Genomic DNA, 115343 nt, shown 5'->3' with positions numbered 1-115343 from the left:
GCAAATCCGCGAACCCAGCCGTCGTCGAGCGTCCAAGATACGTCAGCGATACCGGTTTGAGCAGATTTTGACGCAAGATGAGCGGATGATGCGGGAAATCTCGCGTGCGAAAAAAGCGGCGGCGACTGATTCTCCCGTTTTGGTCGTGGGTGAGACCGGTACCGGAAAAGAGTTGATGGTCCAGTCCATCCATCATGCGTCCCCAAGGGGAAAACATCCCTTGATCGCACAAAACTGTGCAGCGATTCCATCCGCTTTGTTGGAAGGGATTTTGTTCGGCACGGCGAAGGGAGCGTTTACCGGTGCGGAAGATCGTCCGGGATTGTTTGAGTTGGCTGACGGCGGAACGATATTTTTGGATGAGATTCATGTGATGCCGTTGGATTTGCAGGCCAAGTTGCTTCGGGTGCTGGAAGAAGGTGTTGTGCGGCGAGTGGGAGATACCCGCGTGCGTCCGGTGGATGTGCGTATATTGGCGGCAACCAATGAAGATCCGCTGGAAAGCATCAAGGAAGGGCGTCTGCGCAAAGACCTGTATTATCGGGTACATGTGGTGCGTATTACCCTGCCGCCGCTGCGCGAACGGCGGGAGGATCTCCCGTTGTTGACCGATCATTTTATTCGCAAGTACAACGATCGGTTGGGTACCGACGTGATCGGAGTTGCACCGGAGGTGGAACGCCTTTTTGCCCGATATGATTGGCCGGGTAACGTACGGGAGCTGGAGCACACGATTGAAGGTGCAATGAACGTGCTGGAGGGGAAGGTGATCGGTTTGGAACACCTTCCGCCGCATATGCTGGAGGGGGCGGATGACACCCCGCTCGTTGACGATGTGCAGTGGGAGTCGGGACAGTCTTTGCGTGAGGTACTGGCACAGGTGGAAGAGCGGTTGATTCGCCGAGCCGTGGCGGATTGTCGGGGAAATATGGTGCAAGCGGCCAAAAGGCTGGGGATTCCGCGTCAGACGTTGCAGTACAAGGTAAAAAAGCTGGGGATTGAACGGCCATAACAGACGGGAAAACGGAGACCGCCAACTTGTCGAGAACCTGAGATGCCGAAAAATCGGCATCTCTTTTTTTCTGTTACCCGAAAGTATGGGGCTGTTGGTGTTGGAACGAATATTGCAACTATTACGGGTGAGGGACCGGCAAGGAAGGAGGAACCCATTTGACGCAATCTGTTGTTCGAAAAGGACATCCGTTGGGTTTGCACCGGGTACTGGAGCCTTCAGGAGTGTTGCCCCAGCCGGCATGGCGGTTGGATTCCCGTCCGGTATGTTATGACAATGAGCTGTTGATCGACGTGCTCCGGTTGAATATCGACTCCGCTTCTTTTTCTCAGTTGAAGGAGGAAGCTGGCGGCGATCCGGAAGCGGTAAAGCGCCGCATTGCGGAGATTGTTCGCGAGCGGGGGAAGATGCACAACCCGGTCACGGGTTCCGGAGGGATGCTGATCGGACGAGTGGTTGAAGTCGGACCCCGTTTTCCCGATCAACATCTGCAGGTGGGGGACAAAATCGCAACTTTGGTGTCGTTGACGCTGACGCCTTTGCATTTGAAATCGATTGAAGACGTGGAGATGAAAACAGGGCAGGTAGAAGTGACGGGGAAAGCAGTACTGTTTGCCAGCGGGCCGTTTGCTCGTCTGCCGGAGGATCTCTCGGAGCGCGTGGTACTGGCCGCGCTGGATGTTTGCGGGGCGCCGGCACAAACCGCCCGTCTCGTGAAACCGGGGCAAACCGTGATCGTAATGGGGGCCGGAGGGAAATCCGGATTGCTGTGTCTGTATCAGGCGAAAAAACAGGTAGGCCCCAAGGGGCGGGTGATCGCGCTGGAATACGGCCAACAGGCTTGTGACGACATCGCTGCACTGGGATTGCCCGATGAGCTCATCCGGGTGGACGCTACCGATCCTGTCGCTGTTCTGACAGAAGTGGAACAGGTGACAGATGGGGGGCTGGCTGATGTTACCATCAACTGCGTCAACGTACCCGGCACTGAGCTGCCCGCCATTTTGGCGACGAAGGATGGGGGAACGGTCTGCTTTTTCAGCATGGCGGTCCGGTTTACCTCAGCAGCACTGGGAGCTGAAGGGGTCGGTAAGGATGTGCAGATGATGATCGGCAACGGATACGCCCGAGGACATGCAGCGCTGACGCTGGAGATCTTGCGGGAATGTGAGGGATTGCGGAAGTTGTATGTTTCCCGTTACGCAGGCTCAGCACATCGGGTATGATCCGTTCGACTGAAATCATATTTTCAAATCAAGAAAGGGGTTATCCTACATGCGCGACTGGCGTGAAGTGGAACTGTGGAAAGACGTGACGGATGAGCAGTGGAATGATTGGTTGTGGCAATTGACCCACACGATCCGCACATTGGAGGATTTGCAAAAGGTGGTCAATCTGACTGAGGAAGAGCTGGAAGGGGTGAAGATTTCCAATCAGACGATCCCGCTCAACATCACTCCCTATTATGCTTTGTTGATGGACCCCGATGATCCGAAAGACCCGATCCGTTTACAGTCAGTACCGGTGTCCAGCGAACTGATGCGGACGCCGTACGATATGGAGGACCCGCTCCTGGAGGATACGGATTCCCCTGTGCCGGGACTGACGCACCGGTATCCGGACCGCGTTCTGTTTCTGATCACCAACCAATGCTCAATGTACTGTCGGTATTGCACACGTCGACGTTTCTCGGGACAGATCGGCATGGGAGTGCCCAAGAAGCAGATGGACGCCTGCCTCGATTATATCCGCAACACGCCGACTGTGCGGGACGTGTTGCTCTCCGGTGGGGACGGTCTCTTGGTGAACGACCGTATATTGGAATATCTGCTCTCCAACCTGCGTGAAATCCCGCATGTGGAAATCATCCGGATCGGTACGCGGGCACCGGTCGTATTCCCCCAACGGATTACGGAAAATTTGTGCAAAATCCTGAAAAAGTATCATCCCGTCTGGCTCAATACGCATTTCAACCACCCGAAGGAAATCACGCCGGAAGCCAAACGGGCCTGCGAAATGTTGGCTGATGCAGGTGTACCGCTCGGCAACCAGTCGGTCATCTTGGCTGGGATCAACGACTGTCCGCACGTGATGAAAAAACTGATGCATGAGTTGGTCAAGATCCGTGTACGTCCCTACTATATCTACCAATGCGATCTTTCCGAAGGGATCGGCCATTTCCGTGCCCCGGTCTCCAAGGGATTGGAGATCATCGAGTTTCTGCGTGGCCATACGTCGGGCTACGCCGTGCCGACGTTTGTGGTGGATGCGCCGGGCGGCGGCGGCAAAATCCCACTCAGCCCCAACTACATTATTTCGCAAAGCCCGACCAAAACCGTGTTGCGCAACTTTGAGGGCGTGATCACGTCCTATCCGGAACCACCCCACTATAAGCCGCACAACCCGGATGAGTGCCCGGAATGTCAAGCTGCCAAAGGGAACAATGTCGGCGTGGCCGCGTTGATGAGCGACGAACGAATCAACCTCGAGCCGAAACAATTGCCGCGTGAAGAACGCCGAGTCGGGGAAGTGAATCCGGGAGAGGCGCGCAAGCCTGTGCAGAAGAAAACCGCAAACACCGCCAAGGATAAGGAGTTGACACAAACGTAACGACCATGCTGTTGTCTCGTGTGCAGAGAGAGGGAATCGCTTCCCTCGCTATTGTCGGGTTGGCCAAAAACGTCGGAAAGACCACGGTGTTGAACGCATTGATCGCCGAATCCCGGTCATGTGGTGTCCCCGTCGGTCTCCTCAGCATCGGAGTGGACGGAGAAGAGCGGGACGCTTGGAGCGGCAGGCCCAAGCCGCCCATCCGCGTTCCTGGCGGTACGTGGGTGGCGACGGCGGGATCCTGTTTGGATCCGCGCGGCGGTGATTGGGAGATGGTCGCAGCCACTCCCGTTCATTCTCTGCTCGGTGACATTTATCTTGCTCGGTCCACGTGCCCGACACAAGTCAAACTGGCCGGGGTACCGTCAGCGGAAGGAGTGCGGACAATTTTGCACCGTTTCCAGGATCACGGGGTGCCACTCACATTGGTCGATGGTGCCTATGACCGCAAGGTGTCCGCCAGTCCGCTCCTTACGCAAGGGGCTGTGTTGGTGGTCGGGGCCAGCATGGGACGTACCTTACAAACTGTGGTGAAAAAGACAGAGGAAACCGTCAGGATCTTCACGCTCCCCATGGTGGAAGACGGGCTGGAGCGAAATGCGATCGAGATGGCATTGCGGGAAAGGGCTTTGATGGGGGTGAGCGATGGAGAGTTGCGGTCGCTCCCTTTTTCCAGTTTGTTGGTGGATCGACAGGTGTGGCAGGAGCATTTGAAAAGTGAGGAATGGACGGCCTTGGCATTGCCCGGTGCTCTGACCGATCGTATGTTGCAGCAGATGTTGGAGACCGGACGACCGCTCACGTTGCTGCTGTCCGATCCGACCCGTTGTTTTGCCACGATGCCGACGGTCAGAAGGTGGTACCGGATGGGCGGGCAGATCCGGTACCTGCATGCGGTCCGACTGGTGGCTGTCGCGGTGAATCCAGTTTCGCCGGAGGGGTATTCGTTTGATCCCGTCGAGATGAAAAATCGGGTGCAGGAAGTGATCAGTGAGATTCCCGTGGTGGATGTGGTTCGGGATGCGATGCCGAGCGAAGCGTGAGGGCGTACTCCGGGGGATGGGGTCATTCATTGATCGCAGAGAAGAGTGATCGATTTCCGGCGAGCGCCCTTTGAGCTGAGGAGAAATAGGAGCAAAAACCATGCACCACGGGAAAGAAGGGGGACGGTCATGTGGATGGATGAGAAGACCGGGCAGGCGCTGTCGTGGCCGGAAATCTGGTCCCTGTTTCAACCGATTACGCCGTTTGGTCAACGGGCCAAGCGATCGTTGGCACCGTTTGTTCCCGGACAGGAAGCGGCATGGCAGGAGTCCCTTCAGGAATTGGAGGGGTTGATGAATACGGCTCGTCAGCCCGAATGGCGGGAAGCAGTGGAAGCATGTTTGCGGCATCTACCTGATGTAGAACCGATCTTCTACCGATTGGAACGTGGGGAGGTGCCGGGTCTCTCCGAATGGTTTCAACTCAAGCAGTGGTTGTGGCATATGCATCGGTGGGCGAAATGCTTGATCCGACAGTCATTGCATGAGTGGATTTCCCCCGGTGACGTCAACCGGATCGAAGCGTGTTTGCACAAACTCGATCCCCGTCCTCAACTTGGGCCCGCATTCCGGTTGGATGACTCGTTTGATCCGGAGTTGGCCGATTTGCGCCGTCGCCGGGAGGCATGTGAGCGAAACATTCGCGAGTACCGGGAGGCATTGGCGAGGGAGATCGAACAGTTGACGGGAGTTTGCCGCAATCGTGAAGGCGAATGGGTGGTGGATCGTCGGTCGCCCGAAGCGACCAAGTTGTCGGCGATGAATGCATTGACTCCCGTGCGGGAAACGCCGTTTGACGTCGTATACCATGCCAAGCCCACGCTTCAAGAGCAGCAATGGATGGCGGAACAGGAGCGAATCGATGAGCGCATCAAAGAAGTGGAGGCAGCCGTCTTGGCGCGGCTGGCTGCTGCACTTCGTCCGGACATACCACTCATGCTGGATTGGCTGGCATCCGTTACACGGTTTGACCTGCAGTGGGCCCGGTTGCGTCTGGCCGAGCGGTGGAATGGTAGTAGACCACGCCGATCCGACGGCCCGATCCGGTTAAAAGGGGCGGTTCACCCTGTGTTGGCGGAGCGTCTGGCTGAACATGGATACACATTCACTCCGCTGGATCTGGAGGTAAAGCGTGGTGTCACTGTCATCATCGGGCCCAACATGGGCGGGAAAACGGTGGCGATGAAAACGCTGGGTGTCGTGGTGGCCCTGGCCCATTACGGTTTCTTCGTACCGGCAAAAATCTGCGAGCTTCCGCTCATTCCTTTCCTCGCCGGCATGATCGGTGATGACCAGGATGCGGAAGCCGGATTGAGCACATTCGGCGCAGAGATGACACGTTTGGGGGTATTGTTGAGACGCCGCCCCGGCGGGTTGCTCCTTTTGGACGAGGTGGGCAGGGGCACCAACCCGGCGGAGGGAGCAGCATTGTCTACGGCAGTAACCGCCCATTTGGCATGCGGGGAGCACTGGGCGGTCCATGTGACACATCACCATGAGGTATTGGAAGTGACGGGCATCCGCGGTTATCGGACGGCGGGGTGGAAACGTCCACCTGACACATCTGCGTTCCATCGAACCGAAAATTGGCGGGAATGGATTGACTACCGATTGATGCCGCTGGAGGCGGGGGATGAGATTCCATGTCAAGCGACGGTGGTGGCCCGGTTGATGGGTATGCCGGAGGCGGTTGTGCGGGACGCAGAGCGGAGATTGGTTTCTCAAAGAAAGAAATCAACCCGGTGACGGGAAGTGAGGAGGGGGATCATGGAAGTCAAATTGCGACTGGACCCTGATCAGATCGATCGTGCACGTCAGGCGTCGGCGGACATCGCAGCTGAAGTGGACCGGTTTGTGGCGTCGCGCACCACAGTGGCGGTGGAGCGGACAGTGTTGCGGTTGATGGGCATCGACGGGGTGGATGCTGAGGGAGTTCCTTTGCCCAACGTGGTGGTGGACCACCTGAGGGTACGCGAGCAGCTGGAACTCGGGGCGGCCACATGGGTAATCAACGCGATGCTTGCGCTGGGGCTGAATCCGCAGGAGATCGCCGAACAAGTAGCAGTGGGTGCACTGGATCTCACCCGAATTCCCCTGCGGGATCGGGCGGAAATCCGGCGGAAAGGGGCGGAGCTGGCTCGCATCGGGTTGGACAAAATCGAAGCCAACCGAAATCAACGGGATGAATTGATCGCACGTTTGGGGGAAGGCCCCAAGCCGTATCTGTATCTGATCGTTGCAACGGGCGATATCTACGAAGACGTGGTACAAGGAAGAGCGGCAGCACGTCAGGGCGCAGACATTATCGCGGTGATCCGCAGTACCGGCCAGAGCCTGATCGACTATGTCCCTTATGGTGCGACCCGCGAGGGCTACGGCGGTACCTATGCCACCCAGGAAAACTTCCGTATCATGCGGCGGGCGCTGGACGAGGTCGGAGAGGAAGTGGGCCGCTACATCCGTCTGTGTAACTACTGCTCCGGGCTGTGTATGCCGGAGATCGCGGTGATGGGAGCGCTTGAGCGGCTGGACGTCATGCTGAACGACGCCTTGTACGGCATTCTCTTCCGCGATATCAATATGCAACGCACCCTGATCGACCAGTCATTCTCCCGGATGATCAACGCCTACGCCGGCATCATGATCAATACCGGGGAGGACAACTATCTGACCACGGCAGATGCGGTGGAGTCCGCCCACACCGTGTTGGCATCCCAGTTTATCAACGAACAACTGGCGCTCCTCTCCGGTCTTCGGCCACAGCAGATGGGGCTGGGTCACGCTTTTGAGATGAACCCCGACCTCGAGGACGGACTGTTGATGGAGATTGCCCAGGCCCAGATGGCCCGGCAGATTTTCCCCGACGCCCCGCTCAAATACATGCCGCCGACCAAACACATGACTGGCAACATTTTCAAAGGACACATCCAGGATGCGTTGTTCAACCTGGTCAGCATCCTGACAGGGCAGGGCGTGCAACTGTTGGGCATGATGACGGAAGCGATGCATACGCCGCATATTCACGACCGCAAACTGGCGATTGAAAACGCTCAATACATTTTCAACAACGCGCGGCATCTGGGAGAGGAAATCCTGTTTCGACCGGGCGGACGGATTGAGCGGCGTGCGCAGGAGGTGTTGGCCAAAGCCGTCGCCATGCTGGAGGAAGTGCGACGGATCGGTTTGTTCACCGCCATCGAACGCGGGATGTTCGCCGATGTGAAACGACCGCTCCATGGCGGACGGGGACTGTCAGGTGTGTTGGAAAAGGGAGAGGACTATTTCAATCCGTTTGAAACCGAACTGAGACAACGACTGGGTCTTCCGAACAGGGGGGGAGAGGGCGATGGCGATCGACTTCACACGGGTGAAGCCCTACGGGGACGCGTTGAATGACGGGGTCGTCCAACTCAGTTTTTCCCTTCCCGTTCCCTACGGGGAAGAGGCACGCGAGGCAGCACGGCAACTGGTGCTCAAGATGGGGATAGAGGAACCGCAAGTCTACCACATGGCCGATCTGGGCGAAGGATACACCTTTTTCATCGTCTACGGCAAATGCATCCACACTGTCGATTACCAACACATCCGGGTTCCCAAGGTAGAGTCCGAGCGAATGGATTTCTACGAGATCAACCGCTTCATCCGGGAGCGCATCGGGCGCAAAGTGGTCGTGATCGGGGCCTGCACCGGCACAGATGCTCACACGGTGGGCATTGACGCGATCATGAATATGAAGGGATATAATGGGGAGTACGGCTTGGAGCGGTATCCTGAAATCGATGCGTATAATCTGGGCTCCCAGGTGCCCAACGAGGAGATGGTGGCCAAAGCGATCGAGCTGAATGCCGACGCACTCCTTGTTTCCCAGGTGGTGACGCAAAAAGGGGTCCACATCACCAACTTGACCGAATTGGTGGAACTGGTGGAAGCCGAAGGATTGCGTGACCGGCTGATCCTCATCTGCGGCGGGCCGCGCATCCATCACGAGTTGGCGCTGGAACTGGGTTACGACGCGGGATTCGGGCCGGGTACGCTCGCCCCTGACGTGGCGTCGTTCATCGTGCATGAGATTGTACGCCGGGAGGAAAAAAGGAAAGAGGGACGTTGACCGGCAATGGAACAGAAGTGGAGTTGAATTAATTGAATTACCATCAACTGGTCTCTGACGGTAAGGGACCGGTTTCATTTCTTATCCTGTCTGTTTGGGGATATCGAAAAGGTTCAGCCTGGATTATTTTTGTAGGCGCGCTGGTACATGATCAATTGTTTTTAATAGGATCTCTGGGGATTTTTATCGGAAAAATCTTGTCGGGTGTGCTGACCATGATGGTGAATGCTCTGCTGTTGAACCGTTATATGGAAGCGAAATAGACGGGAAAAAACTCCCCTCACCGGGGAGAAAGATTGCTCAATCCTTCCAATTCCCTCGATGATACCAAACCATTATTTTCATTTTGGGGCGACTTTTAGTTTGATGGGCATGAGTCTTCTCTCAAATAGCAAGAAAAATGACCGCTAATTGTCATTAGCGGTCATCATTTTTTCACCGGCCCCCTGTACGTTAACCTTGATCCGGAGATTGTCTTTCTCGATGAACCCAGCACCGGATTGGATCCAAACACCCGCCGCGAGCTGTGGGAGCTCATCCTCCAACTTCGAAAAGAAGGTAAAACGATTGGCCTGGCACCCACTACATGGAAGAAGCGGAGCGTTTGTGTGACCGGGTGGCGATGTTTCACAAAGGGCGGATACTCGCTGTCGACACGCCGCAACGACTTCAAGGATGAACCGATGTTTTGAAAACCTTTGTCGAAAGGGTAGCCGCATATTCCAACATCTTCTATCCTAATAAATAAATACAACTAATACCAGTGAAAAGGAATGAACGTTCATGCGTATAGAATTTGTCATGCCGTCCTTATATAAAGATAGTCTGATCATGGGCAATGTGATTGTTTCTTATTTACCGTCTTGGAAACGAATTCACACGTCTTTAGGGGACGGGCCGGGCCGATGGTGGATCAGGCGGGAGAACCGCCTGATGACACTCGGCAGAATGATCAATCACCGATCCGGTGTACTCCGTCCGTCCTGCATGATTGGAGACCCAAAAAAAAGAGGGCCGACTAGTAGTCGGAACCCCCGCTTTGATCGTTTGAATTGGTACCGCCACCCAACGAACCATCTTGCTGCCCGTTGTCGGTCGACGAATCGTCAATCATGCCTTCGGCCGGATCAGGTCCGGGAATTTTTTCGGGTTTCAGTTGTTTGCGTAGGATTGTCACAGATCCGTTGCCGTTCTTTTTTGCTGACGAAGAAGTACCAGTATTTCAAGCGTTTGTTTTCACCCTTGATGGTGATGGTCTGGATGTTTTTCTTGGGTATGTCCAGGTAGATTTTTTGTAAGGTGATCACAACGGAGGATGAGAAAATGGCAAAAGGCATCTTTTTTCAATGTGATAACTGCGGTGACGTGGAAAGACGTGTGACAGATAATTTGCCGTCTGGATGGATCAGCATGAAACTGGAAATGCCTGATGAGGACAAGGTTGGCACTTATTGGGAAGTATTTCACGCATGTAGCCATGAATGCGTCTTACGCATATTAGATAAGCAGGAAGCGGAAATTGAAGAATTACATAAGTATTGGCGGGTGAAATGAGATGACAGCGGCTCATATCATTAAATTTGGACACATGACTCAAGTCATTTACTTCCCAAGTGGGAAAAAGAAAAAGACCAGCTTGGCGCTGGTCTGATTAGGGAACTTCATCAACCACATAGTAGGAACACAAACGCCGATTCGGTTTGGGAAGGCTATATAAAATCAGTACTTTGTGCAATTTTGAAGAAGTAGGTTAGAAGCGAATAAGACGTGAGATAGCTACCCACACAACCGGTTTCGTATTGTTCGTAAGGGTCAGGGAATTGACGTATTGAAGAAATTTCCGTTCCGGAACCCGTGTTGGTTCTGTGTCATTGTCGAACTCAAGCCAAAAAGAAGAAGCGTGTTTCAAAACAAACCGGGCATCAGGTCGGATCAGATTACGGCAAAACAAACAGATGATTGTCTGAGTCGAAATATGTTGGAGGCCGGAAAAAAACGTTCCGGCCAATCGGTGCAGGATCCATTCCAATCTATCAAGCAGCATTAAACCACCTGCAGCGCTTGTAGCAGATCCGCTTTCAGGTCGTCGATATGCTCGAGGCCGACCGAGTAACGTACGAAATTGGGCTGAATCCCAGCTGTCCGCATTTGTTCCTCGGTCATCACGCCTCCCCACATCGCCGCAGTATGAACCACCAGTGAATCGACCCCGCCCAAGCTGACTGCGTTAAGCGACAATTTCAGTGCAGAAACAAAGCGCTCAGTCGCGTCATAACCACCTTTGATTTCAAAGGCGATCATTCCGCCGAAACCACGCATTTGGCGTTTTGCCAACTCGTGTTGCGGATGGCTGGCCAGTCCGGGATAATACACCCGCTCGATCTGCGGTTGCTCCTCCAGAAACTCGGCCAATGCAAGGGCGTTGGCATTGATGCGTTCGACCCGCATCGGAAGCGTACGCAAACCACGCAATAGCAACCACGCATCCATCGGTGAGAGAACTGAGCCGATGGAGATATGCGTGTGCCAAATACGCTCGGCCAACTCTTCGCTGGTGCAGATCACGCCAGCCGTCAAATCATGGTGTCCACCCAAATATTTGGTTGCGCTGTGAACGACCACATCGATGCCCAGATCATGAGGGCGCTGATTAATCGGCGTCGCGAACGTGTTGTCGGCCACAACGATGATCCCACGTGAACGGGCCAACTCCGCCACGGCAGCCAAATCGGTCACCACCAAAGTCGGATTGGCCGGCGATTCCACCATGATGAGCTTGGTATTGGGCCGAATCGCTGCTTCAAAGGCGGTGATGTCGGCTTGTTCAACCAGGGTTACTTCGACACCAAATCGTGGCAGCATCTCGTCCATGATCTTGGCAGTACTCATATAATGCCGCGTCTGGGCAATCACATGGTCGCCAGCGCTGACCAGCGCAAGAATGGTGGTGGCAATCGCCCCCATCCCAGAGCCGGTTACCAGTGCGGTTTCTGTTCCTTCAAGCTCAGCCATCACTTTCTTGACACGCTCATGTACTGGGTTGCCGTAACGTGTGTAATATCGGGGGTGGCGAGGAGTTCCCGCCATGTCTGCAAATTCGGCTGAATCTTGCGCGCGGAACGTGGCTGAGTAATAAATCGCCGGGGCTACCGTCCCGTCGTTGGTGACCTCATCATCAGCGTGTATCACCAAGGTTTCATTTTTGAGTCTGTCGGGAGGCAGCTCTTGATGATGAGACTGTTTGTTCATGATCCCTGCTCCTTTCTAGAATCAATCATGATTTAACGTTTCCAATCGGTCATGTCTTATGGAGTTCCATTTCGATAGATTCACCGGGTTGGAGAATAAGCGGTTTTGCCTGTATGGTATAGGGATATTTGACTCCTGTTCCCGTATTCAACACGACAACGGTTTCCCCTTCTTGAATCCAACCGTTTTCTCTCAGACGGCGAGCGGCAACAAACGTTGCAGCACCTTCGGGACAGACAAACGAACCCTCCAACTGGGCGATCCGCTTTTGTTCTTCCAAAATGGAAGTATCGTCCACTGCGATCGCGCATCCCTCAGTCTGGTAAATCGCTTCCAGTACGAGAAAATCTCCCAACGCTTTCGGTACGTTGATTCCAAAAGCAACGGTGGAGGCATTGTGCCAGTATTCGGATTCCCTTTTCTTTTCTTCCCACGCTTTGACAATGGGGGCACATCCTTCTGCTTGTACGGCAACCAACCGGGGAAGCCGATCCTGAATCCAACCGAGGTTCCGCAATTCTTGCAGCGCTTTGTAAATGCCGATCAATCCCACCCCGCCTCCTGTGGGATATATAATCACATCAGGTATTTTCCACTCCATCTGTTCAGCGATTTCCAGACCCATGGTTTTTTTCCCTTCGATCCGGTATGGTTCTTTTAGTGTAGAGGCATCGTACCAGTCGAAATCCTGTATCCCTTGTGCCACGATTTTCCCGGCGTCACTGATAAGGCCATTGACAAGATATAGGCGGGCGCCGGAGACGGCACACTCTTTTCGCGTAACCTCCGGGGCATCGACCGGCATCACGATATTGGCTCGAATACCGGCTCTTGCCGCATAGAGCGACCACGCAGCACCCGCATTCCCGTTGGTAGGCATGGCCAGTTCCTGTACACCCAGTTCTTTCGCTTTTGATACACCGACGGCCGCTCCCCGCGCTTTAAATGTTCCGGTTGGAAGAGATCCTTCGTCCTTCATGTACAATTGGGCAATCTCCATCTGTTGCCCGATCTTGAACATGGGAATCAACGGAGTCATTCCTTCGCCCAAGGAGACAACATGTTCGGGATGTTGAACAGGAAGTAGCTCATGATATCTCCATAAGGTGTTCTCCCTCCCCTTCAAATGAACAGGCTGGTATACCTTTTTTAACTCTTCCAGATGATAATGCACCCTGAGGGGAGACCCGCACTGGCAAAGATGATGTTCTTCTTCTGTTCTGTAGGTTCGGTGACATTTTGGGCATGAAAGATGGGAGACATAACTGTACAACTCGATCCAACTCCTACTTATCGGATGGGTTTAATAATATATTAACAAATCCCAAGATTGGTTATATCGATCAAGTCGAAAATTGTGTAAACTTGTTTGGCTTTCACCATCTGGTGAACCCTGTACCCCATTGGACACTGTTTCCATGGGATCGCATTTTTTATTCCAATAATAGTTTAATTTTGAACATTGGCTTTATTTATGATAAACTGACCATATCATCATCTATGGTACTCGGGAGAAAGAGGTGGTTCGGGTGACGGTGTGGGGGTTGTTGTTGATCGCAGCCACTTGCGTGGTGGCGGTGACGATTGGTGCTATCGCCAACCGGAATGTGCGCTCTTTTGACGAGGAAGCGCATGAGAGTTTCCTTGGGAGCGTGAAGGAGGGAGACGTGGTTGACGACCAGCAAATCTCATAAGGAGATGCAGTTGTCCGAGGACAAAAAGCTGTTGCACCGATTCGGCTATGCCCAAGAGCTGTTGCGGGATATGGGCGGATTTTCGAATTTTGCCATTTCATTTTCCATCATTTCGATTTTAACCGGTGCCGTCTCATTGTACGGTCACGGATTGACATATGGCGGGACGGGCATGATGGGCTTCGGTTGGCCGTTGGTGGCCTTGTTTTGCATGTTGGTGGCTGCATCCATGGCTGAGCTGGCTTCCGCGATTCCGACGGCGGGAGCGTTGTACCATTGGGCCTCGCTTTTGGGGAGCAAACGCTGGGGGTGGTATACGGCTTGGATCAATCTGATCGGCCAGATCGGGATCGTGGCGGGCATTGACTACTCAGTTGCCCTTTTTGCCGACGGTTTGCTCTCGCCGGTGTTGGGCTATCAGATGACGGAGACGTCCACATTGATCTTGTTTGCCCTGGTGTTGTTGTCCCACGGCATTCTCAACCATGTGGGGATTCGCATCGTGGCCAGGCTGAACGATTTTTCCGCTTGGTATCACATTGCGGTGGTGCTGATTTTGGTCGTGAGTCTGGCTTTTCTGGGAAACCGTCCCTTACAACCGATTGATACCCTGTTCCGGCTGGGAGAAACGTTTTCGGACAAGCCGTATTGGCTGGCTTTCCTGATCGGTTTGCTGCAGGCGCAATGGACGTTTACCGGCTACGACGCTTCAGCCCACACCATTGAGGAGACGATTAACCCTCGGGTGCGGGCGCCATGGGGAATCTTCTCGTCCGTGGCGTTTTCCTTTGTGGCCGGGATGGTCATGTTGGCTTTCGTTACCTTGTCCGTCCATGATGTAAAGGCGGCGGTATCTGCGGAGAATCCGTTCATTTATGTGATCAGCCAGGCATTGGGTACTACCTTCGGTCAAACGATATTGTGGCTGATCGTGTTGGCCATGTGGTTTTGCGGCCTTTCTTCCATCACGTCCTTCTCCCGAATGGTGTACGCTTTTGCGCGTGACAACGGGATGCCGCGCAGCGATTGGTTCGCCCGGATCAGCAAACGGTACCGGACTCCCGTTCCGGCGATCTGGTTGTCGGTCATCTTGTCATTCATCCTGGCATTGGTTGACTATTTCATCAAAATGGCCAACCCCAATACCACTTACACCACCCTGGCGTTTTTAACAGGGGTCAGCGTGGTGGGACTGTACGTATCCTACGGGATTCCCATTTGGCTCCGGCTGGCTGCCGAGTCGAAAGGCAGGTTCACACCGCGTCATCTGGGCCCGTGGAATCTGGGAAAGTGGGGTAAGCCGATTGCTGTAGCCGCGTTGATGTGGATTGTGTTGATCAGTGTGGTGATGGTGATTCCGCCCAATCAAAATGCAGGGATCGCGCTTGTGGCGATGATGTTGATTCTGTTGGTCATGGATCTGGCATATTATCGGGATCATTTCCCGGGCCCCCAGGCCGCCTTGCGGGTGTCAGCTGAGGAGTTGGCCCGGCGTGAAGCCGAGCTGGGCGGTTAGGGCGTGCCGGCAATTCGATCAGCGGATGATGGTTTCCCGAGTGACCTGAAAATGATGCATGTGATATTGCCTGAAAAGGAGGAAAACAATGAACCATCCCTCATCAAGGAAACCATTTACACCGGATCAAATCCGTTCCGTCGCCGCTGACGTAACGGCTGGTTGGGAAGAACGATTGCGCACACTGGTGGGAATCGATTGCGGTACGCAAAACCCTGCAGGTGTGAAACGGGCGGGAGACATTTTCGCCGGTTGGATGGCGGACGCCGGTTTTCAAGTAACCCATCTGCCAATCGAAGGCTGTGCCGGATTGTGGGTGGGACGGATGCGGGGAAGCGGTCAGAGGCGGATCGGTCTGCTGGGGCATGCCGATACTGTCTACCCTGACGGAACGGCGGAAGAGAGGCCGATGCAACGCCGGGGTCATCGGTTGGTGGGGCCGGGAGTTTGTGACATGAAGGGCGGATTGTTGGTGGGGCTATATGCCATTCAGGTGTTGCGGAGGCTGGGATGGGAGGATTTTGGTGAAATCTGCTTGGTGGTGAACAGCGAGGAGGAGACTGGCTCTTTTCACACCCGGAATCGGATGATCGAGCTGTTGTCCGGGATGGATGCCGTCTATGTGTTGGAAGCGGCACGGGCCAATGGGAATATCGTCAGTGCCCGAGCGGGAGTGATCCAGCTGATATTGACCGCCCACGGCCGATCCGCCCATGCGGGTGTCGAGCCGGAAAAGGGAGCCAACGCCGTAGTGGAGCTGATCGATCGACTCCAGTGGCTCCGAAAGCGGGCGTCGGAAGAGGAGACTTTTCGGATCAACATCGGTACGATCCAGGGCGGAACCCGATCCAACGTGGTGCCGGATCGGGCCGAAGCACAAGTGGATATCCGTCTGTTTCACCCCGATGCCGTTTCCCGCGTGGAGGCGTTGGTGCGGGAGGTGGTTTCCCGGCCTGGCATCTCCGGGGTGAGGATGGAAGCGGACATGAAGCTGTGGTTTCCGCCCATGGTCCGCAATCCGGCGATCGAACGGCTGGCCGTATTGGCCCGGGCGTGTGCGTCGTCCCTGGGGATTCACTTGCGGGACACGGACACAGGCGGAGGTTCCGACGCCAACTGGATCGCCGCGCATGGCGTTCCGTGTTTGGACGGGCTGGGGCCGGTAGGTGGACTGGATCACGGGCCGGACGAATATATCGAACCGGAAAGTGTGGTGCCGCGAACGTCTTTGTTGGCGCTGTTGATGTCTTGTACACCCTTGGCGAACATGCGGGAAGGCAGAGCCTGATCGCCCGTCCGGGACGTAACGGGTGTTCGTCGATTCAAGGTAAAGGTAACTTTTTCCCATTGAGGGACCACAGTGTGTCTGTAATGGATCAAACAGAGGGATCAGGAGGGAGAACATGCAGACGTGGACAGCGACCCATCAGCGGATGTGGATCGGTGGACAATGGGTGGACAGCGTAACGGGCGAAACAGTTACCGTGATCAACCCCGCCAACGGGGAAGTGGTGGGGGACGTACCCAAAGCAGGTCGAAAGGAAACAGCACAAGCAGTGGATGCCGCACATCAGGCGTTTCCCGCCTGGTCCGGTTTGACGGCTGCCGAACGGGGGGCTTATCTCAAAAAGTGGGCGGAGGAAATCCGTCGCAACCGGGAGTCGTTGGCACGCCTCCTTACGATGGAGCAGGGGAAACCTTTGTCGGAAGCGTTGGAAGAAGTGGATGCGGCGGCGGATTTTTCGGAGTGGTACGGTGAAGAAGCCAAACGGGTGGCGGGGGAAGCCCTCCCCGGCTCCAAACGCGACCAACGCATCCTGGTGATTCGCCAACCATTGGGCGTGGCGGCATTGATCACGCCGTGGAACTATCCGGCCACGATGGTAACGCGGAAAATGGCAGCCGCACTGGCCGCTGGATGTACGGTGGTGTTGAAACCGGCCAGCCAGACTCCCTTGACCGCCGCTTTTCTCATGCAATTGCTTGAGAAGACGGGACTACCGACCGGTGTGGCCAACCTGGTGACGGGAAACGCAAGTGAAATCGGACAAGCGTTGTTGGATGATCCCAAGGTGCGGAAAATCTCCTTCACCGGTTCCACCGAGGTGGGCAAACAGCTGATCGAAGCCTCGGCCCGGCAGGTGAAACGGCTGTCGTTGGAACTGGGCGGCAACGCACCGTTGATTGTGTTTTCCGATGCGGACGTGGATCGTGCGGTGGCGGCTGCGGTGGGCAATAAATTTGAGAACTGCGGGCAGATGTGTAACGGGATCAACGTCATCTACGTCCACGAGCATTTGCTGGATGACTTCCTGCAAAAATTGGTCGAACGGGTTGGGCAGCTCCGTGTTGGTTTCGGTTGGGAGCCGGGAACCGAGATTGGCCCAGTGATCGATGAATCCGGCATCAGGAAAATCGACGAACTGGTCCGGGATGCGGTGGAGAAGGGAGCCGAGATCTTGACCGGTGGTCGGCGGCTTTTGGAAGGACCGTTGGCGCGGGGGACCTTCTACGCCCCTACCGTGTTGGCCGGTGTGTCCTTTGATATGCGCATTACGCAGGAGGAAATTTTCGGTCCGGTAGCACCCGTGGTTTCCTTTTCCGATGAGGAGGAGATCGTGAAACGGGTGAACGATACTCCTTACGGACTGGCTGCCTACTTTTTCACCAAGGATATCCGTCGCGCGTTCACGGTGGCGGAGGGGTTGGAATTCGGCATGGTTGCGGTGAATGGCACCTCCTTGAGCGTCCCGCAAGCGCCGTTCGGAGGGATCAAGGAGAGCGGACAGGGACGAGAAGGTGGACGTTACGGGATGGAAGAGTTTCTCAACATCAAGTATCTGTCGATCAATCTGTAAAAAGTGGAGAAAGGGGAGATTCCATGACGACAGTCCAGACGGCATCTCCGGATATTTTGAAGCAATGGATTGCCGAAGATATGGTGGATACGATCATCCTGGGATTTTGCGATATGCAGGGGCGGTTGGTCGGCAAACGGCTGACAGCAGATTATTTCCTCGAAGTCATGGATAAAGGTACGCATTTCTGCGACTATTTGCTGGGGACAGATATGGAAATGACCACCCCGGAGGGTTTTTCAGCGGTAGGGTGGGAAAAGGGATACGGCGATTGGACGGCAAAGCCGGATTGGGAGACGCTTCGCCTGATCCCTTGGTTGGAAAAAACGGCCTTGATCCTGGCAGATGTGGTGGATGAGGAAGGCAGACTGGTGGAGATCGCCCCGCGCTCCGTCCTGAAGCGGCAGCTGGAACGGGCCGCACAAATGGGCTTTGATCTGTACATGGCGAGCGAGCTGGAGTTTTACCTGATCCGGAATACCTACGAAGAAGCGTGGAGCAAGGGGTATGAAGGGTTGAATCTCGGCGGTCATTATAATGAAGATTATCAACTTTTGCAGGGAACGCGAAATGAACCTTTGTACCGTTTGTTCCGGGAGCAACTCACACAGGCGGGGATCCCGGTGGAGTGCACGAAAGGGGAAGCGGGCATCGCCCAGCATGAGATCAATGTACGGTACAGTCCGGCGTTGGAAGCAGCTGACCGACACGTGCTGCTCAAACACGGCATGAAGGAGATGGCGATCCAGCAAGGGGTGGCAGTGACATTTATGGCCAAGCCGGATCACGAATGGACCGGTTCCAGCTGTCACATTCACGTGAGCCTGAGGGACCGGGAAAGTGGGAAAAATGCCTTTTTCGATCCGGAGGAGGAGCGGGGCATGTCACGGACGATGCGTCATTTCCTTGCGGGTGTCATTCGTCATATGCGGGAGACGGCGATCCTGTTTGCCCCCAATGTCAATTCCTACAAACGGTACATCACCGCCAGCTGGGCACCGACCAACATCGTCTGGGGTTGGGACAACCGGACCTGTGGGCTGCGAATCGTGGGCAAAGGGGAGAGCCTCCGGATCGAAAACCGTTTCCCCGGAGCCGATGCCAATCCATATCTCGCATATGCGGCCATGATTGCTTCCGGATTGGAAGGCATCGAACAAGGTTATGAGCTGGACGCGGCCTGTGAAGGCAACGGATATAATCAGACCGGTACACACCGTCTCCCTGTTTCCCTGTACGAAGCGATCTTGGCGTTTTCCGAAAGCGGGTTCGTTCGGAAAGCGTTGGGAGAAGAGGTCGCCGCTCACTACCTGAATGCTGCTCGGGTGGAACAGCAAGCGTATGACCGAATCGTCACCGATTGGGAAAAACGGCGATACTTTGAACGCATTTAACAAGCGTATGTGACTTGATACTCCATACAGATGAAGCACAAGGATATCACACCGTTTGCAGGAGGGATTTTCATGCGCCTGAAAGAGAAAGTAGCTGTCATCACCGGTGCCGGTAGCGGGATGGGAAAAAAGGCGGCGGAGATGTTCGCCGCCGAGGGAGCAAAAGTCGCCGTGCTGGAACGGAACGAGGAGGCGGGGCGAGAAGCAGCTGAATCCATCGTCCGGCAAGGGGGAGAAGCGGCTTTCTTCCCCTGCGATGTGGCCGATGAGGCCAGTGTGAAGCAGGCGATCGAAGGAGCCCATCAACGGTTTGGCCGGCTGGATGTGCTGTACAATAACGCGGGGATTATGCCGGAAGCGGATCACTCCGTCATTGACACATCCGTTGAGGTATGGGATCAGGTGATGGCGGTAAATGTCCGGGGTATCTTTCTGACCTGCAAATACACGATTCCCCATATGATCCGACAGGGGAAAGGGTCGATCATCAATATAGCTTCCTTTGTCGCCCTGGTCGGGTGCAGTGTACCTCAAGACGCTTATACCGCTTCCAAGGGGGCAGTGATTTCCCTCACGAAATCGCTGGCCATTCAATTCCGGCCCAAAGGGATTCGAAGCAACGTGATCTGTCCGGGGCCGATTGAAACCCCGCTGATGACGGAATGGCTGTTGAAGGATGAGGAAGCCCGGCGCATCCGCCTCAGCCGCCAGCCCAGCGGACGGTTCGGCCGACCGGAGGACATCGTCCATTGCGCGATTTACCTTGCCTCCGACGAATCCGATTGGACCAACGGCGCGGTCATCACCATCGACGGTGGGATTACCAGCAACTATTTTTAAAAGCTCGTTCCCCCTTAAGGGGGACTTTTTATGGAAAATGGGAGGAAACCGGAGTGTTTGAAACCCAGCGGTTGACGGTAGCCCCGATCGAAGACGAGCACTTGAATGAACTCTATCTCGTTTATTTGTCCAATCCAGATTATCTCTGTCTTACGGAAGGTACTCCCGATGGAGTGGGTGTCTATACCCGCGATCAGATGTTGCGGGACCTGCAGGTGGCCGAATGGACGGGCCGTATACCGCTGGGAGTCTTTCGGCGGGAGGACCGGAAGCTCATAGGGATCCTGGATACTGGGAACGGTCGGACAAAGATGGTATGCCGTGGTTGGGGCTGTTGATGATCCACCGCGACTTTCAGAGACGCGGTTTTGGCCGCGAATCGGCGGGAGGATTCCTCCAGTGGGCAGCCACCCAAGGGTGGCCCGAGGTGCGTCTGGGGGTGGTGAAGGAAAACCGGGACGCGCTTTCGTTTTGGCGCGCGTTGGGATTCCGTGAGTACGAAAGGAAGGAGAAACGCTTGCCTTCCGGGGTCAAGCAGATCATCTGTATGAGGTATGAAATGCACTTTGAGTAAGATTCCAAATTATCCGATGATATGATATAATTGTATAGCCCGATGACGCCGCCGGGTGTGCGGTGAGCCTCCAAGCAAGGAGGTGATCCGCTTGGAGAAGTTGGTACATGACGCCGTAATTGCGGTGATATCCAGTACCATCACCGTGGCTCTGCCATGGATACTTAGTCGATTGTTCAAGCAGGACAACGACAAAAAGAAAAACAAAAACTCCACACCCGGCAGGTAAGTGGAGTTCTGAGTAATTGAAGTTTGAATGACTTGGACCCACTGCCACCGCACATCTGGTGGTCAGGGCAGGTCGGTAGTTGGCGCTACCGGCCTTTTCACATTTAGTATATACAAACGATTCCACTTTTACAACAGGTGACTTCCCAGTTGGATAAAGCACCAGCGTCCCTCTCGTTGGTTACCGTGGGCTCTCGCTTCACTGATGTGGCACTCACATCCATCCACGAGGGTTACGTTGTACCGAATTCCTATTCGGTAATAAAAAACGCCACTTCTTAAAAGCGGAAAATCCTTGCCAGAACTCCGTTCAGTTCCAAGAGCGGTAGTTGAATGCGGATTTTCATAGTTGGCCCAACCTTTCTATGCCTTTGTGTCATATATATAAGTAAACCCCGTGTTAATCACCGATACCGTTTTATTACCTTGATTTGTGACATAGGCAAACAGAAGCTCCTCCACTATTCGGGAAAGTTCCCCTTTCAGCACATGCTCTTTAACCTTTTTTGGGCGCGGTTCATTCCGCGCCTTTTTGTTTTCACCTTTTGCTGCGGATGTTTGGACTTGAGTCATTTATGACGAAATACTCTGGGGCGGAAGAGGAAGCCAAAAGGTCTTGGGGAATCGCGCTTTGACGGGATTACAAGACCCGCTCAAACAGTTTGATTTACATATATTGGTATAGTATAATGGGTGCGAGGGGAAAGTTACGCCTCAAGCAGGGCGTGATCCTAAATGAGACTAACACTGATAGTGACCCGCATCGTTTCCGGCCTGGCGGGTCACCGCTTTTTCTGGGATGACTCGAACGACCAGCGCAATCAGCATGATCATTTCCTTCATCGTATCCATCCACCTCTCCGTCGCTGTAGCGACCGAGAGGATCAAACCTCGCCATCATTCTTCCTGGCTTCTGACAGGAGATATACCACACTCAAATCCCAGAAACCTGCTAAGTCTACCACTCAGGAGACGTTCGCTCATCGTTAAGCTCTGCCTCATCTACAACCTAAACTCACACCACAACCCGACTCCCACCTCAGCCCTTTGATTTTTTACCCCTTAGGTGCTTGTTTTTCTGTCTAAAGTGTGATACCCACCCCACAAAGGCATTTGATCAAGAGATGCCATGCCATATCATTTATCAAGGAGGTTTCCAAATGAATGGTAAGAAATGGTCGATCGTAGTTGCTTTTATTTGTATAGTGAGCCTTATGGGAACACCTTTAGCTGTAGAGGCAAGCCCGACACCAAAGCCATCACCAGGCCCAAGTCCAACGCCGCCAGTGGACAGGCCGGAACAGTCAAAGCTGTTTAAGGTGGGGCCTACCATTCCAGGAGTCAAAAATCATGGATGGATCCCACAAGGACTTAGCTACCTGAAATCCAAGAATTGGCTTCTCATTTCCGATTACTGGGACGAAGGGAAAGGCTCACAGGGGCACCCTAGCACAATATCTGTCGTGGACAGAAAATCCGGTAAATTTGTAAAAAACGTTTATTTGTATGAGAAAAAAGGCAAAAAACATAAAGGACATGTGGGGGGAATTACAGTAACTCCTCGTTATCTATGGGTTGCTTCTACCACTGGTGGCAAGAACTATCTGCTACAGTATCCCCTATCTCAACTGGTCAATAAAAAAGATGATCAACCGATTTATCCCAAAAAGATATATAACCTGAAACATGGTGTTTCTTATGTTACTTATCATTTCAAGTACAAGGTAAAGCAGAAAAACCCTACGAAACAACTATGTATCGGTAAATTCGTAGATAAAAGAGCAGGTAGATTGTACTGCCATAACTTGGATTCCAAAGAGAATATGTCTTTGAAATATGTCTCCTATCAAACGCCGTCCAATGTGCAAGGTGTAGAGTTCTACGGAAAAGATGTAAACAACCGTGGTTATATTCTCTACAGTCGATCCTTTGGTCGAAAGAAAAACAGTACCTTGGATATCTATAAGGGACTCGGTACAACGAACAAAGTAAAATCGTTGAAGATGTATTCGATGGCCGAGGAAATAGTCCAAGTTGGAAATCAATTGTATGTCAACTATGAGTCGGGAGCGAAAAAGTACCGCCGAGGTGGCATAAAGAAAACTTACCACCTTTACTATGGGGATATCAGAAAGATTGTTAAGAGGTAAAAATTGATGGCCAAAAAAGATTCCTTCAGTTGAAGGAATCTTTTTTAGAGAGCGCCGTTAGAAGCTCCTGAGGGAGTATCTGCTGCTTGCTCGGATGCACTGCTAAGAGCCGTTTTTGGACTCATCTCGATAACTCCTTGACTTGTAAGTGTTAAGAAAAGTATATGTTCATTCATTTGTGAATAGATAAGGAGGGAGAATATGAAAGAATCAACTAAGATCTTTCTAAAAAGATTCCTTCAAGTTGCTTTGATGAGCTTCTTGTTCGGTATCATTGCTTACTACATCCAACTCTTTATTAGGAAAACCATCTGGCTCGTCACGATTATTGAAGATTTCTCCTTACGAAAATTGTGGAGATCTGTGTCTGGACACAGTATCGAGCTATTTGTGTGGGTCCTAGTATTTATTCTCGTCTTTCTTCCTTTGTATCTCTTTGTCTTTCTGCTCTTGGATCAATTTTATGGTCGAAAACGAGGGGCTCTGCTATATTCTTTAGTCGGAGTTGTCTTGTGCTTTATTCCAACTGGTATTTTCCTCATGGGATTTCAGCATCCACCTAACTTCTTTAATCAGTTTAAGGCATTTAAAAAAATTGAGTTATTTCATAGAGTTATATGCATTTTCAATGAGTGCAGGAATTTCCTTTGGTCTCCTCTGGTGGAAATGGATCAAGAAACGGATGCTTCAATGGTAAATCCCACAGATTAGTTGGAGCATATGCTCTTTGAGACATGGTGCAAGCATCGAGACCAGCATATAATAATGCTCAGCTGTTTGGGTAATTTCAGGGTCCCCACCTGTCAACATGTTGGTAAATTTATTCCCGTCTGCTTTCTTTTTTCTGGATCGAGATGTTCGGTCTGCCCCGGTTTTTTTAGCTATAGATGAAAATGTTTGCTGTGGTACATAATCAGAAAGCGCTTTCATTTATGAGGCAACTGTAAAATGCCCTTTTCGCTTTCAACGTGTTGAATCAAATGGTGATACAACTCACGGTACAAACGCCATGCTTCGGGACCAGGCCAATCCTTCGGCTGAAATTCAGTAGGAAGGATTGGGTCTTGAAGGAGAATATTCCCGAGACGCTCACCCAGCTCCAAAATTTCGAAAAAGGCGTCCCACGGCGGGATGGAAGGCCGTCGGGATATTTGTTTACGTTTTTCCGAACCCCAGGCAAGAAATTCCCTGTATAACCCCCTGATGTGCTTCAAGTCCCAGATCTCATGCACTCTCGAATGAATCTCCCCAAAAGTGAAATGTCCGGTGAACATGCTGACAAACTCGCTCAATCCCTGCTCCTCTAATATTTGTCTGACAGATTGCGTTTGGTCGTGGGGAGAGAGAAATACGCTGTGATACAACTGACCGTACCCTAGATGAATCAGTTCTTGGCGCAAGGTATTTCGACAGCTTCGGTGGGATTCGGGGATTTGATACATGACCAAATGCCAGGTTCCGTTCCAGGTACGAACCTTTTGAGCCAATTTGAATTGAAACGACGTCAAAACGTTTGTCCCCGCAGGAGTAAGCGAATACCGCCGCCGATCGTGTCGAATGTATCCCAGTCGCTTGAGACGGCTTAACGCGTTACGAATCGATTGCGGAGAATATCGCCGTCCGTTGTAGATGTCGATCAGTTCCGACACTTCTATTTCAGGTTTTCTCATCAGAATATAAAGGATTTGTCTTTCAAGAGAAATCACGGGCTCACCCCCATCCTCAAAAAAATTGTAACATACGCGAGGAGATGGTGGCCAAAGCGTCTAGCAGAATGCTGATGCGCTCCTCGTTTTCCAGGTGGGTACGCAAAAAGGGGTCCACATCACCATATCAACTGCGTATTGGAAGCGGATGGAGAAAAAAATGGACAACGGCATGGACCAACAAATGAACAAGGGAAACATGAGCGAAAAAGGGATGAATGACCATAACATGGGCGACATGCCCAATCAGGACAAAAAAATGGACGACGAAATGGGCGACCAGAAAATGACGGATCAGTACTCCATGGATGATCATTCGATGGACGGGCAAAAGAAATGAAGAAAGCCGATGCTCGGGACGCGGTCAGGGGTTAGCATGCGGCCCCTCTGTCGGTCACATATGTCCACCAGCGTAACGAGTGACGTCCCAAGAAAAAAGACCGGATAATCCCGGTCCTTTTTCTATCATTCCTGAACGATCTGTCGCAAAATGCGGTTCAGTTGTTCCACCTCGGCCAGCGCCCTAAAATCGTTTTCGATTTCCCCCGGTCGGTTTGCTTGACCGATGATGTAGCCGGCGAACGTCACACCCACGAAATCGAAGATGTACTGGAATTGTTGGATGAGTGGCAAGCCTTTGACACGGGGATTGTCACCGCCGACGGCGATGATGTAGGCTGTTTTGCGCCGCATGATTTCCTTGAAATCAAAACGGGAATCCCGTAGGCTGACCGACCATCGGTCGATAAAATTTTTCATCCGCCCCGGAATGCCGTACCAATAGATCGGCAAGCTGAAAATCAGCGTATCGTGACGCAACACCTCTTGGATGACAGTATCGTAATCATCGTCTACAGGCAGAAATCCGCCCGGGACATGACGGCGATCATCTATGGGGAGGATGGTGTGATCCTTGAGATCGATCGCTTGATGGGGGATTCCTTTCAATGCCGCCTGTGTCAGCTTTTTGGCGTTGCTCTCCTCACGTTGGCTTCCATATAAAACCAGAATGCTCAAATCCTTCACCACCCTTCTTCGTGCGTGAGGGTTGCTGCACCTTATTGTATTGTAGCGGTTTGTCTTCCCCCAGACCACAAAAAGACTCCGGATGAGTCGCAGCATCCGGAGTCAAGAGAAAAGAGGTCCAACAAATACTTGCCAAGGCGCGTCTGGAAATTTTGGATGTTTCCGGGAGGGCGGCGACCTAAGCCAATGGTCCGGCATTCAAAAAGTTTTTTTGGCAAACAGCTCCGACTGAACCCCATCACATGTTGTCCTATCCAAAACACGAGCTGCCGGCTGATGTTTGGCGTGGTTCAGGCGGGGATGTTTTTGCAAAGGGACGTTGGTAAGGTTGGAAAGCAGCATGGTCCGCAGCATAATTCGCGCTCTGACGTCATTTTTTTTGGCCAGTTGCGCAATATCGTACAAAACACCCATTCCTTTCCTCCTTTGACCGTGGCATACCATCAAACTTATGAGGTGGGGGTGTCGATGATGTGTCGCTAAACAGATTCCTGAACCTTGTCAATGTCGTCCCGTCCATATTTCCTTCAAAGCGTTCGAAAGCTCTTTACACCATTGCCGGCACAGTTTCACCGTTTTTCGGATATGATGCCAGATCAATCGACCCGGTTGAATCATGGCATGAATCACAATCCACCGAAGAGGTCGGTATATTCCGTGAACCAGCAACCATTTCAACCCGCGATAGATCCAAAGGGTGACCCACCAAACCCACGAGAGAGGTGGGCGTAGCACATATAACCACAGCCAACGGAAAAAAGGAATGAGAAGGTGACCGAATATCCATCTTCCGACCCTGGCGATCAGGTTCCAGATTTGTTTGGATATATATGAAAGTTCAATAAACAAGCGCCGGCACGCTCTCCAGATATAGCCGATGGGAAGTAGGATAGCATAATGCCAGATCCAAGGAATCAAGATACGGATTCCTTGCCAAATCCACAGAAGCGGCAGTATAACAGCGTGTCGCCAAACCCACCGTAACGGTGGAAGCAAGACAGACTGCCATATCCACTGAATGGGGAGAAGGATGCAAATACGCCACAACCGATACAGCGCGGGAAAAGCAACGTTAAACAGCCAACGAATCGGGGGGACGATGCATCTGTGCCAAATCCATGACAGCGGGACAGCCAGTCCGAATCGCCACACCCACTTTGCAATCGACACCAACACCGGCCACAGCCAGCAGACGAGAGCCGCGATGATGCGGAAGAATCGCGTAAGCGGAGAAACGATCAGATGATGCCACAACCAGATCAACACTTGGGAGGACCAACGTGAAATAGGGATCACAATCCGCTTCCATACCCATCTCACCGGGGTGGTGATGAGATGATTCCATGCCCAGTGAATAGGTATGACAATGCACCATCGCCAACACCATCGCCCGATCGCACTCAAAGAGCGACCGATCCACCGGAAAAATGGGTACAGCATATGATGCCAGCACCAACGGGGAAAAGTCACAATCAAGTAAAATGGCAGAGCCAAACAGAATACGATGGCACGGAGAACGAATTCCACATAGCGCCGCCAGACGGGACGTTCCTCTTCCATCCGTATCCCCTTTCATTCCACGTTATTGCGGCGGATTTACGATATCACAGAAAAACTGATTTGTACAGAATAAACCACTCATTTTTTTCTTTTTATACGAATATTTACTCTATTGGCGGAATCATCAGATTCCACTACAATGGGGGAAGAATACAAGGTTTTTAATCGGGAAGGTGAAGGAGGAGTCCGATGGAACGTTTAACGCCCAAAGACATTTTCAACAAGGATTTCCCGCGCGAGCGAAAAGGATATTCCCGGCAAGCGGTGGATGAGTTTTTGGACTTGGTGATCCAAAACTATGAGGAAGTGTTGGAGGAGAACGAGCGTTTGAAGGAGGAACTGGAGAGAGCCAAAGCGCAAGCGGTCAATCGTGAAGTGATCGATGACATTTTGCACCGGTTGGAACGCCTGGAGCGGATGGCATAAGGTTCTTAGAACCAAGAGAGGGTGCTTTTCAATAGACAATGTCCTATCGCTCGGCGAACGGGAGCGGGAAAAAAGGGATACCCGGATGAAAGGGAGGGACGGTATTCCCGTTAGCTTCCGGAAACGGAGAGGGAATCCGTCCCTTGATTCACGGTTGATCGATGTGCCGCCACTTGAGTCCCGGATGTTCATGATGAAGGCGTTCAAATGTTTCATCGCTGTTGTACCCACCCCGAAGCGGGTGGTAGTTTTGTTTGAAGCCCGTTACGATCCAGTGTCCGTCGCGACGGGCGAGTTCCACTTGAAAGTCGCGACGGTCACGAGGGCGACGGATCAGATAAATTTTCCGTGCAGGGTTCATCGATGCATGCATGGGGGATTCCACGATGAGAATGGGACTGTTGACCGGTCGAATCCGGCGTGTCTCCTTTATGCGCCAAGTCAACTCTCTGCCCTTGACTGAAGGAGCCGTGAAAGAGCGTGCCTCTTGAATGTCGCCGTCCACCCATACAGCCTTATAGAATTGGATGGCGGTGTCCTCTGATGTGGATGTTTGTCGAACGCACCCTGTCATCAATACCGGAACGAAGGTGCATAAAAATAACGCCCATGTCCAAAAAGCCTTTTTTTTCCATATGGTTGGTTTGTTCAATGTACCTTCCCCTTTCACCGTGCCATGAGAATGCTTTAGGATTAATGTTTGCCGGAGAATGGATATCCATGCACCTCCTGTACCAGAGTGTGTCTGGTGTACTGTTCAATTGCTTTCCGGGCGCTCTGCAAAGAAGTAATTACTGGATCACAGGGAAACAGATCTCGACAAGGACCGTCGGGAGCAGTACGATGAAGATGTGAACGGTTTCAAAATGGACAACCTCTGAAAAATTGAATGAATACCCACTCAGTTTATGCTAAAATATTTGAATAAATAGGATGAACGCAACTTTCCGAAAGGAGTGAGTTTCGTGTCCGCTTTGCAAATCGTGAATTGGATCGCCTTTCTCACCGTAGCCAGTTATGCCGTTTACCTATTTGCTCGAGTGGTGTACAGTCGTTACACTTATGTCAAATTGGGAAAACCGGTCGATTGGCAAGCGGATCTGCGTACCAGGCTGAACGAGGTGTGGGTCAACGTTTTCGGACAGAAAAAACTGCTCAAAGACAAGAAGAGCGGCATCATGCACGTCGTGATGTTTTACGGCTTCATTGTCATACAATTCGGTGCCGTTGATTTGTTTATCAAGGGATTGGCGCCGGGGTATCATTTGCCCGTACCAGCTTATCCGGTGTTTACGCTGATTCAGGAAATCACGGTTTTTGCCGTATTGTTGGCGACAGGCTACGCATTTTACCGCCGTTTTATCGAGAAATTGCCGCGTCTGAAGCGGAATTGGAAGGCGGGACTCGTCATCTGGTTTCTGACTGGTTTGATGCTTTCCATCCTGTTGTCGGCTGCGTTTGAACACGTGTGGCGTCCAGACCATCAGGCTGCTTGGTCGACACCGATTTCCAGTCTGATCGCCGCACCGTTCAGCTCGTTATCGCCGCAAGCGGGAGAAGTGGGGTTTTATGTGTTCTGGTGGATCCATGCGTTGATCCTGTTCTCGTTTTTGGTGTACGTACCACAGTCCAAACACTTTCATTTGCTGGTGGCACCGGTCAACGTCTTTCTGAAGCGGCAGGATCCGCCATCCAAACTGAAACCGATCGATTTCGAAGACGAGTCGGCTGAATCGTACGGAGTCGGGAAAATCGAGGATTTCACCCAAAAACAGCTGATCGATTTATACGCTTGTGTCGAATGCGGCCGTTGCACCAACATGTGTCCAGCCGCCGGAACGGGCAAACTGCTCTCTCCGATGGACCTGATCGTGAAGATGCGTGATCATCTGACTGTCAAAGGGGCGGCGATTACTTCACAGGCCCCGTGGATGCCGGCCTTTGCATTCAGCGGCGCCAACCAAGCGGTGATGGAGGTGGCGGCCGGTCAGGAAACGGTTCCGGTCAACCTCATCGGCGACGTGATCACTGAAGAGGAACTGTGGGCTTGTACCACCTGTCGTAACTGTGAGGATGCTTGTCCGGTGGCCAACGAACACGTGGACAAAATCATCGACATGCGCCGGTATCTCGTGTTAACCGAGGGCAAAATGAACGCCGAAATCACCCGGACGTTCCAAAATATCGAACGGCAGGGCAACCCGTGGGGACTCAGCAAGAAAGAGCGGGACCGTTGGAAAGAGGGACTGGATGTGCCCGTACCTACGGTCAAAGAGGAGAAGGATTTTGAATACCTACTGTTCGTCGGTTCGATGGGTTCTTACGACAACCGGAGTCAAAAAATTACACAGGCGGTGGCCAAACTCCTGCATCAAGCCGGCGTGAAATTCGCCATCTTGGGCAACAAAGAGAAAAACTCCGGCGACACCGCCCGGCGCTTGGGAAATGAATTTTTGTTCCAGCAACTGGCGACGGAGAACATCGCGTTGTTTGAAAAGCATAACGTGAAGAAAATCATCACAATTGACCCTCATGCATACAACACTTTTAAAAATGAATATCCCGATTTCGGTCTGCAGGCGGAGGTGTACCACCATACGCAAGTACTGGCTGAACTGATCCGTCAAGGCCGACTGAAGCCGACCAAAGAAGTGAAGGAACGGGTCACCTATCACGACTCGTGCTACCTGGGGCGTTACAATGGAGAATACTCCGCTCCCCGCTTCATTTTGCAGTCGATTCCCGGGATCGAGCTGGTGGAGATGGAGCGCAACCGGGAAAACGGGATGTGTTGCGGCGCCGGTGGTGGCATGATGTGGATGGAAGAAACGTCCGGCGTCCGTGTCAACGTCGCACGGACTGAGCAGGCATTGGCCGTCAATCCGAGCGTGATCGGCAGTGCGTGTCCGTATTGCCTGACGATGATGAGCGACGGCACCAAAGCGAAAGAAGTGGAAGATCGGGTGAAAACAATGGATGTGGCCGAACTGCTCGCCTTGTCCGTCGAGTTTGATACTGAGCCACCGGTGGCGGAGGGTGTTCACTGACGTGGTTTGGTAAAGAATTCGGCCATGTACTGGTTTGATGTGAAAACGCTTCCTTATCGCAGGGAAATGTACACACCGACAGAGATCAAACACACCTCGGAATCCTGTACCCCTGAGCAGTTCCCCCCTCCATCCATGGAGGGGTTTTTTTAGGAGAAAAAAAGCAAAACCTTCCTTTGTTTATGTGTATAGGACATAGGATGTATTTTCGAATACGACGTGTTTCTTTATTGTGGACCTTTTCTTCCTATGCTAATGTGTTGTTTAGATGCTTGCATATTCATAAAAAATATGATCAGAAAGAAGAATCACCCATTCGGTTGGCAGAATTCCGAACTATCCCTGTTTTTGTCATGTCATGGGAGGGGATCTCGCGCTATTATCTGTAACAATTTGGGGATTTAATCTTTATCGTGGAGGTCCGCGCATTTGATGGAGAAATATTACCGCATTCTCGGGGTTCGCCAGGACGCCACGATCGAAGAGATCAAAAAAGCGTATCGCCAGCAAGTGCGAAAGTATCATCCCGATGTGAACTCTTCGCGTGATGCGGCCAGAAAGCTCTTGGAGATCCAGAAGGCTTATGAGGAATTGGTACGTCAAGCACCGACCGCTCTGGCGGTGGTGGAGGATAACGAAACGGAACTTGCCGTTAGGCGGGCACTCCAAGCCTACAAACGAAAACAAAAAAAGAGAATGGGCATCATGTTGGTGGCATTGCTCCTCCTCGCACTGGTCGGTGTTTACGGGTTTAGTGATTTGTTTCAACCTTCGGAACTGATTCTGACGCACGGTGGAAAAACTTGGGAATTGGATCTAAAAAGTGTCGGTTATGACGGAAAAAATCCGGATACCATCAACCGACGCCAATTGGGATTATGGTTGAAATTGGTGAAGAAGGAAGTGGACAAGCCGGCCGTAGATGCCAGGATGAAACGGCTCGGTGATCCGATTCAACCCTCCCGTTCCGGTATGGTGATGGATACCGATGTGATTGAGAATGAGTGGATTTCCCGCATACCCAAAATCGTCAACCGCCCGCAAGAGATCCCCATGATTCCCCAAGCTCCCAAGGTGACAGAGGAACAATTACAACTGGTGGACCGACAACGGATCGGCAAGTACACGACCTATTTCAATCCGGACAACCGAAGTCGAGCGGCGAACATCCGACTGTCCAGTCGCGCAATCGACGGCGTGGTGTTGAATCCGGGAGATGTATTTTCGTTCAACCAAACGGTGGGTCAACGGACGCAAGAACGGGGATACGAACCAGTGACGAAAATCGTGCAGGGCGAATACAGCGAGGGAGTGGGGGGCGGCGTTTCTCAAACTTCATCCACTTTGTTTAACTGCGTGGACAACGCGGGATTGGAGGTCTTATCTCGTTTTTCATACAGCAAAACCCCCACTTATGTTCCGGCAGGCAGGGATGCTACCGTGGCCTGGAACGAACCCGATTTTCGTTTCAAGAACAACCTGAATGCCCCGGTCGTCATTCGTACGAAGCTCAAGACGGATGCTCTGACTGTGGAAATCTATTCAACGCCGGACGTGAAAGTGGACCGCAATCCGGTAAAACCGGCTTCCAAACGCTTGCCGCCCGAACAATCGGTCACACCGGGCCAACCGTCGGACCACATCGAGTTGCCGCCGGATTACAATCGTCCGGATTCGCATCACTCCTCGAAAAACGATTCAGGAACCGGTGACGGTACGGTTGACAGCGGTGATTCCGGCTCATCCCACAGATCGGACGGGCAAACCGGTGATTTGTCTGGAGCCGACGCCACGGCCGGAGATACCGGTGGTCAGGCTGGAGGCGATACCAGTGGTATGACGGGGAGCACCGGCGGAACGGATATGGGAAGTACGGGCAGCAGCAGTGGAGACGCTGGACAATCCACTGGCGGAACGACCGGCAGTACCGGGACTGATCCCGGTAGCACGGGAGATGTTGGTACCGATACCGGTACTACTGGAACAGACGGGACGACTAGCGGAACCGGCGATTCGGGCAGTTCGGACTCAACGGGGACGGATGCCAGTTCGCAAGGAACCACAGGGTCGGGGGGGACTCCCCAACCGAATGGGGGAACGGGCAGTATGTGAAACATCGTAGAATGATTTCACAGGCCCGTGATATGAAAATCACGCCTGTTTGTGGCGTGATTTTTTTTGGGTATTGACGCTCATGATCTCTAAACCTTAAAGGGTTGGCTTTCCCCTTTCACTTTTTTAGCGTAATCTTTATAAATATTGTTCGATGTCCTTTTCGATTTTTCGGGGAGAGGTTGTCGGTGCATACCGATTGACGACGTTCCCGTCCCGATCGATGAGGAACTTGGTGAAGTTCCACTTGATCTCCTTGTTCCAAAACCCCGGCGCCTGCTCGGTCAGATAGCGAAACAGCGGATGGGCATTCGGCCCCTTGACGTCCACTTTGGCGAACATGGGAAAACTGACGCCGTAGTTCAATTGACAAAACGAAGCGATCTCATCATTGGAACCCGGTTCTTGGTTGCCAAATTGATTGCAGGGGAAACCAAGGATTTCCAATCCTTTGTCGCGATACCGCTCGTACAACATCTGCAATTCCTTGTACTGCGGGGTAAAACCGCATTTGCTCGCAGTGTTGACGATCAGCAACACCTTACCGCGGTAATCGGACAAGGATTTCTCTTCACCGTTGATGGTGACGGCGGAAAAATCATAGACACTCATGTTGAGGTTTGTACCCCTTTCTTTTGATATTAATTGTGCACGATTTAATTGCTCAAAATAAATATACGCCATGTCTTTCCATTTGTCAATTGAAAGTTGAAAAAAAGAGTCCACTCAGCGATTGCGGGGTTGGGGCAATGGCCAAGTCGACTCCTCCCTTGGTCGGGCAAAATGGATACCATGATGAAGTAAGTAACAACTCACTTTTTGTTGACTTCCAATGAGGACCTATCATACACTGTAAGTGAGTAATCACTCATTTTAGATTTGGGAAGGCAGGATGGATTACCTGGGATCGGGATTCCTGACATCGCGAATCGCAGCAATAGAAGCAATTTCAAAAAGATGGAAATCTCATTGCGATGATGCAATGAATTGATTAGGCGATGTTTTTCCGGGGGAGCGGACCTTCAGGAGCCTGGCAAAGCGAAGGAACAGACCACAAGGACAACGCAGCTGGATGTTTGAGCGACAGCACATTTGCCCGCGCCCGTATCCGTTTCGAGGCGGACATTGAAAGGAAAGGTGACCAACCCATGAAATCGTATGTGTTATTTTTTGAACAAGTTGACCGTTCCAGTCTCCCTTATGTCGGGGGAAAGGGAGCCAACCTGGGTGAGCTGAGTAAGGCAGGCTTTCCGGTACCAGGTGGATTCTGTGTGACGACGTACGCGTATCGAGACTTTATCGCCACCAGTCCCGAAATGGTCTCTTTTTTAGATGAACTCAATGCGATGGACCCAAATGATTTCAATCAATTGCGGAAGTTGGGAGAGCGTATTCGTATCCATTTACAACAATTGGAGATCCCTTTTCATTTGAGAAATGAAATCATTCATGCCTGGGAATCGGTGGGGAAGGAGTATGCTTATGCCGTCCGTTCCAGTGCAACAGCTGAGGATCTGCCTACCGCTTCGTTTGCTGGACAGCAGGATACCTATTTGAACATTAAGGGGCAGGATGAACTGCTTCAACATATTCGAAAATGTTGGGCGTCTTTGTTTACAGATCGTGCTATTTCCTATCGAGCGAAAAATGGATTCGATCATCGTCAAGTCTACCTGTCTGTCGTGGTTCAACGGATGGTGAATCCGGAAATCTCAGGGATTTTGTTTACCGCTGATCCTGTAAATGGGAATCGCAAGGTAGTTTCCATCGATGCCAGTTTCGGATTGGGTGAAGCCATTGTATCCGGGATGGTATCGGCGGATCTATACAAAGTGAAGGACGGCCAAATCATTTACAAGAATATATCGGAAAAGAAAATCGCGATTGACTCACTGCCTGAAGGAGGTACAGTAAAAAAAGACTTACCACCGGATCAACAAACCAAACAAGCCCTGACGGACAGCCAAATTTTACGTTTGGCTGAGCTGGGAAAAAGAATTGAGAAACATTTTGGCTCCCCACAAGATATTGAGTTTTGTATTGAAAATGGAAAGATTTTTGTTGTCCAAAGCCGGCCGATCACGTCACTGTATCCTCTGCCTGACATTCCGCAAGAACCACTTCGTGTCATGTTCTCATTCGGCCATGTACAAATGATGACAGATGCTATGAAACCGATGGGGCTATCGGTCTTACGAACCGTTTTTCCGAAAAAAGTATTTGTAGAAGCAGGGGGACGTCTTTTTGTTGATCCCACGGAAGTGCTTCGTACCAAGCTAGGAAGAAAAATACTGCCAAAAGTATTTAAAAATTTATTTGATGAAGCATTCAGCCATGCTCTCAGTGAAGTCATTCAACGGCCGGAGTTTCTCCAAATTCCTCCAAAACTGGGTTTTGTTAAGTCAGCGCGTCGGTTCATGTCCCCCATCATAAAAGAGGTGTGGAAAAATCTTGTCAAGCGTGACCCGAAATTAGCAAAAAGCAAAGTGGAAAGCTTTATGCAGAAAAAGTGGACAGAAGTCCGTGAAGAATTGCAAGGTACAACCGGGACTAAACGCCTGGAAGCCGTTCAACATCAATTAAGCATTTTGGCAAAGGATGTGTTTCAGAACCTCTTTCCATACGTCATCTGTTTCCCGATCTCATTCCTCTTGTTAAAGAAAGCGCTCATTCGTTGGATTGGGGATGACAAAGAACTGTTTCTGTTAAATAAATCTCTTCCCGGCAACATCACCAGCGAAATGGGCCTGCAGATTGGCGATTTGGCTGATCTGGTTCGGGAATTGCCTGAAGTGGAAGAGTATCTGAAACATACGAATGACCAGACCTTCTATCAAGGGCTCTCAAACGTTCATGGGGGAGAGAAGTTTAAACGCGTTTTCGACGAATTTATTGCGAAATACGGACATAGATGCCCGGGTGAAATTGACCTGACAAGGCCACGCTGGCGTGAAGCACCTGTCCAACTGGTTCCTGCTATCCTGGGACATATGCGTAGCGTGAAGCCGGGAGAACATCGACAAAAATTCATCCAAGGAGAGCAGGAAGCCCAAGAAGCTGAGCAGCGAATTCTGGATCATGTGGGACGGAGCGGTCTTAAGTCCAAATGGATCAAACGCCTGATGGAGGTATACCGCCACATGGGCGGGCTTCGGGAGCACCCCAAATATCTGTTGACATTGATTTTGGACGAATGCAAAAAAGCCATTATGGCCGAAGCGGAAGAATTGGTAAAGAAAGGGGTTCTACAGCAAGCAGAGGATGTGTTTTACCTTACCCTGGACGAGTTGATTCAACTCTCAAAAGGGGAGTTTAAACAAGATGTCGTCTCATTTATTGCTGACCGGAAAGAAAAATATGAATGGCACCAAACATTGAAACCACCCAGATTGATGACGAGTGAAGGGGAGATGGTAACCGGTTCCCCCAGAAAAGGGGAATTTCCCGAAGGGGCGCTTATCGGAAACCCGGTTTCCGCAGGCGTTGTTGAAGGAAAAGCCCGGATCGTCCTGAAACCGGAAGAAGCCCATCTCAATGAAGGGGAAATTCTCGTTGCTCCGCATACCGATCCCGGTTGGACTCCTTTGTTTCAATCAGCCAAAGCATTGGTTACAGAGGTGGGCGGACTGATGACACACGGTGCCGTTGTGGCCCGGGAATACGGAATCCCGGCCGTGGTGGGAGTGGATGATGCCACCAAGAAAATCAAAGACGGGCAAATGATTCGTGTAGACGGAAACCAGGGTTTTGTGGAGATTTTGAGTGATGAAAATGGGTAAGCGTTATCATGTTTTTCAGCCAGTAATCGTGGCATGGCTCCTAGCGTACGTTTCTGTCGGGCCTCCAACATGGCTGGATCATGACGGTGCTGGGGATGAAAAAAGAAAAGACCCGCCAGATCAGGCGGGTTTATACCTTAAGTGCCTTTTTCTTGTACTCAGCAAATTCTTCTTCCGTCAAAACTCCCTCTTGAACAAGTTGGTATAATTCCATAATCTCATCTGCTTTTCTCTTCTTCACTTTTTCAATTGCCTTCTTCAAAGCGTGAGCAGTAGGGTTTTCAAAACTGCCTATTATGTCAAATCGTGCCTCATCTCGAGCATATTTGGAACGGGCGCCTTTTACCTTCAATTCGAAGTACCCATCTTTAAAAAACCTTGCTTCGAGCAATTGGACGAAATGAATCCTGTTTATAGGGAACACTTTGATTCCATAGTGTTTCCTTTCACTACCCCATCTTTTCTTGTGGTGAATCTCAACTGTCTGTTCTTTCACCACGACGGTTGCATAATGAAAGTCAAATGTTTTTTCCATGTTTTCGTTCACCTCCCCCCCCTTGTTTTGGTCGTTAATTTTACTTATTCGTAACATGCCCTTCCAAACACTCACTGTGCTATATTTAGTGCCAATAGTTATGCTGTTTCTGCCAGCAGTGGGGTGTGTTCGTTAGGGAGACTTACCCGGAAATAACGCTGAGAAGCAACATAGGGAGAACAGCTGGTCACAATCACCCGGGTTCCGTCACGCAGAAAACGTAAGGCCGTATGATAGCCGATCTTCGTCCTGCCCCCGGTTCCTTCTCGCAGGGTAAAGCTCCAACAGTCCGGCGTCTGATGTGGTTCAGCCATAGTTTTACCCATACACAAAAGAAACCCGCCCAGAAAAACTGGACGGGTTTCTTTTGATTTCTTCTCATTTTCGGTTACGTCAATTAGGCGAGAAAGAATTAGATACTTCAACGTGCGCCTTCCATTCCCAAGGGGCATTAACCCGGTTATGTTTGCAGGACTTAAGTGGTATTACCATGATGATATATCACCCCGATCCGATCAGACCCGGGGGTCCAGAACCCTTGCCGTCACGCCCCGAAGGTAACGCCGGCTGCCAGGGGTTCTAGCTTATTTGAGGAAAAATCCACGTATGGAATGCATGTGCTACTCCGTTCTGGTCGTTGGTGAGGGTGGTATGACGACACACCTGCCGGATGGCCGGATCGGCGTTGCCCATGGCGATTCCCAGTCCGACGGCAGTCAGCATGGACCAGTCGTTTTCGCTGTCACCGATGGCGGCGGTTTCCTCCATCCGTATCCCCAAACGTTCTGCTAGCCAACGGAGTGCAATCCCCTTTTGTGACTCGCGGGAGGTAATCTCCAATGAACCTGCGCCGGATGAGAATGCGATCAACTCCTCAAACTGATAGGTCCATTCCCGAATGCTTTTCAGTTGTTCCTCCGAGGTGGAAAAACACAAGAACTTGTGAACCCGCCAGTCTGGGAGCAACGAATCGTCCGCAAGCTCCGTCAGCCCCTGTTGATGGAGTTGGAGTTGGGACATGTGCCAAAGTGCGGCTTGTGACTCTGAACGGGCGGCCGCCTCGATGAGGGCCGATTCCTCCGCTAGACGGTGTTGCCCTTCACGTGAAGAGAAAATTCCTTGTTGGGTGTAAATTTGGTAGTAAATACCCGTGTTTTTTAGCATATCCCATACGGATTCCACTAGTGGCTTTGGAAGGAAGACGTTACGGATACACTCGCCTTCCCACTCGACCACAGCACCGTTGACGGCGATGACCGGACAGGACAATCCCGCCGCCTTGAGCAATCGTTTGGCATCGGAGAGGGAACGTCCGGTAGCGATCACAACCGTGATGCCGCGCGCTTGGGCTTCCCGGATCGCTTCGGCATTCGCCCGGTGAATGGTGCCGTCCGTGCCGAGCAAGGTGCCGTCCAAATCGATGGCTGTTAATTTCAAGGATATTTCCCCCTTTTGCCTTGAGTGTACATTCTGAAATGCTTTTCAGGTCAAGAGGCAAATCGGGAAAATGATCGGTTCTGCGGGGAATCCCGTGAGCGGTTTGCATATGATAAAAAGTGTGAAGTTTCAATTTAGCATGATCTTCCGAATAATTGCTATTGCATTGAAAAGCGCCTCGGGTTATCTTAGAAATGAAGGCGTTTTCATTTTTCGGCGAGTTTCGAACGAGCGCTCGATCAATATTTGCTTTTGGAGGTGGCCGTTGTGACGACGGAAACCGTGGTGTTGGGCGGTGCCCGCACACCGTTCGGGAAATTCGGTGGTGCTTTGAAGGAGATTTCCGCCGTAGAGCTGGGAGGCATCGCGATTCGCGGAGCATTGGAACGTGCCGGGATTCCGGGTGAAGCGGTGGAGGAAGTGATCATGGGTATGGTCCTGCAGGGCGGGGCGGGCCAGATTCCCTCCCGGCAAGCGGCGCGCCATGCGGGGTTGCCTTGGGATGTGCAGACGGAGACGATCAACAAGGTGTGTGCATCAGGATTGCGGAGTGCAACATTGGCGGATCAGGTGATCCGGTCCGGCGGGGCGCAAGTGATTGTGGCGGGTGGCATGGAGAGCATGAGCAATGCTCCCTATATTGTGCCGTCAGGGCGTTGGGGACAACGCATGGGTGACGGGAAGCTGGTCGATCTGATGATTCATGACGGTTTGTGGTGTGCGTTTGACGATGTTCACATGATTGTTCACGGCAGCAATGTGGCGGCGGAGTACGGGGTATCACGCGAAGAACAGGATCGTTGGGCTCTGCGCAGTCACGAGCGGGCGATCGCAGCGATTGAGTCGGGCAAATTGGGGGAAGAGATCGTCCCCGTCACGGTGAAGACAAAGAAGCATGAGGCGGTGGTAGAGACGGATGAATCCCCCCGGCGGGACACTTCGCTGGAAAAACTAGCAACGCTTTCGCCGGTTTATTTGAAAGACGGCACCATCACTGCGGGAAATGCTCCCGGTGTGAATGATGGCGCGGCAGCGTTAGTACTGTCCTCTGCGGACAAGGCGCGGGAGCTGGGGGCTGAGCCGTTGGCCAAGATCGTCGGGCATGCGGCAGTGGCGATGGAAGCACGGTATTTCCCCATCACCCCGGCGCATGCGATTCAAAAGTTGTTGAAGCAACATGATCTGAAGCTGGATGACATCCACCTGTTTGAAGTGAACGAAGCGTTTGCAGCCGTCGTTTTGTCTAACGGAAAAATCCTGGGTTGGGATGAAGAAAAGGTGAATGTCAACGGCGGGGCAATCGCGTTGGGTCACCCGATCGGCGCCAGTGGTGCGCGAATCCTGCTCACGCTGATTCATGAATTGCGTCGGCGCGGTGGCGGCTGGGGAGTAGCGGCCATTTGCAGCGGTTCGGCGCAAGGAGATGCCGTATTGGTCAAGGTGGATTGATGTTCAGATAGTGCATTTCTCAGGGCGTGTCCGGTGAGCGACTTACCAAGACCGACCGAGCGAAGGATCGGAAAGCGCAGGAATGGAATCGCGGGCAAGTTCCTCTAAACGAAGCGTACTTTGTCCGTGTCCTACCGCTTCGAGTCGGAGCGCCATGCTCTGCTTCCTTTGAGATCACAGGTGAGGCGAACAGAGAAAGCAATGTGAGGAATACATTGATCAGACACGTCCCAGTAAGATGAAAAAAACACCGCAGAAAGGGGATATGCATGGATATCCAACGCGTCAGCGTGATCGGCGCCGGTCAGATGGGGAGCGGTATCGCCCAAGTGGCGGCGCAGTCCGGCCTCCATGTAACGTTGGTGGACGTCGATGAAGCGCGGGTAAACAAGGGGCTGCAGACGATTGAGAAAAACCTGGGGCGCCAACAGGAAAAGGGACGGCTCACCGAAGAGCAAAAGGGGGAGATCCTGGGGCGCTTGCATCCGATGACCGATTTGGCCGCGGCCGTGGCCGAGGTGGACCTGGTCATCGAGGCGGTAGTGGAAAACAAGCAGGTGAAGGCGGATCTCTTTCGTCAGCTGGATGAACATGCCCCAGCGCACACGATTTTGGCGACGAACACCTCGTCGCTGCCGATCACGGAGATTGCAGCGGCCACCAAGCGGCCGGAAAAAGTGATTGGGATGCATTTTATGAACCCGGTGCCGGTGATGAAGTTGGTTGAGGTGATTCGCGGTCTGGCCACCTCGGATGAAACCTTTCGTGTAGTGGATCGTTTGGCTCGCCATATGGGGAAAACGCCGGTCGAAGTGCAAGACTTCCCCGGTTTCGTTTCCAATCGGGTACTCATGCCGATGATCAATGAGGCCATCTATGCGGTGTATGAAGGGGTAGCCACCCCTGAAGCAATTGACGAAGTGATGAAACTGGGCATGAACCATCCGATGGGCCCACTCACCTTGGCTGACTTCATCGGATTGGACACGTGCCTGTACATCATGGAAACGCTGTATGAGGGATTCGGTGACAGCAAGTATCGTCCGTGCCCCTTGCTCAGAAAATATGTGGCGGCCGGTTGGCTGGGGCGCAAGACGGGACGTGGGTTTTACGTTTACGAATGAGGAAAACGGAAGGCCGGGTGTTGGCGGCTGTATGTAGCAATCCGGGAGCGAAAGAGTATCGCGCATCCGGAATCGGGATCAGTTAGCGGATCGGTTTGAGCAGCTTAGCAGTTCTTCCTCGTCGGGCGCAGGGTCACCAGCTGTGAAAACAAGGCTGGTGATGGGTTCCGGAAACGCCCTGGCAGCCCAGAGGAAACCATGTTGCCCGGCATTCCGTCGAAGGAGGAAGAGGGATATGCATTTCCAGTTCACATCCGAACAAAATATGTTGCGCCAGATGGTACGGGAATTTGCCCAAACCGAAATCCTGCCCATGGTTCAGGAAATGGATGAACAAGACACGTTTCCTCGCAAGATCGTGGACAAAATGGCGGAATTGGGGCTGATGGGGATTCCGATTCCGGAAGAGTGGGGCGGTGCCGGCGCCGATTTCATCTCCTACATTTTGGCCTTGGAGGAAATCTCCAAGGTGAGTGCTTCCGTCGGTGTCATTCTGGCCGTACACACCTCAGTGGGAACGATGCCGATCCTGCGCTATGGTAACGAAGAGCAAAAGAAAACCTATGTTACACGGTTGGCACGTGGCGAATACCTGGGGGCGTTTGCGCTGACGGAGCCCTCGGCCGGTTCCGATGCCGCCCGGATTCGCACGACGGCGCGCCGGGTTGGTGACAAATATGTCCTGAACGGCAGCAAGGTGTTCATCACTAACGCAGGTGAGGCGGATGTGTACGTCACGTTTGCCGTGACCGATTCGGACAAGGGAACCAAAGGTATATCCGCGTTTATCGTGGAGAAAGACACACCCGGATTCTCGGTTGGCAAAAAAGAAAGAAAGATGGGGTTGAACGGCTCCAACACGTCCGAGCTGATCTTTGACAATGCGGAAGTCCCCGCATCCAACCTGCTGGGAAAGGAAGGGCAGGGTTACGAAATCGCGCTGTCCAATCTGGCGGGGGGACGGATCGGGATCGGGGCACAGGCGTTGGGTATCGCCACAGGGGCCTACGAGCACGCATTGGCGTATGCAAAGGAACGAGTGCAGTTCGGCCAACCGATCGCCAAACTTCAGGCGATTCAGTTCAAGCTGGCGGATATGGCCACCGCCATTGAGGCGGCCCGATTGTTGATCTACCGGGCTGCGTATCTGCGTCAACAGGGACACCCTTGCAAACGGGAAGCGTCAATGGCCAAACTGTTTGCAACCGATACGGCCATGAAAGTTACTACGGAAGCGATCCAGGTGTTCGGCGGGTACGGGTACACACGGGAGTATCCGGTGGAGCGGTTGTTCCGGGATGCCAAAGTGACGCAGATCTATGAAGGCACCAACGAGATTCAACGCCTCGTCATCGCATCGACGTTGTTGGAGGACTAGAATGTGTCTGGTTATATCCGTAATGGGGCAATGTTTTCCCAGGCGAGCGACAAGACCTAAGCCCGGCCAAGCGGAACGGTTATGATCTGCTTCCTTGTAAAGGAAAGACGGAGCAAGCCAGGAAAGCAATGCGAACAGTATTCACCAGACACTCCCTTGCGGGATGCGGGATCAGAAAGAGACGGAGTGGAGAGAAACCGATGAACGGACCTGTCATCCCGCAACGGGATATCAATGAGGGAAGCGGGGGAGAGCGCATGGATTTTCAGCTGAGCGAAGAGCATGTGATGATGCAGAAGATGGTGCGGGAGTTTGCATTGAAGGAAGTGGCGCCGACGGCAGCTGAGCGGGACGAACAAGAGAGATTTGACCGTACTATTTTCGACAAGATGGCCGAGCTGGGTTTGACGGGAATCCCGTGGCCGGAGGAAGTGGGAGGGGGTGGAGCTGATTTCCTCAGTTACGTGATTGCCGTGGAGGAACTTTCACGCGTGTGCGCTTCCACCGGTGTCACGCTGTCCGCCCACATTTCGCTGGCCAGCTGGCCCATCTTCACATTCGGCACCGATGAGCAGAAAGAACGGTTTTTGCGTCCGCTGGCGGAGGGAACGAAAATCGGCGCGTACGGCCTGACCGAACCCGGTTCCGGGTCGGATGCCGCAGGGATGAAGACGACCGCTGTGCGCGACGGGGACGAATATGTGTTGAATGGGAGCAAGATTTTCATCACCAACGGAGGAGAAGCCGAAATCTATGTCGTGTTTGCGGTGACCGACCCCACCAAGAAGCACCAAGGCATCACAGCCTTCATCGTGGAAAAGGGGACTCCGGGGTTTTCCTTCGGCAAAAAAGAAAAAAAATTGGGCATTCGCTCCTCCCCCACACTGGAGATTCTCTTTGACAACTGCCGGATTCCGGTGGAAAACCGTCTGGGGGAAGAAGGGGAAGGTTTCAAAATCGCCATGAAAACGTTGGACGGCGGGCGCAACGGCATCGCCGCCCAAGCAGTCGGGATCGCTCAGGGAGCGTTGGATGCCGCGCTGGCGTATGCCAAGGAACGGGTGCAATTTGGTCAGCCGATCGCCAAATTGCAAGCGATTCAATTCAAGTTGGCGGATATGGCCACCAAAATCGAGGCGGCGCGTCTGCTCACCTATCAGGCGGCATGGTTGGAGTCCCAGGGGCTTCCTTACGGAAAGGCATCGGCGATGGCCAAAATGTTTGCTGCTGATGTGGCGATGGAAGTGACCACTGAGGCGGTGCAGGTGTTCGGCGGATACGGGTATACGCGGGAGTATCCGGTGGAGCGCATGATGCGCGATGCGAAGATCACGCAAATCTATGAGGGCACCAACGAAATACAACGAGTGGTCATCGCCAATCACCTGCTGAAATCCTAAAGGGTGGTGGCCATGAACGCGTGGGTGCGGGACATCCGGCAGAGAAACCGGCGAGCGATCGCCAGAGCCATCACCTGTCTGGAGAGTGGTGAGGAACAGCAACGGACGGCATTGTTGGAAGCCCTCTATCCGCACACCGGCCGGGCTTGGGTGATCGGGTGGACCGGTCCGCCTGGGGCGGGCAAAAGTACGCTGACCGATCGGATGATTCGCCATTTACGCGAACAGGGATGGACCGTGGGTGTGATCGCAGTGGACCCCACCAGCCCGTTTACCGGCGGAGCGCTTTTGGGCGACCGTGTGCGGATGACCGCCCACGCACTGGACGAGGGTGTTTTTATCCGGAGCATGGGATCGCGCGGCAGTCTGGGCGGGTTGTCCCGAGCAACGGGGGAAGCGGTTCGGGTGTTGGATGCGGCCGGTTACGATGTGATTTTCGTGGAAACCGTCGGAGTGGGGCAGTCCGAGGTGGACATCATGCATATGGCGGATACCGTGGCGTTGGTCGTCACGCCCGGGGCGGGTGACACGATCCAAGTGTTCAAAGCAGGCATCATGGAAATCGCCGACCTGTTCGTAGTGAACAAAGCGGATCTGGACGGCGCCCGCAAACTGATCGCCCAACTGGAAGAGATGCTGGACATCGCCAAGCATGATCACGCTTGGCGCCCGCCCATCGTACCCACGGTATCGACACGGGGACAGGGGATGGATCTGTTGTGGGAAGCGCTGACAGCACACCGGGATTTCCTCGAACAATCCGGTGAATGGAATCGACGCCGTCTTCGCCGTTTGCGTCGGGAGGTGCTGGCCATCATGGAGCAACGTTTGCATCGGGAGCTTCAGTCTTGGTTATCCCGTCCCGAGGCTGCAACCGATCTGGACCGCGTCGAACGAAGGGAAATCGGACCGCATCAGGTGGCGGATCAGTGGTGGAGTCGTATACGAGGCAAGCGCGATGGAGGAGATCATTCCGAATAAAGGAGGGGTGCGGATGCCGCAGCATCGCAAACCGATCCCTTCCGAGATCAAGAACCCCAAGCTGGTAGAAGAGCGGCGGCGGCAAATCATTCGCGGTGCGGTGGATTTGTTTGTCCGAAAGGGATTCCACAAGACGACCACACGCGAAATCGCACGGGAATGCGGCTTCAGCATCGGTACGATGTACGAATACATTCAAACCAAAGAAGACGTATTATACCTGGTGTGCGACGACATCCACACTGAGCTGGAAAAACGGCTGAAAGAAGCGGTGGATGAGGAAGCCACCGGGAGGGACAATCTGGTGCGTGCCGTGGCTCATCACTTTCGCGTGATGGACGAAATGAGTGACTATGTGCTGTTGATCTATCAGGAAACCAAATCATTGCCCAAGGAAGCACTTCGCTACGTCTTGCAAAAAGAAGAAGAGATTACGTCCCTGTTTGAACGGATATTGGAGAAGGGAATCGCCGACGGGACTCTTCATCTGGAGCCTTCCTCGGTCAAACTGATGGCCCAGCAGATCATGGTGATGGGGCAAATGTGGACGTTTCGCCGGTGGGCACTCCGAAAGTATTACAACTTGGAAGAATACATCCGCTTGCAGACAGCGTTGTTGCTGAGGGGGTTGACAACACCGACAGGAGGTGATTGCCATGACGGCAACCGAGGTTTACCGTCCCAGACATGCGGTGCGGTTCGTGACGGCGGCCAGTCTGTTTGACGGGCATGACGCTTCCATCAACCTGTTCCGCCGTCTGTTGCAGGCATCCGGTGTGGAAGTGATCCACCTGGGGCACAACCGTTCGGTGGATGAAATCGTGAGGGCGGCAATTCAGGAGGATGTGCAGGGCATTGCCGTTTCCTCTTATCAAGGCGGGCATATGGAGTTTTTCAAGTATATGATCGATCTGCTCAAAGAACGGGGAGCGGAACACATCCGCGTGTTCGGCGGCGGCGGAGGTGTGATCGTTCCCAGCGAAATCCGGGAGTTGGAAGCGTACGGCGTGGCCAAGATCTTCTCCCCTGACGACGGGATGAAAATGGGGTTGCAAGGCATCATCAACCACATGGTGAAGGAATGCGACTTCCCCACCGTGGAGCAGGTGACATGGGAATTGGAAAAACTGCCGGAAGCCGATCCGCGTGCCATTGCCCGCCTGATAACCTTGGCCGAACATGTGGCGGAGGATCGGGAAGGACGTGAGGCGGTGGCGTCCACACTGGCGGAATTGACAGAGTCCGCTGCCGAGGTCGGGTTTGTTCCGGTGGTGGGCATCACCGGAACCGGAGGTGCCGGGAAAAGTTCACTCACTGACGAGTTGGTGCGACGGTTCCTGGAAGATTTCCCGGGAAAAAAAGTGGCCGTACTCTCCATCGACCCGTCCAAACAACGCACAGGAGGTGCATTACTCGGTGACCGCATTCGCATGAACGCGGTACACCACCCGCGTGTGTACATGCGGAGCTTGGCAACGCGGCGCAACCGGTCTGAGCTCAGTGCGGCCACCCGCGACGCAATCGCCATCGTCAAACGGGCGGGATACGACCTGGTGATCGTGGAAACAAGCGGGATCGGTCAAGGGGATGCGGACATTACGCAAGTAAGCGATCTGTCTCTGTATGTGATGACGTCAGAGTTTGGCGCACCGTCCCAATTGGAAAAAATCGAGATGCTGGATTACGCCGACTTGATCGCCATCAACAAATTCGACCGCAAAGGATCGGAAGACGCGTTGCGCGACGTAAAGAAACAATGGCGTCGCAATCACAGGCAATTTGATTTGCCGGATGAGAAAATCCCGGTTTACGGCACCATGGCCAGTCGGTTCAACGATCCGGGCACCAATGTGTTGTACCGGGCTCTCATCGACAAGCTGAACGAGAAGTTCGATCTCGGCTGGGAATCCTCCATGGACGTGACGGGACAACAAGTGGAAGTCCGCCACATCATCCCGCCGGAGAGGACGCATTATCTGCGGGATATCGCCAACACGGTGCGAAATTATCGCAAATGGGTGGAGGAACAGACGGAACTCGCCCGTCGGTTGTTCCAACTGCATGGCGCCCGCGAGTGGCTGGCGAAGGAAACGACGTCGGAAGCTCCGCTGAAACCGTTGGATGAGGCAATCCGGAAAATCGAGGAACAACTGGACCCCTATTGCAAAAAACTGATCGAAGAGTGGCCGAAGGTCAAGGAAATGTACCGGCAGGATGAATTCGTGTTCAAAGTGCGGGACCGGGAGGTCCGCATGCCGTTGTACCACGAGACGCTGGCCGGGAGCAAAATTCCGAAGATCGCCCTTCCCCGTTACGAGGATTGGGGGGAAATCCTGCGCTGGTGTCTGCTTGAGAACGTGCCGGGACGTTTCCCCTACACCGCGGGCGTTTTCCCGCTGAAACGGACGGACGAGGACCCCAAACGGCAATTCGCGGGGGAAGGGACACCGCAACGGACCAACCGCCGATTCCACTACTTGTCGAAAAATGATCCGGCCAAACGGTTGTCCACCGCGTTTGACAGCGTCACCCTGTACGGCGAAGACCCGGACGAGCGGCCGGATATTTACGGTAAAATCGGGGAGTCCGGGGTGAGCATCTGCACGTTGGACGACATGAAGGAACTGTACAAGGGATTCGACCTGTGTTCACCCAATACCAGCGTCTCGATGACGATCAACGGGCCGGCTCCGATCATTCTGGCGATGTATTTCAATACGGCTATTGATCAGCAGGTGGAAAAATTCCGCGAAGCGCACGGTCGCGAACCTTCCGCAGAGGAATATGAATCGATCAAGGCAAAGACGCTGCAATCGGTGCGCGGAACGGTGCAGGCGGACATTCTGAAAGAGGACCAGGGGCAAAACACCTGCATTTTCTCCACGGAGTTCGCGCTGAAGATGATGGGGGACATCCAGGAGTATTTCATCCAAAACCGCGTGCGCAACTACTACTCCGTCAGCATCAGCGGATACCACATCGCCGAGGCCGGCGCCAATCCGATCACCCAGTTGGCGTTTACGCTGGCAAACGCGTTCACCTACGTGGAATATTACCGCAGCCGCGGCATGAATGTGGATGACTTCGCCCCCAACCTGTCATTCTTCTTCAGCAACGGGCTGGATGCGGAGTATTCGGTGATCGGCCGGGTGGCCCGTCGTATCTGGGCGGTGGTGATGAAACGGTTGTACGGAGCAAACGAACGCAGCCAAAAGTTGAAATACCACATTCAAACTTCGGGCCGTTCCCTGCACGCACAGGAAATCGATTTCAATGACATCCGCACCACATTGCAGGCGCTCATGGCCATCTACGATCAATGCAACTCCCTGCACACCAACGCTTACGACGAGGCGATCACCACGCCGACCGAAGAATCGGTCCGCCGGGCGATGGCGATCCAGCTCATCATCACCAAGGAGTTGGGATTGGCCAAAAACGAAAATCCGTTGCAAGGATCGTTCATCATCGAAGAGCTGACCGATTTGGTGGAAGAGGCCGTGTTGGCCGAATTTGAGCGGATCTCTGACCGGGGCGGCGTCCTGGGAGCGATGGAGACGCAGTATCAGCGGAGCAAAATCCAGGAGGAGTCCCTCTACTACGAAACCAAAAAGCATTCCGGCGAACTGCCGATCATCGGTGTCAACACGTTCCTCAACCCGAATCCGCCGGAAGAGCCGGAATTGGAACTGACCCGCGCCACACCGGAAGAAAAGGAATCACAAATCCGCCGCTTGCGCGAATTCCATGAACGGCACAAAGATGTGGCCCCTGCCGCTCTCGCCCGTCTAAAGCAGGTAGCAAGAGAAAACGGCAACATCTTCGCCGAGTTGATGGAAACGGTGAAGGTGGCCAGCCTGGGGCAGATTACCGCAGCATTGTATGAGGTGGGAGGTCAATACCGGCGAAACATGTGAACCCTGGGAAAGAAAAAAAGGGAGCCGTTTTCACCATCCGGCAGTGTCAACCGGAGGTGAACAACGGCTCTATCACTGTTTGTCAGCGGATTCGCCTCCCGGAGGGGGAGGCATTCGTTCGCCATCCGACAGGAGGAGATGAGGAAAAACACGTCTGCTCAGCTAAAAGTGAATCAGCGGACCGGGTGATGGCGACTGATGACGGATCAGTCACTCGGAAGTGGATTTCCACTCATCGACAAGCGGCATGGCGGCTAATCCGGTCAAGAGAATGATGAGCGGAAATACCAACTGCTGCAACACGCTCCCCCTCCTCTGATATGGGGTGTGTGCAGAAATCATGATAGCGTGACAATGTTAACCCCCAGTCAAGACGGAATCAAGATTTCACAAAGTTGCAACCACCTTCCTGATTTTTTCCATTTTCAAGGGATCTCAGGTTGACTTCCCTTTTTGTTTGGTTAAAATAGACGTACGGACCAAGAACGTTGGCGGCTCAAGGACAATGCGTACGGAAGGAAGTGTCCAATGATGAGCGGGAAACTAGCTTCCTTGACACCCGAAGAAATCCGAGAGACGGCGATGGTCGATCTCGTTTACGAGTTGTTGTACGAAAAGGGCGAACCGATGCTGTACCGTGATCTTTATCAGGAAGTGGCCCGGTTGAAAGGGTTCACGGAAGAGGAGATGACGCGCTATATCGCGCAATTATACACCGAGATCAATATCGATGGCCGGTTTATCTGTGTTGGCAAAAGCTTGTGGGGTCTGAAAAAATGGTATCCCACCGAACAGGCCACCGATTCCGCCGTTCAGGCCAATGTGAAAGACGACTTTGACGAAGATCTGGAAGAGGATCTGTTTGAAGAGGAAGAGGATGAACTGTTCGACGACGAAAATCTGGATGAAGACGATGTTTTCGACGACGAGGAATATGAAGAACTTGATGAGGAAGAGGTAGAAGAAGCGGAGGAAGAAGACGAAGACCTGATATGAGGACCGGAAACGCCGGTCCCTTTTGCCGCCCATGCTGATCTTGGCTGTTGACAAAGCTTCCTCCAAAAAGGTAAACTACTTTCTGGGCTAATTGTTCGGATATAACCCGATACCGTGTAGTCGCGAATGTGAGAAGCGCCCCCTGATCAGGGTGGCGCTTTTTCTATTTTCCGTGAAAATGGGAATCCTGAGTGCATGGAGGGAAAGATCGATGACGACCAAATTCATCTTTGTCACCGGCGGTGTGGTTTCGTCACTGGGAAAAGGGATCACAGCGGCTTCTTTGGGCCGATTGCTCAAAAACCGCGGTCTGAAAGTGACGATTCAAAAATTTGACCCGTACATCAACGTGGACCCTGGGACGATGAGCCCGTATCAGCATGGCGAGGTATTTGTCACCGACGATGGGGCGGAAACAGATCTGGACCTGGGCCATTATGAACGGTTCATTGATATCAATTTATCCAAAAACAGCAACGTGACGACCGGAAAAATCTACTCTGCAGTAATCAACAAGGAACGGCGGGGGGATTATCTCGGGGGAACGGTGCAGGTGATTCCTCACATCACCAACGAGATCAAGGATCGGGTGTTTCGTGCGGCTCGGGAGACCCACCCGGACGTTGTGATCACGGAGATCGGCGGAACGGTGGGAGACATTGAGAGCCTGCCGTTTTTGGAGGCGATCCGCCAGATCAAAAGCGATGTGGGTCGGGAACACGTCATGTACATCCATTGCACATTGATTCCGATGTTGTCGGCCAGCGGGGAACTGAAGACCAAGCCGACCCAACACAGCGTCAAGGAATTGCGCAGTATCGGCATTCAGCCCAATGTCATCGTCTGTCGCACCGAGCATCCGCTGTCCGACGATTTGAAGAGGAAAATCGCTCTCTTTTGCGACATCGATCCTGAAGCGGTCATCGAAGCGAGAGACGCTGAAACGCTGTATGAGGTACCGCTGATGCTGCAGGCGGAAGGACTGGATGATATTGTCATCAAACATCTGGGGCTGAAGTGTGGCGAAGCGGACATGACCGAATGGATCGCACTGGTCAACAAGGTGAAAAACCTCTCCCATGTCACCAAAATTGCGATTGTCGGCAAGTACGTGGCGCTGCACGATGCCTACATGAGCGTGGTGGAAGCCCTGCGTCACGCCGGCTTCTATAATGATACCGACATTGACGTGATGTGGGTCAACTCCGAGGAAGTCAACGACCAAAACGTGGCCGAACTTCTCGGGGAAGCAGACGGAATCCTGGTGCCTGGTGGATTCGGCGATCGCGGTACGGAGGGGAAAATTATCGCCACCCGTTATGCACGGGAAAACAACATTCCGTTTTTGGGAATCTGTCTGGGCATGCAAATGGCTTGCGTGGAAGGGGCGCGCAACTTGTTGCAGCTGGAGGGGGCCAACAGCTCCGAGATCGATCCCGAAACACCCCATCCGATTATCGATCTGTTGCCGGAACAAAAAGAGATCGAAGATCTGGGCGGTACCATGCGGCTCGGGTTGTATCCCTGCAAACTGGCGCCCGATTCGCTGGCGCAAAAAGCGTACGGCAACGGTCTCGTTTACGAACGGCATCGCCACCGTTACGAGTTCAACAATGAATACCGCGAAGATCTGGAAAAAGTGGGCTTCCGATTCTCCGGCACCTCCCCGGATGGACGGTTAGTGGAAATCATCGAGCTGACCAACCATCCGTGGTTCGTGGCCACCCAGTTCCATCCGGAATTCCGTTCCCGCCCGAACCGGCCGCATCCGTTGTTCCGCGACTTTGTCCATGCCGCATTGAAGCTGAAACTGTCCCAGGTGGAAGTGTAACGGAATCAAGTGGATGGAAGGCGGGTTGTGTTGCGGGTGATTTCCTATAAAGCGAAGCGGACCGATTGATCAGATATAACCTCAACCACTTTGCAGTCTCAGGGCGCTAGATGCGCCCTTTTCATTTTTGTCCAAAATGTGAAAGGAAGTATTGCCAATCGCGGAGTATAACCCATATAATGACGATAGAATAATCTGATGATTTTAACTAATAGAGTAAATGTGAGCGTAAACATAACATGTATGCTTGGAGAAGGGAGAGGGGTAAAGTGAAACCGCAAGCGCAGTTCAAGGGTCAGGCGCGCACCAACAGAGAAGAGAGTGCACGCAAACACGTTTGGTCATTCTTTTGGATGATGGTGCTGACTGCGGCATCATTTATCGCCGTGGGAATGAAACTGCTTCCGATGGCGATCGTTGTTCCCTTGATCGTCTTTTTCGCTTGCACCCAAGTGGTTCTCCAACTATTCACCTTTATGCATATGGATCAGAAAGGACACGCCATCCCGATCATCTTTATCTCACTCGGAATTGTGATCGCCGTCGTCTCAGTCATTGGCTTGCAATTACTTTGAGTGTGGAGCCCAGGAAGGATTCCCCGCAAGACACCCTCATGCATTCTGACGTTCTGCTTCGGCAGAACTTTTTTCTCGCGCTTTTTTTGGATGTGGTCGGCAGGATTCGAATGATGCGGACACGAAATATTACGTATAACAATGAAATCGTTAGTGTGCAACTTGGGGCATCCCCGCGGATTCCGAGATGTCGGACTGGCCGGATCAATCCCGGGGTGTCCAACCATGTAAGGACTTGGACTTGAATGATTCCCAATTTTCCATCCATTATCGATGCCTTACCCGGGATAAGGGGGTGAACGGAAGGGAGTCATGGCAAACCAAGTCGACGTCAACACAAGGGTGCCGACACTGACGGATCGACTCCGGTGGACACGGAATGCTGGAGGCCCATGAGCATGGAGAAGGAAAAGGAGGGACGGTAGTTGTCCAATCCGAATAAAAAGGTATTGGTGGTAGATGATCAATACGGCATACGGGTGCTGTTGAAAGAAGTGTTTGCGCGCGACGGCTTTTCCATCTTCCAAGCCGCTGATGGCAAAGCGGCTTTGGAAATCATTCAGAGTGAGCGTCCGGACCTTATATTGTTGGACATGAAAATGCCAGGTATGGATGGCATCGAACTCTTGCGTCAACTGCGCCCGATCCATCCCACAGCCAAAGTGATCATGATGACTGCCTACGGCGAGTTGGATGTGGTTGCAGAAGCTTCCAAATTGGGAGCGCTTGCTCACTTTACCAAGCCGTTCGATATCGAAGAGCTTCGTTCAGAGGTGATTAAACAGTTGGCGTCTTGACAATCCAGACGGCTGGATCACCAAGACACTCTCCTTTGGTGGCTGCGGGCTTTCAGTGGTGGGAAAACGGGTGAATCAGCCGGGGATCCCCTTCTTTAAAATGGCAGAAGGGATGAAAGGCGCCTTTTTTTTGGCCGGATCTGAGAGGGGGGCACAACATGAATAAAATCACGGCAACGATACGTGTGCGGATGTCACAAGCGGATGCGCATTATAGCGGAAATCTGGTAGACGGTGCCCGGATCTTGGCTTTGTTTGGTGATGTGGCGACCGAACTGTTGATCCGTCATGACGGGGATGAAGGTCTGTTTGTGGCGTATGAGTCCGTCGAGTTTTTGGCTCCCGTTTATGCCGGAGATTTCATCGAAGCAGTGGGAACGATCGAGAAAGTGGGTAACACATCCCGCAAAATGACCTTCACCGCTTACAAAGTGATTGAGGCCAACATCGATCCAGCAGTACCTTCCGCTGCGCGGATACTGACGGAGCCGTTGGTAGTAACCAGAGCCGCAGGTACTTGCGTCGTACCAAAAGATCGTCAGCGCGGGGGGCTGTGACATGGACAAACTGATGATCACTGCCGCACTGGTGGGAGCGGAAGTAACCCGCGAAAATACGCCGCATCTGCCTGTCACACCAGAAGAAATCGGCATCGCGGCAGCTGAAGCACATGCCGCGGGAGCCGCGATCGCGCATATCCATGTACGTAATGCGGAGGGTAGGCCCAGTCAGAATAGGGAGTTGTATCGTCAGGCCATTGAGGAAATCCGCAAGCGTTGCGACATCATAGTGCAGGTGTCGACTGGTGGGGCTGTGGGGATGAGTGCGGAGGAGCGGCTGCAACCGGTCACGCTGGCGCCGGAAATGGCCACTTTGACGACGGGTACTGTCAATTTCGGACGGGATGTGTTTTTCAACCCGCCGGAAATGGTGGAGCAATTCGCGGAAACGATGCAGCAATATGGAGTACGCCCAGAGTTCGAGATTTTCGATGTGGGAATGATTGCCAATGCACAGCGGTTGGTAAAAAAAGGACTGGTCACGGGTCATCTTCATTTTGATTTCGTCATGGGTGTACCGGGGGGCATTCCGGCTACGGCTGAACATCTTCTGCACATGGTCCGCCAACTGCCGGAAGGGGCGACATGGACTGTTGCCGGTATTGGCAGAGCGCAATTGCCCATGTCGGTGTTGGGGATTGTATTGGGTGGGCATGTTCGTGTCGGTTTGGAAGATAATATTTATTACCGAAAGGGTGAGTTGGCGACGAACGCCCAGTTGGTGGCGCGTGTGGTACGCATCGCTCAAGAGTTGGGGCGGGAGATCGCCACGCCCGATGAGGCGCGGGCAAAACTGGGGATTCGTCGTTGACGGGAATCCCCTTTTTCTGTCGGGAATGTTATAATGGCAGAGGAATATCAAGGAAACAGACAGAGGAGGATCACTATGCCGCTCGTACCTATGACAGAATTTTTGCCTCGCGCGAAACGGGAAGGTTTTGCTGTTGGGCAATTCAACATGAACAACTTGGAGTTTACGCAAGCCATCATCCAAGCAGCCAAAGAAGAGCGTTCTCCGCTTATTTTCGGCGCCAGTGAAGGAGCCATCAAATACATGGGTCTGAAAAACGTGGTGGCGCTTGCTCGGGTGGCCGCGGAGGAAGCGGGTGTTCCGGTTGCGCTGCACTTGGATCACGGCAGCAGTTTTGAAATGGTGATGAAATGTATCCAAGCCGGCTTCTCGTCCGTGATGTTCGATGGTTCCCACTATCCGCTGGAAGAGAACATCCGCCTGACCAAAGAAGTGGTGAAAGCGGCCCATGCCGTCGGGGTTTCCGTAGAAGGCGAGCTGGGTACGATCGGTGGGGTGGAAGACGATCTGAGCGTTGATGAAGAAGATGCGCAACTGGCCAACCCTGACGACGCCATCCGCTTCTGGGAAGAGACAAAAGTGGATGCGATGGCGATCGCTGTGGGTACGGCACATGGAATGTACAAAGGGGAACCGAAAATCCGCTTCGACATCATTGAGAAAGTGAGCAAAAACATCGAGGCACCGATTGTGCTCCACGGCGGTTCCGGTGTGCCGGACGAGTCGATCCGCAAGGCGATTTCGCTCGGTGTCGGCAAAATCAACGTCAATACCGAGAACCAGGTGGCGTGTACCAACACCATCCGGGAAATCCTGAACGCCAAACCGGACTTGATCGATCCGCGGAAATACCTCGGACCGGCTCGCGACGCGATGGTCGAGGTCGTCCGCAGCAAAATCCGCCTGTTCGGCAGCGCGGGCAAAGCCTGATGGGTGAGGTCGTTGTCATTTCGATGACACAAGGAGATGAGTGTGGTGAAATTTTTCATTGACTCGGCCAATGTGGACGAAATCCGTGAAGCTGCTTCATGGGGGATCGTGTCCGGTGTGACGACCAACCCCAGTCTGGTGGCCAAGGAAGGACGCGATTTCGTCGAAGTGCTCAAAGAAATCCTGCAGATCGTCGACGGTCCTGTCAGTGCAGAAGTGCTGAGTTTGGATGCTGAGGGGATGATCCGGGAAGGAGAGCCGTTGGCCGCGTTGTCCGATCGGATTAATATTAAAGTACCGATGACGACGGAAGGACTGAAGGCAGTCCATCACTTTGCCAAAAAGGGGATTCCGACCAATGTCACGTTGGTGTTCTCGGCCAACCAAGCTCTGATGGCTGCCAGGGCGGGAGCGACATATGTCAGTCCGTTTATCGGTCGATTGGACGACATCAATCATGACGGTAGTCAACTGATCGGGCAAATCGCTGAGATTTTCGATCTTCACGGGATCGAAACCCAAATCATTGCTGCCAGTATCCGTAATCCTGTGCATGTCACGCAAGCTGCCCAAAGCGGTGCGCACATTGCCACCATGCCGTTCAAAGTGATGCAGCAGTTGGCCAAACATCCGCTCACCGATCAGGGAATCGAGCGGTTCCTGGCGGATTGGGAAAAAGCGAAGCAACATCAAAAGGCTTGATCGTCTGGTCGATTGGATGCAACGATGTCCGGCGGTACAGCGATGCTGACCGCCGGAGCCTTTTTCAAGACGGAGGAGTTTTTCCCATGGTGTTACGAGCGAGAGGCTGGTCTCCCCGTAGATCGGATTAAAAAGGACGGATGCTGATGAAAACCTTGAAAATCAAAGGCGGACGTCCGCTGATCGGCCGCGTGCAAATCGGCGGGGCGAAGAACAGCGCGGTGGCCGTCATACCGGCGACGGTACTTGCGGAGTCCGGTTGCGAGATCGAGAATTTGCCCGAGATTCGCGATGTAGATGTATATGCCGAAATATTGCGTGATCTCGGTGCCATTGTGACGAAGGATGGAAGGTGCTTGTCCGTCGATCCGAGTCGGTTGTCACCCGTACCGTTACCGGACAACAAGGTAAAAAAGTTGCGGGCTTCCTACTATCTGATCGGGGCTTTGCTCGGCCGATTCGGAGAAGTTTCAATCGGTCTGCCTGGCGGATGCGATCTCGGCCCGCGCCCCATTGATCAACATATCAAGGGATTTAAGGCGTTGGGAGCGACCGTGCGACAGTCGGGGGGAATTCTGCATGTCCATGCCTCGGAGTTGACGGGTGCCCGTATCTTTTTGGACGTCGTCAGTGTCGGGGCAACGATCAATATTATGTTGGCCGCTGTCCGGGCAAGGGGTCTTACGGTGATCGAAAATGCGGCCAAAGAGCCGGAAATCGTGGACATAGCTACCTTTTTGAACACCATGGGAGCACAGATTAAAGGAGCAGGAACGGACGTGATCCGCATTCGCGGTGTGTCACGTTTGAGAGGATGCCGTCACGCGATCATCCCTGATCGAATCGAAGCGGGTACATATTTGATCGCCGCTGCTGCCACGCGAGGCGAAGTGAGCGTCGAGCAGGTGATCCCCAAACATCTGGAGCCACTTACGGCCAAATTGCGGGAGACGGGCGTGCTAGTGCGGGAGGACGATGAAACCGTTTGGGTACAAGGCGGCAGCCGCTACCGGGCTGTTGACGTCAAAACAGCACCATATCCCGGTTTCCCCACCGACCTGCAACAACCTCTTACCACATTATTGACTCAAGCCGAAGGGGTCAGTGTGGTGACGGAAAACATTTATTCTGCCCGTTTCAAACAAGTGCCCGAATTGGCACGGATGGGTGCCCTGATCCGTGTCGCGGGAACGACGGCCATCGTGGAAGGTCCGACACCGTTGTACGGCACGTCCGTTACTGCCACCGACCTGCGGGCAGGCGCTTCGTTGGTGATTGCTGGACTGTTGGCAGAAGGAGAAACAGAAATTGCCGGAGTGGGATACATCGATAGAGGATATGAGCGGCTGGAGGAGAAATTAAGATCGTTGGGAGCGGAGATTTGGCGGTCGTAAGAAGCAAGATAGTAAAAAGCTGTCATCTCCATACTTTGTCAAACCCCTTGACGCCTCCAATTTCTGTCCATTTTTCATCCTGTTCTTCGCACTTCCGCAAAAATAGTGTAACATATAAAATGAATTGTGCTACCTTATACCGATGAAGGCACCCATAGGAACGGATCAATCAGTATCGGAGTGATCCGCCGTTGCGGAAAGCGTATTCACCGCAGCACGGGATGAAGAATGGATCAGGGGGTTGACAGGATGGAGCGCAGTTTGACGATGGAATTGGTGCGCGTGACGGAAGCGGCGGCCATCGCCAGTGGACGTTGGATGGGATTTGGGAAAAAGGATGAAGCGGATGAAGCGGCGACGTCTGCGATGCGAAAGGTGTTCGACACGATCCCGATGCGTGGCACGGTCGTGATCGGTGAAGGCGAAATGGACGAGGCGCCGATGTTGTATATCGGGGAACGATTGGGTCTCGGTTACTTGCCGGAAGTGGATGTGGCCGTCGACCCTCTGGAAGGGACCAACATCGTCGCCAAGGGTTTGTGGAACGCGTTGTCCGTCGTAGCGGTGGCCAATCGCGGTGATTTGCTGCATGCCCCGGACATGTACATGCAAAAAATCGCCGTCGGTCCGGCGGCAGTGGGGAAAGTGGACATCGACGCGCCGGTGGAGGACAACCTGAAAGCGGTGGCTCAGGCATTGGGCAAAGACATGGAAGATTTGGTGGCCGTGATCCTGGACCGGCCGCGCCATGCCAAGCTGATCGAGGAGGTACGGCGTGCGGGGGCACGGATCAAGCTGATCTCCGACGGAGATGTGGCTGCGGCTATCAATACGGCATTCCCCGACACCGGTGTGGATATCCTGTTCGGTTCAGGGGGGGCGCCTGAAGGCGTATTGGCGGCAGTCGCGCTGAAATGCCTGGGCGGCGAGATTCAGGGACGGTTGTTGCCGGAAAATGAGGAGCAATTGGAACGGTGCAAGAAGATGGGCATCGAAGATCCGAACAAAGTATTGCGGCTCGATGATATGGTAAAGGGGGACGACGCAATTTTTGCCGCCACGGGTGTCACCGACGGAGAACTGTTGCGCGGCGTCCGCTACAAAGGCACCACCGCGACGACCCACTCGTTGGTCATGCGGGCCAAAACGGGTACGGTCCGGTTCATCGAGGCCAAACACCGATTGGAGAAAAAGCCGAACTTTGTTGTAGAATAAACGATTGAAGATCCCCTCTGGATTTAGTCAGAGGAGTACGTCACAATAGAAAGATAGAATAGTCCTCCATCTATCCGGTTATGATGGATGGAGGACGCATATCAAAATATCAAGAGCGTGGTGAATGATGGCGATGGATATGTCGCTCAGCGATCTGGAAAATCGCCGATTGACGGACTTGTACAAACTGGCGAAAGAGTATCAGATCCCGTATTACAGCCAAATGAAAAAGAAAGAGCTGATTTTTGCGATTCTCAAAGCACAGGCGGAGCGGGACGGACTGATGTTTATGGAAGGCGTGTTGGACATTCTTCCTGAGGGATACGGTTTTTTACGGCCGATCAATTATCTGCCGTCTTCCGAAGATATCTATATCTCCGCCTCGCAAATCCGTCGGTTTGATTTACGACCCGGGGATCTTGTATCCGGGAAAGTGAGGCCGCCAAAGGAAAATGAGCGGTATTTCGGTCTGTTGCACGTGGAAGCCGTCAATGGAATGGATCCGGAACAGGCGGCAGAACGGTTGCACTTCCCCGCACTCACTCCTCTGTATCCCCAACGCAGGCTCCTCTTGGAGACAAGCCCGGACAAGCTCTCTACCCGCATCATGGATTTGATTGCCCCGGTCGGATTGGGTCAGCGCGGATTGATCGTGGCACAGCCCAAGGCGGGTAAAACCATGTTGTTAAAAGAGATTGCCAACAGCATTTCAACCAACTATCCGGATATTGAGTTGTTCGTGCTGTTGATCGACGAGCGTCCGGAGGAAGTGACGGACATGCAGCGTTCCGTCAAAGGGGAAGTGGTGAGCTCCACTTTTGATGAATTGCCGGAAAACCACATCAAAGTGGCTGAACTGGTCTTGGAACGGGCTCAACGTTTGGTGGAGCACAAAAAAGACGTGGTTATTCTGTTGGACAGCATCACACGTCTGGCTCGGGCATACAATTTGGTGATTCCGCCGAGCGGACGGACATTGTCCGGCGGGATCGACCCTGCTGCTTTCCATCGGCCCAAGCGGTTCTTCGGTGCCGCCCGCAACATCGAAGAAGGCGGGAGCCTGACCATTTTGGCGACGGCATTGATCGATACCGGATCGCGGATGGACGATGTGATCTATGAAGAGTTCAAGGGAACCGGAAACCTGGAGTTGCATCTGGATCGGAAATTGGCCGAGCGGCGTATTTTCCCGGCGATCGATATCCGTCGTTCCGGTACGCGTCGCGAAGAGTTGTTACTCAGCAAATCGGAACTGGAGAAATTGTGGATGCTGCGGAAAACGATACAGGACACGCCGGAATATATAGAGGCGTTCCTCCGCAAATTGGCCAGCACGAAGACGAATGCAGAGTTTTTGGCCACGCTGGAACCGCGTCCGCGTCGTTCCACAACAGCTTCCTGAGACTGGACGAACCATATCTGTTATAGAATCGCATCTCCTCGCATAAACATGGTTTGGGATGGAATTTCCCGATCCACAAAGTGCGAGGTGATGTGATGCAGGGTAAAACCGCATGGTTGGCTTCCTCCTTGTCAATCGCAACAGCCGGATGGATGATGGGTGATACGCAAACCGCCCACGCGGCGATGGATCTTCAGCCTAAAACGCCGCAATGGGCCAAGGAACATGTGGCACAGCAGGCGCTGTTTCAGTATTTGAGTCCCATTGTAACGATTGCGCAGGGGAATCTTGCCGCCCAAGAGGAACTGCAGCCGCTTTTATATGAAGTGAAAGACAGGGATACGCTTTACAACATCAGCAAACAATACGGCTTACCGTTTGAGCGCGTTGCACTTTTCAATCGACTTCCGGACGCCAATCGATTAAATGTGGGGCAGAAGCTGAAACTGCCGCTGTCCAAAAAGTGGATACGCGTACAGGAAGGACAAACGTTAAAGAAGTTGGCCGAACAATTCAAAACCACCCCGGACGTGATCGCGAAATTGAATCCCCATGTCGACCTGTCGGTAGAAGTGTATGTGGGTCAGGTGCTCGCCATGCCCATCCAATTGAAGGTGCCGTCACCTCCTGTCGAGCGAACATCGGTGAGAGTGCCGGTCAAGTCGAAATCAGGCGTGCAGTTGGCCAAACGTTCGATAGCGGCACAGGGAGTCATCTCGTTTCGTTGGCCTGTCGTCGGCCAAATCACCAGCCGTTTCGGTTGGCGGAACGGACGGATGCACACCGGCATCGATATTTGGAATGAACAGCGTGAACGTTGTGTCATCCACTCGGCGTGGGGTGGGATCGTGACACGAGCGGGCTATGCGAACGGGTACGGCAATCTGGTGACGATCGATCATGGGAACGGTTGGGTGACGTATTATGCGCACCTGAGTCGGATTACGGTTGCAAAAGGTCAATTTTTGGAAACCGGTTCTCCCTTGGGATATATGGGACAAACCGGTCACGCTACAGGCGTTCATCTTCATTTTGAAGTGCGTCGAGGCGACAAGCCGATCGATCCATTAAGTGTTCTTCCATAAAGCAAAGGAATTATCGATATATTTCTTTCTCTATTGTGTTCAATCAGGATATCTCCTCGGTGGGCTATTAGGGATTCCGCAACCGTTGGATGGCACCTCTTGCCGGTTGCAAGCATAGGGTGATCGTGCTATAATAGCTCGTGTTTATGTGCGGAAGCCGATTCGCCATGTGAACAGCCGGCTGGAAAAGAGGTGAGAGTAAATGAAAATGGCGATTCATCCCGAATATAAATTGACGACTGTTACCTGTTCGTGTGGAAATACCTTTGAAACGGGTTCGACCAAGGAAAACCTCCGTGTGGACATTTGCTCGGAATGTCATCCTTTCTTCACGGGGAAACAAAAAATGGTCAACACGGGCGGACGTGTGGACCGCTTCAAAAAGAAATACAACCTCAACTGATCCGTACGGTTCGAAACAGGCAAGCGTCTCAGCTTGCCTGTTTTCTTTTTCGCGTGAAGGAAACAGATACCCTGATCGGGAATACATTGGGTGGTTAATCAGGTGGCAGGAGTTGTCAGGGATTTTTGCGTTGCGGACGCCCAAAGTGACGAGCGGACTGTGATACAATAGTCTTCGCGACTTCAAACCAGACCTGGAGGAGAAGACTGGATGGAACACCATGTTCGGCACCGGGAAGGGTGGATCGAAGTCATCTGTGGGGGCATGTTCTCGGGCAAGAGTGAGGAATTGATCCGACGCGTGCGAAGAGCACGCATTGCCAAACAAAAAGTGGCCGTGTTTAAACCGGCGATCGATGATCGTTATCACCCGGAGGCGGTCACTTCGCACAACGGCGTACATACTGCGGCGGTTCCGGTCCGGAGCGCCAAGGCAATTATGGAACAAGTGACGGATGAGGTTAATGTGGTGGCCATCGATGAAGTACAATTTTTCGATGATGAAATTGTGGATGTCTGCCAGCAGTTGGCCGATCGCGGGGTGCGTGTGATTTGCGCCGGATTGGACCAAGATTTCCGCGGACGGCCGTTTGGCCCCACTCCTACCTTGTTGGCCTTGGCTGAGTATGTGACCAAATTGCATGCGATCTGTGTCAAGTGCGGCGGGCCGGCGGGGCGGACCCAGCGTTTGGTCAACGGAAAGCCCGCTTCTTCGGAAGAGCCGGTCATTCAAGTCGGCGCCGAGGAGCAGTATGAGGCGCGCTGTCGCCATTGTCACGAAGTGGTGGAAGCAGAACGCACGGTGACACATTCCTGAGAGCAGGCCACTAATTTTCCGTCGCATTGCACAAACTACCTCCAGGAGGTGGGTTTGAATGCGACGGATGGGATGGTGGATCGGGGCTTTGGTCGCACTCAGTTTGGTATGTACTTCGTGTGGGCCCGCCAATCGCGAAGGCACGGCGAAGAACGGGGCGGGGCATGTTCGTTACGAGCGGGCCACGGACCGAAACGAGTCTCATCGCTTCAACCGGGACGACGGTTATATGAACATCACCAACGCCAATCCCAATCTGCGAGTAGGTGACTGGTATACGCATACAGTAACGGGCGATATGCATCGCATAGCACGGATGGCCAAGCAGGTGAGGGGAGTCCGTGATGCCAGGGTGGAAGTATTGGGTGGTAACGCACACGTCTCCATCGTGCCCGAGCCCGGCTTAACCGCAGCCGAGAAGACGGCTGTCAAACAAGAGGTCTACCGCCGCTTGACAGTGGCCATGCCTCGTTATCACATCCACGTGCGTTGGCGAAGCGGCTGGTTGGAGTGGCTCAATCCGTTTCGGCAGTAAATGTTCGCATGCCCGCTAAACAGATCAGACAAGCTCTGGATGTATGGATTGGATCTGAGGCGGGGGACGCCTGTTCGTGGAACTTGGTCGACACTCTCAAAGGACCGGATCACCGGTCCTTTGTTGTTCAACGCATAAATTGTGTCAATACACCCAGCGTGATATTGTACGTCGCATGTACAGCCATCGACGTGACGGTGTTGTGCCGACGGCGAATCCAACCCAACACCAGACCGAGAAGGAACACGATCAGCGTAGAGATGGACAGACCATAATTACTGTGGATAAACGAGAACAGAACGGAAGTGAAAAAAATCCCGAATCGTGGTTGCAAGGCGCCGCGGAAGAGGCTTTCTTCCCCCAATGCGGCAGCCATACCCAGAGTAAGGATGCCTGGAACAGAAGAGAATAACGGGCCGATCACTTGCTCGGTTACTTTTTCCACGTGCGGATCGAGAGGGATGCCGGCTGCATACAGTAATTGTTCCACGACTTGGGCGACGACCACCATCGCCAATCCAATACCCACTCCCAATCCCAATTGGCGAAAACTGGGCTTGACAATGCCGAGACGTTGCAAAGCATCACCAAATCGGCGACGTGCCAGCCAGCCAACACCGACCAAAGCGAGCAAGGTCAACAGGATATCCTGTGCCCAGATGGAAGAGACGGTACCGGCGGTTGAGCGGGGCGCTGCTTCATTCCACTTGGCAATGTTGTCCAGACCGATTGCCACCGTTGCCATTAAATAGGCGAAAATCAGTGCCGACAACGACAAGGCCGCCGCATGAACCCGACTGGACGAATCGATGGGAATGAGGAGGGCAATCAGACGGCGGACGAACGGCAGCAATACGATAAGACCGGCCAGTGTCGTCACCATCACAACCACTTTTGCTTGGTTCAACCCTTCCAACATGGCTGCATCGATTTGGGGGCCCGGCATGCCGGCAGGAATCGGAGTGGAAGCGGCGAGGGAGGTCAATAAGCTCAGCAGGCTCACCATCCCCAAAACCAGCAAATGCAGCATCACAAGCGACAGATAACAGAAAACGGCCCACACCGTTCCTGTGTCGTTCGTATCGGACAAACGGAACCGGTCTGCCCGGTTGGCAAACCACATGATGATGAAAAGGGGAAGGAATAGCAGCAAGAGAACGACGATTTCCACTGTTTCACCCTTTCTTTGCATGAGGTGCTATTCATCAGTTTCCATTTTATTTTACCAACAAACGTTTATGCGATACAGAAAAGAGCGATTCGGTATCCGGCATCATTTAATCCATTCCGTTGGATAAAGCAGTATGGTATTATAAAGTGATGCGGGATGTGATCTCGGCATTTCCTTTCGGATTGGGAGTGAAGCACCGTGTTGGACCGATTGGAATCCATCCGGGAGCGTTACGAAGAGCTGAGCCAATTGCTCTGCGATCCCCGGGTGATCAATAATCCTGAGTTGTTGCGCAAATACTCCAAGGAGCAAGCCGACTTGGAAGAAAAATATCAAGCTTATAACGAATACAAGCGGGTGACCGAACAACTGAGCGATGCCCGGGCCATGTTGCAGGAAAAATTGGACGACGAGATGTACGAATTGGTCAAGGCGGAAATTGACGAACTCAGCGACCGCAAGGAACAGCTGGAAGAGCGCTTGCGCATCCTGCTGTTGCCCAAGGACCCCAACGATGAGAAAAACGTGATCGTCGAAATCCGCGGAGCGGCCGGTGGCGAGGAGGCGGCCTTGTTTGCAGCCGATCTGTTTCGGATGTACACCCGGTACGCCGAACGCCAAGGGTGGAAGACCGAAGTGCTGGATGCGAACCCTACCGGATTGGGCGGGTTTAAGGAGGTCATCTTTTCCGTCCAGGGACATGGTGCATACAGCCGGCTTAAGTATGAAAGCGGTGCGCATCGGGTTCAGCGGGTACCGGAGACGGAGTCGGGCGGTCGCATCCACACGTCGACAGCGACAGTGGCGGTATTGCCCGAGGCGGAAGAAGTGGAAGTGGAAATTCACGAAAAAGATATCCGCATCGACACCTTCTGCTCCAGTGGGCCGGGCGGACAAAGTGTGAACACGACCAAATCGGCGGTGCGTATCACCCATTTGCCGACCGGTATTGTCGTCTCGTGTCAAGACGAGAAGTCTCAGATCAAAAACCGGGAAAAGGCGATGCGCGTGTTGCGGGCCCGTTTGCTGGACAAAATGCAGCAAGAGGAGCATGCCAAACTGGCGGATGCCCGGAAGAGCCAAGTGGGTACGGGCGATCGGAGCGAACGGATCCGGACGTACAATTTCCCGCAGAGTCGTGTGACTGACCATCGGATCGGTCTGACACTGCACAAATTGGATCAGGTGCTGGACGGCGAGTTGGACGAGATCATCGATGCGTTGACACTGCATGAACAGGCGGAGCTGTTGAAAAAGGCGGAATAAGATCTCTGTAGATGCTACGACCGAGCCGATCGCCGGGAAAAGGCCGACGTTTTGGAAAAGCAGGTGGAACCTCGATGTTGACTTTTTCAAGCGTGAAAGAGGCTTACCGATGGGCAGCGGAACGATTGGGAGAACGGGGCGAATCAGCGTGGTTCGAATCCGAATTGCTGCTGCGGAGCGCATTGGGTTGGGATCGTACCCGTTTTTTCACCCGAATGGATGAACCCATGCCGAAGGAAGCGGCTGATCGTTTCCAAACGTGGGTGATGCGCGCTGCGTCAGGGGAACCGCTGCAGTATCTGATCGGTGAGCAGTCGTTTTTTGGTCGCTCGTTTCGCGTCGACCCTTCGGTGTTAATTCCCCGCCCGGAGACGGAAGTACTGGTGGAACGGGTATTGGCGGAAGCGGATCAAATTTTTGGGCGCCAGCCCATTCGTGTGGTCGATATCGGAACGGGTAGTGGCGCCATCGCAGTCACATTGGCGTGCGAGCGTCCGCATTGGGAAGTGTGGGCCATTGATCTCTCCCCCGAAGCCCTCGCAACCGCACAAACCAATGCGGAAATCCACGGGGTCAGAAATCGGATTGTGTGGCGGCAGGGGGATTTGCTGGAACCGTTGTCCACATCGGGTAAGCGTGCCCAGGTGGTCATTTCCAATCCCCCGTATATCCCGCGCGATGTGATCCCTACACTGGAAAAACGGGTGCGTGATTTTGAACCGGTTTTAGCTTTGGACGGCGGTGTCGACGGGTTGGAGATTTATCGACGCATCGTCAGGCAGTTGCCGGCTGTGTTGGATGAACCGGCTTTGGTTGCATTGGAAGTGGGAGCGGGCCAAAGTGACGCGGTTGCCGCGATGCTTCAACAATTACCAATGGATGTGCGGGTGGATGTGACGAACGACCTGGCGGGGATTCCGCGGGTAGTCTGCTCGAACATCAAAAAAATCCGGCATGACGGCGATTAAATCCCCCTCAGCCTGTCCATACTGGTGGGTGAGAATGAGGAGGAGGTCGGCAGTCATGCCTTTTTTGCGGACTTATGGATGGATATTGGCGATCATGGTCTTCTGCACATGGGGTTGGTTGTGGATGGGAGACAAGGTATCTGATGGTGCGGTGATGAGTGTCGCGGCTCAGTCGACACCTTCACTGGAAGGGGAGAAGAAACCGGAAATCCCCAAACAAGCGATTCGATTGCGCATTTTGGCCAACAGCAACAGTGCACAAGATCAGTGGCTGAAGCGGCAAGTGCGCGATGCTGTGATCGCCGAGATCGAAACATGGGCAAAGCGGCCGCGAAATATGGTGGAGGCGCGTCAGGCCATTCGTTCACGCTTGCCGCTGTTTCAGTCGATCGCGGAACGAACGGTTCGTCAACACGGGTATACCTACCCGGTGAAAGTCGATTTCGGTCTGGTTCCGTTTCCGACCAAACTGTACGGTGATGAGGTATATCCCGCCGGTCAATATGAAGCGCTGCGCATCACCATCGGAAAGGGTCAGGGAGATAATTGGTGGTGTGTCCTGTTTCCGCCGTTGTGTTTCGTCGATATGAGCAATGGGGATGCCGTTCCTCAAACCAAGGAGCGGCGGCTCTCCGCGATGGGAGCGAATGAAGCGTTGGCCGCTCCTGCACAGGAATCCTCCGAACCCGAAGAAAAACCGGTACAGGTGCGTTCCTTCCTGTGGGACTCGCTGAAGGATTTTTTCTCCGGATTATGGGATGCCGAACAGTGAGAGGATGTTTTTCATTCCACACGGCTGACCACCAGAGGTACTTTCCTTGTAAATGAAAAGGTTGACCCGGTCATGACTTAGTTATGACAAGTTCGCGGGCTCCGGTTTCCCGTCTTCGCTCTGCACTCGACGGGAAATTCGGGCCCGCTTCTCTCATAAAGAGTGGCTGTTTTCCCACAAGCCATCTTGTTTACGTTACAGGAGCGAGAGGGAAAGCGGCGCACCCGCAATGACAGTCTCTCCCCGTTCCCATCGGAACGGGGTTCTATTGTTTCTTTGGGACGCATAGATTTCCAGTGATAGATTCGCGGGAAAGGAGAGGGTGGTCATGCGCGTGCGATTGGCGCGGACAGGGGACCTCCCCGCCATCGTGGAAATGCTGGAAGGGGCAGGTTTGTATGCGGGCGGTGTGGACGAGCATGTACATCGCTTTTTGGTGGCGGAACGTCCAAATGCCCCCGAAAAAGAGCGATTGGCGGGGACGGTGGGGATGGAAGTGTATGGACGGTCCGGTTTGTTGCGCTCGTTCGTGGTCGAACGAAAAGCGTGGAATCCTGATCTGGGTATTTCCATGTTCGGGGCGGCGATGGCATTGGCCAAACGGTTGCAGTTGCAAGATTTGTTTTTACTGTCCAAGTCCGTTCATCCGCTTTTTTTGGCGTTGGGCTTTCAACCCGTCGAATGGGACAAGGCACCCCGTGAGATGCGGGAGTCTGAACATGTACGGCAGATACGCGCCGATGCGGGAGTATTGATGCGGCTGGATATGGGGGAGTATGGTATCATGAAAGGGGAAATGGACGAAAAAGGGTGACGGCAGTGCGAGTAGAGACCAGAAGATGGATCATTGAACAACCGCACGATTCAGTGGATGGATTGAAACGGGAGATCGGCATTCGGGAAGCGGCCGCCATGTTGCGGGAGGGGAAATTGGTCGCATTTCCCACGGAAACTGTATACGGATTGGGTGCAGATGCGCGGTCCGATGAAGCGGTCAAGAAAATTTTCCAGGCAAAAGGCCGTCCGAGTGACAACCCGCTGATCGTGCATATCGGCAAACGGGAACAGTTGGATGAGCTGGTTTCCACTTTGCCGGATACGGGTCGGGTTTTGATCGAGCGGTTTTGGCCTGGTCCGTTGACCTTGATTCTTCCTCATCGGGGCACGGTTGCTCCTTCGGTGACAGCCGGGCTGCGCACCGTCGGAGTGCGGATGCCCTCCCACCCGGTAGCTCTCGCTTTGCTCCAGGAGGCGGGGGTGCCGGTGGCGGCGCCAAGCGCCAATCGTTCCGGGCGCCCCAGCCCGACGGAGGCGGAACATGTTTGGGAGGATCTCGCCGGAAGGATTGATGGGTTGCTCGATGGCGGTCCGTCGGGTGTCGGAGTGGAATCCACCGTTGTCGATGTAACGGAGGAGGTACCCATCTTGCTCCGTCCGGGTGGTATTACGTTGGAAGCGCTGAAGAAAGTCGTCGGCGAGGTGCGGGTTGATCCCGGTTTGCAAGCGGAAGCGCAGCGCCCCCGGTCGCCGGGAATGAAATACCGCCACTATGCCCCGAACGGTGAGATGTGGTTGGTAACAGGGACGGAAGCCGATATGATGCGCACCATTCAGCGGTTGGCCGATGATGCTGCCGCACAGGGGCGTCGTGTTGGCATATTGACCACGGATGAGCGATTGATGCGCTACAAAGCGGATTGGGTGGTCTCCTGCGGCAGGCGGTCCGAACCCGAAAGCGTGGCACGTGGTTTGTACGCCGCCTTGCGCCGGTTTGACGAATTGGGAGCCGAATATATTTTGGCGGAATCCTTTCCCGTGGACGGGATCTGGTTTACGGTGATGAACCGCCTACGGAAAGCGGCGGAAGGACGGATTATCCATGCGGAGAGGTCAACGTCGAGCTGAGAGGACTCCCTCTGAGACCTGACAAAGCGTTTGGACCACTCGCGCTTCGGGGTGCGATGTTTTCCCAGACGAGCGACTGGCCAAGCCCTGACTGAGCAAAAACTCAATTTTCTCAACGAAGCGTACTTTGCTCGCGTCTTGCACTGATCGGCTCGGTCGGAATGCGGGTGTCATTTGCTTCCGTGTAGGGCACAGGTAGCGAGCCGGGAAAGCGAGCGGGCCGACGTATCAAATACAACTTCGACCACTTTGTCAACAATCTGGACGGGATCGCAATCCCGTCTTTTTCCATACGTACGGATATGCAAGCCCCCGGCCTTTGTTCTTTTTCTCGTTTGAATTGCATATCCATGTGAAGACAAGCGGGACAGGCACGGGGGAGGAGATGACGTGAGTCTTTCCTTGCCGCAATGGGGACAATGGATGACCTTGATTTTGATAGCCATCGCATTGGGCATGGATGCGTTCTCCCTCGGGGTGGGATTGGGATTGAGGGGAATCCGCCGTTCCAGGGCACTCATGATCAGTGGCGTCATCGGAATGTTTCACGTGTTACTCCCTTTATTTGGGATGGGACTGGGGCGATATGTCAGTACCCTTGTCGGGAATCTCGCCGCGATCGTTGGCGGCGGCCTGTTGTGTTTTCTCGGTGTCAACATGTTGGTGCAGGGATTCCGGGGATCGGCCGAGGGTACGATGCTGCATCACAATTCTTTTTGGGGCATGATGCTGTTTGCGTTGAGCGTCAGTCTGGACTCACTTTCAGCCGGGTTGTCGTTGGGATTGTTTCACAGCAATGTGATCGGAGCGGCGCTGTTGTCCGGTGTATCGGGCGGAACCCTGGGCATTTTGGGCATGGCTGCAGGGCGTCGAGCTGGCACTTGGATTGGGGAATACGGAGAAATTTTAGGTGGAGCGATCCTGTTATATCTGGGTGTGCAATTCCTATGGTGAGGAGCGCTCGTGATGAATGAGGCGCTGTTTTACAGCATGTGCTCCGGTTTGACGATGGTGGCGGGTGCAGCCATGGTGATTGTGAGGAAAAAGCCGTTATCCGAGCGTGGATTGGCGGCGGCATTGGGACTGTCTGCAGGCGCATTGACATTTGTGGCGCTGTTGCACCTGCTGCCGTTGGTTTGGATCTGGGGTTCTTGGCCTCATATCATGATGGGAAGTTCATTGGGCATGCTGTGGATGTTGCTGTTTCATCGCCACGGTTCACCGGCGTCTTTCGAGTTATCCGAGCATGGGATGAGGCGGGTCGGCAATGTGATGGCTGTCGCTGTCATTTTACACAACATTCCTGAGGGGGCTGCCATCGGAGTCGGGTTTGATTTGCATATGGAAACGGGAATCGCGCTGGTGATTGCGTTGGCACTTCACAATGTACCCGAGGGAATCGGCATGGCCTTGCCGATGATGGCAGCGCGTCGCCCACGCATGATGGTGCTGGCCTATAGTCTCCTTGCCGCTGGTGCGCTGCCGGTCGGAACCTGGATGGGCACAGGATGGTGGCAAGATGCACCGGATGTAATTGCGGTGGGGCTCATGCTGGCAGTTACGGTGATGATGGGGATGATGGTGCGTGAAGTGGTACCCCGGGCATGGATATTGGATCGTAATTGGGCATTGGGCGGGGTAATCTGTGGTATGTTTTTGATGTATACGATTCACGTCATTCATGGATAATGGGAAGACAGGGGGTGAACGGGTGAAACGCATCTTGTTCGTTTGTACGGGAAATACCTGTCGCAGTCCGATGGCTGAAGCTCTGTTTCGCCGGTTGGCGCAGGAAGCGGGTCTCGAAGTGGAGGTGCGTTCTGCCGGCGTGTCGGCACTGGATGGGATGTCTGCTTCCAACCATGCCGTCAAGGTGTTGAAGAAAAAAGGCATCGATCATGACCACCGGTCACGCTCGCTTCAACCTGAGCTGGTGGAGTGGGCTGATTTGATCCTGACCATGACCATGGGACACAAACAAATGTTGACCGCCTATTACCCACAGACCGTTGGAAAGGCGTATACACTGAAGGAATATGTGTTGTCCGACAGGGATACAGATGCGCTGATCCGAGAGTTGGACGGAGTACGGGCGGAACTGGCCACTATGGAGGCATTGGGACAGAAAAAATCTGATGACGAGGTGTTACGTTCCCTGTGGAAGCGGGAAGAGCAGTTAGAGACCCAATTGCAGAAGCGGTTGGGTGACTTGGATGTGGCTGATCCGTTCGGAGGTTCGGTGGAAGAGTATGAGCAGTGCGCCGAAGAATTGGAAGAGCTGCTGAAACGATTGATTGACCGCCTGCGTGGAGAGACGACGTAACACGGATTCCCTTATATCATATTGGGTGGGTTCAGGAAGCCGGGTGCAATGCGGGAGCCGTTTTCCAACCGTCAAAGGAGCGGTGGGAAGGCAGTTCCCGCATTTCATATAACGAAACCGTACGAGCGAGAATATTTCCCAGGAAAGGTTACCCTACCTCGCAGAGCAGCAACCGGGTATACTATGATCGTAGAGGATGAATAGGAGGCGTTCGAATGCGTGTGATTATCGGTTCGGATCATGGCGGTTTCCGTTTGAAGGAGGAAATCAAGAAATGGTTGCAGGAAAAGGAGATCGCCTTCGAAGATGTGGGATGTGATTGCCCGGATTCCGTCGATTATCCCGACTACGCACAGCCGGTGGCCGAACGGGTAGCCAAAGGGGAATTCAATCGGGGTATCCTCGTCTGCGGGACGGGAATCGGGATGTCGATCGCAGCCAACAAGGTAAAGGGTGTTCGTTGCGCTGTGGTGAGCGACACCTTTTCCGCCCGGATGAGCCGGGAACACAATGACGCCAACGTGTTGGCAATCGGTGAGCGTGTCGTCGGTCCCGGGCTGGCACGGGAGATTGTCGAGGTGTTCCTGGAGACGGAATTCGCGGGAGGACGCCATCAACGCCGAGTGGAAAAGATCGGAGCGTTGGAGGAGTGAGTGGGGGGATGAATGAGGCCAAACCGGATCTCTTTACCCCTGGGCAGGTCGTTCAGCTGGTAGATGAATTGGTGGCCGAAAAGCCGTTGGATGAACGCCATCTGTTGGTGGTTGGTGTCAGTACCAGCGAGGTGATCGGTAAGCGGATCGGTACAGCGGGGAATGATGAAGTAGCTCGGGCTATCTTTCAAGAACTGATGGAAGCGCAAAAGAAGTACGGCTTTCATCTCGCATTTCAATGTTGCGAACACCTCAACCGGGCCTTGGTGGTTCGCAGAGAGACCATGGAGCGGTTCCAATTGGAAGAGGTGACGGTGGTTCCCGTGCCGAAAGCAGGCGGTGCGATGGCTGCGTATGCCTACCGTCATCTGGATGAGGCGGTCATAGTGGAAAGTTTGCGTGCCGATGCCGGGATCGACATCGGTGATACATTGATCGGCATGCACTTGAAGCCGGTTGCCGTACCGGTGCGTCCCAGTTGTCGGCAAATTGGTGAAGCGCATGTGACGATGGCCAAGACACGACCCAAATTGATCGGCGGTGCCCGTGCCGTTTATACATTGCAACCTTGACCGCATCGAATCCAATTGGGACAAGCTTTCTATTTCCACTTTGTCGGAAGTGCCGGACATGATAAGATAGTGAACGAATGGCCACGCAAAAAGGAGGAGAAGTCGGTGCTGAATCATATTCGGCAAACAGACCCGGAAACGGCGGAAGCCATCGCAAGCGAGTTGTCCCGTCAACAACAAAAAATTGAACTGATTGCGTCTGAAAACTTTGTCAGCCGTGCCGTGCTAGAAGCGTTGGGAACCGTGCTGACCAACAAATACGCTGAAGGTTATCCCGGAAAACGGTACTATGGCGGCTGTGAATATGTGGACATTGTGGAAGACCTGGCCCGGGAGCGGGCAAAAAAGCTGTTCGGTGCGGAACATGCCAATGTGCAACCGCACTCGGGTGCACAAGCCAACATGGCTGTTTATTTCTCCGTGTTGGAACCCGGCGATACAGTGTTGGGAATGAACTTGGCTCACGGCGGCCATCTTACCCATGGTAGTCCGGTCAACTTTTCCGGAAAGTTGTACAAATTTGTCGCCTATGGGGTTGATCCCGAAACGCATCGGATCGATTATGAAGAAGTGCGTCGCTTGGCCCTCGAACACAAACCGAAATTGCTCGTCGCCGGCGCCAGCGCCTATCCGCGGACGATCGATTTCGCCAAGCTGCGGGAGATCGCCGATGAAGCAGGTTGCCTGCTGATGGTCGATATGGCGCACATCGCTGGTCTGGTGGCGACGGGACATCATCCCAACCCGGTTCCGTATGCCGATTTCGTCACAACCACCACGCACAAAACGTTGCGCGGTCCTCGGGGCGGTATGATTTTGTGCAAGGAGAAATACGCCAAACAGATTGATAAGTCGATCTTCCCCGGCATTCAAGGCGGTCCGTTGATGCATGTGATCGCGGCCAAGGCGGTGGCTTTTGCCGAGGCACTTTCCGATTCGTTCAAAGACTACTCGGCCAGGGTTGTCAACAATGCGTCCCGTTTGGCGCAAGCGTTGATCGAACGCGGATTCCAACTGATTTCCGGCGGCACGGACAACCACTTGATCCTGATTGATGTCCGCAACTTAAACCTGACCGGGAAACAGGCGGAATTCCTCCTGGACGAAGTGGGGATCACCGTCAACAAAAACGCCATCCCCTTCGATCCGGAGAGTCCGTTTGTCACCAGTGGTATCCGGATCGGTACACCGGCGGTAACGACACGGGGAATGGATGAGGAAGCGATGGAGGAAATCGCCGATATCATGTCGTTGGTCCTGAAAAATCCGGATGACGCCCAAGCGCAGGAACAAGCGCGTCAGCGTGTGGCACGTTTGACAGATAAATTCCCATTGTATCCGGACTTGAAGGTGTAAAACACAGCGAACGTTGTCAAGAGAGACCTGCCGTATGATGCGGCAGGATTTTTTTGGGATGATCCCCGCTTTTGAATGGACAAACGGATCTGAAGACCTGTACAATGTGGAAGGAATCCGAAGGGAGTGAACGATGATGGGACATGTGTATGTGTTTGATCATCCGTTGATTCAACACAAATTGACCTATATACGTGACAAGCGAACGGGCACAAAAGAGTTTCGCGAATTGGTGGAAGAAGTGTCAGCCCTGATGGCTTATGAGATCACGCGGGACATGCCGTTGGAGGAAGTGACCGTGGAAACGCCGGTAGCGCCGGCCAAGTGCAAAGTGCTTTCCGGCAAAAAACTGGGATTAGTGCCGATTCTGCGGGCTGGTTTGGGCATGGTGGACGGCATTTTGCGTCTGATCCCGACGGCGAAAGTGGGGCATCTGGGATTGTACCGTGATCCGGAGACACTGGAGCCGGTCCAGTACTACTCCAAAATGCCGTCGGACATTGGCGAACGCGAACTGATCGTAATTGACCCGATGTTGGCTACGGGCGGTTCTGCCGCTGCGGCCTTGCGCATCCTGAAAGAAATGGGTGCACGCAACATGAAGTTGATGTGTTTGATCGCCGCGCCGGAAGGAATCGAACGCGTTCACCGTGAGCATGATGATGTGGATATCTATGTCGCGGCGGTGGATGAGAAGCTGAATGAGAAAAGCTACATCGTACCCGGACTGGGAGATGCGGGCGACCGTCTTTTTGGCACAAAATAATAGCGATAATACCCGGTAAAACGGAGAAACGGACCACGGGGAGAATCGCGGGCTGGATTTTTGAGTGATGGCGAGTTTTTGCCCGCGTCCGTGGTCCGTTTCGGTCATTTTTGCTTCCTTGCAGGGCGACTGGTGGTGCATGCCGGGAAAGCAATTGGACAGTATTCACCAGCTCCAGGGTGGTCTGGTATTCATCAGGCCGAAGGTGCCCGCGGCCCGAATATCGGCCGGGACGCGCTTCAGCGCCATGACGGCCACCGCTCCGGCGGCTTCCGCGATTTTAGCCTGTTCGGCGTTGACGACGTCCATGACTCCTTGCCTGCATCGCGCGAGTGAACCCATGCCACGATACACTTTGAACCGGCGTCCTGGGTAAATCTTCGATTCACCCGGGGATTCCTCACAACCGGCGAATGAAGCCAAGCTCGCTCTCCCAGCTCCCGGTTCAAAGTCGGTTGAATGCGCTTACACCGACGGTTCCCCCGACTATCGACATCCCGTATTGGGCAAACTGATAGATACATTTGTTCCATAATTTTGCGCGGATCGAATCGTGACAGGAATTATATTCCATTTCACCCTGTAGAAACAACCAACACCAGCATTTGGATCAGTTGATCAAAATGTGACTTTTTGTTCAAAAATGCGTCCGCGAAAGCGTTGACAACGGTTGTTGAGCTTCGTTAGTATATACGGGGAACATTGTGACCATCCCGAAAATAACGGTACCCTCCAACGCCGATGACAACCCTTTCATCATATATCTCCCCTGATCGAATACCCGTTATGGAGAGGCTGTATGCGGAGGGAGATTTTGTGAAAAAAAGCACAGATAACCCCTGGCAAATGATCGGACTGATCGGTACGCTCGGCATGGAAGTGGTGCTGATGACACTTGGGGGTGGTTGGCTGGGACGCATGTTAGATACCCGCTGGCACACCCAACCTGTCCTCTTGATTACGGGTGTGATGTTGGGCCTTGTATTGGGTATCGCCAGTGCTTTCTATACCATCAAGGCTTTATTAAGGGAATGACTCCAATGGACGCGCAAGACCTCTACCGCCGTCAAACGGCCATTCTCACCTGTATCTTTTTGGCCCTTGCTTTTCTCTTGTGGTGGGCGACGTCGTGGAAGGTGTTTTTTGCGGGTATTTTCCTGGGTGGAGCGGCCGGTTTGTACAATGTCCTCTACTTGATCCGCAAACTTCGCCTCATAGATGAACAGGCCATGTCCGCCGCGTCCGGGAAGCGGCGCGTCAACACGGGATTGGCCAACCGGTTTTTGATGGCGGCGTTTCCGATGTTGCTGGCTGTCCGGTTTCCCGAGTGGATCGATTACCGGTCCGTCCTGCTGGGGTTACCGGTTCCATATATTCTCCTCATCGCCGTGGGATTGCGGCACACGCAGCGCCAATTTTCCAGAGAAAAGAGGTGAGAAATGGGATGGAGCTCACGCCGAAGATTCACCTGTTTGGCCTCACGTTTGATGTGGCTGTGATGATCGCCACTGTCGTCACTTGCGTCGTGGTCTTTCTGATCGCGGTATGGGGCACGCGTGGACGGGACATTCGCCCAACGAAAATGCAGAACTTCGTGGAAATGCTCATCGACTTCATCCGCGGCGTTACCCGCACCGGTTTGGATCAGAAGACGGCGGAAAAATACGTGGGGTTCGCCTTTACGCTCTTTTTGTTCATGTTTGTGGCTAACCAGCTGGGTCTGATCCTCAACATCAGCACGGAAGCGCATCACGCCATTCCGGCACTCGGGATCGAGGAAGGCAAACATTATGCCTGGTGGAAATCTCCTACTGCGGATATCAACATCCCGGTTGTCATGGCGGTCACCATCACACTGTTCGCCCATTACCTGGGGATTCGCTCGGGAGCCAAGCGGTATGTGAAGCATTATTTTGAGCCGTTCGCTCCGATGGTGGTGATGCACATCATCGACGAGATCGCGAAACCGGTGACCCATGCCTTGCGTTTATGGGGGAACATTTTTGCGGGGGAAGTGCTGATCCTGATCATGGTGAAGGCCGGGGCGATTGGTTCGTTGCCGCTGTTGCCGTGGTTGGCGTATTCGTTGTTTGTCGGCACGGTGCAAGCGTATGTGTTTACAGTCTTGGCCATTGTCTACATCGGGCAAAAAGTCGCCCATGATCATTAATACACGATGGAGATTAAAGCCAGATTAAAATCGGTTTGATCAGAATAGATTCGAAATTTTATCGAGATATTCAAAGGAGGAATTTACTCATGACCACCACGATTGCTGCTGCTATCATGTTGGGTCTGGCCGCTGTCGGCGCCGGGATCGGAAACTCTCTGGTATACGGGCGTTATCTGGAAGGCATCGCTCGTCAGCCGGAAGCGCGGGGTACCCTGTTCGGTCAAATGATCATCGGGATCGCGTTCGTCGAAGCGTTGCCGATTATCTCCGTTGCCTTCGGTATGTTGGTTCTCTTCGGGATTTTGGGCAAATAATGCGGTCTTCCGACATGAAGGCGGGGTAGGACCCTCTACCCCGCCCAAATTGCTGTACTCATACGCAGATCCGATGGCGTTCAGCACGGTTTGAAGGGAGTGACTCGGTGTGTTGAAGCTGGAGTTGGGCACCATGCTGTTCCAGTTGGTCGCCTTCCTCGTTTTGATGGGGTTGTTGATCCGCTTCGCGCTTCGCCCGATCATGGGTGTGATGGAAAAGCGCCAAGCGTATATCGATGAACAGATCGACACGGCGGAAAAAAATCGCGCCGAAGCGGAACGGCTGGTCGCGGAGCAGCGCGAGGCATTGGAAAAAGCGCGCAAAGAAGCACGTGAACTGTTGGAGCGCGCCAAGGTGCAAAAAGAGCGGGAAGCCGAAGCGATCATCAAGGAAGCCCAAGAGCGGGCGGAACGGATGATTCAGGAAGCAACCAACGAAATTGCCCGTGAGAAAGAAAAAGCGCTGGCCGAATTGCGGGATCAGGTCGGTCAGTTGGCTGTTCTCCTGGCCTCCAAAGTGATGGAGAAGGAAATTGACGCCAAACAGCAATCCAAATTGGTGGATCGCTATCTTCAACAGGTAGGCGAACTGCAATGAGTCAATCCGTGGTAGCCAAGCGATACGCGCGTGCCTTGTTCGAGGTGGCCAGCGAGAAACAGATGCTGGATCAGGTGGAGCAGGAATTGTTCACCGTGGTCCAAACACTGGAGGAAAACGGTGAATTTCGTGAATGGCTGGCGCATCCGTATGTGGCGGAGGAAGCGAAAAAAGAACTGTTGGAACGTATCTTCAGCGAGCTGTCCGAGCCGACGAAGCATCTTCTATTCCTCTTGATCGACCGGGGACGGCAATCGGCGATTGGCAAAATCGCGGAGGAATATCGCGCGTTGGCCAATGAATCGCGTGGTGTGGCGGATGCGATTGTGACGACGCCGCGGAAGATGACGGTCAAGGATCAAAAACGTTTGATCACCCTTTTCAAGGAACTGATCGGGAAAGAGCTCTCCATCACCAACGTGGTGGATTCCGATATTTTGGGCGGGGTGATCGTACGGGTCGGCGACCGCCTGTACGACGGTAGCCTGAAGACGAAACTGGACCGTTTCCAGCAACAGCTGAGCGGAACCCGTATGCGTTGAAGAAAGGACTTGGACAGATAGGGGTGAAAACGGTTTATGAGCATCAAACCGGAAGAGATCAGTTCGCTCATTAAGCAGCAGATCGAACAATACCGGTCCGAAATCGAAGTGGCCGATGTCGGAACCGTCATTCAAGTCGGCGACGGGATCGCCCGCGTCTACGGCTTGCAAAAAGTGATGGCGGGCGAGTTGCTCGAGTTCACCAACGGCGTCATGGGTATGGCGCTCAACTTGGAAGAAGACCACGTTGGGGTGGTTATCCTCGGACCGTATACCGGCATCCGCGAAGGTGACCAAGTGAAGCGGACCGGCCGCATCATGGAAGTGCCGGTAGGTGAAGCCCTGCTGGGCCGTGTGGTCAACCCGCTGGGTCAACCGTTGGATGGAAAAGGTCCGATCGAAACGACCGAATTCCGTCCGGTAGAATCGGAAGCTCCGGGCGTCATCGACCGGAAATCGGTGCATGAACCGCTTCAAACGGGGATCAAAGCAATTGACGCGATGGTCCCGATCGGTCGCGGTCAGCGGGAGCTGATCATTGGTGACCGGCAAACGGGGAAAACGACGATCGCGATCGACACGATCATCAACCAAAAAGACCAAGACGTCATTTGTATCTACGTGGCCATTGGTCAAAAACAATCCACCGTGGTCGGCGTGGTGGAAAAACTGCGTCGTTTCGGTGCGATGGACTACACCATCGTCGTCTCCGCGACGGCTTCGGATCCGGCACCGCTGTTGTTCCTGGCTCCGTACGCGGGTTGCGCGATGGGCGAGTACTTCATGTACAAAGGCAAACACGTGTTGGTCGTATACGACGACCTGACCAAGCAGGCGGCCGCCTACCGGGAGCTGTCCTTGTTGCTCCGTCGTCCGCCGGGCCGTGAAGCATACCCGGGTGATGTCTTCTACTTGCACTCCCGCCTGTTGGAGCGCGCTGCCAAGCTGAGCGATGAAAAAGGCGGCGGTTCACTGACGGCGTTGCCGTTCATCGAAACGCAGGCCGGTGACGTTTCCGCCTACATTCCGACCAACGTGATCTCGATCACCGACGGTCAGATTTTCCTGGAGTCCGACCTGTTCTACTCCGGTATTCGTCCGGCTGTGAACTCCGGGATCTCGGTGTCCCGCGTAGGGGGTTCCGCACAGATCAAGGCAATGAAAAAAGTGGCTGGTACCTTGCGTCTGGACCTGTCGCAGTACCGTGAGTTGGCCGCTTTCGCCCAGTTCGGATCCGACCTGGACAAAGCGACCCAAGCCCGACTCGCCCGCGGTGAGCGCGTGGTGGAAATCCTCAAGCAGGATGAACACCAACCGATGCCGGTGGAGAAACAAGTCGTCTCCATCTACGCGGTGACCAAAGGATACCTGGATGATATTCCGGTGGCGGACGTTCGCCGCTTTGAAAAAGAATTCCATGCCTATCTGGACAGTGAAGGCAAAGAAATCCTGCAAGGCATCCGCGAGAAAAAGGAACTGACCAAAGAGATCGAAGAAAACCTGAAAAAAGCCTTGGAAACGTTCAAAAAAGGCTTTGTCACTTCGGAACAAAAATAAACAGCGATCCAAACTCTCCCGGTGTCCGGTCCGCTCGTGGATAACGGGCGGAACCGGGACGCCGTCGGCAGAAAGGCGGTGAAGATGCGTGAAAAACAAACGGGAAATCAAACGCCGGATCCGCTCGGTTCAAAACACCAGACAGATCACAAAAGCGATGGAGATGGTGGCTGCAGCCAAACTGCGCCGTGCGCAGGAGCGGGTTCAAGCGGCGCGTCCGTATGCGGAGAAAATGCGCGAAGTGATCGCCAACATCGCAGCCGGCACCTCTGCGAAGCACCCGATGCTCATCGCCCGGGAAGTGAAAAAAACCGGCTATTTGATCATTACATCGGATCGTGGACTGGCCGGCGGTTTCAACGGCAACCTGCTCCGCAAATTGGTGCAAATCGTGAGCGAACGGCATCAAAGCCCGGATGAGTATGTGATTTTCGTAATCGGACGCAAAGGGCGTGACTTCCTGAAACGCCGGAAGTATCCGGTGATCGGAGAAGTGGTGGGCTTGCCCGATTCGCCCACCTTCGCGGACATCAAGCAGATCGCCTGCCAAGCGGTGCAGTTTTATGCGGAGGAGAAATACGACAAGCTGGTCCTGCTCTACAACGAATTTATCAACCCGGTCACCCAGCGTCCGGTGGAAAAACAACTGCTTCCGTTGGAAAGCATCAGCTTGGAAGGTCAAGCCCGGACCCTTTATGAATATGAACCGGATGAAGAAGAAGTGCTGGCGGAACTGCTGCCGCGCTATGCCGAGACACTCATTTTCAGCGCACTGTTGGAGTCCAAAGCGAGTGAACACGGTGCTCGGATGACCGCGATGGGAAATGCGACCGACAACGCGACCGAGATGATCGCCACTTTGACCTTGCAGTACAACCGGGCACGTCAAGCCGCGATCACGCAGGAAATCGCCGAAATCGTCGCCGGAGCTAACGCATTGTCCTGATCAACCCTGCACCTACGCAGTTTGATATAGTACGGAATGTGTGTATCCCATCTGAAGCTGAGGAGGGAAACTGATGAGCACTGGACGCGTCGTACAGGTGATGGGTCCCGTTGTGGATATCCAGTTTGAACGGGGCCATCTGCCTGAGATTTATAACGCAATCAAAATCGAACACAAAGCGGAGTCCAGCGGCGAACGGGACATCAACCTGGTGGTGGAAGCTGCCGTTCACCTGGGTGACAACATCGTTCGTTGCGTGGCCATGTCCTCCACCGACGGTTTGGTACGGGGCATGAAAGCGGTGGACACCGGTGCACCGATCTCGGTGCCGGTGGGCAAAGCCACCTTGGGCCGTGTGTTCAATGTATTGGGTGAGCCGATTGACGAGGCGGGTGAAGTGAAAGCGGAAGAGCGTCATCCGATTCACCGTCCGGCCCCGAGTTTTGAAGAACAATCCACCCAAGAAGAAATGCTGGAAACCGGGATCAAGGTCGTGGACCTCTTGGCCCCGTACGCCAAAGGTGGTAAGATCGGTCTCTTCGGTGGTGCCGGCGTAGGGAAAACCGTTTTGATCCAAGAGCTGATTCACAACGTCGCGCAGGAGCACGGCGGTTTGTCCGTGTTTGCCGGCGTGGGTGAGCGGACCCGCGAAGGGAACGACCTGTACCATGAAATGAAAGACTCCGGCGTTATCAGCAAAACGGCCATGGTATTCGGCCAGATGAACGAACCGCCGGGGGCCCGTCTGCGTGTGGCGTTGACCGGTCTGACGATGGCGGAGTACTTCCGTGATACTGAAGGACAGGACGTGCTCTTGTTCATCGACAACATCTTCCGGTTTACACAGGCCGGTTCCGAAGTGTCCGCGTTGCTCGGCCGGATGCCGTCCGCCGTGGGTTATCAGCCGACGCTGGCAACCGAGATGGGTCAGCTGCAAGAGCGGATCACCTCGACCAAACACGGTTCGGTCACCTCGATCCAAGCGATCTACGTGCCGGCCGACGACTACACCGACCCGGCTCCGGCCACCACGTTTGCACACTTGGATGCGACGACCAACTTGGAGCGGAAGTTGGCCGAAAAAGGGATTTATCCGGCGGTGGACCCGTTGGCATCCACGTCGCGGATTCTCACCCCGGCTGTGGTGGGGCGCGAACACTACGAAGTGGCACGTGGCGTGCAGCAAATTCTGCAACGCTACAAAGAATTGCAGGACATCATCGCCATCCTGGGTATGGACGAGTTGTCCGACGACGACAAACTGATCGTTGCCCGGGCGCGTCGGATCGAGAAATTCCTGTCGCAACCGTTCCACGTCGCCGAGCAGTTCACCGGTATGCCGGGTAAATACGTACCGGTCAAAGAAACGGTGCGCGGATTCAAAGAAATTCTGGAAGGCAAACACGACGACCTGCCGGAAGACGCCTTCTATATGGTGGGCACGATCGACGAAGCCGTGGAAAAGGCGAAACAACTCGCCTAAGATGCGTAAAAGGAGCGGGTGTCCATGAGTACCATCCAATTGGACATCGTCACCCCCGAGCGGAAAGTCTTTTCCGACGAGGTGGAGATGGTGATCACCCGGGCCGCTGAAGGGGACATCGGGATTTTGCCCAAGCACGCTCCCTTTGTGAGCCCTTTGGACGTCACTGTCGTACGCATCAAAAAAGATGGTAACGAACGCCAAGTGGCTGTCAGCCGCGGCTTCTTGGAAGTGCGTCCGGAAAAGGTGACCGTGCTGGCTGAGGCGGCGGAGTTGGCCGAAGAAATTGACGTCGAGCGGGCGAAAGCGGCCAAAGAACGGGCGGAGCGCCGTTTGGCCGAAGGTTCACCCGACATCGACCGTGCGCGCGCGGAATACGCGTTGCGCCGCGCCGAAAACCGCCTCAACGTGGCCCGGAAATAGACAGGGAATAAAGATCGCTAAAAAACTGCCGGTCTTACGCCGGCAGTTTTTTTGTGTGGAGTATGCTAGTAACTTATTCTACACGACAAGCACAAGAGGGACTACCTTGGGTCGCCATGCGCTTTTCGTTTAAATCTGAAGGTAACCCACATCCATTCATGGTGTCGAGTTCGGAGTTGGGGACGGGAAATCGAACGCAGCGGACTTTGTCGCTCAATCAGTTATGCGGCTTTGTTTTAAGCGTGCGAGTTGAAAGTGATCCGATGTAACCATCGCAACACCGGCGGCAGCATGATGATCACCGCGAGAACACACAGCACCTGTACAGCGACGACGAATGTGGCATCCGCATGGAAGGTGATCGAAGTGACCGCCATTTCGGCAATTCCACCCGGTGCCATGGCAAACAAGGAAGTGGTCAGCGGAATATTCGTCCACTTCGAAATGATGAACGCGCAAATCACCATGACCAACAGCATGATGAAGGACGTGACGCTGCCCACCAGAGCCGCAGACTTGACTTCCTTTAACTGTTGTCTGTTCACCTTGGTGCCAATGCTGGTACCGATCAACACTTGGGCCGCGCAGAAAAGCGCATCTGTCCACCAGAGATGCAGATCGCGCCCGAACCAGACGGAGAGAGTAGTTTGAGCCAGTGCTGTTCCCAGCATGCCGCCTGTCAGCAAGGGAGCCGGGAATTTCAGCCGTTTTCCGGCGATAGCCGCGATCCAAGCAGCACCGGCCAATACAATCGTCACCCAAAATGATCCAGTGTCTGTCCGGACAGATCCGGCATAACCGGAAGGGTGACCAACGCAGGTGAATGCCAAGAGCGGGACGATGCTGACCACGAGAGAGAGGCGAATCAGCTGTACCATGCTTACCACGATCGGATTGGCTCCCATCTCTTCTGCCAGGCCCGGCATGGCTGACATCCCACCGGGGGTGGAGGCAAACAGTCCTGTCAGCAGATCTGTGCGGCTGTATCGCCACAAAGCCAATCCGCAGCATAGCGAAACTCCGAAGGAAACGATCAATACAATGATGATAATCGGGCTGTTTTCAAACAAGGTCAGCCAAATCGAGCAATTCACCTGTCTTCCCAACTCAATCGCCAACAGCAATTGCCCCGCATTTTGCCAAAACGTCGGGATTTCTCGCTGGTTCGTATGAAACCAGTGTGGCTTCCAAAACATCATCATAGCGGAAGCCATCAATGCCCCTACCATCCACCCGGCGGAAAGATCGGTCAATGCCACCAGCCACCCACCGATCCCACCGATAATGACCAGTCCCGCATGCCGCCCGTTTTCCATGGTAAAAAATTGGCGCACAGAATCCCCCTTTCTTGATCTAAGGGTGATTATCGCTGCAGGCAGGACACTCTTTTGCCCCTCGATGGTGAATAGATGGAGAAAACGCATCGGATGTGGAAAATTTTGATGCATGTCCTGTCATTCGAAATCCGGGTGACGATGGCAAATACTTCATGACATCATGATATCATACAGGATAATCAAAATCGACGGATCTATCCATTGCATTCTATTTGAAGTAACACCAACAGGGATGGAAGGAAAGATGAATGGACAACCTAAATCTCGATGTATTATAAAAAAAAATAAAATTTAAATATCCAGTAAAAACCAGTTGATGTTAGACACTTTAGAATCATTCTGCTATAATGAGGGTGAAAAATAGTGGGAATCTACTTTATTCAGCGCTTACGTGATATGAAGCGCTTACATCGGAAGGGATGGGGAGAAACAGGATTTTCATCAACCATGACGATCGGTTTAGCATAAAAATGTTATTGGAACTCTCTGCCGGCGTCCATTTCGGTGAGAAGATGCTATCACGGACTGTAGTCTCATGCAACTCCATTGCTCGCGATGAAAAATCAGACCACTTTGGAGGGTAATCCTGGACATGGGCTATTCCGCCAACTACGTCATGCTTGCCATATTCTTTCTGCTCGGGTTGGGCCTGCCGCTGGTCGCGTTTACAGCGGGAAGCCTCCTGCGACCCCAGAAACCTACTCCTGCCAAAGGGATCAGTTATGAAAGCGGGGCTGATCCGGTGGGAGACAGTTGGATTCAGTTTAACGTCCGATATTACCTGTTTGCTCTGTTGTTCGTCATCTTTGATGTAGAGACGATTTATCTCTACCCCTGGGCGACGGTGTATCACGAGCTTCGATCCGGCGTCGGATTGTTCACGCTGGTGGAAATGCTCGTGTTTGTGCTGTTGTTGTTGGTCGGATTACTCTACGCCTGGAAAAAGAAGGTGTTGGAATGGAAATAAATCTGGAAGGATTGTTGCCGGAAGAAGAAAAGGAACTGGAGCGCAATGTGTTGACCACCACACTGGAGCAGATTAAAGGGTGGGCACGCAGCAACTCACTTTGGCCGTTGACCTTCGGCTTGGCCTGTTGCGCCATCGAGATGATGGGGACAGGCGGCCCCCATTATGATTTGGACCGCTTCGGCGTGATGTTCCGAGCTTCTCCACGTCAGTCCGATGTGATGATCGTGGCCGGCACCGTCACCAAAAAGATGGGGCCTTTGCTTCGCCGATTGTACGATCAGATGCCGGAACCCAAATGGGTGATCGCCATGGGTTCCTGTGCCACGGCCGGGGGCCCGTATGTGAAGTCCTATTCGGTGGTGAAAGGCGTTGACCAGATCGTCCCGGTCGACGTTTACATTCCTGGTTGCCCGCCCAATCCCGCGGCATTGATCTATGGGATCAACAAACTTCAGGAAAAAATCAGATATGAAGCGAAGACCGGGAGGAGGGTCACCTGATGGAAAAGGAAGAACGAGACAACAACCCCCAAACCTCTGCCAGTGACCCTGATGACCAAAAAGGCAGTGAAGCCGATCGGGAATCCCCGAAGAAACCCCGAACGGAATCGAATGTCGAAACCGCGGCAAACGATCAAGTGAAGGATACAACAGCAAATGCCGTTGATGCGGATGCCAAGCGGAAAGCCGCAGCTGCTGCCCGGGCGAAAGCGGCGGCCGCGGCCAGAGCCAAACCGGCGGGGGCGGGGCGGAATCCGGCGGCCCGGAAAGCGGAAGCGAAGGAGAAACCTTTGGAACCGTCACCCAAACAACCCGTATTGGATGCTTTCGTCACCGCCATCCGGAAACAGGTTGGGGATGACGCGGTGGAAGAAGCCACGATCAATCGGCCCAATCATCATTTGCCCACGATCGTGGTTCCAAAGGAGAAATGGCTTGAGGTGGCCCGTCTGTTAAAAGAGGACGATTCACTCGCATTTGATTACCTGCAAAATCTATCAGGCGTGGATTATGAGACCCATATGGAAGTGGTGTATCACCTCTACTCGTTCCGGCACCGTCATTCCCTCTGTGTCCGGGTGAAAACGGAACGTGACGAGGCGCGGGTCGATTCGGTGACTTCCGTGTGGCTCGGGGCAGATTGGAATGAACGAGAGGTGTACGATTTGTTGGGAATCCGTTTCGACGGACATCCCAATTTGAAGCGCATCTTCCTGCCCGAACACTGGGAGGGCCATCCTCTTCGGAAAGATTATGAACCGCTCGATCCGGAGATTTGATTGGGAGACCGACAGGAACGGCATACTTGGGTAAAGAGGAATCCGCTCGAGGGGTTCCGGGATATTCCGACTGGCAAATTGTCTGGAGAAGGGTGGCTGTTTCCCGAAGAAGTTTGGCCCGATTCCAGGAGGTGGAGAGGCGGATGGAGATAGGGAAAATCATCGGGGCCATTGTCATGCTGTTCATCCTGCTGGGGTTCGTCACGATGGCCGTATTGTTTGAACGCAAAGTGATCGGGTGGATGCAGAGTCGTGTCGGTCCCAACCGCGTCGGGCCGTGGGGAATCCTGCAAACGGTCGCCGATGTACTGAAAATGTTGTTCAAGGAGGACACCATTCCGGACAAGGCGGATCGCACGTTGTTCAAGGCGGCCCCGATTCTTGCTTTCATGCCGGCGTTTGCTGTCGTAGCGGTACTTCCGTTTACGCCGTCATTGGTTTTTTCCGACATCGCCGTGGGACTACTGTACTATATGGCAGTTTCCAGCATCACCACGATCGCCATCATGGTCGGGGGTTGGGCGTCCAATAACAAATATGCTCTGTTGGGTGGTATGCGCTCGGCAGCCCAGATGATCAGTTACGAAATCCCCTTGGTCATGTCGGTGGTCGGCGTGATCATGGCCGCAGGATCATTAAACCTGAAAAAAATCGTCGCTGCACAAGCGGATATGTGGTTTATTGTGCCGCAATTTTTGGGCTTTCTGGTCTTTCTCATCGCTTCCGTATCAGAACTGAACCGTACGCCATTCGACTTGCCGGAAGCTGAGTCGGAACTAGTGGCTGGTTATCATGTGGAATACAGCGGATTTCGTTTCGCTTTTTTCATGTTGGCCGAATATGTGTATGTATTCGCAATGTCTGCTTTGACGACGATTCTGTTCCTGGGCGGATGGAACCCCGTTTTCGGTCTGACGTTCATCCCGCCGATTGTCTGGTTCGTCATCAAATTTGCCGCTGTTGTCTTTTTCCTGTTTTGGCTAAGGGCGACCCTTCCCCGGGTGCGGATGGATCAGTTGATGCAGTTGGGATGGAAGGTGCTCCTTCCCTTGGCGCTCCTCAACATTTTCCTGTCCGCTCTGCTTAGGGAAGTGCCGTTGATCGGCCGGTTTTATTGACGTGATCTCGGGAGGGATTCCCATGCTTGGGATGGTAAAAGGTTTGGGCATCACACTGAAATCCATGACCAAGAAAAAGGTGACCTATCAATATCCGGATCAACCGCTGAAGATGCCGGAGCGATTCCGGGGCATCCAGCATTTTGACCCGGAGAAGTGCATCGTGTGCAACCAGTGCGCACGCATCTGCCCGACCGATTGCATCACCCTGACGGGTAAAAAACATCCCGACCCCAACAAAAAGGGAAAAATCATCGACACTTACGACATCAATTTCGAGATCTGCATTTTGTGCGATTTGTGTACAGAGGTATGTCCTACCGAAGCGATTGTGATGACCACCAACTATGAGCTGGCGACCTACAGCCGGGACGAACTGTTCAAAAATCTGGAGTGGCTCCATGAAAACGATCAGAACATCCGGGGAGGGTCGTAATTGGCGCAGCTGAACGGAGAGTTTGTCGCGTTTTTCATCTTGTCCGTCATGGCGATCGGCGGTGCCGTGTTCATGATCAACCTGACGAAGGTGGTTCACATGGCGTTGGCCCTGGCGTTCACGTTTTTCAGCATTGCCGGGTTGTATCTTCTGTTGAACGCGGAGTTTCTGGCGGTTGTACAGGTGTTGATTTATGCCGGGGCGATTACCATCCTGATGCTGTTCATGATCATGCTGACCCGTCATCAAAATGATGAGGAAGCAGAACCGTTCGGATTTCGACAGGGGCTCTCCTTTGTAGGGGTGGCGGCGTTTTTCGGCATCGTGATGTGGGTGATCTACCGGACGCCCCTTCCGGCCAAAACAGCGGATACGTCCGGTTATACGGTGGAACGGATCGGTCATGTGCTGTTTCAACAACAGGTGATTCCGTTTGAGCTGGTGTCGGTGCTGCTATTGGCAGCACTGGTGGGGGCAGTTGTTCTGGCCCGGAAGGAGGAATCCTGATGCCGGTTACTTCGTATCTGGCACTGTCCGCCATTCTTTTCAGCATTGGTTTGTACGGGGTACTGACGAAGCGGAATGCGGTGATGGTTCTTTTTTCCATCGAATTGATGCTGAACGCGGTCAACGTCAATTTGGTCGCTTTCTCCAAGTATGGATTGTATGCCAACCTGACTGGTCACATCTTTTCGCTGTTCACGATCACGGTGGCGGCGGCGGAGGCTGCGGTGGGGATCGCGATCCTGATCGCGTTCTATCGGAACAAAGCAACGACTGAGGCCGACAAGATCAATTCGATGAAGGGGTAATCGTAAAACGATCTGAGAAAAGGATGGATGCTCCATGATCGCATATGTTTGGATCATCCCGTTGTTCCCGTTGATCGCGTTTCTGCTGTTGATCGCCGGCCGGCGTCGATGGAGCGAAAATGCGGCTGCCATAATCGGGATCACGGCCACATTGGCATCGTTTCTCACCGCGACGGCGGTGCTGGTACAAAGCATAGGCGGAACACCCGGTGCGGTGCAAGTCTTTCCATGGTTGAAGGTGGGGCAGTCCGTTTTCTCGTTCGGGACGGACGTGAACCATCTGAACGCGTTGATGCTGTTCATCGTCAGCTTGGTCAGTTTCCTGGTTCACGTATACGCCCGGGGATATATGAAGGGTGATCCCCGTTTTTCCGTGTTTTACGCCTATTTGACATTGTTCACGTTCTCCATGCTGGGGCTGGTGATCTCGCCCAATCTGCTTCAGCTGTATATTTTCTGGGAACTGGTCGGGGTGTGTTCTTTCCTGTTGGTCGGTTTCTGGTACTACAAGCCGAAAGCCAAGGCGGCGGCGAAGAAGGCATTCATCGTCACGCGCGTCGGGGATGTGGGCCTGTTCATCGCCATCGCGCTATTGTTTTGGCAGGTGGGCAGTCTGGACATCGCTTCTGTACTGAGTGCGGTTGAAGCAGGTAAAATCACGCCAACGCTGTTGACGTGGATTGCTGTTCTCATTTTTATCGGCGCCGTCGGCAAATCGGGTCAGTTTCCGTTACATACATGGTTACCCGACGCCATGGAAGGCCCGACGCCGGTCAGTGCCCTGATCCACGCCGCCACAATGGTGGCCGCGGGCGTATACTTGGTCGCGCGGTTGTTTCCGTTGTTTGAGGCTTCCGAGACGGCGATGGACGTAGTGGCTTACGTGGGTGCGTTCACGGCGATCTTCGCCGCATCGATCGGGTTGGTTCAGCATGATATCAAACGCGTGCTGGCCTATTCCACGGTGAGTCAGCTGGGGTATATGATGCTGGCGCTGGGTTCGGCCGGATATGCGGCGGGTGTGTTTCACTTGATGACGCACGCCTTTTTCAAAGCGTTGCTGTTCCTTGGTGCGGGTGCGGTGATCATCGCATTGCATCACGAGCAGGATATTCGCCGGATGGGCGGTTTGTGGCGGAAAAACAAAGCCGTGGGATGGATGTTCCTCATCGGTTGTCTGGCCATATCCGGCATCCCGCCGTTTGCCGGTTTTTTCTCCAAAGATGAGATCCTGGCGGCGGCATATGCGGACGGCCGGACAGGGGTGTTTCTCGTCGGTCTGATCGCGGCGCTGTTCACCGCGTTTTACGTGTTCCGCCTGTTTTTCCAGGTGTTTATTGGTGAGTACCGCGGGAAAGGGGAGATCGGTTCGGTTCCCGCCGTCATGACGCTGCCGATGGCGGTATTGGCGGTATTGTCCGTGGTCAGCGGATTCCTCAACGCGCCGAGTCCGATGCTGGGACATTGGTTGACGGAGGGAACGGGTATTCGTGAGACGGTAGTCGGTACGCCGCTTTGGATCTCTCTCTCCGCCACACTGGTCTCGTTGGCCGGTTTGGGAGGAGCCTGGATGATGTACGGGCGGCGGGCATGGTCTCCCACTGTGTGGCGGGATCGAATGCCGTTGCTATATCAGTTGTTGTACCGAAAATATTACGTTGATGAGATCTACCGGGCAACATTTGTGGACGGGTTGCGGAACACCGGCCGTCCGTTTCGCGGTTTTGACCGGTGGTTCGTTGAAGGTTTGGTGGGGCTGGCGGTCGGTGTGACGCGACTGATCGCCTGGGTCGGCTCCCGGTTGCAAAACGGTCAAGTGCAGGCCTATGCTTTGATCAGTCTGATCGGGCTGGTGCTCCTGTTGGTAGGCTTGACGGCGGGGAGGTTGTTCGGATGACGGTGTGGAATGGGCTTCCTACATGGGTGACGTTTTCACCACTTTTGGGAATGCTGGTTTTGTTATTCATTCCCCGGCAACAGAACCGGTGGCTCAAATGGGTCGGGATGGCGGGAACCTTGCCTCCGTGCATACTGGCCCTCATGATGTTCGCACAGTTCGACCCCCAAGCCCGGGGTGTACAATTTGCACAAAACGTGTCGTGGATTCACATCCCACTTCCGCAAAGTTCGGGATGGACGCTATCCTACGCGATGGGTGCGGACGGTTTGTCCATACCGCTTGTTGTGATGACGACGATTATCGTGGCGCTGGCTGCGGTCGGATCGATGTATATCAAGGAACGGCTGAAAAGTTATTTCCTGTTGTTTCTTCTGTTGGAAATCGGGATGCTCGGTGTCTTTCTCGCCCGCGATCTGTTCCTGTTTTTCCTCTTCTTTGAAGTGACGCTGGTGGCTACCTTTTTCCTGGTGGGTATCTGGGGGTACATGGAAAAAGAACGCGCCGCCAATCAGTTCCTGCTGTATAACGGTTTGGGTTCGGCATTGATGCTGCTCGCGTTTATCGGCCTCTTGTTCGTGTTTGGCACGTTGAATCTGGATCAGTTGCTGGTGCGAACCTCGCAGTTGTTCACTCACCCCGAATGGATGCAGGGGCCGGTCAAACAGGTGATATGGGGAATTTTCCTCTGCATTTTGATTGCATTCGGCATCAAGCTGCCCGCGTTCCCGTTTCACACCTGGATGTTGCGTGTCCACGTGGAAGCGCCCCCGGCAGTGGTCATGATTCACTCCGGTGTTTTATTGAAAATGGGTGCGTACGGGTTGATCCGCTTCGGCGTGGATCTGTTTCCTCCCTTGGTGCATCAAATGGCGACGTTTTTGGCGGTGCTGGGGTTGGTCAACATCCTCTACGGAGCAGCGCTGGCATTTGTTCAGCGCGATTTGAAGCGCGTGTTGGCCTATTCCAGTGTCAGTCACATGGGGATCATCCTGTTCGGAATCGCTGCACTTAATTTTTCCGGATTGCAGGGAGCCGTGTTTCAAGCGGTATCTCACGGTTTCATCTCCGCGCTGATGTTTTTGATCGTCGCTGCGCTCTATGAACGGACGGGAACAACGATGATCGATGAAATGAGCGGATTGGCCAAGGCGATGCCGGTTCTCTCCGGTGTGTTGTTGGCCGGAGGACTGGCGTTGTTAGGATTGCCCGGTATGTCCGGTTTTGTCAGCGAATTTTTGGCGTTTCTCGGTATGTTCAAACAATACCCGGTCATTGCGGGGTTCGGCGCATTGGGTTTGATCTTGGCGGCAGCCTATACGTTGCGGGCGGTCATGGCTGCCACGTTCGGACCTTTCCTGGATCGATGGGAGCGGCTGACTGACACAAAGGCGGTGGAAACCGTGCCGATGTTGGTGTTGCTCGGCCTGATTATCGCGATCGGTGTCTATCCGCAGATGTTGGGTGAGCCGATGCAAGCCACCCTGCAAATGATTGTCACCAGGATCGGAGGGTGAGCGGATATGGAAAAAGCCTTGGCACACATCGACTGGTCGGCGATGACACCCGAATTGATCCTCGTCACCGCTGCCGCCCTGCTGATCGTGCTGGAGCTGTTGTTACCGGATGAGACTTCCCGCGATTGGCTGGGGTGGGTTGCCCTGTTGGCCGTCGTCGGGGCGGGGATGTACGTGGTCGTTCACTTCGGAGGAGCGACGGTGGATCTTCTTCAAGGATCATATCGGACGGACCCGGTGGCCCAATCGTTCAAACTGGTGTTGTTGGGCGGGTCGGCTCTGATTCTGGTGTTGTCCCTGTCCGGAGAAAATCGGGAAGGGATCGGAGCGCGGGGAGAATATTACTTCCTGCTGCTCACGGCTGTGTTGGGTGGCTCAGTGATGACATCCTCGGCCGATTTGGTCACGCTGTTTGTCGGGTTGGAGCTGTTGAGCATCTCTTCCTACATCCTTGCGGGAATCCGAAAACAGCGGACGGACTCCAATGAAGCCGCCTGGAAATACGTTGTCCTGGGCGGTGTCTCATCCGCGTTCATCCTGTACGGGATGTCATTCGTGTACGGCCTGACGGGTAGCACCAATCTGTTTGTGGTCCAGCAGCGGATCGTGGAGGCGTACCAAACCGGTTACGCACCGTTCGTGTTGCTGTCGTTGTTTTTGATGATGTTGGGATTCGGGTTTAAAATCGCCGCTGCACCGTTTCACATGTGGGCGCCCGATGTGTATCAGGGTTCCCCGACATCAGTTACCGCATTTTTGGCGGCCGTGTCCAAAACGGCAGCCTTTGCTTTGGTAACCCGGGTTGTGTTGGTGGTCTATCTGCAGTTGATCCAGCTTCGCGTGTGGGAGGAGATCATTACGCCGCTGTTGCTGGTGATCGCGGGTGCATCCATGATCGTCGGCAATGCCGTCGCATTGCGTCAGACCAATGTCAAACGTCTGATGGCGTATTCTGGTATCGCCCAGGCTGGATATGTGCTGGTGCCGCTCGCGTCACTGGGGATGGCGCTTTTTGAAAGCACCCTGTTTTATCTGCTCGCCTATTCACTGATAACAGTCAGTGTGTTTGCGGTGATCATGGTGGTGGAGCGCGATTCCGAACACGGTGAACTGAGCGCCTTTGCCGGCCTATATAGAAGATCACCGCTGGTGGCGCTTGCTATGACCTTGTTGGTGCTTTCGCTGGCGGGCATTCCAGTCACGGCAGGATTTTTTGGCAAATTCTACCTCCTGATCAACGCCATCGCAACCCAGCACTTTTGGATTGCTGCAGTGATGGTGGTAACCACGGTTGTTTCCTATTTCTACTACTTTGAATTTATCCGACAGATGTACTTCCGTCCGGCACCGAAGGGGAATCCGCTGGCCATCCCCATCGGAACGGCGATCGTGATCGGAATCGGTGTGATCGGCACAGTCGGATTGGGGTTGTTCCCGAATGCGATTCTTCACGCATTGGGACAACTGAAATGGGCGGAAGTTCTGTCGATTCCGCAGACACCTCCGGGGCCCTAATCGAGTAACGACAGGTGCTGAGCAAAATCGAATGGATGCAGAGGAGCCGTTTGCCGATCGGTAACACTGGCGGTAAACGGCTTTCGTCGTTACTACTGATTCCCGATCGCTTTTATCAAGCGTCAGCGCCATCGGATCCCATACCGGTGAAAGAACCATTCGGCAATGGCCAGTACCAGACCGACGGCCAAGGAGGAATGGGTGTCCAGGGAAAACGAAATGAACAAAAATTGGATTGCGTACAACAATAAAGCGATGGCAAACAGATCGATCAATGCCAATGAGAACCGGCTCATGTGGCGAATCAGGACGTGATCCAGCCATGCGGTCACACCGGCGATCACCCCCGCCGAAACGATCAAGTGCCCCCAATGGACGATTTCCATTTGTTTCAAGGTGAGATTGGCGATCTCCATCACGATGGCGTACAGCACCCATTTGAAGAGAAAGTAGGAAATCAATGTATTGTCGTTCACTCCTCAAAATCCGTCATCTCATTTTTCTATTATGACTAACCAACCGCTAATCCAATCATTTCCGGACTGTCAAGAGATTTTCAGGGATTCATTTTGCTTCTGCGTCCATTTTGATGTACGATGATAGAGTGAACCTGTCACCAAAGGAGTGCATACCATGGTGGATGGGGCGACAAGCTTAGGCGTGACCGCTCTTGTCAACATCATCCTTTCGCTCGTCAGCATCGCTTTCAGCTGGTGGGCACTGACCAATCTCCGGTTGGATGTCTTTATGCGCCAACCCAAATCAGTGCAGGCTCATGCGTTGATGATCCTGCTGTCGGTGGTGCTGGGACACGGGCTGGCATCCTTTTTGATCGACTATATGGGTTGGTCTCGTCTGATCAGTCAGATGTTTTAATCGGCCGAAAAGTTTGTCTATTTTTCGTCAACCCAGGATCTCACTCGTATATCCTCTTTCTCTTTCGTGAACAATGGTGAAAGAGAAAGAGGGGGCGATACATATGCGGTCCAAATGGTTGACACTCACGTTTGCACTGATTATTCTAAGTACGTTCATTGTTGCATCGGCTCCGGCAGCGGTGCCGGAACAAACGCTGACCCATGTGTTTTTGGAAATGGGCGCACAACCGGAGCGATACGTGTTGCACCATGGCGGGCGAATCGCTCAGGTGATGGAAGAACACCAAGTGGACGATTGGACGGATGAATTGCGGCAGGCTTTGGGTTTGTCGCCGGTTCAGCGTAAGGAAGGAGACGGTCTGCGTTGGTCCGCCTCCGGCTGGTGGGGGCGAAACCAACGGGTGGAATTGATCGTTATCAACGATGAGCCTACTAAGCGGTGGATTCAACCGTACGTATCGGTTCGCATCAATGGTCGGGGACGTCCTGACGCGGCATTTTTCCGCGCCCGGCAACGTCTCGTCAAACGATTGGAACAGCAGGGAATCGCGCCCAGGTTGCACTTCTCGATTCAAGGACACCAGGAGTTGCAACCGTCAAATAAAGAGCAGTGGATCCAGCAAGCGATGAAGCGAATGCGCGCGCGGGAGGTGGAAGCGCTGCGCACGGCGCCGACCACCAGCGTTTCCTGTTATTCCCCCTTGTTCCCCGATGGATTGAACACGCAGGGCGGTTTCATGAATCTGCAGGTTGCAGCACGTATGGACCCCCTGCACCATCGTATTGCCGTGACCATGGGGACTCCGATCATCACCATAGAATACTAGTTTGGCGGAGGGAAGACATTTGGAAAAAATCATTGTTCGTGGCGGCAAGAAGTTGAAAGGCAGAGTGAAGATTCACGGTGCAAAGAACGCTGTCCTACCGATCATCGCCGCTTCCATTCTCGCATCGCGGGGAGAAATCGTCATCCATGACACTCCCCTGCTGGAAGACGTCAAAACGATCACCCAACTGCTCCAAAACTTGGGCGCGGAAGCGAAGCTGGACGAAGGATCCGTTCGCATCCGGGCGGAAAAGTTGACGACGACCCAGGCACCGTACGATTTGGTGCGGAAAATGCGCGCTTCGTTCCTGGTGATGGGGCCGTTGTTGGCGCGCAAGAAACATGCTCGCATTCCGTTGCCTGGTGGGTGTGCGATCGGCAGCCGTCCGATCGATCAGCATCTCAAAGGGTTTGAAGCGATGGGAGCCGAGTTTGAAATCGGCCAAGGGTTTATCGAGGGACGCGTGCCGGATCGTTTGCGGGGGGCACGTATCTATCTCGATGTGGCCAGTGTCGGAGCGACGGAAAACATCATGATGGCGGCAGCACTGGCGGAAGGGCGCACCATCATCGAAAATGCGGCGCGGGAACCGGAAATCGTTGATCTGGCCAATTTCCTGAACGCGATGGGTGCCCAAGTGCGGGGGGCCGGTACCGGGACGATCCGCATTGACGGGGTGGATTTCCTGCGGGGAACGGAATATACCGTCATTCCCGATCGGATCGAAGCCGGCACATACATGATTGCGGCAGCGATCACCCGTGGCGAAGTGTTTGTGGAGGGAGCAATTCCCGATCACATCAATCCGTTGATTGCCAAGCTTCGTGAAATGGGCGTCCATGTATTGGAAGGGGAGAATGGCGTCCATGTCCGTGCGGAAGGGAAACTGCAGCCAGTGGACGTCAAAACGCTGCCATATCCGGGCTTCCCGACTGATATGCAATCGCAGATGATGGCGTTGCTGCTGACGGCGGACGGGAACAGCGTGGTTACCGAGACCGTATTTGAAAACCGGTTCATGCACGTCGAAGAAATGAAACGCATGGGTGCGAAGATCAAAATCAATGGTCGCTCCGCCTTCATCGAAGGGGGCCATCCGCTGTCCGGTGCTGAAGTGAAAGCCACCGACCTGCGGGCGGGAGCTGCGCTTGTGTTGGCTGGACTGGCTGCAGAAGGCACGACGGTAGTAACGGAACTGCACCATATCGACAGGGGCTACGTTCAGTTGGTGGAGAAATTGCAGGCATTGGGTGCGGATATCAAACGTGTGAAGGTGGACGCGGAGAAAGACGTATCCTCTGTGCAGCCCTCATATGCATAAGTTCATAATGGATCTGGAAGGTCGCGATATTCGCGGCCTTTTTTGTTTCTATTCCTATGCCTTGATGCCTGTATCCGTCGATCTTAGGGAGTGACTTTCGGTTCTGAAGTACTATCTCCTCCTGCGATTCATAGGCTGTAAGAGAGGGTTGTCCTCAGTGAGAGAATCGGGGAGAGAGAGGTGGATTATGCACAAAGGATTTGTGGTTTATGTGGTTGTGTTTCTCTCAGTGATGCTGGCTGTCCCCGCATTGGTAACCTATTTTGATGCATCGACCGCACCCCATCCGAAAAAACCCATCCGGTTGACACATGATGCACATGAACCGATGATCCGCGTCTTTTTGACCAAAGAACGGCGTGTCGTGGCAATCCCGCTTGAATCCTATATTCGGGGTGTGGTAGCGGCGGAGATGCCGGCCGACTTTCACTTGGAGGCGCTGAAAGCTCAAGCGATGGCGGCACGTACCTATATTGCCGAACGACTGGCCAAGGGGGACTTTACCGATATGCGGTCGTACGGTGCGGCGGCCGAGGATGCACAAGTAACCGATTCTCCGGACCACCAAGCGTTTATGACGGACGAGCAGTTAAAAATGGAGTGGAAAGACCGATATCCCTCTTACTCAAACCGGGTCAACCAGGCGGTACAGGAAACACGGGGAAAAATTTTGTTATATGGGGGAAAACCGATCTATGCCGCCTTTTTCTCCACCAGCAACGGACAAACGGAAAACGCGGAAGATTATTTCCGTCAATCGTATCCCTATTTGCGTAGCGTACCATCTCCCTGGGATCGTCAATCGCCCAAGTACCAGGCGCAAATCCGGATTGCGATGAGCGAGGTCGTTCATCGTTTGGAATCATTTACCGGAAAGAAACTGATTGCCCAGTCCCTTTCGGGAGCCAAATGGATCAGCGGAGCGGAACGGACAAAAAGTGATCGCATCAGGAGAATCCGAATCGGGGACCAATGGTTTACCGGACGTCAGGTTCGGGAGGCGTTGGGATTGCCGTCCACGGATTTCACCTGGAGCATTCGTGGTGGTACCATCCTGTTCATCACCCAAGGTTACGGACACGGTGTCGGGATGAGCCAATGGGGGGCAAACCTCTTGGCCAAGCAGGGTAGGTCGGCGGTGGAGATCGTCCAATATTATTATCGTGGTGTGACCATTGGACATTGGCCATAAAGGTGTGACCGATATGCTCTGTCCTGAAGGGATGACAACGCCCAAATGGACCTAGAAACGAACGGATCGAAGCATGATGTTTCGTCTTTCCTATCAAGTAAAACTCTCAACCAGCCGACGAAATAGTCGGGATAAACACGGGTCTTTTCAGGCATTTCCCCATTCGAAAAAATGAAAAAAATCGGGAGAGGTAGGTATAAAACGAGAAACCCGTGTCCAAAATGGTTGCTGAGGTGATAGGAAAATGAAACCAGAAAAACCAAATAAACCGATCCAAATGGACAATGCGAAGCAGGGAATCCGATGGAAACGCCTGTTTGCGAAGAAATGGGCTTTTCCGGCCATCTACCTCGCAGCTGCCGCACTCATTCTCACCGTGGTTTGGTTGTACCAAAACGCGCAAGAGTCCAGGGTAACCAAACCCGGAACGGATGTGCAAATCAGCCACAATACCGTGCCGGTCGATCAAAAAGCCGAACAAATGACGGCACCGGTCGCCAAGACCGCCGATGCCGACGCGCAAATGGGCTACTATGACGATACCTCATCCGCCAAAGTCAAAGAAAAGGCATTGGTGAAATACGCCAATACGTATTGGCCGCATTCAGGAATCGACTATGCCCGCAAAGACGGTAAAAGTTTCGATGTGATCGCCGCATTGAGCGGAAAAGTGATTCGAGTGGAGCATAATCCGTTGGTCGGTCAGCAAGTGGAGATTCAGCACAAAAACGGTTTGATCACCGTATACCAAAGTTTGACGGATATCCGCGTCAAAGTGGGTCAAGAGGTCAAACAAGGTGATGTCATCGCCCAAGCCGGAAGAAATAACTTTGAGAAAGAAGCCGGTGTCCACCTCCATTTTGAGGTACGGAAGGGCAATCAATCTGTACAGCCGGAACTGTACTTGAAATAAAAAAGCGTGACAAAGCCGGAGCGAAACAGCTCCGGCTTTTTTTAGGGTTCGCCAAAAACCGCGCAAAATGGCTTGTCACGGCTTGTAAGGGGAGAATAACCGATCAAACGGCTCATATAATGTAGCAGACATTCTGAAGAGGGGGCGAAGGGAGTGCACGATTACATCAAGGAGCGCACTATCAAGATTGGCCGATACTTTGTGGAAACTAGAAATACCGTTCGCATGATAGCAAAGGAATTCGGTGTTTCCAAAAGCACGGTACACAAAGATCTGACGGAACGACTACCCGAGATTAACCCCGAACTCGCCAGTCAAGTAAAGGAAATTTTGGAATATCACAAGTCGATCCGTCATTTAAGGGGAGGAGAAGCCACCAAGATCAAATATAAACGAAAGCATAAGCAGAAGGAAAACGTTCGTGGAAAAAATATCACAAAGGTAAGTATCACCACTTAACCATTGGGATGGCCCATTTCATACCCGCGTTTCCCGTTGACGATTACATATATGCGATCTGTCCGGGCCGAGTGAGCTGCACAGAGATGATCCCTTTTTTGGCAATCATAAATCATTTTTGGATAATTGAATTGCGATCTTCCCACAGGGATCATTTCTTCCCCCTTCCCCTTCCCGCCTTGCCAGGAAGTGTAGACTTATAACAACAATTGCGATATATTCTATCTATGAAGACGATCCCTTTGGTGAGTCTATGGTTGATCGGTACAGTACCCTGATCAGCGGATAACAACCGAAGATGCGGCAGTGTACCATTGAAACGAACATGCCGAACGTTCCAATCGGGATGCATTCCCCATACCATACATAAAGATACAGGGCAAGGGCGGGGGCGATCGCATCCCAACACCCATCTTCAGATCCCTTGTACGATGGAAAGCGGTTGACAGCCTTTTTGTGTACATTTTCACAATGTTTCCCATTAAAGTGGACGAGCCGCTTTCACGTCGATCCAACAGTTGTTTGGAGAGGATTAGCATATGCAAGAGGATAAAAAAAAGCCCGATACCAGCCATTCGACGTCTCATCTGGTTATTTCCGAATCTGAACAATCGAACGTGGAGAAAGCTGATTCCGCCCAACCTACCTTATCCGGAAAGCCGGAACTTGGAAACTGGAAATGGAGCGAGGATACCCCCACTGAAAAAGAAATCAATCCTGCCTCCCCATCCTCTGACCTGGTAGAAACCGAACCGGAATCGAATGGTGAAGCGGAATCCGTTTCGCCGGTTGTTTCACCAGTGGAACCGACGGAAGATCAGGAACCGGAAAAAGAGGAACCGTCCGCCGAAGAAGGGAAAGCGACACCATCCGACAGTGAGGAAGGCGATACAAGCCCGGATTCTCTCAGCCAGCAACAGGTAGATCCGAAGGTGATCGAAGAAGCTTCGCAGGTCGATGAACAGGATGATCAGGCGGACGAATGGGAAGAGGATGACGAGCCCGTTCGAAGACCGATCGGCAAGCTGAAATGGAGCCAAGACGATGAAGCGCCCCTTGATACAACCGCCCCGATCGCGGTTGCGGCGGAAGCGGTGCAAGATGCACCCTCATCGACCCCGGAGCCGTCTCAATCAACGGCGGACAAGGTTGAGGATGAGCCGAAGGACATTTCACAGAAAAGCGGGTCAGGAGCCAAGTGGGTAAAGCAAACCTTGTTATTCCTTCCGTTGGTGTGGGTCATCGTATTGGCAGTCGGTTTAATGATCGGTTATGGTGTGATGGGGGATCAACCTCCAGGTGAGGTATTCAACCCGGATTTGTGGAAGCATCTGTATGATTTGATCTACGGGTGAGTCAAAGCCCCGCCCTGCCCATGTGGTAGCGCGGGATCTTTCTTGCCGTCTTTTTGGATGCCGAAAATCGGGTATAATACAGTAGGAATGCCGTGAGGAGGGACCCCGTGTGAACGTGCCCAACCTGTTGACACTCTTTCGATTCGTGTTGATTCCGCTGTACTTATTCCTCTTTTTTTCCGATCTTCCGAATCGGATGTATTGGGCTTTCGGGGTCATCCTTTTGGCGGGATTGACGGACGTGGTGGACGGTTATTTGGCTAGAAAACACCGGCAAGTGACCCAATTGGGTATCATGCTGGACCCGTTGGCGGATAAACTGATGATGCTGTCCGTGTTTTTGTCGTTGTTGATATCGGAGCGCATCAGCATTTGGGCAGGTGTGGCGATCGTCCTTCGCGACGTGGGGATGATCGTCGGTTCCGCTTTCTTCCATCTTCGCGGGAAACGAACCGTACCGGCCAATGCATTAGGGAAACTGACCACGTTTTTGTTTTATGTCGCGTTGTTTTTGTTGATGTTCGAGCTGCCGTTTGCGCAGTCCTTCTTGTGGGGCGTGATCGCGCTTTCGTTTGTAACCACGCTCATCTATTTATTCCAATTCAAGATGATCAACCAACGTCTGATGTAGTGGATTCAGTCAACGAAGCAGGGGGTGCCCTTCTTGCCTGAGAGAAACGTCATTCGTTCGATTATGGTGGAAACGCCTTCAAAACCCGGAAACTTGGGGCGAGTAGCAACCGCTATCGGTTCGGTGGGCGGTGATATCGGAGACATCGTCACGGTGCAGATCGGACCGTTCACCACCATGCGTGACATTACCGTGCATTGTGAGAACGAGGAGCAATTGCATGCCGTCATCGACGCGATCCAAAGCCTGGGTGGCGGAATCCGGGTCCGCACCGTATCCGACGACGTGCTACGTGCGCACGAAGGCGGAAAAATCCATATGAAAAGTAAAATGGACATCCGCTCGCTGGCCGACTTGCGGCAGGTCTATACGCCGGGCGTGGCCAACGTGTGCCGGGTGATCCAGGAAGATCCGGAAAAAGCGCGCATCTACACCAGTATCGGCAACACGGTTGCCATCGTGACGGACGGTACCGCTATTTTGGGGCTCGGTGACATCGGTCCCGTGGCCGGGATGCCGGTTATGGAAGGGAAAGCGGCGTTGTTTGACCGGTTTGCAGGGATCAGCGGCGTACCGATTCTGTTGAACACCAAAGATCCGGATGAAATCGTACGGACGGTCAAAACGATCTCTCCCGGATTCGGCGGTATTTTGCTGGAAGATATCGGTTCGCCGCATTGTTTTGAAGTGGAAGACCGGCTGAAGGAAGAGTTGGATATTCCCGTCATGCACGATGACCAGCACGGTACCGCGGTTGTCACATTGGCGGCTGTCATCTCCGCTTGCCGTTGTGCCGGAGTGGATTTAAAGGAAGCAGTGGTTGGACAAGTTGGTCTGGGAGCGGCGGGTCTCGCGATTTGCCGGATGTTCCTCGCCTACGGTGTCCAACGCGTACACGGTGTCGATTTGAACGAAGATGCCAAGAAGCGACTCGCGGCATACGGTGGGGAACCGCTGAACAGCTTGGAAGAACTGATGCAAACGTGCGACATTGTCATCTCCACCACCGGTGTACCTGGGTTGATCAAACCGGAAATGATCCGGGAAGGACAAGTCATCCTTGCGCTGTCCAACCCGAAACCGGAGATTGAGCCGGAAGATGCGCTTAAAGCTGGGGCCGGTTTTGCTGCTGACGGACGTTCGGTCAACAACGTGTTGGGCTTCCCCGGCATTTTCCGTGGTGTACTGAATGCGGGAGCCAAACGCATCACTCACGAGATGCTGGTAGTGGCAGCCGAAGCCATCGCCGACTGCACTCGGGATGGAGAACTGGTTCCGCACCCCCTCAACCCCAAAGTGCATCGGGAAGTAGCCAGGGCAGTGGAAGAAGTGGCTGGTCGTGGCTTGTGAAGGGGAAACGGAGTTTTTAGTTGAACCAAGCTCCCAAGTGAGCGACAAGACCTAAGCCCGACCGAACATCGAATCGGGAAGCGCGGAATTGAATCACGGGCAAATCCTCCAAACGAAACGTACATTGCTCGTGATCTGCACTCCTCGGGACTGAGGTCTTAGGGAAAAAAGGCGCCGAAAGGCTTTCGGCGCCCTTTTTATTTGAACCCCTCAATGGGGGACTGTTCTTATTGTAAACGGCTGAAAGCGGAACATACCTGCCGCATCGTGGCAATCCCCCGTTTGATTCGCTATAATGGGATCAGCAACTCGTGTTTTGGTTCGGAAAGGAGTCGAAAAATATGGAAATGGACGCCATAGCGATCCAGCAAGTCATCCCGCATCGATATCCGTTCTTGTTGGTGGATCGGATCGTGGAGGTCGAAGAGGGAAAACGTGCCGTCGGAATCAAAAACGTCACCATCAATGAACCGTTTTTTCAAGGGCATTTTCCCGATTATCCGGTCATGCCCGGTGTATTGATTGTGGAGGCGTTGGCACAAGTGGGTGCGGTCGCCGTACTCGGCTTGGAGGAGAATCGGGGTAAGTTGGCATTTTTCACTGGAATCGACAAATTCCGGTTCAGAGAGCAAGTGAAACCGGGTGACGTGTTGGAGTTGGAAGTGGAGATGGTGAAACTGCGCGGCTCGCTCGGCAAAGGGCAGGGAACCGCAAGAGTGAATGGGAAAGTGGTGGCTGAGGGAGAATTGATGTTTGCCATCACTGATCCCCGATAAATTCATAAAGGAAGGTCCCATTCGGGCCTTCCTTTCCTTCCGTCAAGGAAACCTTTCCAATCACAACCACATGCGAATAAGGAAATAAATAAATCCCCACAGTGGCAGACTCAGGATCATACCGTTGATCAACCCCACCGCACAAGGGAATTCATGAAGAGTCTGTTTCTCGTTCATTTTGCTCGCTCCCGTTTGAGTTGCTGTGTTTTTATTATGGTCGAAGGAATAGGTGTTCATCCTTGATTCAGCGGTGGGTAGCCTGGGGGGAAATTTGCCAGGAGGTCGTTTGCAGATGAAAGTTGTGACCGTTGTCGGGGCACGACCCCAATTCATCAAGGCCGCACCTGTCTCCCGCAAATTGCGTGAAAAAGGGACGGAAGTGTTGGTTCATACGGGACAGCACTATGACAAGTCCATGTCGGACGTTTTTTTCGAGGAACTGAATATTCCCGCGCCTGATTACCACTTGGGTGTCGGTTCCAAATCCCATGGTGCACAGACGGGTGAAATGCTGGCCAAAGTGGAAGAAGTGCTGTTGGCGGAAAAACCGGATTGTCTCTTGGTGTACGGCGATACCAACTCAACGTTGGCCGGTGCGTTGGCCGCTGCCAAACTGCATATCCCCGTTGCGCACGTGGAAGCGGGTCTTCGCAGTTTCAATCGCCGCATGCCGGAGGAGATCAACCGGGTGTTGACTGACCATGTTTCCCGCTGGCTCTTTTGCCCGACAGAAACAGCGGTGCGTCATCTGAAGAACGAAGGGATTACTGATGGTGTCCATCTGACGGGGGATGTGATGATGGATGCGGTGTTGTACAACCGGCAGTTGGCTGATGAGAAGTCAAATGTGCTGGATCGCTTGGGTCTTTCCTCCCGTTCATATGTATTGGTGACGCTCCACCGGGCGGAGAACACCGATGTACCTGAACGGTTGGCGGGAATCGTCCGGGCGTTGAACCAATTGTCTGTGCCGGCTGTACTGCCGCTCCATCCACGGACGCGCGGTAAGTTGGCCCAGACCGGGTTGACCATTGACAACCCCAATGTACGCGTAATCGAACCAGTGGGGTATTTGGACATGCTGCAGTTGGAATCCCACGCCAAGAAGATCCTGACCGATTCCGGCGGGGTGCAGAAAGAAGCCTTTTTCGTTTCCGTCCCGTGCATTACGATGCGGGATGAAACCGAATGGACAGAGACGGTGGAGCTGGGATGCAACATCCTGGTCGGAGCCGATACCGACAAGATTCTGGATGCCGTGGAACGGTTTGAAGTGGACTTTTCTTCGGTCGCGCCGGTGTTTGGAGATGGACATGCCGCAGACCACATCGCCGAGCGCTTATCGGCGGACCTTTAATCCGCAGGGGTCATTCTACATGGAAAGGAATCGACATAGCCATGCGATTGAAAGTATTAGTCATTTCACACATGTATCCAAACCCTGCCAATCCGATGTCCGGCATTTTCGTGCACAATCAGGTGAAGGCACTCGCCGCCGCAGGCGTCGAGTGCCGGGTCGTTTCTCCGATCCCCCGGTTTCCGCTGTACCCCAAATGGAAAGCGTACCGGGAATTTCCCAAGCGAACGGTGATGGACGGCATTATCATCGATTACGTTCCCACTTGGATGTTTCCCGGGGGATTCTTTTTCGGAATGTACGGCATGTTGTATTACTGGTCACTGTCCCGCCATTTGACTGCGTTGCGTCGGGAGTTTCCGTTTGATCTCATCCATTGTCATACCATTTATCCCGACGGACACGCCGGTGGCAAGCTGAAATCACTGTTCGGCGTTCCGGTTGTCAGTACGATCCACGGTTCGGATATCCGTCTGTATCCCAAGCGCAGCCGTTGGGTATATCGCAACACCGAGGAAGCGCTCCGTCTGTCCGATCAAATCATCGCTGTGAGTGACCGCCTGCGCAAGGAAGCTTTGGAAATGGTGGCCGGGATTGAGGCCGTCACCATTTACAACGGTTTTGATCCGACCCGCTTTTACCCCCGAAATCAAAAGGAAGTCCGGCAACAGTTGGGGTTGGATAAACAACACAAAATCGCACTGTTTGTCGGAAACTTTTATCCAGTAAAGGGATTGTCCCACCTGTTGACGGCATTTGCCCAACTGGTGAAGAAGGACCCTTCCGTCCGCCTTGTGATGGTGGGAGACGGGCCGCTCAAGTCGCAGCTTCAGCGCCAATGCCGAGAAGCGGGGATCCAGGATTATGTTCTCTTTCAGGGACGCAAGCCGCATGACGAAATTCCGTTGTGGATCAACGCTGCTGATGTGGTGGTGCTGTCCAGTTTGAGCGAGGGGTTGCCGTCGATTCTGCTGGAATCGATGGGGTGTGGAAAACCGTTTGTGGCGACCGATGTCGGCGGGATAGCGGAAATTCTTCAACACCGGAAGACCGGTTTTCTCGTCAAGCCGGAAGATGCGGATGAATTGGCGCGTTATCTGTCCATCTTATTAATCGAAGAAGAAGGATTGGCGCACGATATGGGCGAGCGCGCCTACACCCTTTCGGGCTCACTGACATGGAAAGAAAACGCCGAACGGGTGAAGCGGTTGTACGAACAAATGTTGAATCAGCAGGTAGGTTGACACATCGTCGTGATCAGCGGAAGCCAGAAATCGGTTTTCACCGAGACCAAGGCGTGTCTGGTAAGTATCTGTCCACATTCGGAAAGCATTTGCTCCCTTACGGAATACTTGCAGTCATTTCAAAGGAATGTGTGATATTTTCTTGACAGGGATACAAAAAAATTGTCAACTATGTTACAGTGTTAAATGGGTTTTGTAATGTTCCTGTAACATAACGAGGAAAAGTTTGGATATCACGAAGGGTACTGGCAGGAGCTTGATCTGGTGGTGGGAAAAGGAGGATTTACGTGATACGCTATGGAATCGTCGGCTGCGGTCACATCGCCAAAAAACATGTGGATGCGATCGCGGCAGTGGATGACGCCCAATTGGTGGCGGTGTGTGACACCAACCCCGAGCGGTTGCAGGCATTTGCGACGGACGGGGTCCAAGGATACACCGATTTGGCGGACATGCTCAAAAATCCGGACATAGACGCGGTTTGCATCTGCACACCCAGCGGCCTGCACGCCGATCTGACGATACAAGCGGCGGAAGCGGGGAAACATGTTGTCGTGGAAAAGCCGATGGCGCTCACGCTGGAAGATGCCGACCGGATGATCGATGCTTGTGAGAAAAACGGTGTCCTGATGGCGGTGGTTCATCCCAACCGTTTCCGTCCGGCCATTCGCGAATTGCGCAAGAAAATGGATGCCGGTGCATTTGGCAAGATTGGCCATGCCAATGCGACGGTCCGGTGGAATCGAAACCAGGCATATTACGATCAGGCGCCGTGGCGGGGAACCAAAGCGATGGATGGCGGCGTGCTGATGAACCAGGCCATTCACAACTTGGACCTGTTGCTGTGGATGATGGGCGAAGTCGACGAAGTCCAATCGTATCAAGCGACGCGGATCCGCAATATCGAAGCGGAGGATACGTCCGTCTCTGTTGTCCGTTTCAAAAACGGCGCTTTGGGCGTGATCGAGGCGGCGGTCACCATCTATCCGCGTAACCTGGAAGAATCCCTCAGCATTTTCGGCGAAAAAGGCACGGCCGTCATCGGCGGACCGACTGCCAACTGGATCAAAACTTGGAAGTTTGAAGACGAACCGGAAGAGGTATCAAAAGAAACGATTGCCCGTATCGAAGAAGATCCGTTCGGTATTCCGGGGCATCAGTGCATTATCCAGGACATGACAGAAGCAATTCAGACCGGGCGCAAGCCGATCGTTTCCGGAGAGGAAGGTCGTCGTGCGCTCAGTTTGGTCATTGCCTGTCAGCTCGCTGCCGAGACGGGACAACCGGTAAAAATGGATACATTGGAGCGAAAACAGAAGAAACGGGGGTAAACCATGAATATCCCTTTGCTTGATTTGAAGGCTCAATACGCCAAGATTCGTGAAGAAGTCCGGCGCGCGGTGGACGAAGTGCTGGACGGAGGACGTTACATTCTCGGACCAGAAGTGAAAAAATTGGAGGAGGAAGTGGCTACATTCAGCCAAGCCAAATACGGCATCGGCGTGGGCAACGGTACGGATGCGTTGGTGCTGACGCTGGACGCGCTGGGGATCGGTCCGGGGGATGAGGTGATCACCTCGCCGTTTACCTTCTTCGCCAGCGCGGAGTGTATTTCCCGCGTGGGTGCAACGCCGGTGTTCGCCGACGTCGACCCGAAAACGTACAATCTGGATCCGGCCAAAGTACGGGAAAAAATCACCGATCGGACCAAAGCGATCATTCCGGTTCACATCTTCGGGCAACCAGCTGATATGGACGAAATCATGGAAATCGCCCGGGAACACGATCTCTACGTGATCGAGGATGCCTGCCAAGCGATCGGTTCGGAATACAAAGGACGCCGGGTGGGTTCCTTCGGTCATGCGGCATGCTACTCCTTTTTCCCGACCAAAAACCTGGGCGGTTACGGTGACGGCGGGATGATCGTGACCAACGACGAATCGCTGGACCGGAAACTGCGCAGCCTGCGTGTTCACGGAAAAAGCGAGAAATCCAAGTACTACAACAACGCAATCGGCTACAACAGCCGTTTGGATGAACTGCAGGCGGCGATTCTGCGTGTGAAATTGCGCTATCTGAATGAATGGAACGAAGCGCGTCGCCAAAAAGCCGCGCTGTACGACGAACTGTTGAAGGATACGCCGGTGGTGACGCCGTTTGCGGCTGAGGATCGCAAACACATTTATCATCTGTACATCATCCAAGCGGAAAACCGCGACGGTCTCATCCAATATTTGAAGGAAAAAGGCATCGCTACGGGAGTCTATTATCCGGTACCGTTGCACCATCAGGAAGTGTACAAAGATCTGGAGTACGGCAAAGGCAGTCTGCCTGTGGCAGAAGAGCTGTGCACCCGCACGATGGCACTGCCGTGTTATCCGGAGCTGTCTGATGAAAATGTCCGTATGATCGCGGATGCGGTAAAAAGCTTCTATAATTCATGATGAAAAAGGGATGAAGGACCGTGGAAAACAAAACGCTGCTTCAAAAAATTGAAGACAAAACAGCGGTCATCGGTGTGGTCGGTCTGGGTTACGTCGGCCTGCCGCTGGCCGTGGAAAAAGCGAAAGCGGGTTATCGTGTCATTGGGTTTGACATACAGAAAAAACGGGTTGACATGGTCAACCAAGGGATCAACTATATTGGTGACGTGGTGGACGAAGAGCTGGCTCAAATCGTTCGGGAAGGCCGTCTGAGCGCCACCACTGACTATGATCACATCAAGGACGTGGACGCGGTGGCCATCTGCGTGCCGACGCCCTTGGATAAGTATCAGCAGCCCAACACCTCCTATGTGGAAGGTTCCGCGCGCTCCATCGCCAAGCGGCTCCACAAGGGGATGCTGGTCGTGTTGGAAAGCACGACATACCCGGGTACGACCGAGGAAGTGGTCCAACCGATCCTGGAAGAGACGGGCTTGAAAGTGGGTCAAGACTTCTTCTTGGCTTATTCGCCGGAAAGGGTGGACCCCGGTAACAAGGTGTACAACACCAAAAACACTCCGAAAGTGGTCGGTGGTGTGACACCGGAATGCACCAAGGTGGCGGCGGCATTGTACCGTTCGGTGCTGGAAGGGGAAGTGCATGAGGTATCCAGCCCGCGGGTGGCGGAGATGGAAAAAATCCTGGAAAACACCTTCCGTCACATCAACATCGCTTTAGCCAACGAAATGGCCATTTTGTGCAACCGGATGGGCATCGATATCTGGGAAGTGATCGATGCGGCCAAAACGAAGCCCTACGGGTTTATGGCCTTCTACCCGGGACCGGGTCTTGGCGGGCACTGCATCCCGATCGACCCGTTCTACCTGACATGGAAAGCGCGGGAATACAAGTACCACACCCGCTTGATTGAGCTGGCCGGCGAGATCAATAACTACATGCCCGAGTTTGTGGTGGAGCGCTCCATGAAAATTCTCAACCGTTACGGCAAGGCGCTCAACGGGGCCAAAGTGCTGATCCTGGGTGTGGCCTATAAGAAAGATATCGACGACCTGCGCGATTCCCCGGTGCTGGATATTATTCAGTTAATGGAGAAAAACGGCGCCAATCTGAAGATCAACGAGCCGCACGTGCCGACGTTCACGCTGAACGGCAAGGAGTACAAGAGCGAGGAACTGACACCGGAATTGGTGGAACAGGCGGATCTCGTGCTGATCACAACAGACCACAGTGTCTATGATTACCAGATGATCGCTGACAAGGCGAAAGTCATCTTCGATACGCGCAATGCATTGAAAAACGTGAAAGAGATTCGTGCGGATTATGAAAAACTATGAGGGGAACGCCATGAACCATTACATTCACGATTCCGTTCAACTGGGCGACAACGTGAAAATCGGTCATTTTTCGGTCATCGAAGAAGGCGTCGTGATCGGCGACAATGTGGTGATCGGCAACAATGTGACCATTCACGCCGGCACCGTGGTGGGGAACAATGTCTCCATCGCCGACAACAGTGTCATCGGTCGTTGGCCCAAACCGGCCAAGACCAGTACGGTAAAAGTGGACGCCGAACTACCGCCGCTCCGCTTGGGCGATGGATGCAACATCGGGGCCAATGTGGTATTGTACCGCGGCAGCACCTTCGGCGATGAGGTGATGATCGGCGATCTGGCCTCCGTTCGCGAGAAATGCGAGATCGGTCGGAATGTTGTCATCGGCCGGGGCGTGGCCGTCGAAAACCAGGTGAAGATCGGGGAATATACCAAGATTCAAACCAACGCCTATATCACCGCTTACACTACATTGGAAGACCACGTATTTATCGCGCCGACGGTCACCACGACCAACGACAATTTCATGGGCCGGACCAAGGAACGGTTCAAATTCGTCAAAGGACCGTACGTCAAACGTGGTGCCCGCGTTGGCGGCGGCTCCATCTTGCTCCCCGGCGTCACCGTGGCAGAAGAGAGTTTCATCGCGGCGGGCGCTCTGGTTCATCGTGACACCGAACCGGCAAAACTGTACATCGGCGTACCGGCCAAACCGTTGCGGGACGTGCCTGACCGTGAGAAGCTGGAAAACCAAGAATAAGAGAGAGAATCTAGGTGTAAACCATGCGAAACAAGCTAAAACAGCTTTTCTCCGATTCCGCTTCGTTCGCCATCGCCACGATGGGCAACAAAATGGTGGCATTCCTGTTGCTCCCCATCATGACGCGGCATTTACGTGCCGCGCAGTATGGGGACTGGGATCTCACCAACACCCTGACATTGGTAGTCACGTACCTGAGCGTGTTGGGTATGGACGCCGCCTTGGCGTTTTATTACTTTGATGCCAAGGATGAGCAAGAAAAAAGGAGCTATTTCACCGCAACCGTGCTGTTTAGCAGCGGGATATGCGTGTTGTTCCTGCTCGTTACCCTGTTGTTCGGCGATCCGCTCAGCCGCTTGCTCTACAACAAGCCGTACGCGGATGTCATGGCGATTGCCATCGCTGCGACGGTGGGAGCGATCGTCATCCAGCATACGCTGGCGCTGGCCCGGTACAACCGGCGTGTATGGCTGTTCAACATCATGAGCATGAGTTACGTGATAGGTTCCAACCTGCTCAGCGTGATCTTTTTGATCTACGGCCAAGGCGGTGTACGCGGTATCTTTTTCGGCCAGTTAGTGGGGCAAATCGCGGTGGCGGCCATTCTCGTTTTTCTCTTCCGCCGGGAATTCACTTGGCGTGTAAAGAAAAAGCACTTGCTCGACTTGCTGCGTTATGGAGCCCCGTTATTGCCCACCATGCTGGCGTTTTGGGTGATGAATGCCATGAGCCGGCCTATGATCTACCACATGGTGTCCGAAAGTGAGGCCGGGATCTATGGGGTTGCGTTCCGCTTCGCCACGATGGTGGCACTGGTGACATCCGCTTTCCAGTTGGCGTGGCGCCCATTTGCGATGTCCATCAAGGAGCGGGAAGATGCCCCCCGCATTTATAGCTTTGTAGCCAGGGCCTTCTTGGTTGTCGGTGCTTTCTTCATTTTGGGACTGGAATTCATTATCCAGCCCCTGATCCAATGGACGACGGGGAAACCCGAATACTGGTCCGCTTACCCCTATGTTTGGATGTTGTCGTTCGGTACGGTGCTCAACACCCTACACTTAATTGTCGGTGTCGGCTTGCTGATCCAGAAGAAAACAAGCACGATTTCGAAGGTCTTCATCATGGCCGCAATTTTGTACTTCATCGGTAATTTCATTCTTGTTCCGTTGTATGGCAACTGGGGCACGGCAGCGATGACCGTCGTCACATATTTGTTCGTCGTCCTGTTGATCTATCGCAAATCGCAACAGGTATATCCGGTTGCATTTCGCATGCCGTCCATGTTGGCTTTTTTGGCGGTGTACCTGGTGACGATGATCGGAATCACCTGGATTCAAGTGAATGATTGGCCAGACAAATGGGTGTATTATGTGGTCGCGACACTGATCAATATCGCGGCAGTTTTCATTACGGGCGTATTCCGGCTGCGTTCGTTGCCTGTTTTGTTCCGGATGATGCCCAAAATCGGACAGAAAAGGTGAGGATGTTGAGTTCACTGATGTTACCGAGACAACAGTGGCTGGAAAAGCTGTTTTACGCGATGATTGCGTTTGCTTTGTTGGGCCCCACGCTGGGGGTCAAAGTACCGGGGTTTAAGCTGACGTTTTTCCGCGTCGCTTTCTTTGCCCTGGCGGTGGCGTTGATCCTGCGCTGGGTCAATGACAAAAGCATCGAAGCCTCTCATATGTACCGCATTCGATGGTACTGGGCGTTTTTTGCTTTTTGGGTGGCCTATGCCGCCATTTCCCTCACTTGGGTGATCGATCTCGGAAAAGGGATCAAGTATCTCACGTTCCTGTTGATGATGACGCTTCTCTGTTTGTCGTTTCCTTTCTTCGCCAATACGGAGAAGCAGTTCTGGCAGACGATGCGCACGCTGTTTTGGGTGTTTTTCGGTATTGTCGCCTTCGGCTTTTTTGAATCGATCACCTTTTTCCATTTGCCGTCTTCCCGTTATTGGTTGAGTGATGCGCCCAACATCACCTCTGTATTTGAAAACCAAAACGATCTGGCTACGGCGATTACGCTGGCTCTTCCGTTTATCGGGACAGCGCTGTACATGTTCAAAGCATCCCGCCAAACCAAGGTGCTGGCGTATATCACTGTCGTTGTGGCCTTGTATTGCCTCTTGGCGACCGGTTCACGTTCCAACACAATGATGGCCCTGCCGCTCATCCTGTTGGCGTGGGCTGTCTCGTTGCCGTTCACAGTGGACCGGGAGAAGCTGAAGAAAAACTTCCTGCGGGGATTGGGTGTATTTCTCTCCATCGTTCTGATCGTCGGGCTGTTGAACGTCACCTTGCTCTCCGGTGGAAAGAACAGCGCGCGGGCCAAATTGGCCAGCACGTTTGGCATCTTCCTTGATCTGAAGGGAGATTGGAAGGTCCCGACCGATCAGGAAGGAATTGAAGCAGGGGAAGGAACGGGCGGCACCAGCATCACCGTGCGCAAAAACCTCCTGCTGTACGGACTGCACTACCTGCAGGAAAGCAATTATATGGGCGTCGGGGCTGGCAATGTAGAAGCTCACAATGAAGCAAATTTGGGGAAAGGCATCAACAAAGTCAATATCCACAACTGGTGGGCGGAAGTGCTCGTCAACTTTGGCGTGTTGATTTTCGTCATGTATATGGTGCTCTATTTCGGTCTGTTGCGCAGGTTGTGGCGGTTGGCCAGCATCAAACGTTCTCCCCACTTGTCACCGCTCATCCGCTGGGGAGCGCTGTCCAGCCTGTTATCGCTGATCGGTTTCTTTATCGGTGGGGTGGCACCGAGCAGCTGCATCCATTTCACCCCGATGTGGATTTCCTACGGGGTGGCGTTGGCTGTGGTCGTGCTCGGTGAACAGCAACGGAAAAAGGCCGAACAGGAGACTGAGGCAACCACCGTCAACAGCTGATGCCTTTTTGCTGTGAGTGTAGCGGATCTGATAAAGAAGGGTGACCTTTTCCACCGTGGACGTCGCAATGACGAGAAGGAAAAAGGTCACCCCGATCTTGGATTTCCCCGGCAGAAAGGGCAATTTTCCGGTTGATCTGGGGACGCAAGGATGCAGGTTTTTCAGGCCGAGAGGGGATGTCGATGGCCAAAAAGGTGATGATATTCAGCTCCGTGCACGGGTACAACGATTCCCGCATCTTTCACAAACAGGCGGTATCACTCGCCCGGGCGGGGTATAACGTGGAACTTCATGCGATTGCCGATTTTGAGGAGCGAACGGAACAAGGGGTACGCATCATGGGCATACCCCCGCACAAGAGCAAACTCCATCGACTGGCGGCGGGGTGGACGTTGTTTCGGCGGGCGATGAAAAGCCGGGCCGACTTTTATCATTTTCATGACCCGGAGCTGTTGCCTTGGGGGGTTCTGATTCATTGGCTGACGGGGGCTCCCGTCGTTTATGACGCTCATGAGGATCTGCCCAAACAGATCCACACCAAGCCCTGGATTCCGGCGAAGATCCGTGGCATCGTCTCACGTGTGGTACACAAGGTGGAAAAGGGATTGGCTCGTCGTTTGCCCGCGGTGGTGACGGCAACGGAGTCGATTCGAAGCCAGTTCGCGGGTGCGGGTGTCCGTCGCGTCCAAGTGATTAAAAACTACCCGTTGCCACTTCCGCGTTTGGAGCGGAACGCGGAGGAAGACGATGTCAACAGGGTGCTGTATGTGGGCGGCATCTCCTATCTGAGAGGATACCGCGAGATGATCGCGATGATGGATCACCTGCCGAAAGAGCTGAACGCCGAACTGCACCTGATCGGACCGCTTCAGCACATTGCGCCGGAAGACCAGGATCGTGAGGCACTCGCAGCCAAACGGGTGTACTTGCACGGTCGGATTCCGTTTGAGGAAGTGCAGCAATGGCTGATGAAAGGGAAGGTGGGGCTGGTTTGCCTCCATCCGGTAGAAAACTACCGTGAATCCCTGCCGATCAAACTGTTTGAATATATGGCCGCCGGACTGCCGGTGATCGCCACCGATTTTCCGCTATGGCGGGAGATTGTGGAGGGCAGTCGGTGCGGGTTTCTGGTCAATCCGCTCAATCCCGAGGAAATGGCGGAAAAAGTGGCGATGCTTCTGTCGGATGAGGCGAAACGCCGGGAGATGGGAGAAAACGGCCGGCGGGCGCATGAGGAAGTGTACAACTGGCAAGTGGAAGAGCAAAAACTGTTGCAACTGTATCAGGAGCTTGCTTAAGGAAGTGAGAGGCAGTGCGAATCTGGTTGGCGAACCATTACGCAGTACCGCCGAACATTGCCGGAATTACCCGGCATTATGAGCTGGCACGGGAGTGGGCGATCGAAGAGGGAGCCGAGGTCACCTTGTGGTTGTCACGTTTCGTCCATCCGCGCCGTACGTTTATCACGGAAGAGGAAAAACGGGCCATTCCACATGTTCCCGGTCTCCATTTTCAGTGGTTGTGGTCGTTCCCGCACAAGACCAACGACGTGCGTCGGATCCTGAATATGGGCAGTTTTGCCGCACTCTTTTTCCTCACGGGATTGTTCAAGCGTCGCCCGGATGTGATCGTGGCTTCTTCGCCGCATTTGTTCACGGCATTTGCGGGTTGGATGCTGAGCAAGGTAAAACGTGTCCCGTTCGTTCTGGAAGTGCGCGATTTGTGGCCGGAC

At 53.4% G+C, this 115343-nt stretch carries 114 protein-coding genes and 1 pseudogene (2 of these 115 running past the window's edge); 100 read left to right on the top strand and 15 right to left on the bottom strand.

The window, feature by feature from the left end; all coding sequences use genetic code 11:
* The 10 genes and pseudogenes from KI215_RS15480 to KI215_RS15440 all read left to right on the top strand — a co-directional run.
* Positions 1 to 1012, top strand: partial view of a sigma-54 interaction domain-containing protein gene (locus KI215_RS15480; RefSeq protein WP_212773571.1) — the 3' portion only. Its footprint begins 398 nt before the window's first position; only the last 1012 of its 1410 coding nucleotides appear in the window; its start codon lies beyond the left edge, outside the window; the stop codon is at positions 1010 to 1012.
* A 158-nt stretch (positions 1013 to 1170) separates the two neighbouring features.
* The gene (kdd, locus tag KI215_RS15475) at positions 1171 to 2238 is read left to right on the top strand and encodes an L-erythro-3,5-diaminohexanoate dehydrogenase (RefSeq protein WP_212773570.1); all 1068 of its coding nucleotides are present in this window, start codon (positions 1171 to 1173) and stop codon (positions 2236 to 2238) included.
* A 49-nt stretch (positions 2239 to 2287) separates the two neighbouring features.
* Positions 2288 to 3622 (top strand): lysine 2,3-aminomutase, encoded by a 1335-nt coding sequence (kamA, locus tag KI215_RS15470; protein WP_212773569.1) that lies wholly within the window; start codon positions 2288 to 2290, stop codon positions 3620 to 3622.
* Between the two features lie 5 nt (positions 3623 to 3627).
* Complete coding sequence (gene kamB / locus KI215_RS15465; RefSeq protein ID WP_212773568.1) at positions 3628 to 4665, top strand: lysine 5,6-aminomutase reactivase subunit KamB; 1038 nt, start codon at positions 3628 to 3630, stop codon at positions 4663 to 4665.
* A 129-nt stretch (positions 4666 to 4794) separates the two neighbouring features.
* Positions 4795 to 6411, top strand: a complete 1617-nt coding sequence (gene kamC, locus KI215_RS15460) for a lysine 5,6-aminomutase reactivase ATPase KamC (protein ID WP_212773567.1) — start codon at positions 4795 to 4797, stop codon at positions 6409 to 6411.
* Between the two features lie 21 nt (positions 6412 to 6432).
* A complete protein-coding gene (gene kamD / locus KI215_RS15455; protein ID WP_212773566.1) occupies positions 6433 to 8061 on the top strand; it encodes a lysine 5,6-aminomutase subunit alpha in 1629 nt (542 codons plus the stop codon).
* Positions 8012 to 8773: a lysine 5,6-aminomutase subunit beta gene (gene kamE / locus KI215_RS15450; protein WP_212773565.1), complete on the top strand. Its 762-nt coding sequence runs from the start codon at positions 8012 to 8014 to the stop codon at positions 8771 to 8773. Before kamD ends, kamE begins: the two co-directional genes overlap by 50 nt.
* 32 nt (positions 8774 to 8805) lie before the next feature.
* Complete coding sequence (locus KI215_RS15445; RefSeq protein ID WP_212773564.1) at positions 8806 to 9036, top strand: hypothetical protein; 231 nt, start codon at positions 8806 to 8808, stop codon at positions 9034 to 9036.
* 198 nt (positions 9037 to 9234) lie between these two features.
* Positions 9235 to 9443: pseudogene (locus KI215_RS16055) on the top strand (ABC transporter ATP-binding protein); the annotation flags it as partial.
* 653 nt (positions 9444 to 10096) lie between these two features.
* On the top strand, positions 10097 to 10327 hold the full coding sequence (locus tag KI215_RS15440) for a hypothetical protein (protein ID WP_212773563.1): 231 nt from the start codon (positions 10097 to 10099) through the stop codon (positions 10325 to 10327).
* 489 nt (positions 10328 to 10816) lie between these two features.
* Here the strand turns inward: KI215_RS15440 and KI215_RS15435 are convergent, their stop codons facing one another.
* Positions 10817 to 12022 carry a trans-sulfuration enzyme family protein gene (locus KI215_RS15435; RefSeq protein ID WP_212773562.1) on the bottom strand — a complete coding sequence of 402 codons (1206 nt, stop codon included), beginning with the start codon at positions 12020 to 12022 and terminating at the stop codon, positions 10817 to 10819.
* Between the two features lie 49 nt (positions 12023 to 12071).
* Positions 12072 to 13295 carry a threonine synthase gene (locus tag KI215_RS15430; RefSeq protein WP_420830151.1) on the bottom strand — a complete coding sequence of 408 codons (1224 nt, stop codon included), beginning with the start codon at positions 13293 to 13295 and terminating at the stop codon, positions 12072 to 12074.
* A gap of 256 nt (positions 13296 to 13551) precedes the next feature.
* On the opposite strand from KI215_RS15430, the gene KI215_RS15425 reads away from it, so the two are divergent.
* From KI215_RS15425 to KI215_RS15375, 11 genes are all read left to right on the top strand, one after another.
* On the top strand, positions 13552 to 13716 hold the full coding sequence (locus KI215_RS15425) for a hypothetical protein (protein WP_212773561.1): 165 nt from the start codon (positions 13552 to 13554) through the stop codon (positions 13714 to 13716).
* A gap of 4 nt (positions 13717 to 13720) precedes the next feature.
* Entirely contained in the window at positions 13721 to 15232 is a 1512-nt protein-coding gene (locus KI215_RS15420; protein ID WP_212775240.1) for an amino acid permease, read from the top strand.
* A gap of 88 nt (positions 15233 to 15320) precedes the next feature.
* Positions 15321 to 16520 (top strand): M20 family metallopeptidase, encoded by a 1200-nt coding sequence (locus KI215_RS15415; protein WP_212773560.1) that lies wholly within the window; start codon positions 15321 to 15323, stop codon positions 16518 to 16520.
* 145 nt (positions 16521 to 16665) lie between these two features.
* On the top strand, positions 16666 to 18090 hold the full coding sequence (locus tag KI215_RS15410) for an NAD-dependent succinate-semialdehyde dehydrogenase (RefSeq protein WP_212775239.1): 1425 nt from the start codon (positions 16666 to 16668) through the stop codon (positions 18088 to 18090).
* Positions 18091 to 18113: 23 nt separating this feature from the next.
* Positions 18114 to 19484, top strand: a complete 1371-nt coding sequence (locus tag KI215_RS15405) for a glutamine synthetase family protein (protein WP_212773559.1) — start codon at positions 18114 to 18116, stop codon at positions 19482 to 19484.
* Between the two features lie 72 nt (positions 19485 to 19556).
* Positions 19557 to 20324: an SDR family NAD(P)-dependent oxidoreductase gene (locus KI215_RS15400; protein WP_212773558.1), complete on the top strand. Its 768-nt coding sequence runs from the start codon at positions 19557 to 19559 to the stop codon at positions 20322 to 20324.
* A 53-nt stretch (positions 20325 to 20377) separates the two neighbouring features.
* The gene (locus KI215_RS15395) at positions 20378 to 20662 is read left to right on the top strand and encodes a hypothetical protein (RefSeq protein ID WP_212773557.1); all 285 of its coding nucleotides are present in this window, start codon (positions 20378 to 20380) and stop codon (positions 20660 to 20662) included.
* Entirely contained in the window at positions 20548 to 20898 is a 351-nt protein-coding gene (locus KI215_RS15390) for a GNAT family N-acetyltransferase (RefSeq protein WP_338048311.1), read from the top strand. The genes KI215_RS15395 and KI215_RS15390 overlap by 115 nt, the downstream gene beginning before the upstream one ends.
* 91 nt (positions 20899 to 20989) lie before the next feature.
* Positions 20990 to 21127 (top strand): hypothetical protein, encoded by a 138-nt coding sequence (locus KI215_RS15385; RefSeq protein ID WP_212773555.1) that lies wholly within the window; start codon positions 20990 to 20992, stop codon positions 21125 to 21127.
* Positions 21128 to 22286: 1159 nt separating this feature from the next.
* On the top strand, positions 22287 to 23276 hold the full coding sequence (locus KI215_RS15380) for a hypothetical protein (RefSeq protein ID WP_212773554.1): 990 nt from the start codon (positions 22287 to 22289) through the stop codon (positions 23274 to 23276).
* A 201-nt stretch (positions 23277 to 23477) separates the two neighbouring features.
* Complete coding sequence (locus KI215_RS15375; protein ID WP_212773553.1) at positions 23478 to 23987, top strand: hypothetical protein; 510 nt, start codon at positions 23478 to 23480, stop codon at positions 23985 to 23987.
* 215 nt (positions 23988 to 24202) lie between these two features.
* On the opposite strand, the gene KI215_RS15370 is transcribed toward KI215_RS15375, so the two are convergent.
* On the bottom strand, positions 24203 to 24982 hold the full coding sequence (locus tag KI215_RS15370; protein ID WP_212773552.1) for a PaaX family transcriptional regulator C-terminal domain-containing protein: 780 nt from the start codon (positions 24980 to 24982) through the stop codon (positions 24203 to 24205).
* Between the two features lie 160 nt (positions 24983 to 25142).
* Here KI215_RS15370 and KI215_RS15365 point away from each other — a divergent pair, with 160 nt between their 5' ends.
* The gene (locus KI215_RS15365; protein ID WP_212773551.1) at positions 25143 to 25322 is read left to right on the top strand and encodes a hypothetical protein; all 180 of its coding nucleotides are present in this window, start codon (positions 25143 to 25145) and stop codon (positions 25320 to 25322) included.
* A 125-nt stretch (positions 25323 to 25447) separates the two neighbouring features.
* Here the strand turns inward: KI215_RS15365 and KI215_RS15360 are convergent, their stop codons facing one another.
* The 3 genes from KI215_RS15360 to KI215_RS15350 all read right to left on the bottom strand — a co-directional run bounded on the left by KI215_RS15360 (position 25448) and on the right by KI215_RS15350 (position 27584).
* Positions 25448 to 26008: a flavodoxin family protein gene (locus KI215_RS15360; RefSeq protein WP_338048310.1), complete on the bottom strand. Its 561-nt coding sequence runs from the start codon at positions 26006 to 26008 to the stop codon at positions 25448 to 25450.
* Between the two features lie 198 nt (positions 26009 to 26206).
* Positions 26207 to 26422, bottom strand: a complete 216-nt coding sequence (locus KI215_RS15355; RefSeq protein ID WP_212773549.1) for a PAAR domain-containing protein — start codon at positions 26420 to 26422, stop codon at positions 26207 to 26209.
* 658 nt (positions 26423 to 27080) lie between these two features.
* Entirely contained in the window at positions 27081 to 27584 is a 504-nt protein-coding gene (locus tag KI215_RS15350; protein WP_212773548.1) for a hypothetical protein, read from the bottom strand.
* Positions 27585 to 27757: 173 nt separating this feature from the next.
* On the opposite strand from KI215_RS15350, the gene KI215_RS15345 reads away from it, so the two are divergent.
* The gene (locus KI215_RS15345; RefSeq protein WP_212773547.1) at positions 27758 to 27994 is read left to right on the top strand and encodes a DivIVA domain-containing protein; all 237 of its coding nucleotides are present in this window, start codon (positions 27758 to 27760) and stop codon (positions 27992 to 27994) included.
* Between the two features lie 148 nt (positions 27995 to 28142).
* On the opposite strand, the gene KI215_RS15340 is transcribed toward KI215_RS15345, so the two are convergent.
* Complete coding sequence (locus KI215_RS15340) at positions 28143 to 28646, bottom strand: hypothetical protein (protein ID WP_212773546.1); 504 nt, start codon at positions 28644 to 28646, stop codon at positions 28143 to 28145.
* A 313-nt stretch (positions 28647 to 28959) separates the two neighbouring features.
* Between KI215_RS15340 and KI215_RS15335 the strand changes: the two genes are divergently transcribed.
* Complete coding sequence (locus KI215_RS15335; protein WP_212773545.1) at positions 28960 to 31041, top strand: (Fe-S)-binding protein; 2082 nt, start codon at positions 28960 to 28962, stop codon at positions 31039 to 31041.
* Positions 31042 to 31473: 432 nt separating this feature from the next.
* Positions 31474 to 33153, top strand: coding sequence for a VanW family protein (locus KI215_RS15330; protein WP_246512315.1), 1680 nt, complete (start codon positions 31474 to 31476; stop codon positions 33151 to 33153).
* A 138-nt stretch (positions 33154 to 33291) separates the two neighbouring features.
* On the opposite strand, the gene KI215_RS15325 is transcribed toward KI215_RS15330, so the two are convergent.
* Positions 33292 to 33765: a glutathione peroxidase gene (locus tag KI215_RS15325; protein ID WP_212773543.1), complete on the bottom strand. Its 474-nt coding sequence runs from the start codon at positions 33763 to 33765 to the stop codon at positions 33292 to 33294.
* 536 nt (positions 33766 to 34301) lie between these two features.
* Here KI215_RS15325 and KI215_RS15320 point away from each other — a divergent pair.
* Positions 34302 to 36932: a phosphoenolpyruvate synthase gene (locus KI215_RS15320; RefSeq protein WP_212773542.1), complete on the top strand. Its 2631-nt coding sequence runs from the start codon at positions 34302 to 34304 to the stop codon at positions 36930 to 36932.
* A 130-nt stretch (positions 36933 to 37062) separates the two neighbouring features.
* On the opposite strand, the gene KI215_RS15315 is transcribed toward KI215_RS15320, so the two are convergent.
* The 3 genes from KI215_RS15315 to KI215_RS15305 form a co-directional block, all read right to left on the bottom strand.
* On the bottom strand, positions 37063 to 37467 hold the full coding sequence (locus KI215_RS15315; protein ID WP_212773541.1) for a hypothetical protein: 405 nt from the start codon (positions 37465 to 37467) through the stop codon (positions 37063 to 37065).
* 98 nt (positions 37468 to 37565) lie between these two features.
* Entirely contained in the window at positions 37566 to 37892 is a 327-nt protein-coding gene (locus KI215_RS15310) for a hypothetical protein (protein WP_212775249.1), read from the bottom strand.
* Between the two features lie 154 nt (positions 37893 to 38046).
* The gene (locus KI215_RS15305) at positions 38047 to 38904 is read right to left on the bottom strand and encodes a Cof-type HAD-IIB family hydrolase (protein WP_212773540.1); all 858 of its coding nucleotides are present in this window, start codon (positions 38902 to 38904) and stop codon (positions 38047 to 38049) included.
* A gap of 267 nt (positions 38905 to 39171) precedes the next feature.
* Here KI215_RS15305 and KI215_RS15300 point away from each other — a divergent pair, with 267 nt between their 5' ends.
* From KI215_RS15300 to KI215_RS15195, 22 genes are all read left to right on the top strand, one after another.
* Complete coding sequence (locus tag KI215_RS15300) at positions 39172 to 40353, top strand: acetyl-CoA C-acetyltransferase (protein ID WP_246512141.1); 1182 nt, start codon at positions 39172 to 39174, stop codon at positions 40351 to 40353.
* 269 nt (positions 40354 to 40622) lie between these two features.
* Entirely contained in the window at positions 40623 to 41477 is an 855-nt protein-coding gene (locus KI215_RS15295; RefSeq protein WP_212773539.1) for a 3-hydroxybutyryl-CoA dehydrogenase, read from the top strand.
* A gap of 235 nt (positions 41478 to 41712) precedes the next feature.
* Positions 41713 to 42855, top strand: a complete 1143-nt coding sequence (locus KI215_RS15290; protein ID WP_212773538.1) for an acyl-CoA dehydrogenase — start codon at positions 41713 to 41715, stop codon at positions 42853 to 42855.
* 257 nt (positions 42856 to 43112) lie between these two features.
* Positions 43113 to 44255, top strand: a complete 1143-nt coding sequence (locus KI215_RS15285; protein ID WP_212775237.1) for an acyl-CoA dehydrogenase — start codon at positions 43113 to 43115, stop codon at positions 44253 to 44255.
* Positions 44256 to 44267: 12 nt separating this feature from the next.
* A complete protein-coding gene (gene meaB / locus KI215_RS15280) occupies positions 44268 to 45236 on the top strand; it encodes a methylmalonyl Co-A mutase-associated GTPase MeaB (RefSeq protein WP_212773537.1) in 969 nt (322 codons plus the stop codon).
* A gap of 13 nt (positions 45237 to 45249) precedes the next feature.
* On the top strand, positions 45250 to 45960 hold the full coding sequence (locus KI215_RS15275; RefSeq protein ID WP_212773536.1) for a TetR/AcrR family transcriptional regulator: 711 nt from the start codon (positions 45250 to 45252) through the stop codon (positions 45958 to 45960).
* Positions 45893 to 49153: a fused isobutyryl-CoA mutase/GTPase IcmF gene (gene icmF / locus KI215_RS15270; RefSeq protein WP_212773535.1), complete on the top strand. Its 3261-nt coding sequence runs from the start codon at positions 45893 to 45895 to the stop codon at positions 49151 to 49153. Before KI215_RS15275 ends, icmF begins: the two co-directional genes overlap by 68 nt.
* Before the next feature lie 531 nt (positions 49154 to 49684).
* Positions 49685 to 50149, top strand: coding sequence for a DNA-directed RNA polymerase subunit delta (gene rpoE / locus KI215_RS15265; protein WP_212773534.1), 465 nt, complete (start codon positions 49685 to 49687; stop codon positions 50147 to 50149).
* Between the two features lie 211 nt (positions 50150 to 50360).
* On the top strand, positions 50361 to 51980 hold the full coding sequence (locus KI215_RS15260) for a CTP synthase (protein WP_212773533.1): 1620 nt from the start codon (positions 50361 to 50363) through the stop codon (positions 51978 to 51980).
* A 269-nt stretch (positions 51981 to 52249) separates the two neighbouring features.
* On the top strand, positions 52250 to 52555 hold the full coding sequence (locus tag KI215_RS15255; RefSeq protein ID WP_212773532.1) for a cytochrome C oxidase subunit IV family protein: 306 nt from the start codon (positions 52250 to 52252) through the stop codon (positions 52553 to 52555).
* A 425-nt stretch (positions 52556 to 52980) separates the two neighbouring features.
* Positions 52981 to 53352, top strand: coding sequence for a response regulator (locus KI215_RS15250; RefSeq protein WP_212773531.1), 372 nt, complete (start codon positions 52981 to 52983; stop codon positions 53350 to 53352).
* Positions 53353 to 53510: 158 nt separating this feature from the next.
* Positions 53511 to 53909, top strand: coding sequence for a 3-aminobutyryl-CoA ammonia lyase (gene kal, locus KI215_RS15245; RefSeq protein WP_212773530.1), 399 nt, complete (start codon positions 53511 to 53513; stop codon positions 53907 to 53909).
* A 1-nt stretch (position 53910) separates the two neighbouring features.
* The gene (gene kce, locus KI215_RS15240) at positions 53911 to 54723 is read left to right on the top strand and encodes a 3-keto-5-aminohexanoate cleavage enzyme (RefSeq protein WP_212773529.1); all 813 of its coding nucleotides are present in this window, start codon (positions 53911 to 53913) and stop codon (positions 54721 to 54723) included.
* Between the two features lie 75 nt (positions 54724 to 54798).
* On the top strand, positions 54799 to 55653 hold the full coding sequence (locus KI215_RS15235) for a class II fructose-1,6-bisphosphate aldolase (RefSeq protein ID WP_212773528.1): 855 nt from the start codon (positions 54799 to 54801) through the stop codon (positions 55651 to 55653).
* A 45-nt stretch (positions 55654 to 55698) separates the two neighbouring features.
* Complete coding sequence (gene fsa, locus KI215_RS15230; protein WP_212773527.1) at positions 55699 to 56355, top strand: fructose-6-phosphate aldolase; 657 nt, start codon at positions 55699 to 55701, stop codon at positions 56353 to 56355.
* A 146-nt stretch (positions 56356 to 56501) separates the two neighbouring features.
* Entirely contained in the window at positions 56502 to 57749 is a 1248-nt protein-coding gene (locus tag KI215_RS15225; RefSeq protein WP_212773526.1) for a UDP-N-acetylglucosamine 1-carboxyvinyltransferase, read from the top strand.
* 249 nt (positions 57750 to 57998) lie between these two features.
* The gene (gene glpX / locus KI215_RS15220; protein ID WP_212773524.1) at positions 57999 to 58964 is read left to right on the top strand and encodes a class II fructose-bisphosphatase; all 966 of its coding nucleotides are present in this window, start codon (positions 57999 to 58001) and stop codon (positions 58962 to 58964) included.
* Positions 58965 to 59103: 139 nt separating this feature from the next.
* Positions 59104 to 60366 (top strand): transcription termination factor Rho, encoded by a 1263-nt coding sequence (rho, locus tag KI215_RS15215; RefSeq protein WP_212775236.1) that lies wholly within the window; start codon positions 59104 to 59106, stop codon positions 60364 to 60366.
* A 95-nt stretch (positions 60367 to 60461) separates the two neighbouring features.
* Positions 60462 to 61451, top strand: coding sequence for a M23 family metallopeptidase (locus KI215_RS15210; protein ID WP_212773523.1), 990 nt, complete (start codon positions 60462 to 60464; stop codon positions 61449 to 61451).
* Between the two features lie 202 nt (positions 61452 to 61653).
* On the top strand, positions 61654 to 61854 hold the full coding sequence (gene rpmE, locus KI215_RS15205; protein ID WP_212773522.1) for a 50S ribosomal protein L31: 201 nt from the start codon (positions 61654 to 61656) through the stop codon (positions 61852 to 61854).
* 210 nt (positions 61855 to 62064) lie between these two features.
* Positions 62065 to 62670, top strand: coding sequence for a thymidine kinase (locus tag KI215_RS15200; protein WP_212773521.1), 606 nt, complete (start codon positions 62065 to 62067; stop codon positions 62668 to 62670).
* Between the two features lie 58 nt (positions 62671 to 62728).
* Positions 62729 to 63205 (top strand): hypothetical protein, encoded by a 477-nt coding sequence (locus KI215_RS15195; protein WP_212773520.1) that lies wholly within the window; start codon positions 62729 to 62731, stop codon positions 63203 to 63205.
* A 127-nt stretch (positions 63206 to 63332) separates the two neighbouring features.
* Here the strand turns inward: KI215_RS15195 and KI215_RS15190 are convergent, their stop codons facing one another.
* The gene (locus KI215_RS15190; protein ID WP_212773519.1) at positions 63333 to 64397 is read right to left on the bottom strand and encodes a CPBP family intramembrane glutamic endopeptidase; all 1065 of its coding nucleotides are present in this window, start codon (positions 64395 to 64397) and stop codon (positions 63333 to 63335) included.
* A 177-nt stretch (positions 64398 to 64574) separates the two neighbouring features.
* On the opposite strand from KI215_RS15190, the gene prfA reads away from it, so the two are divergent.
* The 12 genes from prfA to upp all read left to right on the top strand — a co-directional run bounded on the left by prfA (position 64575) and on the right by upp (position 74957).
* Positions 64575 to 65642 carry a peptide chain release factor 1 gene (gene prfA / locus KI215_RS15185; RefSeq protein WP_212773518.1) on the top strand — a complete coding sequence of 356 codons (1068 nt, stop codon included), beginning with the start codon at positions 64575 to 64577 and terminating at the stop codon, positions 65640 to 65642.
* Positions 65643 to 65716: 74 nt separating this feature from the next.
* A complete protein-coding gene (gene prmC, locus KI215_RS15180) occupies positions 65717 to 66610 on the top strand; it encodes a peptide chain release factor N(5)-glutamine methyltransferase (RefSeq protein WP_212773517.1) in 894 nt (297 codons plus the stop codon).
* A gap of 55 nt (positions 66611 to 66665) precedes the next feature.
* Positions 66666 to 67382 (top strand): stage II sporulation protein R, encoded by a 717-nt coding sequence (spoIIR, locus tag KI215_RS15175; protein WP_246512140.1) that lies wholly within the window; start codon positions 66666 to 66668, stop codon positions 67380 to 67382.
* Positions 67383 to 67710: 328 nt separating this feature from the next.
* On the top strand, positions 67711 to 68196 hold the full coding sequence (locus KI215_RS15170; protein WP_212773516.1) for a GNAT family N-acetyltransferase: 486 nt from the start codon (positions 67711 to 67713) through the stop codon (positions 68194 to 68196).
* Positions 68193 to 69287, top strand: coding sequence for an L-threonylcarbamoyladenylate synthase (locus KI215_RS15165; RefSeq protein WP_212773515.1), 1095 nt, complete (start codon positions 68193 to 68195; stop codon positions 69285 to 69287). Before KI215_RS15170 ends, KI215_RS15165 begins: the two co-directional genes overlap by 4 nt.
* A gap of 390 nt (positions 69288 to 69677) precedes the next feature.
* Positions 69678 to 70241: a manganese efflux pump MntP gene (locus tag KI215_RS15160; RefSeq protein ID WP_246512139.1), complete on the top strand. Its 564-nt coding sequence runs from the start codon at positions 69678 to 69680 to the stop codon at positions 70239 to 70241.
* A 12-nt stretch (positions 70242 to 70253) separates the two neighbouring features.
* Positions 70254 to 70976 carry a ZIP family metal transporter gene (locus KI215_RS15155; RefSeq protein ID WP_212773514.1) on the top strand — a complete coding sequence of 241 codons (723 nt, stop codon included), beginning with the start codon at positions 70254 to 70256 and terminating at the stop codon, positions 70974 to 70976.
* A gap of 22 nt (positions 70977 to 70998) precedes the next feature.
* On the top strand, positions 70999 to 71610 hold the full coding sequence (locus KI215_RS15150; RefSeq protein ID WP_212773513.1) for a low molecular weight protein arginine phosphatase: 612 nt from the start codon (positions 70999 to 71001) through the stop codon (positions 71608 to 71610).
* A 215-nt stretch (positions 71611 to 71825) separates the two neighbouring features.
* Complete coding sequence (gene rpiB, locus KI215_RS15145; RefSeq protein WP_212773512.1) at positions 71826 to 72263, top strand: ribose 5-phosphate isomerase B; 438 nt, start codon at positions 71826 to 71828, stop codon at positions 72261 to 72263.
* 8 nt (positions 72264 to 72271) lie between these two features.
* Positions 72272 to 72835 carry a TIGR01440 family protein gene (locus KI215_RS15140; protein WP_212773511.1) on the top strand — a complete coding sequence of 188 codons (564 nt, stop codon included), beginning with the start codon at positions 72272 to 72274 and terminating at the stop codon, positions 72833 to 72835.
* A gap of 108 nt (positions 72836 to 72943) precedes the next feature.
* Positions 72944 to 74191: a serine hydroxymethyltransferase gene (locus KI215_RS15135; protein WP_212775233.1), complete on the top strand. Its 1248-nt coding sequence runs from the start codon at positions 72944 to 72946 to the stop codon at positions 74189 to 74191.
* A gap of 136 nt (positions 74192 to 74327) precedes the next feature.
* A complete protein-coding gene (upp, locus tag KI215_RS15130; RefSeq protein WP_212775232.1) occupies positions 74328 to 74957 on the top strand; it encodes a uracil phosphoribosyltransferase in 630 nt (209 codons plus the stop codon).
* Positions 74958 to 75122: 165 nt separating this feature from the next.
* Here the strand turns inward: upp and KI215_RS15125 are convergent, their stop codons facing one another.
* Positions 75123 to 75335 carry a hypothetical protein gene (locus KI215_RS15125; protein ID WP_420830200.1) on the bottom strand — a complete coding sequence of 71 codons (213 nt, stop codon included), beginning with the start codon at positions 75333 to 75335 and terminating at the stop codon, positions 75123 to 75125.
* A 438-nt stretch (positions 75336 to 75773) separates the two neighbouring features.
* Between KI215_RS15125 and KI215_RS15120 the strand changes: the two genes are divergently transcribed.
* The 10 genes from KI215_RS15120 to KI215_RS15075 all read left to right on the top strand — a co-directional run bounded on the left by KI215_RS15120 (position 75774) and on the right by KI215_RS15075 (position 82993).
* Positions 75774 to 75992, top strand: a complete 219-nt coding sequence (locus KI215_RS15120; RefSeq protein WP_212773509.1) for an AtpZ/AtpI family protein — start codon at positions 75774 to 75776, stop codon at positions 75990 to 75992.
* Between the two features lie 5 nt (positions 75993 to 75997).
* A complete protein-coding gene (locus KI215_RS15115) occupies positions 75998 to 76393 on the top strand; it encodes an ATP synthase subunit I (protein ID WP_212773508.1) in 396 nt (131 codons plus the stop codon).
* An 8-nt stretch (positions 76394 to 76401) separates the two neighbouring features.
* Positions 76402 to 77127, top strand: coding sequence for a F0F1 ATP synthase subunit A (gene atpB / locus KI215_RS15110; protein ID WP_212773507.1), 726 nt, complete (start codon positions 76402 to 76404; stop codon positions 77125 to 77127).
* Positions 77128 to 77216: 89 nt separating this feature from the next.
* Complete coding sequence (gene atpE / locus KI215_RS15105) at positions 77217 to 77444, top strand: F0F1 ATP synthase subunit C (RefSeq protein WP_212773506.1); 228 nt, start codon at positions 77217 to 77219, stop codon at positions 77442 to 77444.
* Positions 77445 to 77553: 109 nt separating this feature from the next.
* A complete protein-coding gene (atpF, locus tag KI215_RS15100) occupies positions 77554 to 78042 on the top strand; it encodes a F0F1 ATP synthase subunit B (protein WP_420830149.1) in 489 nt (162 codons plus the stop codon).
* A complete protein-coding gene (locus KI215_RS15095) occupies positions 78039 to 78584 on the top strand; it encodes a F0F1 ATP synthase subunit delta (RefSeq protein WP_212773505.1) in 546 nt (181 codons plus the stop codon). Before atpF ends, KI215_RS15095 begins: the two co-directional genes overlap by 4 nt.
* 36 nt (positions 78585 to 78620) lie before the next feature.
* The gene (atpA, locus tag KI215_RS15090; protein WP_212773504.1) at positions 78621 to 80141 is read left to right on the top strand and encodes a F0F1 ATP synthase subunit alpha; all 1521 of its coding nucleotides are present in this window, start codon (positions 78621 to 78623) and stop codon (positions 80139 to 80141) included.
* Between the two features lie 88 nt (positions 80142 to 80229).
* A complete protein-coding gene (atpG, locus tag KI215_RS15085) occupies positions 80230 to 81087 on the top strand; it encodes an ATP synthase F1 subunit gamma (protein ID WP_212773503.1) in 858 nt (285 codons plus the stop codon).
* 73 nt (positions 81088 to 81160) lie between these two features.
* The gene (atpD, locus tag KI215_RS15080; RefSeq protein ID WP_212773502.1) at positions 81161 to 82570 is read left to right on the top strand and encodes a F0F1 ATP synthase subunit beta; all 1410 of its coding nucleotides are present in this window, start codon (positions 81161 to 81163) and stop codon (positions 82568 to 82570) included.
* A gap of 24 nt (positions 82571 to 82594) precedes the next feature.
* Entirely contained in the window at positions 82595 to 82993 is a 399-nt protein-coding gene (locus KI215_RS15075) for a F0F1 ATP synthase subunit epsilon (RefSeq protein WP_212773501.1), read from the top strand.
* A 236-nt stretch (positions 82994 to 83229) separates the two neighbouring features.
* Here KI215_RS15075 and KI215_RS15070 read toward each other — a convergent pair whose 3' ends face one another.
* Entirely contained in the window at positions 83230 to 84327 is a 1098-nt protein-coding gene (locus KI215_RS15070) for an AbrB family transcriptional regulator (protein ID WP_212773500.1), read from the bottom strand.
* A 595-nt stretch (positions 84328 to 84922) separates the two neighbouring features.
* Between KI215_RS15070 and KI215_RS15065 the strand changes: the two genes are divergently transcribed.
* The 10 genes from KI215_RS15065 (at position 84923) to KI215_RS15020 (ending at position 93874) form a co-directional block, all read left to right on the top strand.
* On the top strand, positions 84923 to 85297 hold the full coding sequence (locus KI215_RS15065) for an NADH-quinone oxidoreductase subunit A (RefSeq protein ID WP_212773499.1): 375 nt from the start codon (positions 84923 to 84925) through the stop codon (positions 85295 to 85297).
* A complete protein-coding gene (locus KI215_RS15060) occupies positions 85288 to 85800 on the top strand; it encodes a NuoB/complex I 20 kDa subunit family protein (RefSeq protein WP_212773498.1) in 513 nt (170 codons plus the stop codon). Before KI215_RS15065 ends, KI215_RS15060 begins: the two co-directional genes overlap by 10 nt.
* Entirely contained in the window at positions 85800 to 86579 is a 780-nt protein-coding gene (locus KI215_RS15055; protein WP_212773497.1) for an NADH-quinone oxidoreductase subunit C, read from the top strand. The genes KI215_RS15060 and KI215_RS15055 overlap by 1 nt, the downstream gene beginning before the upstream one ends.
* A gap of 143 nt (positions 86580 to 86722) precedes the next feature.
* Entirely contained in the window at positions 86723 to 87697 is a 975-nt protein-coding gene (gene nuoH, locus KI215_RS15050) for an NADH-quinone oxidoreductase subunit NuoH (RefSeq protein ID WP_212773496.1), read from the top strand.
* Positions 87698 to 87719: 22 nt separating this feature from the next.
* The gene (gene nuoI, locus KI215_RS15045; protein WP_212773495.1) at positions 87720 to 88133 is read left to right on the top strand and encodes an NADH-quinone oxidoreductase subunit NuoI; all 414 of its coding nucleotides are present in this window, start codon (positions 87720 to 87722) and stop codon (positions 88131 to 88133) included.
* A gap of 9 nt (positions 88134 to 88142) precedes the next feature.
* The gene (locus KI215_RS15040; RefSeq protein WP_212775230.1) at positions 88143 to 88640 is read left to right on the top strand and encodes an NADH-quinone oxidoreductase subunit J; all 498 of its coding nucleotides are present in this window, start codon (positions 88143 to 88145) and stop codon (positions 88638 to 88640) included.
* The gene (gene nuoK, locus KI215_RS15035) at positions 88634 to 88945 is read left to right on the top strand and encodes an NADH-quinone oxidoreductase subunit NuoK (protein WP_212775229.1); all 312 of its coding nucleotides are present in this window, start codon (positions 88634 to 88636) and stop codon (positions 88943 to 88945) included. The genes KI215_RS15040 and nuoK overlap by 7 nt, the downstream gene beginning before the upstream one ends.
* Before the next feature lie 34 nt (positions 88946 to 88979).
* Positions 88980 to 90842 (top strand): NADH-quinone oxidoreductase subunit L, encoded by a 1863-nt coding sequence (gene nuoL, locus KI215_RS15030; protein ID WP_212773494.1) that lies wholly within the window; start codon positions 88980 to 88982, stop codon positions 90840 to 90842.
* Entirely contained in the window at positions 90839 to 92359 is a 1521-nt protein-coding gene (locus tag KI215_RS15025; RefSeq protein WP_246512138.1) for a complex I subunit 4 family protein, read from the top strand. The genes nuoL and KI215_RS15025 overlap by 4 nt, the downstream gene beginning before the upstream one ends.
* Positions 92360 to 92365: 6 nt before the next feature.
* Positions 92366 to 93874, top strand: a complete 1509-nt coding sequence (locus KI215_RS15020) for an NADH-quinone oxidoreductase subunit N (protein ID WP_212773493.1) — start codon at positions 92366 to 92368, stop codon at positions 93872 to 93874.
* Positions 93875 to 93996: 122 nt separating this feature from the next.
* Here the strand turns inward: KI215_RS15020 and KI215_RS15015 are convergent, their stop codons facing one another.
* On the bottom strand, positions 93997 to 94350 hold the full coding sequence (locus KI215_RS15015; RefSeq protein ID WP_212773492.1) for a phage holin family protein: 354 nt from the start codon (positions 94348 to 94350) through the stop codon (positions 93997 to 93999).
* A gap of 157 nt (positions 94351 to 94507) precedes the next feature.
* Here KI215_RS15015 and KI215_RS15010 point away from each other — a divergent pair, with 157 nt between their 5' ends.
* The 20 genes from KI215_RS15010 to KI215_RS14915 all read left to right on the top strand — a co-directional run.
* Positions 94508 to 94750: a DUF1146 family protein gene (locus KI215_RS15010; protein ID WP_212773491.1), complete on the top strand. Its 243-nt coding sequence runs from the start codon at positions 94508 to 94510 to the stop codon at positions 94748 to 94750.
* A gap of 103 nt (positions 94751 to 94853) precedes the next feature.
* Positions 94854 to 95579: a YwmB family TATA-box binding protein gene (locus KI215_RS15005; RefSeq protein ID WP_212773490.1), complete on the top strand. Its 726-nt coding sequence runs from the start codon at positions 94854 to 94856 to the stop codon at positions 95577 to 95579.
* 19 nt (positions 95580 to 95598) lie between these two features.
* The gene (murA, locus tag KI215_RS15000) at positions 95599 to 96900 is read left to right on the top strand and encodes a UDP-N-acetylglucosamine 1-carboxyvinyltransferase (RefSeq protein WP_212773489.1); all 1302 of its coding nucleotides are present in this window, start codon (positions 95599 to 95601) and stop codon (positions 96898 to 96900) included.
* A gap of 187 nt (positions 96901 to 97087) precedes the next feature.
* Positions 97088 to 98092 carry a stage II sporulation protein D gene (gene spoIID, locus KI215_RS14995; protein ID WP_212773488.1) on the top strand — a complete coding sequence of 335 codons (1005 nt, stop codon included), beginning with the start codon at positions 97088 to 97090 and terminating at the stop codon, positions 98090 to 98092.
* Between the two features lie 244 nt (positions 98093 to 98336).
* The gene (locus tag KI215_RS14990; RefSeq protein WP_212773487.1) at positions 98337 to 99005 is read left to right on the top strand and encodes a M23 family metallopeptidase; all 669 of its coding nucleotides are present in this window, start codon (positions 98337 to 98339) and stop codon (positions 99003 to 99005) included.
* Positions 99006 to 99158: 153 nt separating this feature from the next.
* Positions 99159 to 99464: a sporulation transcriptional regulator SpoIIID gene (gene spoIIID, locus KI215_RS14985; RefSeq protein WP_212773486.1), complete on the top strand. Its 306-nt coding sequence runs from the start codon at positions 99159 to 99161 to the stop codon at positions 99462 to 99464.
* Positions 99465 to 100003: 539 nt separating this feature from the next.
* Positions 100004 to 100819, top strand: a complete 816-nt coding sequence (locus KI215_RS14980) for a DNA-directed RNA polymerase subunit beta (protein WP_212773485.1) — start codon at positions 100004 to 100006, stop codon at positions 100817 to 100819.
* 109 nt (positions 100820 to 100928) lie between these two features.
* On the top strand, positions 100929 to 101450 hold the full coding sequence (gene pgsA / locus KI215_RS14975) for a CDP-diacylglycerol--glycerol-3-phosphate 3-phosphatidyltransferase (protein WP_212773484.1): 522 nt from the start codon (positions 100929 to 100931) through the stop codon (positions 101448 to 101450).
* A 63-nt stretch (positions 101451 to 101513) separates the two neighbouring features.
* On the top strand, positions 101514 to 102800 hold the full coding sequence (locus KI215_RS14970; RefSeq protein WP_420830199.1) for an NAD-dependent malic enzyme: 1287 nt from the start codon (positions 101514 to 101516) through the stop codon (positions 102798 to 102800).
* Between the two features lie 341 nt (positions 102801 to 103141).
* Positions 103142 to 103576 (top strand): 3-hydroxyacyl-ACP dehydratase FabZ, encoded by a 435-nt coding sequence (fabZ, locus tag KI215_RS14965; protein WP_205492179.1) that lies wholly within the window; start codon positions 103142 to 103144, stop codon positions 103574 to 103576.
* Between the two features lie 292 nt (positions 103577 to 103868).
* Complete coding sequence (gene wecB, locus KI215_RS14960; protein WP_275956720.1) at positions 103869 to 104933, top strand: non-hydrolyzing UDP-N-acetylglucosamine 2-epimerase; 1065 nt, start codon at positions 103869 to 103871, stop codon at positions 104931 to 104933.
* Between the two features lie 41 nt (positions 104934 to 104974).
* A complete protein-coding gene (locus tag KI215_RS14955) occupies positions 104975 to 106177 on the top strand; it encodes a glycosyltransferase family 4 protein (RefSeq protein WP_212773481.1) in 1203 nt (400 codons plus the stop codon).
* A 287-nt stretch (positions 106178 to 106464) separates the two neighbouring features.
* Complete coding sequence (locus tag KI215_RS14950; protein ID WP_212773480.1) at positions 106465 to 107508, top strand: Gfo/Idh/MocA family protein; 1044 nt, start codon at positions 106465 to 106467, stop codon at positions 107506 to 107508.
* 3 nt (positions 107509 to 107511) lie between these two features.
* Positions 107512 to 108621 carry a DegT/DnrJ/EryC1/StrS family aminotransferase gene (locus tag KI215_RS14945; protein ID WP_212773479.1) on the top strand — a complete coding sequence of 370 codons (1110 nt, stop codon included), beginning with the start codon at positions 107512 to 107514 and terminating at the stop codon, positions 108619 to 108621.
* A gap of 20 nt (positions 108622 to 108641) precedes the next feature.
* Positions 108642 to 109955: a nucleotide sugar dehydrogenase gene (locus KI215_RS14940; protein ID WP_212773478.1), complete on the top strand. Its 1314-nt coding sequence runs from the start codon at positions 108642 to 108644 to the stop codon at positions 109953 to 109955.
* A 10-nt stretch (positions 109956 to 109965) separates the two neighbouring features.
* Complete coding sequence (locus KI215_RS14935) at positions 109966 to 110712, top strand: acyltransferase (RefSeq protein WP_212773477.1); 747 nt, start codon at positions 109966 to 109968, stop codon at positions 110710 to 110712.
* 23 nt (positions 110713 to 110735) lie between these two features.
* On the top strand, positions 110736 to 112193 hold the full coding sequence (locus KI215_RS14930) for a lipopolysaccharide biosynthesis protein (RefSeq protein ID WP_212773476.1): 1458 nt from the start codon (positions 110736 to 110738) through the stop codon (positions 112191 to 112193).
* A 17-nt stretch (positions 112194 to 112210) separates the two neighbouring features.
* The gene (locus tag KI215_RS14925) at positions 112211 to 113611 is read left to right on the top strand and encodes an O-antigen ligase family protein (protein WP_212773475.1); all 1401 of its coding nucleotides are present in this window, start codon (positions 112211 to 112213) and stop codon (positions 113609 to 113611) included.
* A 182-nt stretch (positions 113612 to 113793) separates the two neighbouring features.
* A complete protein-coding gene (locus KI215_RS14920; protein WP_212773474.1) occupies positions 113794 to 114909 on the top strand; it encodes a glycosyltransferase family 4 protein in 1116 nt (371 codons plus the stop codon).
* 14 nt (positions 114910 to 114923) lie between these two features.
* On the top strand, positions 114924 to 115343 hold the beginning of the coding sequence (locus KI215_RS14915) for a glycosyltransferase family 4 protein (RefSeq protein WP_212773473.1). It continues 804 nt past the right edge of the window; the window shows 420 of its 1224 coding nt (coding positions 1-420); it begins with the start codon at positions 114924 to 114926; its stop codon lies beyond the right edge, outside the window.

The sequence above is a fragment of the Polycladomyces abyssicola genome (genome assembly GCF_018326425.1).
Classification (GTDB): Bacteria; Bacillota; Bacilli; order Thermoactinomycetales; family JIR-001; genus Polycladomyces; species Polycladomyces abyssicola.
Note: the sequence above shows the minus strand (reverse complement) of the source record. Positions and strands in the feature narration are given on the sequence as shown.

What these genes read in the sequence shown, in the direction of transcription:
- kamA (WP_212773569.1), top strand. Translation starts at nt 2,288, where the DNA reads ATGCGCGACTGGCGTGAAGTGGAACTGTGGAAAGACGTGACGGATGAG.
- kamB (WP_212773568.1), top strand. Translation starts at nt 3,628, where the DNA reads ATGCTGTTGTCTCGTGTGCAGAGAGAGGGAATCGCTTCCCTCGCTATT.
- kamC (WP_212773567.1), top strand. Translation starts at nt 4,795, where the DNA reads ATGTGGATGGATGAGAAGACCGGGCAGGCGCTGTCGTGGCCGGAAATC.
- kamD (WP_212773566.1), top strand. Translation starts at nt 6,433, where the DNA reads ATGGAAGTCAAATTGCGACTGGACCCTGATCAGATCGATCGTGCACGT.
- kamE (WP_212773565.1), top strand. Translation starts at nt 8,012, where the DNA reads ATGGCGATCGACTTCACACGGGTGAAGCCCTACGGGGACGCGTTGAAT.
- KI215_RS15440 (WP_212773563.1), top strand. Translation starts at nt 10,097, where the DNA reads ATGGCAAAAGGCATCTTTTTTCAATGTGATAACTGCGGTGACGTGGAA.
- KI215_RS15435 (WP_212773562.1), bottom strand. Translation starts at nt 12,022, where the DNA reads ATGAACAAACAGTCTCATCATCAAGAGCTGCCTCCCGACAGACTCAAA.
- KI215_RS15420 (WP_212775240.1), top strand. Translation starts at nt 13,721, where the DNA reads ATGCAGTTGTCCGAGGACAAAAAGCTGTTGCACCGATTCGGCTATGCC.
- KI215_RS15415 (WP_212773560.1), top strand. Translation starts at nt 15,321, where the DNA reads ATGAACCATCCCTCATCAAGGAAACCATTTACACCGGATCAAATCCGT.
- KI215_RS15410 (WP_212775239.1), top strand. Translation starts at nt 16,666, where the DNA reads ATGTGGATCGGTGGACAATGGGTGGACAGCGTAACGGGCGAAACAGTT.
- KI215_RS15405 (WP_212773559.1), top strand. Translation starts at nt 18,114, where the DNA reads ATGACGACAGTCCAGACGGCATCTCCGGATATTTTGAAGCAATGGATT.
- KI215_RS15400 (WP_212773558.1), top strand. Translation starts at nt 19,557, where the DNA reads ATGCGCCTGAAAGAGAAAGTAGCTGTCATCACCGGTGCCGGTAGCGGG.
- KI215_RS15390 (WP_338048311.1), top strand. Translation starts at nt 20,548, where the DNA reads ATGGACGGGCCGTATACCGCTGGGAGTCTTTCGGCGGGAGGACCGGAA.
- KI215_RS15380 (WP_212773554.1), top strand. Translation starts at nt 22,287, where the DNA reads ATGAATGGTAAGAAATGGTCGATCGTAGTTGCTTTTATTTGTATAGTG.
- KI215_RS15375 (WP_212773553.1), top strand. Translation starts at nt 23,478, where the DNA reads ATGAAAGAATCAACTAAGATCTTTCTAAAAAGATTCCTTCAAGTTGCT.
- KI215_RS15365 (WP_212773551.1), top strand. Translation starts at nt 25,143, where the DNA reads ATGGACAACGGCATGGACCAACAAATGAACAAGGGAAACATGAGCGAA.
- KI215_RS15355 (WP_212773549.1), bottom strand. Translation starts at nt 26,422, where the DNA reads ATGGGTGTTTTGTACGATATTGCGCAACTGGCCAAAAAAAATGACGTC.
- KI215_RS15350 (WP_212773548.1), bottom strand. Translation starts at nt 27,584, where the DNA reads ATGAAAGGGGATACGGATGGAAGAGGAACGTCCCGTCTGGCGGCGCTA.
- KI215_RS15345 (WP_212773547.1), top strand. Translation starts at nt 27,758, where the DNA reads ATGGAACGTTTAACGCCCAAAGACATTTTCAACAAGGATTTCCCGCGC.
- KI215_RS15330 (WP_246512315.1), top strand. Translation starts at nt 31,474, where the DNA reads ATGGAGAAATATTACCGCATTCTCGGGGTTCGCCAGGACGCCACGATC.
- KI215_RS15325 (WP_212773543.1), bottom strand. Translation starts at nt 33,765, where the DNA reads ATGAGTGTCTATGATTTTTCCGCCGTCACCATCAACGGTGAAGAGAAA.
- KI215_RS15320 (WP_212773542.1), top strand. Translation starts at nt 34,302, where the DNA reads ATGAAATCGTATGTGTTATTTTTTGAACAAGTTGACCGTTCCAGTCTC.
- KI215_RS15315 (WP_212773541.1), bottom strand. Translation starts at nt 37,467, where the DNA reads ATGGAAAAAACATTTGACTTTCATTATGCAACCGTCGTGGTGAAAGAA.
- KI215_RS15295 (WP_212773539.1), top strand. Translation starts at nt 40,623, where the DNA reads ATGGATATCCAACGCGTCAGCGTGATCGGCGCCGGTCAGATGGGGAGC.
- KI215_RS15290 (WP_212773538.1), top strand. Translation starts at nt 41,713, where the DNA reads ATGCATTTCCAGTTCACATCCGAACAAAATATGTTGCGCCAGATGGTA.
- KI215_RS15285 (WP_212775237.1), top strand. Translation starts at nt 43,113, where the DNA reads ATGGATTTTCAGCTGAGCGAAGAGCATGTGATGATGCAGAAGATGGTG.
- meaB (WP_212773537.1), top strand. Translation starts at nt 44,268, where the DNA reads ATGAACGCGTGGGTGCGGGACATCCGGCAGAGAAACCGGCGAGCGATC.
- KI215_RS15275 (WP_212773536.1), top strand. Translation starts at nt 45,250, where the DNA reads ATGCCGCAGCATCGCAAACCGATCCCTTCCGAGATCAAGAACCCCAAG.
- icmF (WP_212773535.1), top strand. Translation starts at nt 45,893, where the DNA reads ATGACGGCAACCGAGGTTTACCGTCCCAGACATGCGGTGCGGTTCGTG.
- rpoE (WP_212773534.1), top strand. Translation starts at nt 49,685, where the DNA reads ATGAGCGGGAAACTAGCTTCCTTGACACCCGAAGAAATCCGAGAGACG.
- KI215_RS15260 (WP_212773533.1), top strand. Translation starts at nt 50,361, where the DNA reads ATGACGACCAAATTCATCTTTGTCACCGGCGGTGTGGTTTCGTCACTG.
- kal (WP_212773530.1), top strand. Translation starts at nt 53,511, where the DNA reads ATGAATAAAATCACGGCAACGATACGTGTGCGGATGTCACAAGCGGAT.
- kce (WP_212773529.1), top strand. Translation starts at nt 53,911, where the DNA reads ATGGACAAACTGATGATCACTGCCGCACTGGTGGGAGCGGAAGTAACC.
- KI215_RS15235 (WP_212773528.1), top strand. Translation starts at nt 54,799, where the DNA reads ATGCCGCTCGTACCTATGACAGAATTTTTGCCTCGCGCGAAACGGGAA.
- KI215_RS15225 (WP_212773526.1), top strand. Translation starts at nt 56,502, where the DNA reads ATGAAAACCTTGAAAATCAAAGGCGGACGTCCGCTGATCGGCCGCGTG.
- glpX (WP_212773524.1), top strand. Translation starts at nt 57,999, where the DNA reads ATGGAGCGCAGTTTGACGATGGAATTGGTGCGCGTGACGGAAGCGGCG.
- rho (WP_212775236.1), top strand. Translation starts at nt 59,104, where the DNA reads ATGTCGCTCAGCGATCTGGAAAATCGCCGATTGACGGACTTGTACAAA.
- KI215_RS15210 (WP_212773523.1), top strand. Translation starts at nt 60,462, where the DNA reads ATGCAGGGTAAAACCGCATGGTTGGCTTCCTCCTTGTCAATCGCAACA.
- rpmE (WP_212773522.1), top strand. Translation starts at nt 61,654, where the DNA reads ATGAAAATGGCGATTCATCCCGAATATAAATTGACGACTGTTACCTGT.
- KI215_RS15200 (WP_212773521.1), top strand. Translation starts at nt 62,065, where the DNA reads ATGGAACACCATGTTCGGCACCGGGAAGGGTGGATCGAAGTCATCTGT.
- KI215_RS15195 (WP_212773520.1), top strand. Translation starts at nt 62,729, where the DNA reads ATGCGACGGATGGGATGGTGGATCGGGGCTTTGGTCGCACTCAGTTTG.
- KI215_RS15190 (WP_212773519.1), bottom strand. Translation starts at nt 64,397, where the DNA reads ATGCAAAGAAAGGGTGAAACAGTGGAAATCGTCGTTCTCTTGCTGCTA.
- prmC (WP_212773517.1), top strand. Translation starts at nt 65,717, where the DNA reads ATGTTGACTTTTTCAAGCGTGAAAGAGGCTTACCGATGGGCAGCGGAA.
- spoIIR (WP_246512140.1), top strand. Translation starts at nt 66,666, where the DNA reads ATGCCTTTTTTGCGGACTTATGGATGGATATTGGCGATCATGGTCTTC.
- KI215_RS15170 (WP_212773516.1), top strand. Translation starts at nt 67,711, where the DNA reads ATGCGCGTGCGATTGGCGCGGACAGGGGACCTCCCCGCCATCGTGGAA.
- KI215_RS15155 (WP_212773514.1), top strand. Translation starts at nt 70,254, where the DNA reads ATGAATGAGGCGCTGTTTTACAGCATGTGCTCCGGTTTGACGATGGTG.
- rpiB (WP_212773512.1), top strand. Translation starts at nt 71,826, where the DNA reads ATGCGTGTGATTATCGGTTCGGATCATGGCGGTTTCCGTTTGAAGGAG.
- KI215_RS15140 (WP_212773511.1), top strand. Translation starts at nt 72,272, where the DNA reads ATGAATGAGGCCAAACCGGATCTCTTTACCCCTGGGCAGGTCGTTCAG.
- upp (WP_212775232.1), top strand. Translation starts at nt 74,328, where the DNA reads ATGGGACATGTGTATGTGTTTGATCATCCGTTGATTCAACACAAATTG.
- KI215_RS15115 (WP_212773508.1), top strand. Translation starts at nt 75,998, where the DNA reads ATGGACGCGCAAGACCTCTACCGCCGTCAAACGGCCATTCTCACCTGT.
- atpB (WP_212773507.1), top strand. Translation starts at nt 76,402, where the DNA reads ATGGAGCTCACGCCGAAGATTCACCTGTTTGGCCTCACGTTTGATGTG.
- atpE (WP_212773506.1), top strand. Translation starts at nt 77,217, where the DNA reads ATGACCACCACGATTGCTGCTGCTATCATGTTGGGTCTGGCCGCTGTC.
- KI215_RS15095 (WP_212773505.1), top strand. Translation starts at nt 78,039, where the DNA reads ATGAGTCAATCCGTGGTAGCCAAGCGATACGCGCGTGCCTTGTTCGAG.
- atpA (WP_212773504.1), top strand. Translation starts at nt 78,621, where the DNA reads ATGAGCATCAAACCGGAAGAGATCAGTTCGCTCATTAAGCAGCAGATC.
- atpD (WP_212773502.1), top strand. Translation starts at nt 81,161, where the DNA reads ATGAGCACTGGACGCGTCGTACAGGTGATGGGTCCCGTTGTGGATATC.
- KI215_RS15075 (WP_212773501.1), top strand. Translation starts at nt 82,595, where the DNA reads ATGAGTACCATCCAATTGGACATCGTCACCCCCGAGCGGAAAGTCTTT.
- KI215_RS15065 (WP_212773499.1), top strand. Translation starts at nt 84,923, where the DNA reads ATGGGCTATTCCGCCAACTACGTCATGCTTGCCATATTCTTTCTGCTC.
- KI215_RS15060 (WP_212773498.1), top strand. Translation starts at nt 85,288, where the DNA reads ATGGAAATAAATCTGGAAGGATTGTTGCCGGAAGAAGAAAAGGAACTG.
- KI215_RS15055 (WP_212773497.1), top strand. Translation starts at nt 85,800, where the DNA reads ATGGAAAAGGAAGAACGAGACAACAACCCCCAAACCTCTGCCAGTGAC.
- nuoH (WP_212773496.1), top strand. Translation starts at nt 86,723, where the DNA reads ATGGAGATAGGGAAAATCATCGGGGCCATTGTCATGCTGTTCATCCTG.
- nuoI (WP_212773495.1), top strand. Translation starts at nt 87,720, where the DNA reads ATGCTTGGGATGGTAAAAGGTTTGGGCATCACACTGAAATCCATGACC.
- nuoL (WP_212773494.1), top strand. Translation starts at nt 88,980, where the DNA reads ATGATCGCATATGTTTGGATCATCCCGTTGTTCCCGTTGATCGCGTTT.
- KI215_RS15025 (WP_246512138.1), top strand. Translation starts at nt 90,839, where the DNA reads ATGACGGTGTGGAATGGGCTTCCTACATGGGTGACGTTTTCACCACTT.
- KI215_RS15020 (WP_212773493.1), top strand. Translation starts at nt 92,366, where the DNA reads ATGGAAAAAGCCTTGGCACACATCGACTGGTCGGCGATGACACCCGAA.
- KI215_RS15010 (WP_212773491.1), top strand. Translation starts at nt 94,508, where the DNA reads ATGGTGGATGGGGCGACAAGCTTAGGCGTGACCGCTCTTGTCAACATC.
- KI215_RS15005 (WP_212773490.1), top strand. Translation starts at nt 94,854, where the DNA reads ATGCGGTCCAAATGGTTGACACTCACGTTTGCACTGATTATTCTAAGT.
- spoIID (WP_212773488.1), top strand. Translation starts at nt 97,088, where the DNA reads ATGCACAAAGGATTTGTGGTTTATGTGGTTGTGTTTCTCTCAGTGATG.
- KI215_RS14990 (WP_212773487.1), top strand. Translation starts at nt 98,337, where the DNA reads ATGAAACCAGAAAAACCAAATAAACCGATCCAAATGGACAATGCGAAG.
- KI215_RS14980 (WP_212773485.1), top strand. Translation starts at nt 100,004, where the DNA reads ATGCAAGAGGATAAAAAAAAGCCCGATACCAGCCATTCGACGTCTCAT.
- KI215_RS14970 (WP_420830199.1), top strand. Translation starts at nt 101,514, where the DNA reads ATGGTGGAAACGCCTTCAAAACCCGGAAACTTGGGGCGAGTAGCAACC.
- fabZ (WP_205492179.1), top strand. Translation starts at nt 103,142, where the DNA reads ATGGAAATGGACGCCATAGCGATCCAGCAAGTCATCCCGCATCGATAT.
- wecB (WP_275956720.1), top strand. Translation starts at nt 103,869, where the DNA reads ATGAAAGTTGTGACCGTTGTCGGGGCACGACCCCAATTCATCAAGGCC.
- KI215_RS14955 (WP_212773481.1), top strand. Translation starts at nt 104,975, where the DNA reads ATGCGATTGAAAGTATTAGTCATTTCACACATGTATCCAAACCCTGCC.
- KI215_RS14945 (WP_212773479.1), top strand. Translation starts at nt 107,512, where the DNA reads ATGAATATCCCTTTGCTTGATTTGAAGGCTCAATACGCCAAGATTCGT.
- KI215_RS14935 (WP_212773477.1), top strand. Translation starts at nt 109,966, where the DNA reads ATGAACCATTACATTCACGATTCCGTTCAACTGGGCGACAACGTGAAA.
- KI215_RS14930 (WP_212773476.1), top strand. Translation starts at nt 110,736, where the DNA reads ATGCGAAACAAGCTAAAACAGCTTTTCTCCGATTCCGCTTCGTTCGCC.
- KI215_RS14925 (WP_212773475.1), top strand. Translation starts at nt 112,211, where the DNA reads ATGTTACCGAGACAACAGTGGCTGGAAAAGCTGTTTTACGCGATGATT.
- KI215_RS14920 (WP_212773474.1), top strand. Translation starts at nt 113,794, where the DNA reads ATGGCCAAAAAGGTGATGATATTCAGCTCCGTGCACGGGTACAACGAT.